The organism is Flavobacterium glycogeni (assembly GCF_048286775.1).
Taxonomy (GTDB): domain Bacteria; phylum Bacteroidota; class Bacteroidia; order Flavobacteriales; family Flavobacteriaceae; genus Flavobacterium.
In genome coordinates this window covers 173,015-288,357 of sequence record NZ_JBLVPV010000001.1, presented here as the reverse complement: position 1 = coordinate 288,357, position 115,343 = coordinate 173,015, and the positions used below count along the sequence as shown (strand labels likewise).

Here is a 115,343-nt window from a genome sequence, read left to right as displayed (position 1 = left end):
AAAGACCACATAGCAATAGGCATCGATGGCGAAAAATGGATTTTCAAAAATCGCCAGAAAACAGATACCAAGTCAAAAATACCAGTGCTGCCAATTGCACAAGAAATCATTCTAAAATATGCAAATCATCCAAAGTGTTTAAATGAAGATAGTATCTTACCTATTTTGACTAACCAAAAAATGAATAGCTATCTTAAAGAGATCGGAGACATATGCGATATTCCAAAGGAGATAACCTTTCATATGGCGAGACACACATTCGCAACATCAGTAACACTTACAAATGGTGTTCCCATTGAAACCGTAAGCAAAATGCTTGGGCATAAAAACATACAGACTACCCAGCATTATGCTAAAATATTGGATAAAAAAGTGAGCGAGGATATGATGAATTTAAGAAATAAATTCAATTTAATAAAAGATTCATGTAATAATTCTTTAGAAGTAAAGTCTGTTTTCCCCTGATATAAGAAGACCATTATATCGACTTATATCAGGATAATGCATTATAAAGAATTAATAAAACTCAACAAATCATTTCTGTCTTTTCCAGAAAGTTGTTTGTATTTATTTTTGGCGTTTTGACCTTCACCGCCATGCCATAAAATAGCTTACTCGATATTTTTTGCTCTTCCGTCGTACAATAAATTGGCATGGCCATTGACTGTGTTTATTAACCCAATTCCCCACAAAGGAGGTGTTCTCCATTCGTTTCCTCGGGCTAGTGTTTTTAGTCAAATCCAAGCCTATTATGTAGCAGATTTTTCAACCTCCTACAAATGGAAAAACTGGAAATTGGAAGCTGGGATTACCAGTTTTACAAACAATAGTTATTTTACAAGAAGAGCAACTGGCTACCCAGGACCAGGAATAATACCTTCTGATACTAGAACTTTTTACACAACTTTAGAATTTGTGTTTTAGAGTAATAAAAGCTTACCCTGATCTTCTCCTAAAGATGTAAGTATTAAAATCAGTCAATTACTGGAAGTTGTTTATGAGTATTTTACCGTTCTTTTTCATCTCTCCATTTCTTGCACTTATATTTTATTAAAAACGAGCAAAGGTACTTTGGCTTTAAAGGAGTAATTGGCTGAGTTACTGGAGAAAAATATTTTGTCGAAAAAACTTCTGTTTTGTTGCGTGAACATAATCATCATGGAAGGTTTTGACTGCTTAATTACCGCTTCTATATTTGAAATTAAACTCTTGGCCAGATTAATATTTTCGATATGCAGTTTAATATTATGCTTTGAATTTTTTTTCACCAATTCATCTATGGTGTTTTTATTTGTTGTTATTTCGGTGGGGTAATTGAAATGGAGTATTTCAACTTTTGCCTTTAATGGCTTTGTGAATTCAATTACTTTTTTCAGTTCATTTTCAAGATTTACAAGATCGGAGGCGTAAATGACGCTCTTTATTTCACTTCTGTGATAATTGTGGGGTACCGCTATAACCGGAACTGTGGAATGGGCGATTAGACTGGAAGTGTTTGTTCCGAATATTTTTTTCAGTTTTCCTGAGCCTCTGGTGCTGATACAGATAAAATTGAATTCATTTTCCTGGGCATATTCCCTGATATTGCTGTCTGCAAAAACAGCACTATTTATCACACAGTTATTATTTATAGAAATAACATCCATGTCCTTATAAACCGATGCAACAAATTGGTTCAGTTTTTTTTGAATTTTATTCGCTTCTTTTTTTTCATAATCAGCAAAGGCGGCATCGCTCTTTGATGTAAGGTTTGCAATGTAATAGGAATGAAAAAAAGTCAACTCAAATTTATGTTGTGATGCCAATTGAATGGCAAAACGCAAAGCTCCTTTTGAGTTTGAAGAGAAATCGGTGGTAACAAGAATTTTATCCATTATCTTTTATGTTGATTGTTATTTTGACAAAAAACTATTCAATTGGCTGATCAAACCTAATGGTATTACTATATAAAGCCTAATCCACTTTCATTAACTTTAGTAAACTGAGCCACTTCATTTTTTTTTAATTATTTTTATCACGAAAAGCGGAGGCATCATTATCTCTCTTGTTAACCATTAACGATACTGCAATGCTTACGATTAAAATAACAACAATCACCAACAAAGCAATTTGTATCGGCAATTTGTAGAAATCAACTACCAACATCTTCAGCCCGACAAACATTAATATCAAAGCTAGCCCCTTCGACAAATAGCGGAATTTATCCATCATCCCCGCCAGTGCAAAATACAGAGAACGCAAGCCAAGTATGGCAAACACATTTGAAGTGTAAACAATAAAATGGTCTTGGGTAATTGCCAGTATTGCAGGAATGCTATCTGCTGCAAAAATCAAATCGGTGGTTTCAATCAACACCAAAACTAAAAACAAAGGCGTTGCAAACCGTTTTCCATCCTGTTTTACAAAAAATTTACCACCATGCAGTTCATTAGTAACAGGCATTACTCTTCTGAATAATTTTATAAGGGGATTTTTTTCTGGCTCAATTATCATCTCCTTTTGCGTAAGCATCTTATATCCTGTATAAATCAGTATCGCTCCGAAAACATAAATCGTCCAATGGAATTTTTCGAGTAACGCCACTCCCGCAAAAATAAAAGCAGCCCGCATTATTAAAGCTCCGATAATTCCCCAAAACAAAATTTTATGCTGATGAATCGCTGGAGTTTTGAAATAAGAAAAAATTAAAACGAATACAAAAATATTATCTACGCTCAATGCTTTTTCAATTACGTAGCCCGTAAAAAACTCCAATGCTTTTATCTCACCTTGCCAATAATAAATAAGCCCATTGAAGCACATGGCAAGTGTTATCCAAACCCCCGTCCAAATCATAGCTTCTTTAATGCTTACTTCATGCGCTTTACGGTTAAACACCCCTAAATCCAATGCCAGCATCAGAAGCACGAATACATTAAAGCCAATCCAGAAACTCAAATCCGTTTGCATACTTGTACTTGTTTAATTTTTTGACTCTTCTTGTTTTACCAAATTCATTTGGTCAATTTTTACGGTTTACCAAAATGATTGTCTGTTGAATGTTGCTAAAATATTTACCTATAACTACGTCAGACGGTTTGCTGCTACAAGCTGTTCGGGATTTACTTGTATAAACTGTATTGAACGAAAATACTTCTTAAAGGTAATGAACTTTTTGGCAAATGCCTAACAAAATTTTATACCATGAAAAAACTTGAAGCTTGTATGAATCCTTTATAGTTTGTGATGCCTATACTATTGATTATAGTTATATTTCCTATTTTATTGTTTATATTCGGTTCGAATTTTTTTTCTATAATACTCTGTAAGTTTGACACAAATGTTGCGGCATAAAAACCTTGTTCAATACTCCAAACTGTATGACCTCTAAATTGTTCAAATTGTTGCTGTGTTGTTTCACAGTAATTGCCAAAGTAGTTTCATGAGTTCAGTGTTTATGTTTTTTTATTTCATCGGCATAAGGATCATATCCATCTTGTTTTAGGTTTTTGTTGATTGGTTCACAAAATATTTCATTTACTATGCTACAATCCATTCTTCCTCCTTGTAAAACACTTCTTGACAACAAGTTTTTCCTCGCATATAAAACATGTACTTCACAACAAGTATTACATCTTAACATTTTTAAAATATTTTCTTTGAATCCATTTTTCAACACTGATAATTATTAGAATTGAAAAAGCTACCATGGCTGACATCCCCCATGCCTCAGCTTTTAATGGAGATGAATGAAACCAACGATTCATAAATGGAAAATAAACAAAAGCGGCCTGAACAAACAGTACTGTTGCAATTCCGATATAAATAAATGGATTGGAGAAAAGCCCGATTTTATTGACTGAAAAATTAAGAGATCGGCAATCAATAAGGTAAAACACCTGAAATAAAACCATTGCTGTTACAGCCATTGTTTGAGCTTCCGAAATGGCCAGTGAGTGTTCCATGCCTCTGGACAGTTCAATATTATATTCCCAAAGAAATAATCCAATTGTTCCGCCTGCCATTACCAGAGAAACCAGTATCATCCTGAAAATTATCAAAGAACTTAATAAAGGTTTATTGGGCTTACGTGGAGGACGATTCATTACATCGGGTTCCATTGCTTCAAGTGCAAGCGGCAATGACAAGGCAACGGCAGTTATAAGATTGATCCATAATACCTGAACAGGCTGTATTGGGATGAGTAGAATTCCCCCTTCTGAGGGAAAAAATAACACGGCAATAAAAATAACCAATCCCAATCCTATACTTGTAGGCAGAAGAAATACAATCGATTTCAAAAGGTTATCAAATACTCTGCGTCCTTCTTCAACAGCAGCCTTTATACTTTCAAAATTATCATCGGCCAGGATCATGTCTGCCGCCTCTTTGGCAACAGCCGTACCACTGATACCCATAGCTACGCCAATATCTGCACGTTTAAGTGCTGGGGCGTCATTTACACCATCTCCTGTCATGGCTACCACTTCCCCGTTGGCCTGAAGGGCTTTTACTAGATTTAATTTATCTTCGGGGGATACCCGTGCGAAAATATTGGTGTTTTTTACTACCTCTTGAATCTCCGGGGCATTCAAATTCTGAAGTTCCTTTCCGGTGATAACCCTGTCTGCATTTATAAATCCAAGTTCCCTGCCTATTGCTGCGGCTGTTGCAGGATGGTCTCCGGTAATCATTTTCACCGTAATACCTGCATTATGACACGAATCGATCGCTTCTTTTACTTCCATCCTTGGAGGGTCACTTATGGCCTGTATCCCTAAAAAAGTAAAATCGCAAAGATCCTCTTCCGTAATGAGTGATGAATGTTCGCTATCCAACTTTCTGGAAGCGAAAGCCAATACTCTCATTCCTGTTCCTGCTAATTGTAAAGCCTCCGTTCGTACCTGTTCTGTGTCAAAGACAATGGATGAATTTTCACTATTTAATAAAAGTGGAATAACTGATTCAGGTGCGCCTTTAAGGTAAATCATTTTTTCTCCGGAAGGGGATAGATGGAGCGTAGCCATTATTTTTTTTTCGGAATCAAAGGGTAATTCATCCAGCCTCCGCCATTTGCTTCTTAGTTCGTCCTCGTTTATTCCAAACTTTCCGGCTACTGCTATCAGGGCAACCTCTGTAGGGTCTCCTACTGATTTCCAATGACCCTCTTTTTTATGAAGTGTTGCGTCATTGCACAGTGCTGCAGCCCTAATAAGTTCACCAATTTCATCATCTGTTCCTTCTTCATCGGAATCATTTTTTAAAATTTTACCATCAGTATTAATGCCTACTCCTGTAACATTGAATTTTTGCTTTCCATTCCAAAGTACCTGAACGGTCATTTCGTTAAGGGTAAGCGTTCCCGTTTTGTCTGAGCAGATTACAGTGGTGCTACCCAAGGTTTCTACAGCAGATAAATGCCTGATAATAGCTTGTCTCTTTGCCATTCGCATAATACCGATAGCTGATGCGATAGTAATTACGGCAGGCAGTCCTTCTGGGATAGCTGCTACCGCAAGAGTAATGGCAAAAAATATTGCATCTATGAATGTATAATTACGAAATATTCCTATTAGAAAAACTAAAATACCAACAAGGATGATGGCATAGGTAATTCCCCGTGCAATTTTTTCAAGAGATTTTGTCAGTGGAGATTTGACTGATGTGGTAGTTTGAAGAAGTGCGGAAATTTTACCAATCTCGGTTTTAATGCCTGTCAAAACAACTACGCCTTCTGCTGTGCCGGAAGTAATCAATGTGCCGCTAAAAACCATATTTTTACGATCAGCAACTCCTGCATCTGCGTCAATAATATCCGTGTTTTTTTCCACCGGCAAGGATTCTCCTGTAAGGATAGATTCATTACACTGCATATTTTTTACGAATGTGAGCCGCATATCTGCCGATACCTTATCGCCAGCCTGAAGCAATACATAATCACCGGGAACTAGTTCAGCAGCCTGGATATTCTTTTGCTTTCCATCTCTAATCACTGTAGCATTTTCCGGAATTAATTGAAGAAGCCCCTGAATGGTTTTTCCAGCCTGGTACTCCTGAACAAACCCGATAATGGCATTAATAATTATTACACAAAATACCACTATACCATCTGTGATTTTGCCCATAGTTATAGCAAGGATGGTAGCAGTAAGTAGAACATATATAAGCGGGTTAAGAAATTGCCTCAGCAAAATTTTAAAGGCACTTTCTCTACTTTGCATGTAAATGATATTAGGCCCTTCCTTTTTCAAGTGCTTCCCAGCTTCTGTTGTACTAAGACCTTCAGAGGAAGTATCGAGACTCTCTAATACATTACTGTATGAAACTGAATGCCATTCTTTATTTTGGGCTATGCTACTCATAAAATCTTCAGTTATCGTTGCTTTAATTATCTAAAAATAATTAAAATCATTCAGAAATAGGTGCTACTTAAATTTGTTTAGGGTTTGTTTTGTGGTGTCTTACAATATTTTAATAAAAAATAAGTAAGACCGAGTGCAGCAATTAATAAAGCTAAACTTATAATAATATTACTATTTGTTTGCTGTATATCTAGTGTGATTATTTTAGTTGAAATAGCAATAATTGAGATTTCTATAATTGGAACAGTAGGAATCGTATCGGATGAAATAATTAATAGCAATGCTTTTATAAGCTCATATCCAATCGCAATAATCAATATCAAATTAAATACTTCGAATAAAGTGGAAACATCAATCAATAAATAAGGTGGAGCGGTAATTTTTTTAAATTCTAAATAGATAAGATGTAATGTGCCCAATATTAAAATTAAAGTCATAATTCCAACTAAAACACGAATTATATTTTTATTAATGGCTATAATTATTCTTAAAAATTTATCATCGCTCTTCATAGTATTTTTTTTAACAGATTAAAGTTGGAGATTAATTATTTCAATTTTTAAGCGTTGGCTTGTCAAATCGGCAAAAAGCCCTCCGAAAATTGATCTTAAGTTTTCGATATTTTATGTTTATCCTCTGTATCAATTTTATCAGGGTTGTCTTTTACGCTATTAAAGTCCTGTTATTACAAGTAAATTTAGTTATAAATAATGTGTCTCTTTAGCAATATAATTGTTTTTTTGTTTTTTTTAATTGATTGTTAGCAAAAAAAACAGAAACATTAGCTTGTTGGTTAGCAAAGCGTTAATCGTAAGTTGTCGATGTTTTATGTTTAACAACTATGACAATTTTGTAGGATCTTTGTTTTTTTTGCGTAAGTTTTACTTTTCCACTTTCCACATTTTAATTGTCAGCTTAAGTTCGGCGGTTTAGTTTTTTCACGCTTCTATTTCCCACTTTCCAAATTTCGTTTTTTTGCGTCATTGCTTGCTGATGAACCTGATTTACCAAAAGGGAAAATGCCTAACCATCGTTCAAACGGGTTAACTTAATGGCATTGGACTCTAGACTACGGTTGTGCCATTTAAAAATAAAAAAACTGCCGAAATTTTAAAGTAGTGATTTTATATTTGGTTCAGATGCGTATTTTAAGATGGTTTGTTTGTCAATTGTTGTTTCGTCATCAATGTGAAATAAAGATTTCAGCCCGGTATATTCACAAATGAATTTTTCGCTGGTATTCACAGGATTCCCGTTAAATATTATTCCTTTAATGGGAATGTTTCTGCTTTGAAGGGCTTCGACAGAAAGCAGTGTATGGTTTATGCTTCCGAGATAATTCCTGGAGACCAGAATAACTTCCACTTTTAATTTTTCTATAAGGTCAATTACCAAAGAATCATCATTGAGCGGAACCATCAAACCGCCTGCTCCTTCAATAATGAGATTGTTGTTGGTTGGTGGAACTATAATGGAATCTAAATTAATCGTAACTCCATCAATCGCGGCAGCAGCGTGCGGAGACATTGGTTCTGTAAGTCGATAGGCTTCAGGAAAAAAATGAGAAGTAGAATTACTGATGAGTCCCTGCACTTTCATTGTATCTGTTTGATGCAGATCTCCTGATTGAACAGGCTTCCAGTAGTCAGCTTTTAGCGCTTCGACGAGAATGGCTGATACGATTGTTTTTCCTATATCTGTACCAATGCCTGTTATGAAGTATCGTTTCATTATGCTTTTTTTTAATTGAATTTTACATTCAATACATTAATTTAATTTTGGGTGTAAGGAAAATAAAATGAAAATATTTTTCGAAAGTATCACAAGTCGAGGTTAAACCCTGTATCTCGTTTTCTATCCAAAAGACAAGATCTTACCTAAGACGTTTCTCTATAAACACCAACTGATTCATACATAAACATAGGTATAATTTAAACTATTGAAAGTGCTTCTTCTATGGTTCTATATACTTGTTCAAGTTGATCATTAGAAATAATATAAGGTGGTAAAATATAAACTATATTTCCTGCAGGACGCAAAATGACACCTTTGTGAATAAAATAATTGTAGAGTTTATTTCGTAAATCGCCATAATAGCTTTCTACTTTTGTTGTTTTAATTTCTAAAGCCATAATAACTCCGAGAACTCGCGTAGTTTTTACCTTTGGATGATTTTTAATCTTATTAATAAAAACCAAATGTTGACCATGAATTCGCTTAATATTATCTTGTGTTTCAATAGTTTGCAGTAATTCCATACTTGCTAAAGCCGCAGCACAACCTGTTGGATTTGCTGTAAATGTGTGACCGTGGAAAAGGGCCTTATTTATATCGTCATCATAAAAACCATCGAATATTTCTTGTGTAAAAGTAGTAATAGCCATAGGTATAGTACCTCCAGTTAATGCTTTGGAAAGACACATCATGTCAGGTTGAGTTATTAAATAATCACAAGCGAAATTTTTACCGGTTTTGCCAAAGCCAGTCATTACTTCATCTGCAATGGTGAAAACATGGTTTTTCCTGCAAAGCGTGATTAGTTTATCTAATTCTTCAGCTTCATACATGACCATTCCAGCAACACCTTGCACTAACGGTTCAAATATAAAAGCTGCAAATTCATGGGTTGTAACTAATTCCTCTAATGCTTTATAACTAGCTATTTCATTGCCTTTTGTTGGCACAGGAATACGAATAACTTCAATCATCCTATCTTGAAAAGCTTCTGTAAAAAACGTAATGCCACTTGTGGCCATCGCTGCAAAGGTGTCACCGTGAAATGCATTCTCGAAGGCAACAATCTTGGTACGTTTTTCTCCTTTGTTATAAAAAAATTGAAAGGCCGCTTTTAGTGCTATTTCCACTGCTGTCGAACCATTGTCTGAAAAAAACAATTTCTTCTGATTAGTAGGCAAAATTGCTATTAAATTTTCGGACACTTTAACAGCAGGTTCATGTGTAAACCCTCCAAACAAAACATGCTCTAGAGTAGTTAACTGCTTATAGATAGCGTCGGCTATATATTTATTGCTATGACCATAAGGATTCACCCACCATGATGCAATGGCATCAATGTATTGCTTTCCGTCTTCATCCCAAAGCAGAGCCCCCTCGCCGCGAGTTATCGCAATGTGTTTTTGGGCTGTTTTGTGTTGCGTATAAGGATGCCAGTTATAAAGACTGTCACGTTCTGATAAGTTCATAATATATTGTATTTTAATAAGGCAGTTGATGTAGCTTGATTATTTTTTAAATGGATTTTTTTCTTTCCTGCGACGATTCAATTGCAAAAGAATGATGATCTAATCTTTGCCCCGGAATGAATTCAGAGAAATTACCATTCTCATAGACAAGATTTCCGTTAACAAACGTATGGGTTACTTTTGATTGAAATGTTTGGCCTTCTAATGGCGACCAACCGCACTTGTATAAAATATTTTCTTTACCAACCGTCCAAGGCGAATTCAAGTCAACCAGCGTTAAATCGGCAAAATAACCCTCACGGATAAAGCCTCTCTTATCGATACCATAAAGTATCGCTACATTATGACTCATTTTTTCGGCAATTTTTTCTAATGAAATTAGCCCTTGTTTGTATAATTCAAGCATGATATACAAGGAGTGTTGTACCATTGGCGCACCCGACATGGATTGAAAATATGGTTTTTGCTTTTCCTCTAAAGTATGCGGTGCATGGTCGGTAGTAATGATATCAATTCTGTCATCAAGTAATGCCTGCAAAAGTCCTTTTTTATCCTTTTCGGTTTTTATGGCCGGATTCCATTTTATTAAGGTCCCCAATCGCTCATAATCCTTGTCTGAAAACCAAAGATTTTGAACCGATACTTCGGTGGTGATATTCTTTTCTTTTAGCGGTATGTCGTTTCGAAACAAATGGGTTTCCGCGGCTGTGGTCAAATGCAGGATATGCAACCTTGCCTTGTGTTTTTCGGCAATAGCAATGGCTCTTTTGGTAGATTGATAACATCCTTCTTCACTACGAATTAACGGATGACATGCAATTGGCACATCTTCACCGTATTTCGCCCTGTAAATCTCCTCGTTTTCCTCGATAATTTGTTCCATTTCAGAATGAATGGCGATAATGGATTTACAATTCGAAAAAAGTTTTTCCATGGTATCAGGGCTATCGGCAAGCAGATTTCCCTTCTTGGTAAAATAAAGCCCATCATCAGAAACCCCAATGAATTGGGATGTATCCATTTGAAGTACATTGTCTAAGTTGTCGTTATTAACCCCTAAAAAGAAAGAATAATTAGCCCAAGATTTTTCTGAGGCAATACGGAATTTCTCATCGAGAATTTCAGTGGTCAATACATTGGGAACTGTGTTTGGCATATCGATAAAAGAAGTCGTGCCACCCGCAACAGCCGCTCTGCTTTCAGTATAGAGATCTCCTTTATGGGTTAGTCCGGGTTCCCTAAAATGCACTTGCCCGTCTATAATACCGGGAAACAAGTATTTACCTGTACCATCAATAATTTGAGCATTCCTTGTGACTTCTCCGGACAGATTTCCAATGCTTTCTATAATGCCGTTTTGAATAAAAACGTCAGCAATTTTAATTTGCCCCTCATTTACGATGTTGACATTTTTTATTAATATAGGATGTTTCATAGGTAGCTAATTCGTTAATTTGGTTAATTGTTACTTTGGTTAAATTGGAAATTACCTTTTTAAGTTTTCATCGATGCTTGCACTTTCTAAATCAGGACTATTTCACTTTATCTAATTCCCTTTATGCTTATTTCACGGCATCAAAAGACAAATGCGTAGTGAGCATAAACCCACTATTATATTGAAATACCGATTTATCGTTTACCCTTTTCCCTTGTTGCAAAATTTGACTCAAATAGCCCGCTTCAATTTTAATGTTTTTATTTACTTTATAACCGACTAACGCAGCCAGTCTATTTTGGTCAAAAATATTTACTCCTACATTTTTTCCAAAACCAACAAACACCTCATCCAATAAAATGATGCTCAGGCTGTTTTTATATATAGGAATCTCCGTTCTTAGCCTGTATCGCATCCTGTTCAGGAAAACCCAGTCTGTCCTAGTTTCCCCATTTTGAATCAAAAACTTTTCAATAAATCGTTGTTCCAATGTAAACCGATGGGACACATCCACTTTCCCTATTGGGTTTTTTAAAATTATCTGCTCATAAATGCGATGTTCAGAGAAAGCATTTGCATTTGGATAATCGCCATAAGGATCCGTTTCGGCAAAAGCATAGCCTGCATTTAAACTCACATCCTTTCTCAGGGCATAATTCACCCCTGTTCGCAGCAAACTTTGTTGCGGGTTTTTAAGTCCTTCTACTCTTCGCCATTGGTATTCGGTATGCAAAGCAATTTTTGGACTTATTTTAAAAGTGCCGGTATAGGCAAGCCAGCCAATACTATTATTATCCGTAATTCTTTGTTCTTGCGAAAAAGTATAATTGTGTAGAAATAGTGTTAGAATAAAAATAAAATACTTTCCAGTTGTCATAAGTTCTTTGTTATAGTTCGTTTTTAGGCAATCTATCTTTGCCTTCTTCATAATGTTCATGTTATTACAGTTTTTTATTTAATCCGGATTTGCCATAATTTTAAACAATTCGGAATTGGAAATATAATATCTATTTTCTAAGGTAATTTGTAAAAGTTGCACACTAACCAAATTGTTTTCTCTTGAATTTATTAAAAAGATGGAGCTTTCTCCGAATGAAAACAATCTTTCTTCTGAACTTAGCATAGTCAAATTGTCTTTTACCAAATCATTTATAAATTGTTTTTGTTTTTCTAAAGATTGGATTTCTATTTTTTGTGCATTTATTTTATTTGATAATTGTACTTTTTCTAAATCAAGTGCAAATTGAGTTTCTTGAACTTTGAATTTTGCCAATTTCAAACTGCCCCGTTCTTTTCTTAAAAACAAAGGGAAATAAAGATCCAAACCGATTTTATAATTTTTGAATTGATAGTTGTCAATATAACTTGGTTCTGATAAATAGGAATAGCCAACATCAATTTTTGGCAAAAGCAAATTGGCTTTTAGTTTTCGCTCCACATTCAAAATATCGACTTTGCTTTGTAATGCATTAATTTTTGGATGTTTTGAAATCGAAAAATCCCGGTTTAATAAATCATTGGTCTTTAAAGTTTCCTGAATTGTAAATTCCAATTTTTCCTCTGGAATTAATTGTTCCGAAAGTTCAAGTGGAATATTGTTTTCTAACCAAAGAAAATTTGATAATTCCAGTTTTGATTTTGCTAGTTTTAAATTAGAATCTTCTAAACTGAGTAATCTGGTTTTTACGATTATTCCGGCTTCAATACTATCAATCGCGGGTTTATCCCCTTGTTGGATTAAGGATTTTATTCCTTTGAAACGAGTTTGCGCATTGGAAACATAAGTTTCATAAAGTGCCACTTCGTTAAAGTTTTTCTTCCAATTAAAATAGGCCACCGAAGCATCATACAAAACAACAATAGCTTGTAATTTCCTTTCTTCTTGGCTCAATTTAATTTGTATTTTGGCTTTTCGAAGATCTGCCATTCTTTGATTGACAAATAATCCCTGACCTAACGGAATAGTAATTCCAAACGAAGTCAAACCTTGATTTGGAACCGTGTTTTCTGGGTTAAGATAAACACCTTCATTGTTGTCAAAACCTGCTTTTAATTCAATTCCGTACCAAGTTGGAATTTTGAAACTGCTGTTCAAAATAGAATAATACTCACTGTTTTTGAATTGTTTTTTCGAAAAATCGACTTCAATTTTAGGGTCAAAACCACCACGTGACATCATCAAATTGGCTTGTGCTTTATTGAGCTCAAGATTGGCAGTTCTCACTAATGGATGAAATTTTTTTACATAACCCAAAAACTCATTATAAGTAAATTCCTTGTCATTATTTTCTTGTCCATAAATCGAGAATCCAAAAAACAGAAAAAACAGTAATAGATGTTTCATTATTTTTTTTCTTTAATTTTTTTTACATCTGTCTTATAATAGTTAGGAGGGAATCCGCTGAGCGTTCTCCATATTTCATACCAAATGGGAACTGTATTGAGTAAAGCAATTGTTTGTGCACCAGACCCAATACTTAATTGTTTTGGCCATTTTGCTTCATCGGGATCCGGAGCAATCAAAATTCGGTATTTTCCATTATCGCTAATGAAATTTTCGATTGCTACAATTTCTCCTCCAAAAGTCCCATAAGACATATCTGGCCAACCAGAAAAAACAATTGTCGGCCAGCCATCAAAGAAAACCCTTACCTTTTCTCCTTTTTTGATCAATGGTAAATCCAATGGTCTTACAAAACTTTCGACGGCAATATCATATTTTGATGGCATAATGCCCGCAATTGGCGTCCCTTCCTTGATTGTTTCACCCAAACCCGATTGCAAAGCACGATTTACATAACCGCTTTGTGGAGCTTTAATGTAATACATTCCGTTACGAATGGAGTAATTCACGTATTGGTTTTCCAGTTTATTGACTTGTGCTTCGGTATCGTATTTGTTGCTCAAAGCGGTATATTGATCGCTTTTTGCTTTTGAGGACTTCTCGGAATATTCAGCCGTAATCCTATTTATTTCGATTTTTGCATTGATGAATTCGTTTTTGCTGGTCAATAATTTATTTTCTTGTGTGATAATTTTCGCATCAACTTCTTGTAGTTTTAAACGCTTTTCCTCAACATCTGTCAATGGCTTTAAACCTTCTTTATTTAACAGAACCGAACGATTAAATTGTGTATTGGCAATTTTGAGTTGTGTTTTTACAGCCACAAGATCCATACTGTCGCTTTTTACTTTTAGCAATGATTGTTTTATTTTATTTCTTGCCTGTTCCAGTTTTAATGCTCTTTCACTTTCAATGGCCTGAATTTGAATTGAAAGTGTATTTACTTTTGACCCATAAGATTCAACCGATAATTTTTTTGCGTCGGCTTGATTTTTAGTGTTTTTTACCAAATTCGGGTCTAAATAATCCTCTTTGATTTCAGAAATGAATAAAATTGTATCCCCTTTATTGACAAAATCGCCCTCTTGAACATACCATTTTTCTATTCGTCCAGAAATTAAGGATTGAATGGTTTGTGGTCTTTGGCTCGGTTTTAAAGTAGTTACTGATCCTGAGCCCGAAATATTTTGTGTCCAGGGCAAAAAAAGGGCAATTACTGCAATTACAGAAACTCCTGCAATAATTCGGTTTAGAATTTTATAATGTGGACGATTGCTCAAATTCTTGACAGTCCTGTATTTTTCAAGAGGTTCAAGCAATATTCTGTTTTCTTTTGAAATATTTAACATCCTTTTTTATTTTTTTGTATCAAGAACAATTGTACCGTTATGCATCGTGATTACTCGATTGCATTTTGTTTTCCAATACGGGTTTTTGGAAGAAACGATTACAGTCCATTGATTTATATCCGAATTTATAAAATCGATAATTTCGTTGGCAACTTCTTGGTCCATTGTATCGGTTGGGTCTTCATAGAAAAGTATTTTTGGCTTGTGAATGATGCTTCTTGCCAATAGAATCTTTTGTGCATTTGACGATGAAAGTTGTCTCCCTTCCGGAAAAATTTTGGTATCCAAGCCTTTAGGCAAAGTTTTGATAAATGACGAAAGCTGTACCGCATCAATTGCCCATTTTAAATCTTTGTCCGAAATGGTTTTATCATTGAAAGTAATGTTTTCAAGAATTGTTCCTTCAAAAGGGGTTTCATTATAAATAATGGAACTTATTTGTGAACGATATTCTTTGAGATTTATTTTTCTAAAAGTAACATCATTAATATAAAAAGACCCTGAAGTTTGACCCAACAATCCTGATAATATTCGGATCAAAGTTGTTTTCCCAGAACCATTTTTCCCGTCAATTACTATCTTTTCACCTTGATTAATTTTCAAGGTAATAGCAGTTAAAATGTTGTTTTTTGAATCCGGAAACTTAAACCCTAGATTTTCTGTTTCTAAAAAAATATCGGTATTGCAACATGTAATGTCAGTTTCCGAATCTTCTTCTAAATGCTTATCGGTTACTTGTCCAATTTTTTCGACCGAAGTCAAAACGTCATAGAAAGTTTCTAATCCCAGAATTATCTTCTCTACAGAATTGATCACCAATAAAATAATAATTTCAGCAGCAACAAATTGACCAATATTCATTTGCTGATTGATGACCAAAAAACCACCAATAGACAATAAGCTTGCCGTGATAATCATTTTGAAAACAATTAGTTGGCTAAATTGTTTTTTAATGACGTTGAAATGTTTTTCACGATAATTTAAATAATCATTGACTAGATTGTCGTTTTTTTGCAAAGCGTAATCAAAACTATTCTCGTTTCTAAAACTGAAATTGTTACGAGCCATTTCTTGCAACCAACTGGCGACTTTGTATTTGTATTTTGATTCTTTTAAACTGGTCTCTAATCCGGTATTATAAGAATATTTGAATATGATGTACAAAAGAAAAAACAATAAAACCCCAAAGACAATGAAAAACGGATGATATAACGATAAAAGAATTATTCCAAAAAACATTTGTAGCATTGCACCTGAAAAGTCTATTATGAGTTTTGAAATTCCTTTTTGGATTGTCATTGTGTCGAAAAAACGATTGGCTAATTCTGGCGGATAGGTATTATATAATTCTTCGAATTTTATTTTCGGGAATCTTACTGCAAAATCAAACGAAGAACGAACGAAGATTTTCTGCTGCAAATTTTCAGTTATTCGCAATTGCATTAGTGACAAAATCCCAACTAAGGCAACTCCAATAACTACAAGTATGATTAGAACAACCCAGGAAACACTAACTCTTCCAGACTGAATAAAATTAGTAATGGCTTGAATTCCCAAAGGAAGTGACAAACTTACAAGGCCCGAAAAAATAGCATAGAAGAAAATTTGATAAACATCTTTTTTATCTAATTTTAATAATTCGTAGAATCGTTCTAATGGAGTCATATATATAATGTTTAACAAGACTTTTTTCTAAATAGTGATAAATATTTCTGTTGTAAGCTGTACTGTCTAAGAGTTTTATTCAAGAGAAATAGAAACCGAATTAAAGTGTAATTTTTTTATAATTTTAGTACAATATTATTATTTAGATTTAGCTTGCGGTAGATTTAATAAAGTTTCTTCTAGAAATTCTACTTTCCCTGTATGAATATCGTAGATGGCACCAACTATCAAAATTTCGCCATCAATATATTTTTTGTGTAATATTGGGTCTAAGTCTCTAAGGTCAGCTACTTGGTCAATTACATTTTGTCTTGCCGCATTATTAGTAGGATTACCAGCAATATGAGAAGATTTTGCTACTGCTCCTTTTATTTCGTTAATAAGCGTAACAATATGACCCGGCACATTTTCAGGACGTTTAACCGCAGCATCAACTGCACCACATTCTGTATGTCCTAATACAACTATTAATTTTGTTTTTAATTTTAAAACAGCAAACTCCATACTACCATAAGACGCAGCCGCAGAAACTTGACCTGCTGTACGAATAATAAATAAATCACCCAAACCTTGGTCAAAAATTAATTCATTTGGCACGCGGGAGTCAGAACATCCTACAATTGTAGCAAATGGCTCTTGTCCTTTTTCTAATTTTTTTATAAAGCTAACATCTTGTCTTGGTCGTATACTTTTGCTCTCAATAAATCGTCTGTTACCGCCTTGAAGTTTTTTAAGTGCATAACGAGGATTTGCATAAGCAGAATCCCTATTTACAATATAATGGTCAGCCCTCCATTTAACAGAATCAATTGCCATTACAGTTTTAGCCCTTTTTTTGGTAGCTCTTTCTGTTTGTGCATGTGTGATATTTTGAATTAATAACAATGCAATAGCGATTAAAAAGCACTTTTTCATAATTATAATATTTATATGTTTAGACTATAGTAATTCATAAAATAACTTCTAGGGAATGTTAAAAATTAAATCATTATGGATTTGAATATTTACATAAGATTTAGTTTGTTATTGCTAATTTACAACAAATGAAACGACGGATTTGATTAATAGCTTTTTTATTACATTAGTGATTATCGTTTAACAACATAGAATAATAGACAAGTAGATAGGCATTCCAAAAGTAATATTAAACGGAAAGGTAACTGCTAATGCCATAGGCAAAAACAAACCTGGATTGGCTTTTGGTGCCGCAATTTTCATGGCAGCTGGTACCGCAATATAGGAGGCACTTGCTGCTAGTATGGCAAAAATAAATCGATTACCAACCTCATCAGTCACTAGTTGACTTAAAAACGCTACTACAATCCCATTAATCAGAGGTATTACAATGGCAAATACCAAGGTAGACCATCCACTTTTAATAAAATCGTCTAGTTTTCTTCCGCTAACAATACCCATGTCTAATAAAAAAATGGCTAAAAATCCTTTAAAAATATCAGTAGTAAAGGGTTTAATTCCCATAGCCTGTTGGTCACTAGCTAAAAAACCAATTACTAAACTTCCAATAATTAATAAAACACTTCCATTGGTTAAAGAATGTTTTATTACAGTACTCATTTTACTGGAACTAACTTCTTTCTTGTTGTATAATCTAATTAAAATTACTCCGATGATTATTGCTGGTGCTTCCATTAATGCCATTACTGCTACCATATGTCCGCTGAAAGTATATTTTTGAATTTCCAAAAAAGTCACCGCTGTTACAAAAGTCACCGCACTAACCGATCCATATGCTGCCGCAATTGCACCCGAATTTTCAATACTAAACTTTCGCTTGAGAATAAAAAAACAATAAATAGGAATGACAACCGCAATTAATATCCCAAATAATACTGCCCAAATAATTTCCATATTAAAATCACTATGCGCCAATTCTTGCCCGCCTTTAAACCCAATAGAGAATAATAAATACAAAGAAATAAACTTGGATGTATTGGAAGGAATTTCTAAATCGCTTTTCAATCTTGTGGCAATTATCCCAAGAAGGAAAAACAATAAAGCCGGATTTGTTAAATTATCTAATAGTAAGTCTAAATTCATTTTTTATTTTTTATTTATTTTTTTGTAGCACGTTCTAATCTGTCGTTAATGGATTTTCCTAATTCAAAATCCGGAAATCGTTCTGCAACAATCATATCTAAGTCCATTTTATCCAATCGATGCATTGCAGCATACAAATGTGATGTCGCTTCTTTTAAATCACCTTTTTCAGATAAAACTTCTTGGTGCATTACACTAGCATTTTCAATTCTTTTATTAAAAAGCAACAATCCGATTTTTTTATCAGGAAAACCTTTTATGAATTGCGCTACATCACTTTCTAAAAAAGTGGTGGTTGCCGGTGCGTAATGTCGTGATAACATTCCTGGTGCATCTGGTGCATTTTCTTTTTTGTTTTTAATTTGAATTTCCCCAATAACTTCTTCAATATCTTCTACAGAAATAGAACCCAATCGATATATTACGGGCTCTGCATTTTCAAAACCAATTATGGTAGATTCTATTCCGTTTTGGCAATCACCTCCGTCTAAAACCATCTGCAATTTTTCACTAAAATATTCCGCAACATGCATAGCATTTGTTGGACTTATTGCCCCAAAAGGATTGGCACTTGGAGCAGCTAATGGAAAATCTAATGCTTGCAACAATGCCAAAGTTGCAGCATGATTTGGAATTCTAATAGCCACCGAATCTTTTCCTGCAGTAACTAAATCGGGAACTGATTCCTGTTTCTTCAACACCATCGTCAAAGGTCCCGGCCAAAATTTATCAGCTAATAATCTAGCTTTTTCCGGAATCTCTTTTGCTAATTCGTCTAATTGCTCGATTGATTTAATATGAACAATTAATGGATTAAAAAAAGGTCTTTGCTTCATTTCAAAAATGGCTTTTATGGCTTTTTCGCTGTAAATATTTCCAGCCAACCCATAAACCGTCTCTGTAGGAATGGCAACCAAATCTTCTTGGATTAAAATCTTGACAGCTTTTGATATGTCTTTTGAAACCATTGTCATAATTTATTTTAAGGGTTACAAAAATCACAATACATAGGATCTTCGGTCATTTTTTTATGCGGATACAATTCCTCAGAAGTATGATTACACTTTTTACAAGTATAAATAAAACTCAAAGTAGAACGCGTAGCCGAATTACACGATTCACACGGCAACCCCATTTTGGCATCAGAAACCACAAATCCAGGTGTTTCACACATAGGACATAACGACCGAACTGATTTTACTAATTTTAATGTGGCTGTTTCAATCACTTCCATTCGTGTTGGATTGTATAGTGCGCGCATATCGGTTTCGGCATATACTTTCCCAAATTCTTTCATCATTTCATGAAAGCTTTCCTTTAAAATCCTTTCGTCAGTGATTCCTTTAACTATTTTAGAAATATCCTTTTCTGATGGTTTTAAAATAAGTCCGTGCGATGGAAATTTTACCTGAGTCGCAAATTCCAGTAGCTCGACTTCATTCTTAATTTCACTGCCATTAAAATTGGTATTCATACTGAGTTCTCTTGCTATAATTTCTAACTTATTTTTTTTATCAATAAAAATTAAAAATTCATCATCGGCATGAGCAAAAAAAATCGTGGGATGCATCCCAAAAGACCCTTCGCTGGCGATTCCTAAATCGCAATCATTCTCTTTCATCGCAAGGAGACATTTATTGCGAAGAGTCGTTAACGCGCTATCTTTTCTCTCAATCTCTCCCGAAAAAGTTCCCAATGTGTCAGTGTCAAATTTATCAGAGACAAAGCAACTTACACCTAATTCTTTTTCAAAAATCGGTGCAATCACGTTTTCCTTTTTGTGCTTAGTTGCGATAAGAAGTTTTCTACCTTTGAACATAAATTACTAATTGTCAATAAGTGAAATGTTTATTTGTGAACTAACTAACAGCCTCTTGTTTTTGGCTTTCGCCTCCGATAGTATCATCTGTAATTTTTCAATCTCATTTTTTAGCTCAGGAATTCTTTTTTGAGCAATTTCATCGTCTTCTCCAAATCGTTCCTGTGAACTCCAATTTTTTATTTTATGGAAATTTATTTTGGAAGAAAGAATAGGAATTAAAACTTCCCTAGCCTCAACATCCGAGAAGTTACCTTCAATAAGTATTAAATTTTCGATTCTATTCATAATTTTTTATTGTTTTTATTTGATAACTGATAAGAAGAATATGCTCCAAGTATTATTGCAAAAGACGCAAATACTTTACTGTTAATTACGTCATGTGTTGTTAAAGCCATAACAAGTAAAACAATCATTGCGACTATTGAAATTGCTATTTTTATTACTAATTGATTCATTTTTCTATTTTAATTACTGCTTCCAATTTTAAATTCCCTTTTTTTTATCTATATTATTGCTTAAATCAAACAGTTCTTTTTGTAGTAGTTTTATTTTGGACTCCCTAAATCACAATCATTTTCTTTCATCGCAAGGAGACATTTATTGCAAAGAGTCGTTAATGCACTATCTTTTCTCACAATTCTCCCGAAAAAGTTCCCTATATGTCAGTGTCAAATTTATCAGAGACAAAGCAAATTATGCCTAATTCTTTTTCAAAAATCGGTGCAATCACGTTTTCTTTTTTATGCTTGGTTGCTATAAGAAGTTTTCTACCTTGAAACATACTAGTTATTCGTTAAAACTTATTTCAATAGTACTGTTTACGACCAAATTTACTCCATTTGCTTCTGCAACTTCCAGTAAATTTTTAATTTTTTCTTTAGTTTCGGGGAGTTCCACTACTCGCTTTTTGGAATGAGAAAGGTCATTATTAAAACGAATATGATTGCTAAAATCCTCCAGATTATGGTGGTTAATCTTACTGTTTATTAATGCAGTTAATACTTTTCCTGCTTCTGCGGGAGTAAAAACTCCATCTATTAATTTAAAGACTTGGTCGTTTTTCATTTTATACTTAATTATTAGGTTGTAGTTTTTTTAGTTTTCTAATTATTCGATAAATTTTTGGATTTCCTTTATATATTAATTCAAAACTATTAATTGGGTCTGGCGATTCCTTTAATTTACGAATTAGCAACATGATTGTATTTTTTAGTTTAACGCGACAAAGATAGGTATAATATTATTAATGATAGCAATACTATCATTAATAATTGTAAAATAATTTTTAGCTATATTTGCCAAAGAAAGATGAGACATCTTCTTTTTAGCAATTTATTATACGAAGACCAATCAATACAAGGATTAAAATGGAGTTACAGTTACAAATAAAAATGAATGAAGCATTATTTCTGCGCAACCCTGAACAGTCGGAGTTAGGCAAAAAAATCATTAGACACAGCATTGAATTAATCTATAAAAATGGATTTGAAGCGTTCACCTTTAAAAAATTAGCAAAAGACATTGGTACAACCGAAGCGGGTATTTACCGATACTTTGAAAACAAACATCGCTTGCTGTTATATCTTGTAGCTTGGTATTGGAGTTGGCTTGAATACCAGATAAGCTTTCATACCAATAACATTAATGACCCCATCATTAGATTAAAAATGGTAATCAAATTATTAGCGACAACAGTAAAAGATGATAAAAAAACAAGTTATGTTAATGAGGGACTATTGCATCAAATTGTTATTTCAGAAGGTTCAAAGGCCTATTTAACAAAACATGTAACCGAAGACAATAGACACCATTTTTTTAAACCATACAAAGACCTTTGTGCCGTTATTGGAAATTTAATTTCAGAATGTAATCCGAAATACAAATACCCTAAATCATTAGCTTCCACCATCATTGAAATGGCGCATTTTCAGAATTTTTTCATGAACAATCTACCTTCACTTACCGATTTTGGGATAAATAAGGACGAGGCAAAAATCATTTCTTTTCTTGATGATTTGGTGTTTTCCAGCATAAATAAAATTTAGTTATCGATGGCATGAAATCAAATAATCCTGAATTGATAAGACTTCTGTATTCTAGAAAATTTAAAAAGATGCCCAGGCATCTTTTTAACATTGTATGTTATCAACAAAAGTTTGTATAATTATTCTATTATAGTGCAATATGCTTGCTTTTCATCTTTAAAAAGTTGATAATCTTTTTCTGAAAGTTTAACTTTAGAAAGTTCTTTTAATCTTTCAGGCACATTTCCATCTACTACTTGACTTCTCGTATTGATATTAAATAAATCAACGCTTACAAATGGCGTTCCCATTGAAACCGTAAGCAAAATGCTCGGTCATAAAAATATACAGACTACCCAACATTACGCTAAAATATTAGATAAAAAAGTGAGTGAGGATATGATGGTTTTAAGAAACAAATTTAATCTCGAAAAAAGCTCGAATGGAACTAACTCATAAAATGCATTAAGTTAGTTTCTAGTAATCCAAGTGTAACAATTGCACCTTCTTTCAGTTTGTTAAGGGATTAATGTTCCGGAAAGAATGTAGGTTTAATAAGTTATTCTAAAACTTAAATTTGGAGTTCGTCGAAGTGAAAAAGTTTTAACATCTTCAATAGAATTTGTAATCGTATTTATTCTATAATATTCATTAATTTCATTTTTTCGATCGAATACATTCAATACGGAGAAACCTAGTTTATATTGGGTTTTATTCAAGCTTTCCCATTTGTATGTTGTCGAAAAATTAACTTGAAAAAAGTCATCCAGGACTTTATTATTAGGGGTATTATAATCAATTTTTGGATTTGAGGAATTACTGTAATTTATTGCTGAACTTATAGGAGTTGTTTCGGGTCTTCCAGAATACCATTTTGAACCCAATGCTATTTTTAGATTTTTTCTTTGATAGATCCCAGCCCAAGAGACAATATGATCTAATTTAAAGTTGTTTGGAAATACAGGTTGATCTAAATCGGGGAAGTTATAATTATTATTGTTATAAGTATAACTCAACCAAGTAATGAAATGATTTATTTTTTTTTGAACTAACATTTCAATTCCTAGGACTTCATAATCACCATTAGTTTTCACAAATTCTAATTGGTTTTGAAATCCTTGGCTTGAGCTGTTAATTCCGGTTACTTTCTTATAAAAATTTTCTAAAGTAAATAACCAATTGTTTTTGATATAAGACAAACTAATTGATGCTTGTTTACTTTTTTGAATAGGAATAGTAGTGTTGTTTGCCAATATCCACCGTCTTTTTTCTATTCCAAAATAATCTTTCTGTAGATCAATAACCTGATAACAATTTTGATTTTTGAATTCCCCTAATACTTCTAAATTAAAATGGTTTGTGATAGCATAATTAAACTGTAATCTTGGTTCAAAAAGGTGTTTCTTGAATTGTTCTATATAGTTTAATCGCAATCCTGTATTTAAATATATTTTGGATAAGGTATCGTTATATTTTCCTTCGACTATGAGCGCATGAGTTCGCAGAACTTCTTTAATTCTTCGGTAAAATATTGGACTATTTATTTGATCTAAATTTATAGTGCCAATTTCGTTTAATTGATATCCATTATTAAAAGTAAATTTTGAATTGATTATATGTCTATTCTCAAGTTTAAAACCATTGTCTAACACTTTATTTTCCTGCCTTACAGTTTGAGTGTCTTGTATTTTATTTTTTTCAGCATTAAGTTCATAGGACGAAGTGTAAACATTGAAATTACTACTGTTTTTTGCATTCCAGTTTCGTTTCCACGAAAGATTACCTCCGTAATTTTTTTGATATAAAATATTATTTTCAGACTGAATTATATTATTAACTCTGCTTGTTTGAAAAACTTTAAGTTGATCATTTATAGTTATAAAATCTAAAATGAGATGGTCTTTTAGTCCAATTTTTTGAGAATATTTAACCGTAATATCGTAAAAATTAAATTTCTCGTCACTGGAATAATCAACATTTTGATTATTGGAAAAATTAGTAATACTTGTATTTTGAAAAGCTTTATTATAATATTGTTTATAGGTAGGCGTTTTTACAAAATCGGTTATGGATTTTCTTCCGGCAATTTCCAAGAAACCTTTTTTTCCGATATTAAACTTTGAATAAATGTCAGCATTAATCATATTTATTCCTGCACTAAAACTGTTTTCTTCAAAGTTATTTGGGTTAGAGGACATGTCCACAACACTCGATACACTTTCTCCAAAAAAAGCAGAACTTCCGTTTTTAGTTATGCAAATAGTATGGGCTAAATTAGGATTGAATGCAGATATTAAACCAAAAAAATGCCCAGTTTGATACATTTTTATTCCATTCCATAAAAATAAATTCTGATCATGAGTTCCACCTCTTACATTAATGCTTGATAAACTTTCGTCAACACTGTAAATTCCGGGGATTTGCAACATAGTTTGCAATACATCGGGTTCAATTAAGCCGGGTAATATTCCAAGTTTCTTTGGTTTTATTTCAAATGTTCCATTATTTTGTTTTGAAATTCCAGATGTTAAAAAATGATTGGCTATTATATTATTTAGTTCAGAAACTTCAACTTCGATATAAATTTTAAGGCAATTCTTATTTTGTAAATCAGATACAGAAATTTTTTTAGGGGTAAATCCAATATAACTAACCAATAAATCAGTTGACTTTTCTTTTTTTAGTTCAAAATATCCTTTTTTATTGGTTGAAGTGCCGACACCATTTTCAAACTTAATATTCACATTTTCCAATGGAGAATTATCTTCTTTCGAAAATACATATCCACAAATATTTTTTGAGTCTAATGTATTATTGCTAAAAACGTTAATGAATTTATTGTCTATATTTTCAAAGAAGAGGTTGGTTTGTTTTCCGAGATAGTTAATCTTCTCATTCAAAGACAAGTTTTTTTTTGGAGGGACAATTTTAAAAACAACTATTTCATTATCAATGTAATTAAAGTAAATCTGATGCTGTTTTTCTATTGATTGCAAAATATCTTTTAATGCAATTGCTTTGCTTCTGTCTTGGGCTTTTATACTCAAGGCAAAAACAAAACAAAAAAATAAGACGTAAATACGTTTAATAAAAAACATTTATTTTCCTTCAAAAATTATTTTGTTTGGAGCAATTTTGTTCGGTTCTAAATGATAGGTTGTTGCAATAATTTGAAGAGCAACATCAAGATTATCAATAGGAATTTTCCCCGTAAATAATTCATCGGAGTATTTTGCTTTCACTTCAATAGAAACGTTGTACTGTCTTTGAATTTCATCTAATATGTTGTGCAAATTTTCTTTATTAAAAGCAATTTTATTTTCTAGCCATTCTGGTTTAGAAGCATTAACGGTTGTATTTATCTGCTTTCCATTTTCAAAAACAACACTTTGCCCGTGGGTTAAAATTACCTCCTTGTCTTTGTAATTTACTTTTACCCTTCCTTCAAAACAAGTTACATCAAACCGATTTTTCCTTGCTTTAACATTGAATTGAGTTCCAAGAACTGCCACTTTTCCAAGATCAGTTGCAACTTCAAATTTTTTGCCTTTTGCTACTTTAAAATAGGCTTCTCCATGTAATTCAAGACATCTTTTATTGTCCCAATTCCATTTTTTATATTCAATTTCTGAACCGGCATTCAAAACTACTTCGGAATTATCGGGTAACGAAAAAGTCGTTCTTTTACCATTAGGTGCATATTGAGTTTCTGAGGCAAAATTTTGCATTATAAATGCAATCCCTAACCCGATAACTAAAACGGCAGCCACTTTAAACAGCCAGTTTTTGTATAAAGGAATAACTTTAGACGTAATTTTTTTATGACTAATAACATGTTCCAAAACTTTCTCTTCATTAAAATCAGGTACTTCTAAATGAGCAGTATAGTTTTTAATTTTTTCATATTTTTCATAATCAGGATTAGCTTTAAATTCAGCTAATTCAGCTTCTGTCAAATCGTTGTTTAGCCATTTTGCTAAAATGTAATTCTCTTCCATTGTATTAATCTTATATGTTTAAAACAAGTAAAAACAAATTTACCCTACTTTATACTATCAATTTCTTTTCTTAGTTCAACTAAAGCCAAATGTATTCGCTTTTCAACTGCTTTAACACTTATATTTAATTCTTCTGCAATTTCGCTATATTTTTTGCCATCAATTCGATGCATCAAAAATGCAACTCGTTGTGTTTCATTCAAATTTTCAATTGCTTTTAAGAGCTTGCTTTTGAATTGTTTTTCTTCGAGTATAAATTCTGGGTTTTCATTTGTTTCATCAAGACCAGTAAAATTCTTTTCATATTTCAAAACAACTTTTTGATGTGCAATTTCGTTAAGAGAGTTATTATTGGCAATTGTATATATATAGGATTTCGCTTTTTCAATGGGAACCGCAGCACAGTTTTGCCAGAGTTTAATAAAAGCTTCTTGAGTTAAATCGTCGGCTTGGTCTTTATTTCCATACTTATAAAAAAGAAAATTGCGAAGTGACTTTGCATGACTTTTGAAAAAGATTGAAAAAATAATTTTATCGCAAGTTTCTGATAATGAATTTTTTGTCATTTATTTCGTAATTTTTTACCTTACAAAGATATATTTATTTTTAAATTTTGGTAGGGTAATGTTGATGCAAGCTGTTTTATTATTAAACCGCTAATTTTTTTATATGAAATGAGCATGACCGTAATTGGGTCGCGAACACCAATGATGATATGCGAATTACATATGACCGATAAAAAACAATAAATATCAACATATGAAATCGCCATTAGCAACGAGTTTGTTGCAAACAAACACCAATAAATAAAAAGGCGATACCATATATGACCTCTGACAAATAAATTTTACATATATGAAATGAGCATAATGAAAACTCGATACAACTGCGAAGCAATCACTGAACACCTATAAAAATAAATGTTTTAGTGAAGTAAACACCGATGAAGATATACGAAACGGAGTTCGATGACAGAAAAAAAGAATATAAAAAGTCATCAATTCCATATTCCATTAAAAAACAAATATTAGCTACATATGAAAACAATTAAATATTTATTAATGAGCTTTACGGCAATAGTATTTATTTCTTGTCAAAATGAGGATACATTGATTATTCAAGATACTACTCAAAACTTAACAGCTGTATCTCCTCTTACGGGTTTGATTTCTAGGGTATCACAAAACCCTACGTCTAAGGATAATATTTTGGATAATTCTAGCTGTTTTAATGTTCAGTTGCCGGTTATTGTTATTGTAAATGGAACACATATCACAGTATCTAACCAAAATGATTACCACACGGTTCAAAACGCATTAGATGCTTTTTCAAATGATGATGATATAGTAAACTTTGTTTATCCAATAACAATTCAGTATCAAAATTTCAAAACTCAACTGATTACAAATTCTGATCAATTAGATGACGTTATTGATAATTGTGATGAAGATGATGAGTTTGATGAAATTGACTGTATACATATAAATTACCCAATAAAGATTAATATTTATAATGCAGATAATCAAATTGCAAATACGATTACTATTCAAAACGATAAAGACTTATATAACTTTTTAGAAGATATAGAAAGTAATGTGTTTATATCCATCAACTATCCAGTTTCTATTACAGACCTCAATGGTCAAAATATTGTAATTACAAACAACTCTGATTTTGAAAACAGTATTGAAGATAGTATAAAAGATTGTGATACTAATTCAGGCACTGGAGGAAATCCGAATTTCACTTCGATTCTGACAAATGGAATTTGGCATATTTCTTATTATTTTGACAATATTGATGAAACTTCAAATTACAATGGTTATAATTTTACTTTCAATTCTAATGGGAGTGTTGTAGCTGTAAAAGGAACAAATAAAATTAGCGGAACTTGGTCAACTTCTGTAAATAGTGGTCAAGATATATTGCTGTTAAAATTTGATGACAGTAAATTAGATGAATTAGAAGACGATTGGAAAATTACGGAATACACAACTACTAACGTTAGACTGAAAAATAAAAGCAGCAGCGATGGAGAAACCGATTATCTTTATTTTACTAAGAACTAATTAAAACTAAACACATACCTAATTACTCTAAATCTTATATGGACTATTTTTTATAAATACATTTATTAAAATCGTATTTCAAAAACATTAATTATTAACCCCTAATTATATATTACTTAACCTTTAAAAAAATGAAAAAAATGAAAAAAACATCAATTTTAGCATTACTTGTCATTATGATAAGTTCTTGTACGGATAATCCATCCACAAGCGGAAATGTGACATTAAAAGCTTCGGCCGTTTCTGTAACAGGGAAAACTTCTACCACTGCCCGTACTGCTGCATCAACACTGGAAATCACGGATTTTAAAATTAACATTAGTAAGATAAAATTTGAACTAGATGAAGAAGAGGATAAGTATCTTACAGATCCTTTTTATGATGATGATGTAAAACTTGTAGGTCCCTTTTTAGCAGATCTCCTAGATCCAAACAAAACTTTGAGCCAATTTATTACTACTGCTAATGTTCCAAATGCGAAATATGAGGAAATTAAGTTTAAGTTTGAAAGAAGTACTCAGCCTGGCGAAATGGAAGGTAAAACTTTTTTGATTAAAGGTACTATTAACGGTAAAAACTTTATTATCTGGAGTAGCAAAGATGCTGAACTTGAACTTGATTTTGACGATCCTATCAAAGATTTTGCCGTAAATGGTAACGATATGACTCTTAGTATTAAAATACATCTTGATGCCATAATGGCAAAATTAACAACATTAGCCAATCAAAATCTACTTCAGGATACCGATGGAGATGGAGTTATCGAAATTAGTACCGATAACGATGATGGACATCATGATATTGGAGAGCAAATAAGAAATCTGCTTGAACAAGAAACAGACTTAGATGATAAGGACTAATTAAAAACGGATTTATTAGACACTGTCCCAAAAAGTGTGTAAGTTGAAAAGTTAAGGCTTCGATTTTATAATCGGAGTCTTTTTTCAAATATAAGGGTAAATTGGTTTAAAACAATTCCCCAATTTCGAATCGGCATTGACCATTTTTTGGTTGCTTCCCTTAGAGCCAAATATACAGATTTCAACACTGCATCATCAGTTGGGAATGACATTTTGTTTTTATTTAAAAAAGAGGCAATCTATAAAAGACAGCCTCTTTTTATTTCTATTCTGTGAAGATTAATCAGGAATTAGTCTCTTCCATGTTTATTTCCATGTTTATTCCCATGTCCCTCATCATCATCATCATCATCATCATCATCATCATCATCATATTCTCGACGATTATTGTATTCTCTGTGATCATCATATTCCCGACGGTTGTTATACCCTATTGTTCTTTGTGGTCTGCCATGGTAACCTCTGCAATATTTCACTTTATGATCATTAAAATATCGATAAGGTCTTGAACCATGGTAATCGTTCAAGACCACTTTGTATCCACTGTACAAATCATAATTTCTATACTCTCTTGGCAAATACCTTGATCTAATCCATCTTCCTCCACCAAAATAAATAAATTGAGTAGCTCTAATATCATAATAAGCTTCAACATCAGGCAAATAATAATAGTCTGCCTCCGCATATCCCACAGGACCCCAAGATGGTGGTGAACCTATGTTTAAACTAACTGAAATTTGTGCATGTAGTGAACTGGATGCAAAAAGGATTATTCCCGCGGCGATTAATTTTAATGTTCTCATTTTTCAAATATTTAATTTAATGATTTTATATTAACTCTTTAAGTAAATACTTTTTTTGTGAAGCCAATAACAATGCCAATATAAATTAGTTAACATTTAATTAACATTTAACCTTCCACATGGCGAGACATACATTTGCAACATCCGTGACACTCACAAATGGTGTTCCTATTGAAACCGTAAGTAAAATGTTAGGTCATAAAAACATCCAGACTACCCAGCATTATGCTAAAATATTGGATAAAAAAGTAAGTGAAGATATGCAGATTTTAAGAGAAAAGTTCAGAATAAACAATGTTGAACTTCAAATAAAAGTTAATTAAAAAATGGTTTTACAAATGATTTTTATTATCCATTTCGATATTCCATCGTTTTATAATACTTATACAAATGATCGTAAATCACCAACTCATACATCCTTTGCTTTGAAGTGTACTGTCTGTTTATCATCATATGAATATGGCTCATTAAAAAATCTGATAAAGGGATTTGTAATTTTCCTTTAATGGAATCAATCAGTTCATTGCATTTGCTGTACTTGGTTTTAATAATATTGAAAATTTCAGGATAATCGTCTGTTGCTATTCCTAGTAAAAAACGCTGCATTTCTAGGAACAATTCTCTATACTGTTTATCTAATTCTTTTTTAAGGCTTTTATCCGCATGAAATTCTTTTTTAAAAGCCAATTGTAATTCATCCATTAAAAATAATTTATCTGAATTACTTAATCCAAAAGAATTTAAAAAGGCATCAATAGCAGTAAAACTAAATAAAATTGACGTTTCATTTTGTTCAAAAGAAGACTTTAAAGTTAAATAACACATCATCATTTCGCTATCATACCAAAAAAGGGTTTCTGAATCAATCATCGTTTTTTCACCATATCGTTCAATTTCTCTTTGATAAGTATCCGTTTGTACTTTCCAAATGCTATTTTCTTCAAGCAACATATTTAAAACCGGGTACATTCTGGCTATTACAGTTGATGCATTTTCTGGTGTTTTACAGTAAAAACGAATTCTTAGGTGTTCGTCAGGATCTTTATACCTAATAAAAAACCATTTGTAAATTATTTTTTCTTCTTGTAAATCTAAAATTACGGGATATAATTTTTCAGATAATATAAGATCAGCTGTTTTTACTCCAGTGTATATTTTATAGTACAACCATTCACTTCCTATGCAAAAATCTCTTTTCATACTTTACAATTGCTCTTTATAAAAGGATAGTATGAACTGATTGGCAAAATTTTTACCATTGGTGTTTTTCACAACAGAATCCTCAGTAAATAGAAATTCTTCTAAAGTGATTTTAGCATGATTTACAACTGATTTTAAAAATAATTGAACCCCGATTTCTTGTTCAAAATCAAGTAATAATGTGTTGTCAAAATGAGCCCAATTTACAAAACGAGGAATGTTTCGTTGTTTTCTCCAAATCGAAAAAGCTTCAAATAATTGATTGCCATCCATTTTATAAAAAGGCATAATTTCAGTTTTACTTACGATCCATTTTGATTTCGAAAGTAGTACTCCATTATAATCAACCCTTGGAAAAAAATCATAATGCGTTTCTAAAATACCCCAAGTGAAACTATAAATAGGCTTTACATCTTGCGATTGTAAATCACATAAAAAATGATAAATAGGTAGCGATTTAGTAGAATAATTATGGGCATTTGACAAACAAGGAATAACTTCTTTATTGTGTTTCTTAGATCGCAAAATAATTTTGTTGTTGCGTATCGAAATCATTAAATCATTTAAATCAATCGTGTAGTCTTGAGTTGCTGCCGAATTAGCCAAATAGGCAATTTCAAATGCTCTTAAAACTGGTCGTCTCAATATATTACCGGTTCTTGATTCCGGGATATGAACTATCTCTGCCAAAATTTTATCAGAATGATAGGCTACCTCTTTTGCTACAATTTCATTGGTCAAATTGTAAACGGCATCGTTTCCATTGCAAAAACGCCCTAATAATTTTGCTGCGCTAACATCACCTGAGGATTCAATTGATAGAATTTCTTTTTCTTGATGCAATGCAATTTCAATCATTACCGAAAAGGTAGCTGGTGCATTATTCCAAGTAGAATCAAAATCTGGAAAATCATTTTCAGAAAGCGATACTGCTTTTTCGTTTTTCAGGATACATTCCCGTAGTTTTTTCTCCATTATAAAATCAAAAGAGGACCACGATTGAATGACTGATTCTTGAACTTTACTTTTAAAAGAAAACTGCTCCAAAATCTCATGCGTATCATTCATTTCAGAATTTTGAATATACCCAATTCCCGTTTCAGTATCCAAAACAGTTGCCAAAGACATTTCTCTGGATTCATACCTTTGTGTGAATGCTTTTATAAAACTCGTATGGTTTTCAGACTTTTTCTGCTTTTGAATTCCGTTTAAAAAACGAACCGCTTTCAAAACTTTTTTTTGACAACTAGTACTTAAAGTATTTACAGATGCAGTCGTATTTAAATCCGTTTGAAAAAGATATTTTTCATCATACACCACACCTGTTTTTTGAATTAAATCCTTTATTGCTTCATAATTTTTTTCAGACGGAACAAGCGTTTGATCTAATACTAAAAATTGGTTTCTTATACTATGTAAGAATGTAGTCTCTTCTTTTAAATTCGGAATTTTATCGATGATTGAAAAAACGCGTCCCCATTCATCATTACCCGTTACAGTTGCATCCAATTCACTGATAAGAAACTGAAAATCGATAAGCTGATTAATATATTCTAAAGCTTCTGTTGTTTCAGAATCATCATCAGCAAGAAGCAGCATCATTTCATCAACAGTCATCCCTGATGTTGCTTGGAGCACTAAATCACTTAAAAGTGCTGTTTTTCGCAATGCTGAAATACTATGCGCTCTTTTTGTTTTCACATAGTTGTATTCAACATATCGGTAAAAATCCCCAAGAGCATAGATGGAAGTATTGGGATAATATTTAAGATGGGGTATAACTTCTACTCGTTTAGCAAAATCTTGTAATAGTGCCACCCAAAATTGCATGTCAAATTGTGTAAAACGGTTGAAATTTTCAGGTGAATGGAGTATAATGTTCGTTTCAGAAGTTATTTTGCCCACTGTACAACCAGCAAATAACCCGAAAGGAGTACAACGAGCGGATATTCGCGCAATATATTTCAGTAAGCTAAGCTGTAATCCATCCCTTTTTTTATCTGATAGACTGGAAGGATCAGATTTCCATTTGTCTAAAGCCGTTACTAGTTCCGGGGAAGCCATACGAATGGCTTCTCTAACATAAGGGTTTTCAAACTGCAACAATAAGGTCTCTTCAGAATACTTTTCCAATACATCCCAATAGAAAGACAAAGGAAATAAAGGGGTTCTTAAAACATAGTGTGAGAAAGGACGAACTTGATAGTTGTTCATTATCGTTTCTTTTTACTCACTTTTTTAGCGAGTTCCATCGCATCATAGACATTCAAAACTTTCCCAGATTTGGATAGTTCTGAAAATTTTACTTTTTTACCTTCTCCACCAGGAACCAGAACCTCAATATCATAGGTAGTACCCGAATCTAAAATAATTTGTTTTACCTCTGTCACCGTAAGTTTAGGATAATACGACCAAATCAAAGCAGCAGCCCCTGTAACCATAGGGCCAGCCAGTGAAGTGCCAGAATCTGTTTTGTAAGTATTCCCGGCAGATGTAGCGTATATTTCATCACCCGGAGCAAATAAATCCACGTTCTCCTTTCCATAATTAGAAAAAGTTGATACAAAAGTACTATCCAGCTTGGAAGAAACAGACCCTACATTGATGAAATTCAAACACACTTCTTTTGATCCATCATAAGCGACATCAGTTGGATAATAAGGATTCTCATCTACATTAAAACTATCGTTTCCTGCACTGTGCACCAGTAATACATTATGTTGGTCAGCATATTGAAATGCCTCAAGTACCCATTCTTTGTGTAATGAAAACTCTTTTCCAAAAGACATATTGATTACTTTTGCTCCATTGTCAACCGCATATCGTATTGCCATTGCAATATCTTTATCGTGTTCATCCCCAGATGCAGAGATATTCAAAGGCATTATTTTTACGTTATGGACTATCCCCTTTATACCAATATTATTTTCTCTATTGGCTGCAATAATACCTGATACTTTTGTTGCATGATCTTGAATAGGTCTATGTCCAACTTTAGTATTACTAATGTTATTGTTGCCATAGCCTCTCTCCAAAATTTTAGGGTTATCACCTAATGTAGTTCTTTCATTAAAATGAATATTTAGATTTTTATTTACAATGGAATCTATTTGAGTTTCATTTTCCTTAACATCCTCCAAAGATTTTTCATTGAAATCGAATCTTGCTTTCATAAAACCTATCATAGCTCCAATATCCATGTCCCCATCTTCACGTCTTTGTCGAAATGTTTTATCATTAATCTTGTACTTTTGGTACATACTGTCTAATTGCTGATAGGTGTAATCTTCTTTTGGAAAGTAATGCTTCAAACTGTCTTTGGCTGCAGGATAAGTAACGACACTATAATTTAAGGATTTAAGCCAGTTCTTATAATTTATCTCTTCTTCTTCAAGTTTCGTTAAAGCCCTATGGTACTCCTTGTAGTTGGATAGCTCTTGAACTGAAATTTGAGATGCTGCTTTACCCTTAAAAAGAGGATTCCAGTCTCTCACTATTCTAGTGTAGTCAAAATTAGCCCAAACTACATAACCTCCAGTTGGAGTCCCCAGAAAATTCCATCCATTGATATCATCTATATATCCATTATGGTCATCATCAGTTCCATTATTGGAAATTTCTTTACTGTTAGTCCATAATTGCCCCTTCAGGTCTTCATGTTTAACATCGATTTGAGTATCTATAACAGCTACTATTATACTTTTACTTCTTGACTCTTTTTTATTTTGCTTATAGAATTTATCTAAAGAAATACCTGGTATAGCATCTTGGTGAAAATCTTTGTGATACCAATTTTGCAATACCAACTTTGAAGTGTCTCGTTTATCAGATGAAATGGGTGAACTAATGTTGGCTTCCTTGATAGTACTACAACTTACAATAAAAATAATCAAGAAAATAAAAATATAAATGGACTTCATAAATTGTTAGTTAGATGTCTTTAAATTTAATGGTAAATATTAATAACTAATTGTTTTCTTTGTCTCAACTTTTCCACTTTGAGTTACTGTAGCTACATCTCCTTCAAGTCCTATTGTATTATCTCCGCCATTAATCGAATGCACATTTTCTAATTTTGCTACTTTCATTTTTTCTAAATCAAACTTGTTGTTTAGAGTCTTCTTTTTGTTCGTTTTCATTTTTATCTTTTTAATGTTTAAGACTTCAAATTTATAATGCTTGTATGTTTTATTCTAATAAAAAATTCATGTACTTATCGATATTCCGTGAATTTCGATATAGATTAACTTTACAAGATCATGATTACTAGATGTTTAAATATTTTCAATTAGAGCCAACTCCTTTATAAAATAAGTAGGTTTAATCTCGTTTTTTTTATAAAAAGCCGTTGAAAAAGATTCAGCATTATTAAAACCAAACTCTAAAGCCAATGCTTGCATGGTATAATTTCGCAATTTTGGATCATTTTTTAACTGTATTATTGCATACTCTATTCGGAAGTCATTGATGTATTGAACAAAGGATTTGTCTTTGTACTCATTGATAATCTTAGACAAGTATTTACTATTTGTATTTAAAGTTGTAGCAACTTTTTGTATGGTGATGGTAGCGTCTAAAAAACCTTTTTGGTTTTCAAAAAGTTGCAGTTTTTTAAGAATATGCTGCACTACTTCTTCAGAAATACCAATCGCTTCATATCGTTTATTACTTTTGTCACTTTCGAAAACTTGGATATCCTGTGCTTCAAACTTTACAATTTCTGTAGTTTGTTGCATGATTTCTTCAAATCTAAAACGATATTGTTTTTTGAGTTGGTGTTGATAAAAACCAAAACCTCCAGTCGCTACTATCAAAACAATTAAAATACCGATAGCGGTATAAGAAACAGTTTTTTCTTTTTGCAATGATTCGATTAATGTAGCTTTCTCTTCTAATAAATTCGGAGTATCGTATTCTTTCTTCAATTTTTTAGTTAGTACTTTATAATTTTTTTGTAAAGTACTGTCAATAGTCATATAGGTATTGATGTATTTTAATTGATTTTCTTTATCCCCTTTTGTCTTATAATATTGTATCAAAAACGAATACCCACCGATAAACTCAGGAATAATTTGTTTTGATATTTTAAAGATGGAGTCTACTTTTCTAAAATTTTGAACCGCTGCCTGTGTATTGCCTAAACCTTCGTAAGCTTTGCCTAAATAATAATAGGATGCTAGCGTATTCCCTTGATTTTTGAAAGCGATCATCTTAGGTAAAGCTTTGTAGATGCTGTCTAAAGCCACGCGGTAATTCTTCTTTAAAACGTGGTTAGCTCCTTCGTTAAGGATAAATAAGTATTGGTAGTTTTCATCCTTAGTGATTGTTGCTTCTTGATACCCTAATTTGTTGTAATAGGTTGATGAATCTGCTTGTTTCAGTGCCTTGTGCGCATCTGCTAGTGCAAAAATAATATCGTGATAAACAAATGAATATTCAGGTGTCCTTATCTCTTTTTTTTTATAGTAATTAAAACATTCTTTATACAAAATCAATGCTTCTTCCACTTCACCTAATTCCTCTGATCTTAATAATGCTATTGAGAATTTGGCATCAAAATAAAAATCAGTATTGTTTATTCGGGCACTATTTTCAGCCAAAATAAAATTATCTATAGCTTCTCTATAACGCGATTGTGCTTTTAGTTCATATGCCTTTCTTGAATAAGCATAAGCTGGGAATTTTAGATCATTCGTGTTTTTTGAGAAATTAATTGCATAGTCCAAATAATGAATAGCCTTACCGCCTTTGTATAGCAATGATAATAAATAGAAGCCTCTTGCTTTATAGATTGGACTATTGTCATTTTTAGCTTTTGCTAAAAATGCAGTTACATATTCTAATTGTTTCTTTTTATTTTTATCGTTTTTAATAAATAACTCTTTCAACTCATCGTAAGGAAGTTCTGTAAGATCTGTCTTTTTTACTTGTGCGGATAAAATAATTGGTAATAGAAATAAAAATAGATTTTTATTCCATAGAAAGTAACGCATTGTTTTTTGTTTTTTACAAAACTACGCCAAACAACAAGAATCAAACGCATTTTGCTGATTTTTCTGCATTTTTAACACAAGCCATAATCTTTTGATTTTAAATAGATTACGATTTTAAAAATACGAAATTCAGGAAAAACATATCGGAATTCAGGAATTACGATAACAACTGTTTGCGTAGAACTCCTTGTTGCTCTAGTTTTGGCTTAAGAAAAATGTCAAAGTTTCTTAGTAAGACGTTACTGTAAAAGCGGAATCATTTTCTAAATTATAATCTGGCCGATTGTGAGGGAATAATATAGCTGTTGTGTAACCCTATAAAAAACAAAGCGTAAAGTATATTTGTTTAACCAATAAATCAAAAACAATGAATTTAGAAAACCAATTATTAGAAAAATTTCAAGTTGAAGAACTTGAAAAGAGATATGAATTTGCTTGGGTAGATGAAGTAAAAGTTACTGCATCATATGAAGTAGTTCCAGGTGGCACAATTACAGTAGGTACAACTATGCAAATAAACTAAGGTGCTTTAATGATGAGACGATCTTAGTTTTAGATTGTCTCATCTTTATAAAAAAAAATCAAAAAAATGAAATATACATTCTATTTAATACTAATAACTCAACTTTTATTTTCTCAAAAAAAAACTATTACAATAATTGATAATTCTACAAGTTTACCCATAGAAAATGTGAATGTCTTTTATTCAAATTTAGGTGAAGGTACTTTTACAAATTCAGAGGGAAAGGCATCGATCAACATAAAAGCAAATGATTTAAAAATCACAAATATTAATTATGAAGGTTTAATTGTAAAACCAAATTTTTTAATTTCTATTGATACGATTCGAATAACCCAAAAAGCAACCGTTTTAGACGAAGTAATAGTTAATTCTTTTAACTTAAATAAAGCGATAAAATATATTTTAGAAAACTATTCAAATTTATATGTTAATACTCCTTTTGAGAAAGAATGTGAGTTTAAAGATATTGTTACTGTCAATAATCAATTGAGAAGATTAATTTTAACAAAAGTAAATTGGTGGGATAAAAGTTATGAGAGAAAAAAAAATGATGTAAAATTAAGACTGGGTGCTATAGATTATAACAAAAATGAACCTTTTGGTATTTTTACAGATGTTCCAAGATTAAACTCAGCCTCTAAAAATGGATATACCACACCAAGTTCTATTATAAATACAATATATTTAAACACCCTTTTAAATTCATTAATGCCTTTAATTGCGGATATTAATGTTATAATTGAAGACTCTCCTTCTGATATAATTGTCCTATCATTTGAAACGGAATGGGTGAAAAACAATTCTTTTTCAAATAAAATAAAAGGTCAGTTTATTTTTGATAAACTATCAAAAGCAATAATTGAAATTCATTATGACGTAAATCATAAAGATAATGTTGAAAAAGGAATAGTTAAAGAAAACAACAAAGAATCTAAAAGAGAAACAAAAAAATCAACTTTAAGAATGACTTTTGATAAAACTTTGAGTAACAAATGGTCGTTGAAAAGCTATGAATCAAACGCAGAATTAGATGTTACTTACGATAACAAAATAAATAATTTAGTTTTTAAAAATAGTATTTTCGTACTAAAAGAAACTGCTGTAAAAAAAGTCGACAACGATGGATTAATTGATTTAACTAAACCAATTTTCCAAAGTTTACCTTCTAAAACCATCTCAAATAGCAATTCAATTCTATTAACGGAGGAGGAAAGGAAATTTATTTACAGCAGCAAATAAAATGCAATTCAAAAATTATATTCAAAGCCTGTTCATACCTGAGTTTTTTAAAATTCAGATATTGGATAAAAATTTCATCGATAATAACCCTATCTATTATCAAAATTATCCATCACTTTTTGCTAAACCGTTTTCTGTTCATCAAAAAGAATTGAATTTGCTTGACATTGCAGGTTATTTATATTATCAAGCAACATTATTTACTGACAGTTTAATAGATGAAAAAGAATTATCTAAATTCCCCCTAATAACCATTTGCCAAGAAGAAAGCATCAAAATTTTGACCGCTATTTATGGTATCGAAAATAGTTTTTGGAAACTATGGAATGAACGAAAAAACGAATATTTGGAAGCCATTCATTTAGAGAAAGGTTTGTCAAAAAAAACAGTAATAACAATTGAGGAATATGAAGTTTTAGCAGATAAAAAATCTGCGTTTGGGAAAGTTGCCATAGACTGTCTATTCAGTCTCGACAATAAAGATGAAAATTTACACAAGCAATTACTGCTTTCTCACAAATATTTTTCAGTGGCTTTTCAACTCAATGACGATATTCAAGATATTAAAGAAGATTTAAAAAAAGGACAATTTAACTGGGCTGTATATCTTTTGCAACAACAAAATATATCAAATCAAGATCCCCGTGTTTTAGAGAAATATCTTTATATAAGAGGTGTCTCAATACAAATGTATCAGTTAGCTATTGATTATTGTGACAAATCTTCTGAGATTGTGGAAAATATTGATGCACCAAAATGGAAAAAAATAGTAACAGATACAAAAAAAACATTCACAACTGCTATCATTGAAATTGATAATTATTTAGAAATCCTAACTTCTGAAGTAGGTTTGTCAAATGAAATCCATTCGCAAAACTCTATTAAAAATAGTATGTTTTCTGCAATCGAGTTTGTAAAATCAAAACAACAAGACAACGGATCCTGGCGTGAATATGTTAATCAAGGAGGTATAAGCAATATATGGTCTACAGCTTTTATTTTATCTAAAATTTCTGAAAACTCAAAACTAAAATCAATTTTTGAAAGCGAGATATCAAAAGCATTAATTTTTTTGAATCAGAAGCCTAAAACGGTATTATGGAGTTATAATACTACTTGGATTGAAGATGCCGATTCTACAAATTTTGTGTTTTTATCCTATCTTTTTAATAATAAAGATATAGAAACAGAACTTTTAGAAAAATGGTCTTTATTTCAAAAAATAAATGGAGGGTTTTCAACTTATTCAGATAACAGTAATTTAATAGTTACTCTCGATGACAAAAACATATCAGATGTAAAAGGGTGGTTATTTACCCATAATTGCGTTAGCGCAGTAAGTTTTTATTTTTTGGCAAATCAAAATCAAGAAAGCGTTTCTTTTGCAAATGTTAAACAGTATTTCGATGAAAATTTTAACAAAGAATTAAATTCCTATTGGTGGACAAATAATATTTATACCTATTATTATTTAGCCAAAACATATCAATTATTAGATGATAAAGCAAAATTGAACTTTATTATCAATGAAATAAAAGCAAAGCAGAATAAAAATGGAAGTTTTTCTGATGCTTATGAAGAAAATTTATTCTACACTGGATTAGCATTAGAAATATTATTGTTAGACGAGAATGATAACTCAAAAAAAGAAATAGAAAAAACAATCTCATTTTTACTCAAAAAACAATTTAGTGATGGTTCGTGGCAGAACTCAAATGCTTTGCAAGTACCAAACTCACAAGATATTAAACCCGCTGACTTAGTTTTTCCAATTTCTACATTTGGAATGAACGTTAGAGCAAAAGAATTTAACAGACTATTCACAACATCCTCAATTTTACAATCTTTATCCTTTTATGAACACAAATATAGTCCCGTTACTTTCTAAAGAAATTACTTTTAATCCTATCAATAAGAATGATTTTTTTATCCATCAGACAACCTATGACCATCGGATAAAAATTTCGTCTGCATTATATGATTTCATACAATTAATAGATAATCAAAAAGAATTAAAAAATATTATTTCAGAGTACAATGTAAAATATAACTCAACTTTAACCTATGAATTTGCCTATGATTTTTTATACGCTAAATTAGCAAAATTCGGAATTATAGAAAGTACAAATGTCATAATAAAACCAAATCTAAAACCAAATTATTTAAAATTAAGTTTTATTGTAATTAATGAAAAAATAGTTTCTAAATTAACCAAATATTTAAGATTTTTATTTTTACCTGTAATATTGAAAAGTATTTTTGTTTTATCACTTGTACTATTAACAACTTGTTTTTACCTCTTCAATGATCAAATATTTCACACCAACATACCAAAATCTCAGTGGATTTTCTTTTTTATATTGAGTTTCATTGGCGTTACTTTTCACGAGTTTGGTCACGCATCAGCAGCACATCACTATGGTGCAAAACACGGTGGAATTGGAGGAGGCTTTTATCTGTTTATGCCTGTTTACTTTGCAGATGTAACAGACATTTGGAAATTACCAAAACAGCAACGTATAACCGTTAGTCTTGCAGGTATGTATTTTGAACTAATCTATGTATTATTTCTAATTTCGTTTGGATTAATTTTTAATATTTCAATATTGATAATTTTTGGTTGCGTTATTTTTATGTCATCGTTGCGCAATCTTAATCCATTTATTAGAAGTGATGGTTACTGGGTTTTATCTGATGCAATAGAAAAACCAAATTTAATGATACACGGTTTAATTAAAATCAAAGAAATTTTTAATCCAAAAGTAATGTGGAAAAAAATGGATTACTTTTTATTAGGTTATGGCTTGATAAGTTATAGTTTTATTTTGTTATTTGTTTATTTTGTAGTTATAAAAAATCCTGATTCTATACTTTATTTTCCTCAAAACTTAAAACATTTTGTTCGAAATTTATTTTCAACAAACAGTCAATTTTCATTAACAGAATTAGGTAAGCTATTTATACCTTTATTATTTTTCTATTTAATTTTTGGATTACTTAAAAGTTTTATTCCTACGTTAAATCAGAAAAAAAAGAAAACAATCAGTAACAGGGAAAACAAATAAAGAGTAACCAATCTAAACTGTACCACCAATTACATTCTAAACAGATCCCGGAAAAGTACAAGTTCCACATTTTACATAATCTTTGCACCATTCATAAAGCATATCAATTGGAATATGGGTTATCTGTCTAGTTCTGTTTGATTACTCAATTCTATAGCTTTTAACTTCATTCTATCTCCTTGCTAAATTAGTATGTCCAAACATTTCCGTGGACTATTAAATAATAAATTCAAAATTTTTAATTTGTTATTTTGAGTAAAGACAGTACTCTAAAAAGGGTAAACAACAAGAATCAAACACATTTTGCTGATTTTTCTACGTTTTTTGCACAAATCATAAGCCTCTTATTTTTAATTAATTAGGTTTTGTTAAATACGAAATTCAGGAAAAACATATCGAAATTCAGGAATTCCGATAACAACTGTTTGCGTAGAACCCCTTCTTACTCTAGTTTTGGCATCAGAAAAATGACCTGGTTTCTTAGTAAGACGTTACTTCGAAAACTCAATCATTTTTCTAAATTATAATCAGGCCGATTGTAAGGGAATATTACAGCTGTTAGGTAACCCTATAAAAAACTGAGCATGGGATTTTGATAAAGCTAATTTGTAATCCTTAAAAAACAAAGCAAACGGAATTACAGCTGCCGGAATAAAGAATGTAAAATATATTAAAAGAAAGTTCTCGAGAAACAACTTTTGTTACAACCAAAAAAACGTTTAATTTTAAAAACTTAGAAATTATGAATTTTAATAATCTGAATTTAGTAGAGCTTAATACTCAAGAAGTACAACAAGTTGATGGGGGAGATATTGTTTCTTTTTTAAGAGGTGCAGCACTTGTTTCTCAGTTAGCAGTTGTTTACTTTGAGGCTTTAGAAGCAAAATTTCCAGGAACTGCGCCAGCTGGCTCAACTGCAACCAGTCTAGCTGACCTTCATGGACCAAAATATTAGTCCTTTATAATATTTTCAAAAATAAAAGCTTGATTTATATTCATTATTTCTTTATCTTAATTTAATTTTGAATAAATCGAGCTTTTTTTAATTTAAAAACACTTAATAATGAATAAATATTTTTTAATTATCTATTATCTATTTACAATAATACTTTCTTTTTTATTTTTTAGTAAGATTGATTACCCTTATTTAAAACAGCTTTTTTATGCTAATATTATTTTATTTCTATGTTTAGAAATCATAAGATTTGTTAAATTTAAAAAATAAAATAATGTATTTTTTAAAAAAAAAATTATTAGGACTGAATAAAAAAGCCTATATTTTCACTTCAGTAATTGTAACTATAATTTTATTTTTATTGACTTCGATAGTAATCAATATATTATTTAATAATATAGAAGACATTGGCTACCTTAAAGATTTGGACATTTTTTTAATCTTTTTTTTAACTGTAATTATTGTTCCATTCATAGAAACCTTTTTTTTTCAAAAATTAATAATTGAATTTATTATTAAGAGATTCCCAAAGAGGAGTTTATATTTTTCAGCTTTAATTTCAGCTCTAGTTTTTGCTATATTTCATTCTTATTCTGTTGCCTATTTCATTGGAATAATTTTCATTGGCTTAAATTTTTCATCTTTCTATATACTAACTATGAAAAGAAACGATATTAATCCTTACTTGCATGTTTGTTTTCTTCATGCGTTAATGAATTTTATTTCTTTTTTATTAAATGATATTTTTCAAAAATAAAATTTGAATTCACATTTTCTTTTCTTCTATAGATAACCAAAACAACAAACATAGATGAACTTCAGTTCTGACCCCATAAACACCCTCGAAAATCTTATCGCCAAAAACAAAACGAAGAGTATTTCCATTTACTTAGTGTTGATTCTGGCTATACTTATTTTTCTGGCACTATTGCCTGTTATCAAAATCGATATCAGTAGCCAAAGTCGCGGCATAGTACGCTCTACCACCGATAATGTTCCAGTAACCAGCTTGGTAAATGGAAAAGTGACATTTGTTAATCTCAAGAATAATGGTATCGTGCAGAAAGGCGATACATTGGTGCAACTTACACAAGAAAACCTGGATACCGAGAAAGCCACCAATCAGGAGGTTTCATCAACTGTTCAAGATCAGGTTCATGATTTATCACTTGTAGTTTTAGGCAAAAGCAATATGCTGAAAACGCCTGCAATACAACAAGAGTGGTATAGCTATGACAGCAAACAAAGTGAATTGCAAAGTAAAATTTCCCATGCCAAAATAGGCTATGATCGCAACAAGCAATTGTATGACAAAGGCGTAATTGCCAGAGCGGAATTCGAAAAATACAGTTTCGATTATACGTATGCTAAACAAGCACTTTCCGGATTCGAGAAAAACCAACGCAGCGTGTGGCAAAACAAAAAAAGAGAACTCGAAGAGCAACTCAAAAACTTAAACGGAACGCTCCAAAAAATAACCGTTGAATCCAAGAATTATGTTATTACCGCACCTTTATCAGGTACTATAGAAAACTTCTCGGGGATTCAAAGCGGTTCTTTCCTGAATGCCTCGCAACCCATTGCCACTATTTCGGCAGTAGATCAATTGATTGTAGAAAGTACCGTTTCACCTAACGATATTGGATTGATACAGAAAAACCAAAAAGTAAAATTCCAATTGGATGCTTTCAATTACAATCAATGGGGATTGCTCGAAGGAAAAGTAATCGATATTGACCGTAATATTACTATTCAAGGGGAACAAGCTTTTTTTAAGGTACGCTGTGGGCTGAATACTACCGCAATGCAATTGCAATCCGGTTACAAAACCCAAATTACAAAAGGAATGACACTCACTACACGGTACATCATTACGAGAAGAAGCTTATTTGATTTATTGTTTGACAAAGTAGATGATTGGCTCAATCCAAAACAATTAAACCAGTAACCCAAAAAGGGACATGCAATATCTAAACAATAATTTAATTCAGAGAAAGTCCTTTGTCTTTTCTCTCTTATCTATTTACTATTAATGGCCTCTATAAAAATAAAACAACATGATATCAAAGATTGTGGTGCTGCTTGTCTCGCTTCTATTGGCAATCATTACAAAGTTAATCTTCCTATAGCAAGAATAAGGCAATTTGCAAATACCGATAAACGAGGGACCAATGTGCTGGGGATAATTGAAGCAGCCGAAAAAATGGGTTTTTCTGCCAAGGGGGTAAAAGGAGGCATGGATGCTATTGATAAAATTCCGCTCCCTGCTATCGCTCACGTTGTAGTAAAAGAACAATTGCATCATTATATAGTGGTATATGCTGTTAGCAAGACCAAAATTGAAGCAATGGATCCTGCCTATGGCAAAATGGAAACCTATACGTATGAAGAATTTCAAAAAATCTGGACTGGCGTATTGATTCTTTTTGCACCGAATGATGATTTCAAGGAATACAACGAAAAAGTTACTCCATTAAAACGCTTTTGGCATTTGGTACAGCCACACAAAACCATTTTAATTCAGGCTTTGGTTGGTGCCATACTTTTTACCGTTTTAGGATTGGCCATGTCCATCTATATCCAAAAAATTACCGATTATGTTTTAGTGGAAGGCAACAGAAACTTACTGAATCTGCTGAGTGTTTCCATGATTGGTATCATTATACTGCAAGCCTACATCGGTTCTAAAAAGAGTGTTTTTGTTATGAAAACGGGGCAATTAATTGATGCCAAATTAATTTTGGGATACTACAAACATTTGCTCCATCTGCCGCAACGTTTTTTTGACACGATGCAAGTGGGAGAAATCACATCCCGGATTGGCGATGCAGTAAAAATTAGATCTTTTATTAATGAAGTGGCGATTGATATGATCGTCAATATCTTCATTGTGATTTTTTCCTTCACGTTGATGTTTACGTATTATTGGAAATTAGCTTTGGTGATTCTGCTGGTAATTCCGTTTTATGGAGCCATTTATTTTATTTTAAATAAGTTCAATAAAAAAGTAGAACGTGTTATCATGGAGAATGCTGCCGAATTGCAAACGCAATTGGTTGAAAGTGTCACGCATATCAGAACCGTAAAAGAATTTGGAATCGAAGAGTTTTCGAATCTTAAAACGGAAAATAAATTTGTAAAACTATTGTTTACCACCTACAAATCAGGTTTAAACAGTGTTTTCGCGGGGACTTCCACCCAATTTCTGGCTTCTATTTTTACCGTTATTCTAATGTGGATTGGTTCGGGTTACGTGATTGACAGAGCCATTACTCCTGGAGAATTATTTTCATTTTATGCTTTGATTGGGTATTTTACTTCGCCAGTTGCTTCCTTGATTGGGATGAACAAAACGGCGCAAAATGCACTGATAGCAGCCGACAGACTTTTTGAGATAATGGATTTAGAACGGGAAGAAACAGAAAACAAAGTCGAATTGCAGAGAGAAAACATGGGAGATATAAAATTCGAAAATGTAACTTTTCGTTATGGCTCTCGAACAGAAGTTTTCAAAAATTTTAATGCTGTTTTCAAGAAAAATGAAACCACAGCTATTGTTGGCGAAAGCGGAAGTGGTAAAACTACACTGATCTCATTATTACAAAATTTATATCCCATAAAAGAAGGGAAAATTTATATTGGAGAGTATGATTCTCAATTTATTCATTATCAAAGCCTACGCAATTGTATCGGTGTCATTCCGCAACAGCTCAATCTGTTTTCGGGAAATATTATCGAAAACATTGCTTTAGGCGATTCATTTCCAAATATTCAACGCATTTTAGATTTATCCAAACAATTAGGAATTACGGAATTTGTTGAAAAATTACCCAATGGTTTTGAAACCCAAATTGGTGAAAATGGTGCCATGCTCTCTGGAGGACAAAAACAACGTATTGCTATAGCAAGAGCCTTGTACAAAAATCCGGAAGTGTTATTAATGGATGAAGCCACTTCTTCATTAGACACTAATTCGGAGCGCATTGTAAAAGAAGTGATTGATAATTTTAAATCTCAGGGAAAAACAGTTATCGTCATTGCCCATCGATTGAGTACTATTGCTAATGCGGATACTATTTTGGTAATGGAAAATGGAACTATAGTGGAGTCCGGAAATCATATTGCACTATTGGAACAAAAAGGAAAGTATTATGATTTATGGAATAAACAAGGATTGGCGTAGTCTAGATAATCAAACATTTAAATAGTTATTTACTTCAAGTAATTATAAGTTACATCAAGTACAGGAAACGGAACTACAATAGAGATTATTTTTTAATGATGATCATTTTTTTTAGTTCTATATAAAAACAATTCCCTTATAAAAAATTGAAACTTAATCTTAGCTCCCAAAAGCTGATAACAATGGGGTTCGTTCAACAACGACTTCTTACTGAATCTTTCAGACCGTATGAAATCTTACTTATTATAGGTAACCTAAATTTTTTTTAAGATTGACAATACTGTTTTTCCTTTGTAGTTTTCATCATTTGTCCAGGCAACTGTCGAATTAATTTTCTTTAGTTTTTCTATTAATTTTGCTATTTCTATTGGATTTCCCTCTCCGTAAAAATATAGTTTTCTCAAGGTTTTTTCTTGAGGCTTCCTTTCTTTAGGTAACTGTCTAGGACCAATAAGAAAAATCTTTTCACTTTCATCAATAATATCCTTTGGAAGCTCATTTTTCACATCATTCCAAGAGCTCTTTAAAGTATCTATTTTTTGACCTAATGATAAATTTGCTGGTATACTCAAATTCAAGTTAGCGAAGAAGTTTTCTAAAATAAATGAATTTTTAGAATCAGCATTGTCAATTTCTAATTCTTGTTTAAACAATTCTACTATAGATGGTTTTATATAGACATAGAACTCCCCTTTAAAATGGTTTCCATACATTTTAAGAGTCAACATTATTCTACTATTTTTCATAAAAAGAAAAAGTTGATCTTTTGTTGTTTGGTCTTCATTATCGAAAAACATCATAAACAAAAATCTTCCTTTACCATTATTAATTTCAAAGGCTAATGTAGATTCATTTCTATTTATAGATTCTACAAAAATATTCTGTAGATTAGATAGGTTTAGTTTTTTATTCATTTTACTCAAGATTACTTAGAAGTTATAAATATACGTAACCCCAATTACAAACATATCAATAACTTTATTAAACAATAAAAGATGCCTCAGCATCTTTTTTATATCTATAATAATAGTTTTCACAACGCCTTATCAGGCCAGAAATCTTTTGGAGAACAATTGAAAATTTTAGCAATTTCATTTAAATGCTTAATATTATACTTAGCATTTTTAGATGATGATTCAATATCACCTATAAAACCGACGCCTTTATCTAATTTTAGAGATAGTTGTTCTTGGGTAAGATTATTGGCTTTTCTTATTTCTTTAACCCTTTGAATAATATACTTTTCTATTTCTGTTAAGTTATTTTCCATATTTTACAAATAGGCGAAAAAATTTCATTATTTTCAATGGACTATAATCCATATTTAAAATATTTTTATTATATTTGCTTTCAATAACATATATTTGCGATTCTTCACATAAAAAATATTTGAAGCATTCGCTTTGAATCTCGACTTGAAAACTGGAAATTTAAAAGGAACGAGAGGATAAGTAAGATGCTCACGCCCATGGCGTGGGCTCACTTATTGTTCCTCGGTATTCCAGTACCTCAAGTCAATAAGCTGAGTTCCATGCCATTTTTTTATACTAATTGGCATATTACTCTCTTATATTCTTAGCACCGTTTCATCATTTTCATAGTCTCGCAGCAGTTCAACTCGCTAAAACCCGCATGCCTATGAGTAAAATAAAAACACCCTACACTAAGCCTTAGTAGTGGTTTCAATCACTAAACTGCATAAAATCCCAGTTAGGAAAATCCCTTTTCTTAACCGGCACAAGATTCCTATGCCAAACTTTAAACCAATAACTAAAAAACTCCTGCACCGAAAGGTCCTTTGAATAAAACACCTAGTTAATTTAATTTGAATTTGTTAGCCCCGGTGCAGGTAATTTAGTTATAAAAACCCTTGTCTATAGACATAATAAAAAATGTAATTAAAATAACGATTAACACATAACTGATAACCCTTAACCGATAACTAAAAAAAATGCCTATGAAATACTACAAACAAATACAAATAGGAATAATTATACTTTTTATAGCAACGATGTGCCTGTGGCTTTACGGCTGAGATACAGATTATTTAGCCGCAACCATTAACCCATAACTCATAACTCATAACCTATAACTTATAACTAAACAAAAAAAGTCCCCTAACTCGTCGGCAAACTTGACTAGAGGACCATAGCAAAACAAAACTCACATTTCATTTAACTAAACCAATATTATGAAAAAAAATTCAGTTTATAGGCCTTGGAAGACATTTATATATCCGTTAATTTTCGGAATATATCTGAACTCCATTTCCCCAACACTAGCTCGCAATCCTTTCCTAAATTCCAATAATAATAATAATAATAATAATAATAGGGAACGACCACAAACAAAACGTTGCGTCTTTGTGCCTTTGTGGCAATACAAACAACAAATCCAAATTAGCGGTACAGTCACTGATAGTACTAATCCTTTGCCCGGAGTTACAATTGCTGTAAAAGGAAACAGAAATAATGCCGTTAGCTCCGACTTCAACGGGCAATACATCCTTTCGGCTACGGCTACAGATACTTTGATCGTCTCATTTATAGGATTCAAAACAGCAATAGTTCCCGTAAACGGACGAAAAATAGTCAACGTACAATTGCAGGAAGACATAACAACCTTACGAGAAGTTCGTGTCAATACCGGTTATTATTCCGTAAAGGAAAGCGAACGTACGGGTAGCATCGCTAAAATGGCTGCTAAAGAAATCGAAAAACAACCCGTTTCAAATGTTCTTGCGGCAATGCAAGGTCGTATGGCAGGTGTCAATATTACGCAGACCACAGGTGTTCCGGGTGGTGGCTTCGAAATAGAAATAAGAGGCAGAAATAGTATCCGAACCGAGGGAAATAATCCATTATATATTATTGACGGAATGCCGTATTCTTCACAAAACATGGGTAATGATTTAATTTCAGGTTCAATCCTCCCTCCACCAGGTATTAGTCCGCTCAATAGCATAAATCCGTCAGATATAGAAAGCATAGAAATCCTCAAGGATGCAGATGCAACATCAATATATGGCTCAAGAGGTGCCAACGGTGTAGTACTCATCACAACCAAAAAAGGAAAATCAGGGAAAACAGCGTTTTCAATCAATACCTACAGTGGAACTGGCAAAGTGACCCGTACGCTCGATCTAATGAATACTGAGCAATACCTCAGCATGAGAGAACAAGCATTCGCAAATGATGGAATAACCGAATATCCTTCGTGGGGGTATGACGTTAACGGAACTTGGGACAAGAACCGATATACAGATTGGCAAAAAGAACTAATTGGTGGAACAGCATATACTAGAAGTATTGATGCTGCTGTCTCAGGAGGGAACAGCAAGACACAGTTTATTATTCGTGCAAGTAATTTTAATCAAACTACGGTATTTCCAGGTGATTTTGGGTATGGCAAAACAGCTTTTCATTTCAACATAAATCATATTTCAGATAACGATAAATTTAATATCAGTCTTTCCGGAAATTATAGTCTCGATAAAAACAATTTACTGGGAACCGACCTAACTCTTGAAGCTTCACAACTGGCTCCAAATGCTCCTGCATTATATGATGATAACGGCGAATTAAATTGGGAAAATTCAACTTGGAAGAATCCTTTAAGACTTTTAGAATCCAAATATCTTGCAAAAACAAATACACTCGTTGCAGGAAGCGTCATAGGATATAAAATAGCACCTACACTTGAATTTAAAACAATTCTAGGGTATACAGATATTCGCCTTGACGAGTCCAAAACAGTACCCTCAACAATCTACAACCCAGCCTATGGCTTAGACAGTTCCATTTCATCTTTTTATACAAACAAATCAAGCCAACAGTCTTGGAACGTGGAACCACAGTTGTCATGGCAGAAGGATTTTGGTTTTGGTACAATTAAAGCACTGGCAGGTGCAACATTTCAAGAAAGTGCATCAGAGTCATTAGGATTAAACGCAACAGGCTTTTCAAGCAATAGTCTTATAACAAATAGTGCCGCAGCTGCTAATGTTCAGGTGCTGAACAATACAAATGGTTTATACCGTTACAGTGCCATTTTCGGCCGTATAAATTATAGTATTAATGACAAATATTTCCTAAATATTACTGGGCGGCGTGATGGGTCAAGTCGCTTTGGCTCGGGCAATCGTTTTGCAAACTTTGGAGCTATAGGGGCTGCATGGCTTTTTGGGAGAGCAAATCTAATTGCTGAAAAATACCCATTCATCAGTTTTGGGAAACTTAGGGGAAGTTATGGTACTACCGGAAGCGACCAAATCGGCGACTATCAGTTTATGAATACCTATATTTCGACTGGAGGCAGCTATCAAGGTACTGTTGGTCTCGAACCCGCCCGTCTATACAACCCCAATTTTAGTTGGGAAACCAATAAGAAATTAGAAATGGCTTTAGAACTGGGATTCCTGAAAGACCGGATTTTTATCACAACTGCACATTACCGCAATAGATCTTCCAATCAGTTGGTCGGAATACCACTACCTGGAACTACTGGATTCCAATCCATCCAATCTAATTTAAATGCAACCGTTGAAAATACAGGCTGGGAATTTGAACTCCGTACAGTAAACATTCAAAACAAAGAGTTCAAATGGTCAACCTCCCTAAATCTCTCTATCGCCAAAAATAAACTTTTGACTTTCCCCAACTTGGCAGGATCAACTTATGCCAGTCAGTATGTGATTGGTGAACCGCTTGATATTCATCTGGTCTATCATTTTACTGGTATAAATCCGGAAACAGGTATTTATCAGTTTGAAGATTACAATAGTGATGGTGCTTTAACACCCTTAGAAGACCGTCAAAGAAAAGTTAGCACAAATCCAGACTATTTTGGAGGTCTGAACAATAGCCTTTCTTATAAAAATTGGCAATTGGATTTCTTGTTTCAGTTTGTAAAACAGCTCGGTTTCAATTACAATGGTTCAGGAGTAGTTCCAGGTGCGGGAAACAATCAGCCAGTGTCAAATCTTAACAGTTGGCAACCCGGGCAAACAAACGGTGTACAGGTATATACTGCTGGCTTTAATGATGAAGCCGTAAATGCATATTACTCGTATTATAGTTACAGCGACGCTGCATTTAGTGATGCCTCATTCATAAGATTAAAAAATCTTTCAATCGCATATACATTACCGCAATCATGGCTTAAAGTGGCTAGTTGTCGCCTGTATCTTCAAGGACAAAACCTGTTTACAATAGCACGTTTCAATGGTGCTGACCCTGAAAACCAATCTTTTGGTAAGCTTCCTCCATTAAGGGTCATGACTATGGGTGTTCAATTAAATTTTTAATCTAAAAAATAATAACATGAAAAATATAGCAAAGAGGAGAATCGTCTTTTTAATTGCCACTGTTATCGGACTGATACTGTTTATGAGCTGCGAAAGTTTTGTCGAAATAGAAGTTCCAGATTCGCAATTGACAGCCGAAAACGTGTTTAAAGATAAAGCAACAGCACAAGCAGCTTTAGCCAATATCTATATAAAAATGCAAAATAATGTGCTGGTTACGGGGAACTTTAATGGTATTTCAAATCTTTTAGGAAATTATGCTGATGAACTAAATTACTATGGTATTGATGGACAGAGGGAGGAGGCATTCTACAAAAATGTTTTACTCCCTTCAAACAGCACCATTTCTGAAATATGGAATAATGTCTACAATTTAATTTATGCTTCGAATGCTGTAATTGAAGGAATAACAGCATCTACAGGCATTCCACAAAAGGATAAAGGACAACTAATTGGCGAAGCACTATTTCTTCGGGCATATCTTCATTTTTATCTAGTAAATCTGTTTGGTAATATTCCGTATGTATTAACTACTGACTACAGACTAAACACAACGATAGCTAAAAAAGCTCCTACTGAAGTGTACGGTTTAGTTATTGAAGATTTAGAAAACGCAAAATTGCTAATTCCTGACGAATACCCTAGCGAAGAAAGAGTGCGTCCAAATAAGAGTGTTATCAAAGCCCTTTTAGCAAGGGCAAACTTGTATAATGAAAATTGGAATGCTGCAGAAGTGGAAGCCAATTTGATAATTAATAATACATCATTATATGAGTTGGAAGAAGACATAGATAAAGTATTTCTTAAAGACAGTCCAAGCACTCTCTGGCAATTGATGCCTCAATTTGCTGGAAACAATACATTCGAAGCCCAAAGTTTCATCTTTTTTACTGGTCCTCCGCCCGTTAGCGGATTAAGTAATTCTTTAATCGAATCCTTTGAACCAGGAGATTTGCGCAGAGATCATTGGGTCGGAACTGTAACTGACGGTTTAGAAACTTGGTATTTCGCCAATAAATACAAAGAAAACAACAACACTGGATCATCACGTGAATATTCCATATTGTTCCGCTTAGAGGAAATCTATTTGATAAGAGCTGAAGCCAGAACACATTTAGGCAATATTTCCGGCGCACAGGAAGACTTGAATAAAATTAGACACAGAGCAGGTTTGTCCGATACGCCAGCAGTTACGCAATCCGAATTATTGCAGGAAATTTTAAAGGAGAGACAGGTAGAGCTTTTTACGGAACTGGGACACCGATGGTTTGATCTCAAACGTTTTGGAGTTGCAAATATAGTACTTGAAACACGTAAAACGGGCTGGAATAGTACAGATATACTTTGGCCACTCCCACAATCGGAATTACTCCTAAACGGGAATCTTCTCCCTCAAAATCCTGGATACTAAAAAATGTGAAATGAAATCAAAAACTAAAATAGCACCCATTTTGCTTATTCTCATAATGAGTTTAGGCTTGATGGTGAAGACCTCAGCACAGGTAAAAAGAAGATTGCAGCCTGCAGATTATAATTTATGGAGCACGATATATCCGGGAGTATTATCCCATGACGGAAAATGGGTGTCCTATACCTTGAATTATACAGATAAAAAAGATACTTTATTTCTGAAAAATGCAATTACTAACTATAAATACATATTTCCGTCTGGCTCTAATGCTACAATTACGAAGGACAGTAAATGGTTCGGCTGTAAAATCGCCGACACCCTCAAATTATTGAATCTGGAAACTGGAAAACGCCAAAGTTTTCCAAAAACAAGGGAATACCTTTTTGCAGGTCAGGGGCGTTATGTAATTGGCGTACAAAATACGGATGGAAAACAATCGCTTTGGATTAAAAACTTAAAATCAGATAAGAGCTATACCATACAAAATGCAAATGAATTCAGTCTCAGTCCTGATACTGGCTTGCTGGCAGTTGTTACCCAAATAAAAAACAGTACGGCTGTAAAAGTATTTACCTTACAAGATTCATTGCAGGAACAAGAAATAATAACTACCTCAGCAAATACATTTATGGGTTTAGCTTGGGATAAAACGGGTAAAGGATTCGCTTTTTTTGAAGAAATACGCAATAATGAAAGCCCGCTGAAAGAACATAAAATATACTACTGCACAGGTTTTGAAAAAACGATTATACTAAAAACGCCTCCATCCCAATATTTAGATTTATTGACGCAAACGAGCTACATCCCTTTGTCCAAATTATTTATTTCAGCAGATAATGAAAGGATTTTCTTTGACATAAAAAGCAGGAAGACTTGTAATGAGAATGCAACGAAACAATCTGATGTACAAATCTGGAATACTGATGACACAACGGTTCCGCCACAACATCCTTCCTATGAAGAGGCAACGTGCTCCGTTTGGCAGATTAATTCAGGAGAACTAAAAAAGGTCGAAGATGCTCAGTTTACTAATGTGGTACCAACAGGAGATCAGAAAAATGCGCTTGTGTTCAGGACGGATGAATATCTGCCTCGCTATAAATATGGTGGTGAATATATCGATGTGTACATCAAAAACCTTCTTACTGGAGAACAGCTGTTAGTGGTAAAGAAACAATTAATGGATATGGGGGTGACAACGGTTTCACCTGGCGGAAAATCTATCTGCTATTTCAAAGATAATAATTGGTGGACGTATAATATAGCTTCACAACAGCATACATGCCATACAGCCTCGCTTAACATCCCGTTTTATGACTTGCAACATGATGAGTCCGGCATACCTCCTGCGTATGGAAATCCGGGCTGGTCTGAAAAAGACCAATACCTCATTGTTTACGACGAGTACGATATTTGGCTACTCTCGCCAGACGGAACAACCAAGAAAAAAATCACAGACGGGCGAAAAAAAAAGGTGAGGTATCGTATTGCCGAAGAAGGAAACGAATACAATTACAAGATTGATACTTTCTATTTTCTTACCCAAACCTTTAATCTGGAAAGTAGCCTGCTTTTACATACTGTAAATACGGAATCGCTAAAGGAAGGTTTTAGCGTATGGTCAAATGGAAATGTAAAAACTTTAGTAGAGAAAAATAAGAAAATGATTTTTGTCGAAAAGTCTCAAGACAATAAAAATTATTTATTCCTTGAAAAAAGCTTCGAGACTTCCCCCGCACTGGTTCTGATAAATAGTCGGGCGCAAGAAAAAATTATTGTGAGGACCAATGAACAGCAAAAGAATTTTTACTGGGGGAAATCCGAACTGATAAAATATAAAACACCGGAGGGAAAAGAACTAAAGGGAGCCTTGTTTTACCCGGCAAATTATCAATCCGGAATAAAATATCCTATGATAGTGCACATTTATAGTAGGAGATCTGGAGAATTGCATGAGTATGTGGAGCCATCATTTCAATCAGGAAACGGATTAAATATAGCAAATTTTACTGCCGAAGGCTACTTTGTATTATTACCCGATATAGCGTATACAATAAATGAGCCTGGCGATTCCGCATTGAAATGTGTAAAGGCTGCAGTAGAAAAAGTTATTGATGGTGGTAATGTCGATAGGGAAAAAATTGGATTAATGGGGCACTCATTTGGCGGCTATGAGACTGCTTATATAATAACCCAAACCAACATGTTCAAGGCTGCTGTTGCGGGTGCTCCGGTAACGGATATCGTAAGTGCCTATCTAATGGTGGATGGCAATGGACAGTCGAACATTTGGCGTTATGAAGACCAGCAGTTTCGTATCAAATCACCGTTCTACACGAATGATTTCGCAAAAAATTCGCCTATAGTTCAAGTTGAAAGAATCAGTACGCCAGTGTTATTGTGGACGGGTGAAGAAGATCATATGGTAAACCCCACTAACAGTACAAAATTACAGATTGCACTATGGCGGTTAGGAAAAAAAAGTCGCCTTTTGGTTTATCCAAAGGAAGATCATGTGTTAGCAAATCCCAAAAACAAGGAAAATCTGTATTTCGAAATTAAGGGATGGTTTGATCTTTACTTAAAAAAATTGCAGTAATTAAAAATAAGGTGTCCTTTGAAGGACACCTTATCCACATTAAAAATTTACGGTTTTTTGTAAAGCGTAACCGCACACTGTCCACCTGTTGGATTTTTTCCAAATGCTTGATGATTGCTACCCTGCCACATATAGGTGCACACAATTCCATTGTTGACATCACTACATTGTCTTGCTTCTACACAAGGACTTGGAGTGTCCAGATAACCAATTTTGGTTGCAAATGCATTTTTAGGTGCAGCTTGTGAAGAAAATGCACCTGCGATAGCTAACACCACTGCAGCTACCGGAAATCCAATTTTAAAAATTTTAGTTTTCATAATATTATAATTTAAACATTTTGATCTACTCTGTTTACAGGTTTTCGATCTTCCCCTGAACCAGGCCCGGTATTTCATAATAAATTAGTATTGTCAATAAGTATTTATTCAACTATTTTAAATCAAAGTGGCTGCTCTTAAGCCTATATATTACTATATAATGTTTGGTAATTCCAATTAATAGGTTATTATAAATTTGAAAGTTTTCCACCTTTTCATTCTTATAATTGTACAGATAGAAACTAAATTCATAGGTACTCTTTTGCAAATCATAGACATCAATAATAGAGGCTTCTTTAAGCATAGATTCGGCCTCAAACTTTCCTAAGCGGTTTGACATTGTAAACAAGTACTTCCCATATGTGGCAGCACCTTGCTGAATCATAGGAGGTTGTTTTGCGAATTTCTTTTCTCCTGTTGTATGCAGGTAGGCGAACTGGATCGGAACTTGACTCACCGTATCTATAGTTTTTAGCCCCTGAAATGTTTTCAAATCAGAACTGGCAATTACAGCTTGGTTTCGGTAGTAATAGACATAAACCATCTTTTTTAATTGGTAATTATAAAGCAGCTTTCCATCAGTATCAAAAATGCCGTCAATCCGTTTTTGTAACATGCCTGATACTGGTTTGAAAGCATTACGCTCGGCCGTATTTAGTGTTCCTAGAATGTTTAGGCTCTGAGCTGCATCAATACTCCTTATTGCAAATAAGGTTGAATCAATAGGTTCAAAAGCAGAGAAGTAATTTTTGGTATTTGTCAAAGGCGTGGCACGCCAGTTGCTTATTTTGCCTCTATAAACTACTGGAACCGTTCCATCAGCTAGATAAAAATAGGGAAACTTAACACGCACTTGCACTGATTTGAATGGATAATCTTGTTTGCCTTCAACTTGAACTCTTAAAGTTTTTGCTTCTGTCAATAAAGTATCAATAACTAGAATTTGTCTCGGTGCAGTCGTATTTCCTAAATAAATTCGACCGTTAGCAGCACCAGCGATATAATATGAATTGTATTTTACATTGTAACCTTTAATCATCGCGACGGGATGATGCGGATACCTACGAATAAAGCTATTGTTGCGGTGTATCTCATTTTCTGACAACAGATATAGGCTTATAATGAAGACCGCACTTATACTGCCAGTAACCACTAAAAGGAATATAGCAGATTTGTTCCTTATGTTTAGAATATACTTTTTTGCAGGACTGATTTCAAAGTTACTATGATGTAAAACAACTCCGACAAAAGCCATTACAGCAAATGCAATATTAAAAATTAAATGTTCTGTCCATCCCAGTTTTGAAAGTACACCACCACAGGAACAAGGAACAAAGGGCGAGAAGTTCAAAATTATAATAATGTAGGTGGTAAACATTATCATTAGACTATAAGCCAATAGTAAGCCTTCATATTTAAATTTAGAGAAAAGTAGTAGAAGCACAATAATGATTTCAGAAGCTGGAACTATCCAGGCAATATAGCTTGCATATGCACTGAGCAAAGGCGATTGTCCCAGCTGTATCTGAAAGTTTTCAAAATCAAGCAATTTGCTAATTGCTGCATAGGCAAACAAGAGAACATAAAGAAGGCAAACCGTTTCAATAATAATAGTTTTTATTTGTTGACTAGATTTCATTTTGTAAGGTGATTGATATTAGTTATGTAAAATTCTCAAAATAGAATTACATAAGTGTTATCAATTCAGGATCTTGTCTTATCAAATCAGGATTTTTTTATTTCTGCAAGTTTGCAGCTCACTACATAAACAGCTCTATTACTGTTAGTTAATGAATAATAGTCCGATAGTTTTTTTGTCATATAGAGGTAGAATCTTTATTCTAAAAAAACCAATATAAAATGATGTTTTGAGAAACGGGTCAATAATTCCCCTCCTTTGGAGGGGTGCCCGAAGGGCGGGGTGGTTATAATCCGTATTTTAATAAAAACGTCAATGGTCGTAATTTTAAGCATTAATGCGATAGCTTTAATACTTAAAATTGTATCTAGAAACAATAAAAAGTAAAGATTATCGTCTACCCATCTTAGTAGGAGAATAACCAAATTTAATCTTGAAAGCTCTTGAAAAATTAGGATAGGTAGAAAATCCTGACATGATGGCAATGGTTTTTAATGGAATTTTCGTGTCCTTTATCAAAAGTTGAGACCGTTTAAGCCTTTCATTATTATAAAATTGCTGTATGGTTATTTTAAATAAACGCCTAAAGCCATTTTTTAATTTGAATTCATTAGTACCAAAAATCCGGGAGAGTTCTTTTAAAGTTGGTAAAGAGGTATCCATATGTGCTAATATATAATCATACACTGCTTGTGTTGATTTTACATCTAAATAATTATGAATTTTCTGTTCCTCGTCAGTAACAGCTTCGCTTGAGAGGGTCTTTTCCATTATGTCATCTATAATAGCCGAAAACGAACTAATTACTATATCTGTGCTTTGACAGAACCTTGAAATGCTACAGTAGGCTGGGATAAGTAACTTATCAAAGGCGGAGAACTCTAGTGGTACAGTGGTGTGATAGGATTCATTTTGTACAATTTCTGTCTTTACAGTTTCCCATAGGAGTGATGACTTTTCTGTAAGTATTCCTGCAAAATCTTGTCCTAAAAGGTCGTTGGACTCAAATCCAAAAAGGTTGGGAACATCAGCACTATAGTTTTTTATAGCAAAATTACAATCGAGGATATAGCTACTTTGAACGATATACCGGTAACTAAAATGGGGATTGACATAACCACCGTGGAAAACAGATTCCTTCATTTCTTCAGCCATCCAATTCACTAGAACGGTCAATGCTTCCAGTTCATCGTCATTTCCTGTTCTGGGTATTCGATAGGCAAAATTTCCTTCTGCCATCTCAAGAAGCATTTGGCAGACATTATGTATACGTTGTTGATTTATTTCCTGATGCATATAGTCGTTAATTAAAATTTTTAATTCTAAACGAAAGCTTCCAATACTTTTTTAACCCAGAATCCGCATTAGACTTCGTTACGAAGCTGAATTATTCAATAAAAGCAAGTGCTCACGGACTATTTTTAAAGAAGGAATACTTATGTCTTTCAATTTTATAAATAGGAGTAAGTGCTTTCTTTTGAAGAAGAATACAGATGCAGTAGATTTCTAATGCAGATTCTGGGTTTAATGATACTTACCAAAAATAAAGGAAAATGCAATAATAAATAATCATTTATTGTTAAGCTTATCAATTCAGGATTATGACTTATCAATTCGGGATTTTTTTAACCCTGATTCCGCATTAGACTTCGTTATGAAGCTGGATTATTCAATAAAAACAAGTGCTCACGGACTATTTTTAAATGAGGAATACTTTTGTATTTTGATTTTAAAAATGGGAGTAAGTTCTTGGTTTTGAAGAAGAATTCAGATGTAGTAGATTTCTAATGCGGACTCTGGGTTTAAGGTGTCCCGTCTTGAAATAGCGATACACAAAAACATCATTATTTAAAACCTATAACCCAAAACTGTCATCCCGAGCGCATTCCGATAGCTATCGGAAGAGAGACATAACTCAAAGCCTATAATCAAATATCCGGAAGCCTCCTCTTAATGTCCTTTGGAGTTTGTCCAAAATGGTTTTTAAAGGCTCTTGAAAAATTAGGATAACTAGTAAATCCATTCGTAGAAGCGATACTTTTTAAAGGAATTTTTGTTTCCTGTATCAAAAGACGGGCTCTTTTCATCCGTTCATTCGTATAAAATTGATAGATACTCGTTTTAAATAATTGTTTAAATCCAGATTTCAATTTATAATCATTGGATCCGAAAATTCGTGAGAGATCTTTTGACGAAGGTAGAGGAGAATTCAAATTAGCTAAAATATAATCATAAACATGCTGCATCAATTGCACATCAGAATAGCTACTGAGTCCACCAAGTAAATTAGTACCTTCAGGGGAAACTAAAGTTTTTATTGGTTCCGTAATAATGGTAGCCACAGAACTAATTAGAATAGTGCTACTGTGCATAAGTCGTGAAATAGTACAAAAGCAAGGGACAAGCAATTGCTCTTGGGTCATATAAATGAGCTCCTGAGTACTATTGTAGGTCGCATCCTGAAGTAATGCCGCAGCAACAGAATTCCATATCGGTAAGGATTCCTTCGAGAGTAAACTGCTGAAGGTTTTATTATATAGCCTATCAGGCGGAAAGCCTAATACTGAGGGAACAGCTGAATTATAACTTCTGATAGTAAAATCAGCGTCCAAAATAAAAGTGGTTTGAACAAACTGCTTATGGGTATAATGAGGATTGATAAATCCAGAATAAAAAAGAGATTCCTTCATTTCTTCTGCAACCATGTTAATAAGCACAACTAAGGCTTCCAATTCATCATCCTTTTCGGATCTTTGAATACGATTCGTAAAATTACCTCCTGCCATTTCGAGAAGCATTTGATACATCTTTTGAATGCGCCGTTGATCGATTTCTTGTTGCATAATGGGACACTAACTAAAATAGTCTTAAAAAAATGGTTTACTGTACTATTTATAAGTTTCCAAAAAAACTAAAGCGGATGACTCATCAGTAAAAATCCTTGTTGGAACACTTGGCTTACATATTTTAAGATAAAAAGAGGTCATAATTAGGGAAACACTCTGATTCGCAACTATGCTAACAGCTTTGGTTAAAACGGAACCGGATTGGGCTAAATAATCTCTGGCGGATTTGTCAGAATCCACAACACCTCTGATGTCACACAATATAGGATTGGCTTTCTCATTTTGCATTTGTATTCGATCGGCAACAATCCGGTGAGCTATGGTCAAATCAATGACAATATTAGGCTTGTATTCAAAAAAAAGAATGCTATTTCGAATCCAAAAATGGGCATATTCATTCTCATAGTAACCATCTGTGAGTCTCATAGTATTTTAAATATAATGGTGTTATTTGAGCAAAAATAACAATAATTAGTAATACAAAAAGTACCAAAATAGCACAATTAGCGTAAAAAGGTATGGAATTATCAAATCGGGAGTATAAGTTATCATATTTGGATTTTTGCATAATTGGATGCAAGTTTTTTTGTTTTTTATACAGAATTTTACCCACTAGACAGCACCAATCATATAGAAAATCTTCATAAAATTTTACATTTCAATAACTTAAACTTAAACAATATGGCAAAAATCAAACACAACAATTTCATTGATACCGTCGATGAGGTAATCTCTGGAGCAAAAAAAGAAGGTGTACTACATCTCTATGCAGAAGATGAAGTTTTAAATGGGAGAACATTACAAATTAGGGGTAAAAAAATGTTTCATTTTGGCACTACCGGGTATTTAGGACTGGAGCAAGACAACAGATTAAAAGAAGCAGCAATAACAGCTATTCAAAAGTATGGTACACAATTCCCACTCTCCAAAACCTACATTTCCAATCCGTTATATAGCGAATTGGAAAATAAGATTGAGGCTATGTATGGAATCTCTCCAATCATAACTAAAAACAGCACATTAGGTCATCTGGCAGTAATTCCAACAGTGGTAAGGGATGAAGATGGAGTAATTCTAGACCATCAAGTGCATTGGAGTGTTCAGAATGCCTGCCAACTATTAAAGATAAGAGGGATTCCGGTAGAAATGATCCGACACAGTAATTTGGATATGCTGGAAGATAAAATTAAATTCCTCACTACAAGATGCAATAAAATATGGTATATGGCAGATGGTGTATATTCCATGTTTGGCGATTATGCTCCTATACGGGAGCTGATGGAGTTATGCAAAAAATACCCACAGTTGCACCTCTATTTTGATGACGTACACGGAATGAGTTGGAAAGGAAAAAACGGAACAGGATATGTATTAGACATTTTAAAAGAATTACCCGAAAATGTAGTATTGTTTGGTACTTTAAGTAAAACATTTGGTGCCAGCGGAGCGACATTACTTTGTACTGATAGCCGACTGCGTGAAAAAATTAAGAACTTTGGTGGACCGCTTACTTTTTCCGCACAACTGGAACCGGCTTCCGTAGCAGCTGCAATCGCTTCAGCTGACATTCATCTTTCTCCCGAAATCACAAGCTTACAATGTGATTTATCTGAAAAAATAGAATATTTCAAATCACTATTGGAAAAAACCACACTCCCAATGATAGCCTTAAATAATTCCCCAGTATTTTTCTTGGGTACCGCTATGCCGTTGACCGCATATAAAATGGTGCAACGGCTCTTTAACGAAGGTTTTTATGTAAATCCAGCCATTTATCCGGCAGTCCCAATCAAAAACACAGGTATTCGAACCACACTTTCACGACACAATCAAAAAGAAGAAATAAAAGCATTAGTAGAAGCGATGGAATACCATTATCCAAAAGCCTTAGAAGAATCGGGTAATAGTTTAAACAAAGTGAATACAGCTTTTGGCATAATGGAGACGATACTGCCAATAGAAACCCACAAGAAGAAAAATTTTCCTTCCGATGTAATGAAAAAGTGTGTTCCTGACGACCTTAGGCAAACAATAACTTTTTCGGAAGAAAATGTAGAGATAAAAACGGACTTAGTATTACAATACGAAACATCGATAGAAAAAATAAATAAAAAGAACTGGAATGAAATTTTAGGAAGACGAAGCACATTCGACTGGGAAGGATTATCTTTTTTAGAAAATGCTTTTACAAATCCGAACTATCCTGAAAACAATTGGGACTTTCATTATTATGTAATCAAAGACAAAAACGGAATTCCTGTACTGGCAACTTTTTTTACATACGGACTGTGGAAAGATGATATGTTGGCCCCAGAATCGATTTCATTACAACTGGAAGAAAAAAGAAAACAAAATCCATTATACCTCACATCAAAAGTATTGGGAATGGGTTCCTTATTCACAGAGGGCAATCATTGTTACATCAATAAAGCACATCCATTAGCAGAAGAAGCCATAATGCTTTTACTAGAACAAGTTGAAACATTGTACCATCAATTAAACGCCGATATGGTAGTATTAAGAGATTTCGAGGTAGATGAAAAATTGAATCGTATTTTTCACAATCAAGGTTTCTTAAAAATAAGCATGCCTGAAACCTGCATTATAGAAAATACGCAATGGAGTAGTATCGAAGAATTTTCTGCTTCGCTTTCTTCCCGTTCTAGAAAACACTTTACAAAAGAGATACTGCCTTTTGAACAGGCTTTCGATATTGTAATAAAAAATCACTTAACAAACGAAGAATTAGAGCAGGCATATAAATTGTATCTGAATGTGAAAAATATCAATCATGCTATAAATACATTTACCTACCCGATAGAAGTTTTCCAAAAAATGGAAAAGCATTCCGGATGGGAATTCATACTTCTATATTTAAAAAACGAAATCTCAAATCCATTGGTTGGAATTCTGTTTTGTTATAAAAATACTTCGCACACTTATGTTCCAGCATTGATAGGAATGGATTATGATTATGCAAAAGAATTCCAACTCTATCGACAACTCCTGTTTCAGGCAATCAAACGCGCTCGAGAACTGAACTTAAATAAAATTGATTTTGGCGTATCTGCCACTTTTGAGAAAAGAAAATTAGGAGCCACAATAATTCCAAAAGTAGCCTACATTCAGGCAAGAGATAATTTTTCAATGGAATTAATGGGTACACTTCAAAACGAAGACAAAACACGCTCTGGCAATTAAAACTAATTATAACCAAAAAATATAACCAATCCACTTTTCACTCCCCTCTCCTTTTGGAGAGGGGTTGGGGGTGTGGTTTAAACCAGAAACCTATGTTTAAAAACACTGTTGAAGATTTTAATTATAAAATAAATTCGATAATTTATTCCGAAGAAAACCATCTCAAAAAAGCAACTGGAGGTATTGATTTATGCAACAAAACGGTATCCAAATTAAAAGAGATAGTGGAGCAGAATGATTTCGAAACAGTACCCGCTGAGATTGATTTTTTCAAAAATATCAAACCACTCCCTATGAGTTACCTAATCTATTATACCGAAGTACGCTCTTGTGAACTGCGAAAGCCAAAAACAGGCACTTCATACCAAATAGAATTTTTCGAAAAGGAAATGCGCAAAATCAATAAGTTCTTTTCTCGAAACAGGGATTTTGTGAATTATATGGAACAAGGAAATACCTATATAGATCATCAGTTTTTTACAAGAAACCCTGGCAATAATTTCCCTTTCACTCCGATGACCGATTATTACCAATATCCCGAATTCTCCTCCTCACACGACATGCTCTGGGCAAAAATAAAAGCAATGTACCGTTTCATTCATTACATCCGCGAAGCAATGCAAAAGCTCAATGCTGGACATGAAATACTATTTGAAGAGAAAAAACATAAAGTACTGGCATGGACAGCTCCAAAAACAGCACTCACAGAATTAATCTATGCCTTACATTCCAATGGGGCTTTAAACCATGGCGCGGCCGACATAAATACAATAGCGGCATCATTCGAAGACTTTTTTAATATCAAAATAGAAAATATCTACAAAACCTACACCGAAATTAAAGAACGCAAGAGTAGTAAAACAAAATTTCTGGAAGAATTGATGGCGAATCTACGGCAAAAAATGAGTGATGAAGAGGAATAATTAAAAATCGGTAGTCAATCGGAACCTACGAAGAATAGTATTACAAAAACAAACTCGTAATCGACTGTCAAAGCCAAATAACAGGGACTTTTTGTAATTCTAAAGAACAGCTTAAAATTATGTTTTTTTAGCCTTTTCTTTTAGAAAACCCATCCTACGAGTCATTTTTCATTAGAAAATGATATTTTTTAAATACAGAACTACAACAACACAAAAAAAACACAGATAAAAAACGCCAATACCCACCAAAACAGGCTTTAAATAATGTTGAAATGTTAAATTTCTTCGGTAGTCCGGTTCGTATGGGGATAAAAAACAAATAAAAGCAGTCAATTTTGTCTCAGTAAAAAATTACAATAGATGCAAACTTAAACCACTTTCAAATGGCTGCAACAATTATGACAGTAGAAGATTTTAAGGAATTCAAAATAGAACTCCTGGAACAAATCAAAAAAATAGTAGAATCCCAAAATACGGCTAGCATCAAAAAGTGGCTAAAATCCACAGAAGTACGTAAGCTACTAAACATTTCTCCCGGAACACTCCAAAACCTCCGCATCAACGGAACTCTTGCCTATACTAAAATCGGTGGCACTATCTATTATGCCAATCAAGACATTGATAAACTATTGGAACAGAACAAAGTCAACTCAATTCCCAATCTCTTCAAATAAACATTCCCCTCCTCTGGAGGGGTGCCCGTAGGGTGGGGTGGAAAAATACACAAGCAATAAACCATAAATTCAAAACAATGAATTACATAAAACACCTAACCGGCTTTTTCGACAAAGTGGCAAAAGACAAAGTGCTCAATCCAACACATGTGAGTATGTATGTGGCTTTGTTTCAATTCTGGAATTGCAATCGATTCAAAAATCCAATCAGTATTTCGCGTGATGAGGTGATGCGAATCAGCAAGATTAGTTCTAAAGCGACTTATCATAAATGCTTAAAAAACTTGCATTCTTTAGGATATATCAATTATGAGCCGTCATATAATCCATTCAAAGGGAGTCAAGTATATCTATTTAATCTATCTGACGAACTAAAACCAATGCCAAAAAGCGAGAAAAATACCAGTTCAAATACTGAACCTGTTTTTAAACTAGTCGATGAACAAGTAGTGAACAAGCTCTGTACTAGTAGTGGGACTGGTAGTGAACAAGCGCTGGTATCTTATATAAACAATACAAACATACCAAACATTTCAAACAATTTAAAGATTGTAAACTTGGACGAGCAAGCAAAAAATTATGAAATTGAAGATGATATTTTAAAAAATGTTGATACCGAAAAGAAAGAAAAAAGTTCCGCCAAAAAAGAAAAGGCAAATTTTGTCACTTCGAGCGTGTCATCCCGAGCGCAGTCGAGGGAGGAGAAGCCAACAATCGAAGATGTCAAAACCTATTTCCAAGAACAAAATTTTCCAGAACTAGAAGCCATTAAATTTTTCAATTATTTCTCCAGCAACGGTTGGCTAGTTGGTGGTAAAACCCCGATGGTCGATTGGCAAGCTGCAGCACAAAACTGGATACTAAACGCACCTAAATTCATTTCAAATGAACCACAATCAAACAGAGCAAAACACCTCAACACAGGAACAGACAAAGACTATTCAGAGCCATTATAGCTATACTGAAATAATTATTTGGTTAGAGAAAAAAGGTGTAGAATTATACGGAAATCATTTCAAAATCCTTGAAAGCGATCATCCAATAATTTACAAACTCATTGCTTATTTTCTAAAAGATGAAGCAACTTGTTTTCAATATGGCATAAACCTCAACAAAGGAATTTTACTTTCTGGTCCAGTCGGCTGTGGTAAAACCTCACTAATGAATTTAATGAAGTATCTAACCCCAACAGAACATAAATTTTTCGTAAAACCGTGCCGAGACATTAGTTTCGAATTTATTCAAGATGGCTATGAAATTATCCACAAATACAGCAAAGGAAAACTCTACCAATCCGAACCCAAAACAATTTGTTTTGACGATTTAGGAACAGAAAACAATCTAAAATACTTTGGTAACGAATGCAACGTAATGGCAGAAATACTATTGAGTCGTTACGAACTATTCACAGCAAAAAAAATCCAAACCCACATAACCACAAACCTTTCAGCAAGTGAAATAGAAAATATTTATGGGAATAGAGTTAGAAGTAGAATGCGAGAAATGTTCAATCTAATTGCTTACGATAAAACCATAAAAGACAAACGATGAACCTAATAACCAACTTCTGGAATCATTTCAAACAGAACAACTTCGTTTTTCTATTATTAAACGAAATCCCAAAAGACGAACTCAAATTACATTTTGATAAGTTAATTTATCTACTCCATCAATACAATAAAGATCTTGACCTAATCATAAAAAACAAAAGGAATGGAGCGGAATTAATCATTACAGCAAATGGCAATCCTTATCTTTTCAAAGAAGTTGAATTACTAGTTTATCTCGCTCCAGTTGTAGAACGCTGGCAAATGATCCCATTTTTGCAACCAGAAACAAATCTAATCAAATACAAAAACTGCACAGACAAAACATTAAAATATTATGACATTAGTCTAAAAATCAGCAAAATGTATTTCGAACCTTTAAAAATTCAAAACAAACCTTTAGAATTGGGAATTAGGGTGTACATCAAAAATTATATCATTTACAAAGATACCCCAAGATTAAGAGAAGTTATTTATATTCAATTAGAACACTTACTAGGAGAAAAATCATTTGCAAATGATATTAGCTTGATTGATATTGCTCAAATACCTAGTAATTATAAAGAATTGAAATTTATAGAACTCTACAAATTAGGAGCTTATATTGAAAATTATAAAGAAAATAAAATTAATTTTTGGAAAAATATATTTGTCTTAAATTAGTTTTTATTAGCTAAATTAAAAATTTACATAAATTACATCAATAAATTGTTCACAACTTTGTGAATAAAACATGTAAAATTGTTCACAAAAAAGTGAACAATAATAATATTTATATATCTTTGCACTAATCAATTATGGAAATAGTATTTAAGAAATCGTATCTATCAGATCTTTATGAAGGAAAAGTCAAGCCTTATAAAGAGTATAAATCCAATCCGCAATTGGTGGCACAATATATTAAAACAATCAATAAGTTAAAATCCGTCACTCGTATTGAACAATTGTACCAACTGAAAAGTTTACGTTATGAAAAAAAAGAAGGCAATCTTAATGGTGTTAGCGCAGTTTGGGTAAACAAGCAATACCGCATTCTTTTTAATGAAGTAGCTTCCACTTCAAATGAATTAATAATCGATGTATTAGAAATCGAAGATTTAAGCAAACATTACCAAAACTAACAACAGATGAAAGTAATAAGGATTTTTTTAATCCAAAAAGCTATAACATCAAACTAAAAAAATTACGATGAAAAATAGCCAAGACACAATTCCAAAATTCGCAACGCATCCCGGTACTATCTTACTAGATGAAATTGAAGCAAGCGAATATTCACAATCAGACTTTGCAAATCTTATTGGTTACAAGAAAAGTCAATTAAATGAGATTATAAAAGGCAAAAGAAATATAAATGCAGAATTTGCAATTCTGTTAGAAAAAACATTAAATATTGATGCTGATTTTTGGTTAGAAGCGCAAAAAAATTACGATTTAGACAAAGCTAGAATTGAAGCAAAAAGTAAAGAACGTTTAGGAGCAATTGAAATCTGGAATTTGATTAAATCACTTATTCCAGTTTCTTTTTTCAAAAAAGAACAAATTATTACAGGCGATCCGTGTATAGATATTGACATTATAAAAACCATTTATAATGTCAATAATCTTGATGAATTAGCAACCATTAGAGTTCAAAATACTTATGAGAGATTTAAAAAATCAACAAAACTAAAAACCGATGTTGTAAATATTATGGGGTGGGTAAAGTTAGTTCAGTTTAAAGCAAAAACTATTACTGTTGTTCCTTTCAATCACGAAAATAAAGATACTCTTATCAAGGAATTAAGAAAAATAATTTTAGAAAATAAAGATGTATTAAATCGTGTACAGGAAGTTTTACACGACAATGGTATAAAATTAATTTATCAATCTAAAGGAGAAAAAACACCTGTTGATGGAGTTTGCTTTTGGAGTGATGGTAATCCAGCAATTGGAATGACTCTACGCCATAAAAGATTAGATAATTTTGCCTTTACACTATTTCACGAGTTAGGACATATTTACAAACATTTAATAAATAATGACAAAGCAGAATTTATTGATCTTGAAATTAAAAATGAAGAAGAAGAATATAAAAACTCTAACGAAGAGAAAGAAGCAAATCTTTTTTCTCAAAACAGTTTAATTAATAGTGAAGATTGGAATAAATTCAGTGCAAACATAGCGTATAATAACAACGATGAAACTATTAGAGCTTTTGCCAGAAAGGTAAAAATTCATCCTAGTATTGTTAGAGGAAGAGTATGTTTTACATTAAATAATTTTAGAACATTTACTGATATAAACCACAATATCAATTAACAAATTATGTTTCTGAAATAATTTAGGTTTCGTGAAATAGAATATCCAAAATAGTAGAGAAATGGAGAAAGAAGAGGGAATAGAAACAATTGACCAAACAATCGAAGAGGGTTGGAATGAGTATAGAAATGCAGTAACAGAAAATAAAAATAAAAGTCAAGATGATTTTGAAAAATACATAAATTTATTAGCTACTGGCGGAATAGTATTGTCATTGACATTTCTTGAAAAGATTGCAACAATGACAAAAATAGAATGTATGCTTTTATATGTAATTGGATTAATTTTATTGTTATTCACACTACTTTCAAATCTTTATTCACATTACAAGTCAATGCGTGATTCTGATTTAATTATTTTAGAAATTGACGATAAAAAATACGCTGATATTTTTAAAAATATAGAAAAAAGAAACAAACCTATTAATCTATTAAATAAAGCTTCTATTTGGAGTTTAATTATAGGAACATTATTAATTATAACATTTGTATCAATAAATCTTTTTGCAATGAACGAGAATCAACAACCAAAGCCAAGTCAAAACCCGAATCAACAACCAAAACCATTAACTGAAGAAAAAGGACGAGTAACACCAAAACCAAGTCCGCAACTTAAACCATCTAATAATCCACAAAAATAATTATGAGCGATAAAGACAAAAATAAAACAGAGTCTACAAAAAGAACCGAAACATTTGGCAGAACAACACCAACACCTAACAACGCATTAAAACCCAAAGTTAACATAACAAAAAACAAAAAATGATGAAAGATATTTTTAAAACAACCAGAGTTGAAGAACCAAAAATTCAAGGCGGAAGAACAAATCCTGCTCCAACTACTTTTCATTTAAAACCAGTAATATTGACACCTACTCCACCAAAAGAGAAAAAATAATGAGTAAGGAAATAACAAAGGTTACACTAGATTGGGAGCAAACTTGTTTATCCAAACTACACTTACATAACGAGGCGTATTTTTAAGCGTTTTCAAGAGCAAATAAAGTTCTTTATATTGGAAAGTCAGAATGGATAACACTAGTTGCTGAAATAAAGCAAAATTTAAAATGATTAGCTATTTCAAATACGGGATTATCTTTATGGATGGGACACGTTAATAAAAGTAAGACTACTATAAAAAGAATTACTACTGAAATTATTGATGATGTAGAAAGTTTGTTGATTTTTAAAGTACAATCAACTCATAATATTCAAAAGACTAAAACATATAGAGGTAGAGTTAACTTGCGTGTCATAAACGACAACTATAATCTTTTTCCAGGGCAAAAACAATTACTGCAAAATCAAAACTAGTAAATGATTAAAATGCTTTATTGTTATTTGCCTTTTTTAACGCTATTTTATTTCCAAAAGGTGAATAGATAAATATTTCTAACCCATTATCTCATTCATCTGCACAAAAACCGTCTTTAGTCCAAGTATTCCTAAAGCCAGTTCTTTGTTTGCTTCATTTCACTAATTTCGTAAACCAATAAACTAATTTAAAAAATAAATAAAATGAGTAGAATTTTAGGGCTTGATTTTGGCACAAACTCAATTGGTTGGGCAATTATTGATAATGAAACAAATAATCTACTGAACTCTGGAGTGAGGATTTTTAGAACTTCTTCAAAACTGAAAGTGATAAAAAAGAAGAACTACAAAAAGGCAATTACTTCATTAAATACAATAACTATTCTATCGTTAATTTTAATTATTTTAAATTTTGAAAATTGGCAGTTTTGGCTAAATATAACTTTAACAACTGCTATCGCTAAAATTACATTATCAAACCAATAAACTTAACAATGGAATTTAGAAATCCTCATTATATAGTTCCTCCAGGTTCTACTAAACAAATTTTATCACATCCATTTTTAAAAAAAGGCGTTACAGAGTTAGCAATTTTTCAAGAACATAGATATGCTTTTTTTTATTGGCTAAAATGGACTAGAGAAAACGAAGATTGTAAACCACCTTGTTTAGTCAGTTTAGATTGGCATCAAGATTTGTGCTATCCGTGTGAAACAGAAAAAAAGTGGTTATCAGAGCTTGATCAATCTAATGATGGTGAGGTAGCATTATTCAGTTGGGCTAAACTAGCAGGAAATAATGATGGACATATTTTGTCTGCTGCATATCTCAATATAATTGGAGATATTTATGTTCACTGCCGACAAGGAACTTTTGAAAGTGATTGGAAAGATGAAGTGCTTCTTGATATAAATGGTAACAAACATATAATTAAGAAATTTAAAACTCATAAAGAGTTAGAGGATTGTTTGTTAGCGTCTGATGAAACCAAAGTATATTTTGATATAGATTTAGACTTTTTTACCTTGAATAACCCATATAATGGGAAAGGAAAAAAATTTACTTATATGGAAAAAGAAGAAATTAAAAATCTGCTTTCATCAGATAACTCTTTGATAAAATGGATATTTGAAAGAATATCTGGTTTTACAATAGCAACAGAGCCAAAACATTGTGGTGGTCTTTTAAAGTCTAATAAACTTTTAGATATTATAAATAGAATATATTTCAAACCGAGTATATTTTCTAAAAATTGCGATTGGAAACACAAAAAAGAGGATAAATAATAAAGTTTTACATTTCATAAGCCACTCCTTTGCCAACGCTCCAAAAGTTTTTGTATGCCCTAGAACGTTTACGGTTCAAAAGAAAAATACGATAAGGGCAACAAAAAATTTCCCCAAGCTGTGTTACATAATTGAGTATTATAGTTCATTACAAAGCGTTTTTATTGTTTTTTTGGTTTTTTCAATGAAGCTATAATATCATTTATGTAAAACAGCCGCTCCAGCCAACGCACAAGGGGTTTGCTCCAGGACAACTTTTTGAGCAGCTCCCATCGCATCACCCAGCCGCTCAAAAAACCGTCCTTCGCAAACCCCAATCACCGCTTCGATTCCACTTTATTTTTAACGAGGCTATTTCTTTTTCATAAGAACTTCTCTATGGTTTTAGCAACTTAATGTTGAAATCGGTAGTGTTTGCATTGCTTTTGTAAGTGCCGAAAATAGCAAGGAATATTTTCTATAATCAACAACTTTTGATTATGCTATTTTTGGCACCCACAAAACCAAAAATGCCAGCAAGAGTGTGATTTTTTATTTGCCAGAAACTATCGAAATAATTGTTTTCACGATGGCCAAGATGCCATAACAATTCCATAGAATATTCTTTAATAATTGGAAATCTAATAATTCCAAGACCGTTTGTGGCATTAAGCCATCATAAAAACAATCAGAAACATCGCAGGTAAGCAAATAAAAAACCACACACTTGCCTGCGCTACTGCCTCATCTCACTAGGTCAGTATTTTCATTGTTTTTGTAAATGTAATAAATTGCTTTACAACTACATTTCTAAAATTCACAATCTCGATAAAGCAATTGATTACACCCACAAAATCAAGTCCAAGAAAGAGTATGAATTTTCAAACCAGAAAAATAATTGGAATGGATTTTAGATCCACTTTTTCTGTTTTAAAAATTCATACCCTTTCCGAAGAACATTATCTATTTCATCAACATTTTCCGGATTCGTCTTCGGTTGAAATTTCTCGGTTGAAAGGAAAATAAAAAATAAATAAAAGAAAGTAAAGGTAAGTTCCGGTTTCAAGAAAAGAAAGTTCAAGCCCTACGGGTTTTAGAAAAAATCTCCACCCATCCGGGTAGTATTTTTTCTAAAAAACTTGCTTTTCTTTAAACCTCCACTTGAATGACGACTTTCTTTTTTTTCTTTTTTTCTTTTAAAAATTTTATGTGTGGCTTGTGGTAGCAAGGCACATCATCTTAAAAACCGAAAGTATGCCAAACTTTATCATCAAAACGCACCGAAAATACACGTTATACACCAAACCCCATTTATTCATTCTTAACAAAGGGATGAACAGCGGAAAGCCACAAAAAGAGCCATTCACGAACAGTTTTGTTGTCATTTTTCAAAATGAAGAAGATTGTGAAAGCATTTATTTTGTAGCGTATAGTTTATGGCAAACTAAATTCTGGTATCCATTTTTAGTAGGCTCTGTTATTCCATTTTTACGGCTTCCAGACTTCGTAAAAGAATTTAATCCGAAAGCTAGTTTGATGATGTCAGAACACGAAGAGCATTTAAAAAATGTTGCAACTCTCAAGCTTTTAGAGCAAAAAGAAAAGCAATTTCACGAAAACATAAATCTCATAAATGACTTACGTAGAACCATTTTATATAGGTATTGCAGAAAATAATTATGAACTTAAATCAATACAAATGAAACTATTTATTTTGTACCAAACCGATGTTTGGAAAAGCAAAGCATCAAGAGTATGTTTTGGAGTATTTGACAGCAGATATAAGGCAATTGATAGCGCAAAATACAATAATTTGTATTGTTCTTGCGCTGAAGTAGTAATTGAAGAAGTTACTTTAAACCTTTTTGAAGAAAATTAATTTTTGAACAAAAAAAATGCCCAATCCAATCGGAAAGGGCATTTTGTAGTTTAACCCAAAGGTCACCACAACTAGAGTTAAACTATTTTTTGTGCTTCTTAATAAAGAATTTGAGTGCCAAAGATATTATAAAACTGACAATTGCGCCAACTGAGGCTAATATTACAGTTTTCAAAACATCTTCCGAATGCAGATTCGGCAAAACACTTAAAAATGTACCGCCTGCGGTACCAATTACAGTTGAATTACTGTGTTGCATCGACTTTTCCTGTTGTGGTTGTCAATTGGCTAACCGCCGAAATAACACCGCCAGCAACAGCCAAATAACCTCCGATAGAAGTCAGCACAACTGGCAAAGCGATTGGCGCAGCTAAAATTGTTCCGCCAACGGCAGCCAATGCCAAACCAATATTTCGAAGCACTTTAAAAAATTTTGGTGTTGGAGCTTTCGCTCTTTTTATTACATTCATAATTGATGAATTAAAGATTTGACAATCAATTCAACACTTTCTTCTTTATCCAAAGCTTTATAAACCAATTCTTTTAATTTGGCAAAAGCTTTTCGAGACATAAGACCTAAACCTGGTCCAGAAAGTTTTGTTACTGGAGCAATACAACCATTCAATTCTTGTAAAGCATTATTAGCATGATGAAATAAAATTAAACTTCTATTTTTTACATCCAAAACCTCCAAATGCCATTGAAATTTCTTGCTGTATCGCTTTTTTATAAAATATTTCCCTTCCGAAATGCAGGAAACTTTCGTTTCGTTATTCTTCCAAGGCAATTCAATGGTTTTACAGATGAATTTGCCCTCGCATTCGAGTATTCCGTTAGTTCCATCAGGGAAATAAGTTCTTGATAGTATTAAAACCATCTTACAATCCGCTTACTTGCACCAATGCCAATGGATTAAATGCACCATTTTTTAATGGGTACATTTGACCATTTACTTCTTGGTAGAACTCAACTCCAAGAGCCAAGAACAAAGGTTTTGTACTGGCTGGAGTTACCGCATTCGTCTGACTAATTACAGCCGTAGCAGTTGTGTCCCAAGGCAAAATCGCAGTTTCTGAATGCGTTTCAACAAATGTTTCCGCTTCAAAATCTACTTCTGCACCAGCAGAAATGATTTTAAAATGCGTTGTTCCAGATGGCGCAGCAATCATATTCGATGGAATAAACGAAGCCAAATCAACGGTAATATTTCCAGTAGCTCTGTCAATTGCTCCAACAAACGGAGCAAATAAACTGGTGCCCAGTTTACCACGAATATTGAATTCAAAACCTGCTAAAAGTTCGGCTTCACCATCGATAACATTTCGCAAACCTCTGATGCTAATTAAATCAGCTTGGATGACTTGCACCATTCTTTGAGTAAGTCGGCTTACCATTCTACCATCGGCAGAATTCAAGAGCAACCCTCTTAAAGCTGTGCGTAAAATCTTTCCTGCTTTTCCAGCTCTCCCAAATTCAGAACCATTCTCACGTGTTCTTTGAAAAGCAGGGTCATTTTTAATTCTGCTAGCATCAATACCACCTTTTTCACGCGCCAAATGTCCATCTTGGGTTTTATAAAAAGTAATATCCCCGATAGTCCCTTTTAACTTAATTATGCCTTTCTGTCTTGCCATAATTTCTAAAATTTAGATTAATAAATTGTCTAAATCATCTTTCAGTTGCAACATCTTCCGATTGATTTCGAAACAAATTTTAAGCTATTTTAGGACAATAAAAAGGGGGAGATGTTCCATATGTCCTAAAATGACACAAATGGCTCAATAGAGCATAAATAATCATTATTAAACGTCTTGAAATAATGATTAAATTGCAGAAGTTTTAAAAAGAGTAGTATAAGCTATCAGAAGTATAACATAGCCTACTCAAAGATATAGATAGAGTATGAAAATGCAAATTAAGAGAATATGTATCTATCCAAAAGACATTGAACGCATCACAGGCAAGAGTTACAGACAAAGCACTAGAATGTTACAAGCAATCAGAAAGAGCCTGAATAAGCTTGAAAATGAATTAGTAACCATTGAGGAATTCTGCCAGTATGCAGGTTTGAAAATTGAACAAGTAGAACCGCTAATTTTTGGATAAAGCAAATAAATCAAAAAAGGGAAATATTATTTCCTAGCATTCTCAACCTGTTTAATAACTAGTTCATTATTTAGTATGAATTTATTGTATATAGGTTTGGTCAATCCCTTATTAATTAGTAAATTTACATTATAAGATTTAGTGATATTTGTATCTGTTAGAAGGAGCAAAATCGAGACCCCAATGTTTTAGACTAATATATTTTATTATATATCAGCGCATTAGAGATTAAGTTCTAATCCCTCATCGCCCACCAAGAAACTCCTTAAGAAATTAAGGAGTTTTTTTTATGCTTCTATTTTTTATTTAGCATTTCTATTATTGTAAAAAGTTTTTGTCTTTTATAATTGTCATTACTTTTTCATACACTATCTACGCTTTATCCATGCTTTATCTAGGCATTATCCATAACGCAATTTTGTGTATGATAAAATGACGTTCAAGATTCTCAATTATGTTATTTAATTTTATCTTTTTTATACTCTTTAATTCGCTGGTGTAATTCAAAAAGGGCTGAAAGTATAAAGGTGGTTTTTGATTTTTAATCCATTACGCCAACGTTCATTCTTCTTTTTCATCTTCTTCAAAATTTAATAATCCACCTTCAATGACCAAATTGTATAATTCATATACCAGTTTCTCAACAATAACAATCATCTGATCAACCTCACTTTTTTTGAGCGTTGATAACCTTTGATGAAGGGTCATGTGTTTGTCTAAATACGGAAAGAAATCCGTCCAGAACTGTTCTATCATATAATTGTATTTTCGGATGTCGGCATCTGCGTAGATGCACAGTTCCCACAATGCGTGACTTGACAGATAATTTGGCAGGTAGTACGTTTTTATAAAAATATATGTCCTGCAAAAAGACAGAAAAAATAATGAGAAAAGGTAATCTAAACCTTGGCAGTTTTCTTTAGTATTAGTGGCTATCGCAAAAAACTGCAAAGCACTATTCTTGGCAGACTTATAATAAAAATAAAGATCAGCGTGGTAGGGATTGTGAGGAACCTCCCAATGAAATTCCGGGTGGTATTGGCTGGATGAATATATTAGGTATTTGTCTTGTATAATGGCAGCAAAGAAACTCTGACTCTGATAAAGGTTCTTTTGTATCCAGCTGCGGTTGTGGCTAATCAAGACAAAATCATATTTCCCGCCTGTTTTACTTTGCAGGGATTGGGTTATTAATCTTAATTTTTCATTGCCCGTACCGATAGCTATAAGCATCAGATAATAGGTCATTTTTTCACCGTACGTAATTTGATGATATAAGTAGATCTGTTCGACTTCAACCGCCTTTACTATGGTTTCGATGGCAACGTCAAGAATTATATCTTTAGGTTTTTCATCAATTTGACATGCAACTTCCTGCTTTTCAAATAATCCTTTTTTTATCCGCTTCTTTAATTCGTCAAACCGTTCTTCGATAAGACGGTAGAGACTTTGTTCGGCAATTCCAACTGCCTCATACATTTCATTTTTATATATTGCATCATCATCGTCTGTTGCTTCTTTTGCTTTAATAAACAGATCAGTAAGATAATATTTGCTGTGGCTGTTTCTCACGAAGTATTTTTGAATCTCAGGAAGGTATCCGATCATATTATTGATCCTTTCCTCTAAAGACAGCGAATTAAACGTATTTGCTAAATACAATTCTTCTAAATATTCCAGATCATATTCAATCAATCTTGCATACGATGTAAAAACACTGTTTGAAGAATTTTCTGAAATGAGATTATGGACTTGTACCTTATGAAGGTCGTGATCGTTATAAAAACGCTCTTCAAACGCATTAAACTTCTTTTTGTATTTCTTCCAATCCCTTGTAATAATCAGCGGATTTACAGCGGCTGAATTTTGGTAGATAAGAGCCGAAGGCTGACAGTATAATTCAATAAATGGATGCCCTAAAGAAAATCGATGATGAAGCTTTGCAGAATAGATGAAATAGACATCGATCTGATAGTGTTTTCTAACTTTTTTTACCCATTTATTCTGTTGCAGCTGTTCCGCATCTATATTTTTTTCGATATGGATAATAAGATGCGAGAACAGGGGAGAGGGCTGTTTAGTAAAAAACATCTGAATGATAGTATGCTGATTGACCAATTGTCTCAGGATATTTTCTAAAAATTCGTTTTCGAGTTTTGGAAATGAAAGTTTTTTTGAAGTTTTCATAATTTTAATTTTTTAGTTGATACTTGTCCGAAAAATTGTATTTTTGTTTAATACACAGCAAGTAAGCAATAGATTGTACCGTACCGAACTATTCGAAATTGTATCTCACAAACGCGAACTTGTTTTTTACCAAAGCCTTTTTTTTAAAAGAATTTTAAATACCTTTGAGTTATGAATACAGCAACAAAACCAAAACATATTGGCAGAAATATCAGCCGAATTAGAGAGCTTAGAGGTATGAAACAGGAAGCATTGGCTATTGCAATTGGTGTGAGCCAGCAATCTGTTTCTAATATTGAAGGAAGTGAAATAGTTGACGATGAAAAACTAATAGCTATTGCTGAAGTTTTGGGAGTATCTGCTGAGGCAATTAAGAATTATAGTGACGAAACTGTACTAAATAACATTCAAAATAATTATGAAGGAGCTGTTATTCATGGTGGACCAACAGTAAATCATAATTGTACATTCAATCCACTTGACAAAGTGGTTGAATTATACGAACGTTTGGTTCAAGCAGAGAAGGACAAAGTCGAGTATTTGGAAAAGCTTCTTCTTAAAAAATAATATAGCTTTTACTTTTTAACTGAATTATATCATAGAATTTCAATTATATTCGCGCAAATATATTTAAGAAAATGGCAGCAGCAGATCAAATAAAATTGTTAATAAAATCGTTTGGAGACAGTGACGAAAATCGTTTTTTCTCAACGGCTTTACAAATTGCTGCCACTGAGGCTAGAAAAGGGCATACTACATTTGCTCTTGATTTAAAAAAACTTATAGATAGTGCTAAAAAAGAAAGATCTTTAGATGTTGTTAATCAGAAAGCTGTTAGTTTAAATTTACCCAAAAGAGAATTACAGGAATTGATAGAGGTTTTTCAACCTAAAATCAAACTTGCGGACATGATTTTAGATCCAAGCATTGAAATCTCACTTAAAAAATTAATAAGAGAGCAGGAAAAGTGGAAACTTCTTCAATCTCATAATTTAGAACCAAAAAGAAAATTGCTTTTAACAGGAGCTCCTGGTACTGGAAAAACCATGACTGCACAAGCAATTGCTGGCGAATTAGGACTTGCTGTTTATATTATTAGATTAGATGGTCTTATGTCTAAATTCTTAGGCGAATCTATTGCTAAACTACGGTTAATTTTTGACGCCATGGCTGATCATAGAGCAGTTTACTTATTTGATGAGTTTGACTCTATTGGATCACACAGAAATCAGGGACAAGATGTTGGAGAAATAAAGCGAGTTTTGAATTCTTTTCTAATCAATATAGAGAAAGATAAAAGTAATAGTATAATTATTGCTGCTACTAATTTACCAGAATCTTTGGATATTGCACTTTTCAGAAGGTTCGATGAAATTGTAAAATATCCTCTACCCGACGAGAAACACATCATTGATACTATAAAAAAAATGATTGGAAATTTTTCCTTCTCAAATGAAGTCTCATATAAGAATCTTTCAAATATTGCTATAGGTCTAAGCTATTCTGAGATTGTAAAATCTTGTGAGGATACTATAAAAGATATGATTCTTTCAAATAATGAAAAATTGGATTTATCAATTTTAGAGGAGAATTTAATTAAACGTAATGTAGTAAATGGCCGTTAAACCACATATTAAATTCTCAGGTCATTTTGAAAATCTTCAATATACTTATCCTAGAACTGTTGTAATAACAAGTAAATCAATCCCCTTAATTAGAGAATGGTCTTCGCATGGCAATTATTTATTAAATAAAGTAAATGAGATAAAAGACACTCTTGATAATTTTAATCAGACTGTAGACTTAACTCTAATATCTGAAGAAATTGTATATGTCGAATTCACTTCTGAATGGGGCTATGAATTATCCTTTGATAGCTTCGACACAAGTGGTTTCCACTTATTAAATATAAAAAAGGAAACTAGAATTCAATACGAATCCGAAGAATATAGGTACATATTAGTAGTTTTAGTCAACGAAAAGGCCATTGCAAGTTTTATTAGGAAAATAAAATCCTATTTAAACGGGACGCGCTTCAAAAAAGATAAAATAACAGGCGAAAAATTAGATACGGGAGTAAGAAATAACCACAACTTACTTAATAATATAAGTGATATTGAAGTTGCCACGTTAAAAGCTTTTTGGGTTGATTCACCTGAAATACCTTTTCCGAACGAAAATGAAAGTATTTGGTGGGAGGTTTGGTTTAGAAAAACCGACAATCCAAATCATTTATCTGAAGCTTTGACTAATTTAGAATTGGTTGAATGCATAATTGGTAATGCAACTTTAGACCTTACAGATCATTTAATTAAATTGGTTAAAGGAACGTCTGGTCAACTTTCTAAAGCACTTCTTTTGATTGGAAACTTAGCCGAACTTCGAAGTCCGTCTCAGATAGCAGATTTTATTTTACATTCAGATATTACATTCAGATATTACATTAAGTACAAAACAAGAATATCTACAAGATCTCCTTGATAGAATCGATTTCAAGAATGATGATAACAGTGTTGTCGTTTGTCTTTTAGATAGTGGCGTAAACAATTTACACCCATTAATAAACCAGTTTCTACCTTCCGAAAATTTATATACATATAACGAATCATGGGGAGTCCAAGATTCCCATCCATCTGATGGACATGGGACTGGAGTGGCAGGCTTAGTTTTATATGGTGATTTAAGCGAGTTACTAGGTACATCACATCGAATTTCTATTAACTATGGATTGGAGTCATATAAAGTCTATCACCACGCATCTTCTAATGATCCAGAATTGGATGGTGATATATTTAAAAGCGCTACAAGCACACCTGTAATTTACAAGCCAAATAACTTAAGAATATTTTGCTTGACTGTGACACGTAAAAATTTATTCAAAGGTAGACCTTCTTCAGCTTCAGGAGCAATAGATGAAATTTGTTTTGGAAAAAATGATGATCCGCAATTATTTATTATCAGTGGTGGAAACATTGGAATCAACAATCATAATGATTTCCCTCTTTTAAATTGGCAAGAAGCAGTTCAAGATCCAGCACAAGCCTACAATGCAATTACTATTGGTACCTATACAAGAAAAGATAAGTTAAACGATGTTTTAAATGGATTAGGACCTCTTGTTAATTCAGGGACTATGGCTCCTAGTAATTCCACTTCTCTAGAATTTGAATCTCATTGGCCAAACAAACCGGATGTTGTTTTCGAAGGTGGAAATTTAGCCACTGACGGCACATATACTCAGCAACATGAGAATTTAGATGTCATTTCTTTACATAAAGATTATTCTGACTATAGAAATAATATTTTTACTAATTTCGGACAAACAAGTGGCGCTGCTGGTATAGCATCTAAAATGGCTGCAGAGATTAGATCACAATATCCAGATTTATGGCCAGAAACTGTAAGAGCTTTAATAATTCATTCTGCAAATTGGACTAAAGCCATGCTAGATTCGGAAGATCTTAAATATTTAACAAAACCCCAAAAATATAGAAGGTTATTAAGGACTGTCGGTTACGGTGTCCCAAGTTTAGAAAAAGCAATTTTTAGCGCCAATAATAGTTTAACTTTAATTGCGGAACGAACTATTAAGCCATATAAAAAAAGTGGCTCAAATGGAGCATATGATAAATTTCACCTCTTCACTCTACCTTGGCCAGCAGAAGCTTTAGAAAGCCTTGAAGCTCAAGATGTAACATTGAAAGTTACATTGTCGTACTATATAGAACCTAATGCGGGTTCTAGAAAATTTTCAAATCACTACCAATATCATTCTCATCAATTAGACTTTGAGCTTATTAATCGAAACGAAGATATTTCAACTTTTACTAGTCGAATTTCGAAGCCAGAAAATGAGACAAAGGATAACAAAGTTAAAAGGACGGGGGTAAGCTGGTCAATTGGCAATTCAAGTTCTAAAGGGTCAATTAGAAAAGACTTTATTACTTTATCGGGAAGAGAAATGTCAGAAAGAAATTGCTTGGCCGTATTTCCACGAAATGGATGGTACAAAAATCTCAAAAGACAAAATAAATTTAATCAAAAAGTTAGGTACAGTCTTATTATAAATATAGAAACTGATGAAACTGCTGTTGATTTATATACACCTGTTATTAATCAAATCGCTGTTAATGTTTAAAAAGTACTTTGAAATCTGTACATACATCCTGATGTTCTTTTTTTCGCTTCTTGTAGCTTTTTTTATGTGTTAACTTTATGGCCTATTGTTGCGGGAACGGATTACAGATCATGCGCTATCGAACTCCAAGATACTCCATAACTATCTGGTTTATAAGTACTGTAATAAAACTGAAGTAATTTTAGACGAACTCTTATAAAGAAATAATTCTCCCTTTTAAAAATTAATCGGCTGTCTTCTTTTTAGAATCGATTTGCAGAAATATTTAAATCTTCTTCAATTTTCAAAACTAGCAGCACAAGTAATTTCAGCAATATATCATAGTCATTTTTCTGCTCTTCTCCATCATGGCTGTTAGTCGCATGCACATATTTATTTCTTAACCAGAGGCCGTTTGAAAACCTGTTGTTAAGATAGAAATTAAAATAATCCTGTTCAGCTTTAGAAAACAAAGCGCCGGAAAAGCTGATAATTTGCTGCTGTTCCATCTTATCAATTTCACTTCTGATATTTACAGGAAAATACCAATAATTTAAAACGTCATGAGTATGTAAAATTCCAATGACAATAAAGAAATTTTCACTTACCGGTTTTATAAAGTTGTTTTGGTCAATTTTAAGATACTGAGCATCAATGAATCTCTGAAGATGTTTTCGCTGATGATCTTCGAAATCATCTAAAGTAATATTTTCTGAAACTATAATCTGATAGAAACACCGGTACTTTTTACCGTATTTTTTGTAATCAAATAAAAAACTTGTTTTAGTAAAAAAATTATAACTAAGACTTAAATATTCATCTCCTTTTGGATACACATATTTTTTTTTAATCAGGGACGGGATCTTTTCAAATCCAGATGTTTTAGTAGTTACCTGCAGAAGCTCAAAGTCAATACTTCCGTCCTGAACAAATAGCTTATACTGTTCTATTAAAGATTCAAATTCAGGCACCAGTAAACGAATCTTTTCCAGTGTTGTTCCTGACAGAGTAGGAATATATAATCTGAAACTTGCTGCCTTATATTTATTGTTGATGTAGTCATTAACATAATACTGTAAAAGATCTTCGGACTTTAAATCGATTGCTTCTAAAAATATTTTATAGGCTTCAAATTTTAGCCTGCTAATTAAACTTTTATCATAAAAATATGCAGATATTAAAAACTCATTTTTAGATCTCATTAAAATCTTTTCAAGCGTATCTATCTGCCCAGATTTTGAAACCAAATCAATGCATCCCTTAAAATCAATTAAGCCAAATACTGTTTTGAAATTTTTGAATAATGTTATTTTATCAGTCTTTTGTAATAATCTCTTTTCACTGTATGAAGTAATCTGCCGTCCATCCTGAACAATTACCTTCACGACTTCCTCCTGATCTTTCGAAAGACATACCCCTCTTCTAACCACGGTTACATTTTCGCTTTCTAAAAATTCATCATTTAGCTTTTTAGACAGTCGTTTTGCTTTCAGCCTGGTTTTATCGCTTATTTTTACAGATTCAGTATCTTTATTTTTTTCTATGAGCCTGATGTAATTAAGATTTACATTACTGCTGTCAAGATATCTGTTAATTACGTTTTCCTTATCTATTATTGTGAACGATTTAGGGAAAAATTTTTCTTTTCGCTCACGATCATGGACTGCTTCATAATAATTCAAAAGATTTTCTGCAGTATCTTCTGCTGATAACAGGTAATCCCTAATTTCTGCTTCAAAAAACAGCACTACATTGCTACAATAAAGAATATCGTCTATATTAAATCTATCCTTTTTAAATAACTGCTTTAGAATATCTGATTGAATTTTTTTATATATTTTAAATCTATTAATCAGCAGCCAGAATGATTCACTGTAATTAAAATCAATATCGTCGTAAAAGTCTACAATCTGCTGAGGCGATAATGTATTATAATAGAGATTAATATCTCTTTTAAAATCTTTTACTAGTGCTTTATATTGTTGAATTTTTGCATCATTCCAGGATTGGTGTAAAAACCCATTATCAATATATTCACATATGTGATGAAGTTCAAGTATATAATTGATTGTTTGGGAAGACTTTTTATAATTGTCATTTTCAAGGTATTCATTAATATTATTCATCATAGGATAAGACGCTAAATCGTCTTTTGAAAAAAATACAATTCGCTGCATAAAAAGATATCATTACGGGATTATTTTTTCTGTTTGGTGCTATTGATCTGCATTAAATTATTTAATCTTATTAGAATAATGATTGCATTTGCTAGTATTAAATGTACTAAACCTTTATATAAAAAATTCCAACTATAAAATATTTATTTTAAAGATTTAAGCCCAAGCCTGAATCATTTATTAAACCTCACTTCAAATCTTGATAGTGCGGATGTGCAAACCGTGCCCACAAAGATTAGTAATTTAATTTTATAAAAATCTACAGGAATTATTTTCTTGTAGATTTTTTTGTGTGTTAACTTTATGGCTTATTGTTGCAGGCATGGATTGCAAATCCGCGCTATCGAACTCGAAGCTATATCCGCGCGATCTGGTTAGTTTTTTTTTTTTAATCTTGCGTAAAATGGTTCGTTAATAGGCTCTTAAGGACCACCAAGAAATAACAAACCTCCAAAATTATATGATTCTGAAGGTTTTCTATATTTAGAAAGTTTATAATAATTTAATCAATCATTATGCTATTAATCGCTTTATTCATAGCATCTTCTTTTAATCCTGGTACCTTTAATCCTTCTGCTCTAAATGCCGTAAGATCTGTCATTCCCAAGAATCCTAGAAAAGCCTGTAAATAAGGAACAACAAAGTCGTTAACTTGACCAGGACCTTCTGAGTATACACCGCCTGAGGCCATTGCAACGTACACCTTTTTTCCAGTAACCAAACCAATAGGCCGCCCATCTTCACCATATCCAAAAGTTATTCCAGGTCTTGTAATATAATCAATCCATGTTTTTAATGCTGAATGGATGGTAAAGTTGTAGAGTGGGGTACCAATAACAATTATATCTGCTGCTAGTAATTGTTCCAATAAAATATTAGAAAATGCAATCGATTCTTTTTCTTCTTCACTGAGATGATCAGCAGGAGTAAAAAGTTTGCGAAGTAATTCCGGATTAAGATGCGGCATGTCGAGATCAACCAGACTTAATTCTTCAAGTGTACTATTGGGATATTTTTCTTGAATTTTTTCGATAATTGCCTTACCCAGCTGAATGCTATATGATTCTCTGGGTTGAATGCTAGACATTAAATGAAGAATGTGTTTCATAACTAATATGATTTTAAAGTTTACTTTTCTATAACCTAATAATTGAGTAGTTGAAAATAATTAGATTTACAGGTTTTATTTAAGGCAAAGTTACAGCTGTGGAGTATGCAAAAGATAGCAGTTTCCTAAAGGAAACCAGTTACTTTTGGGAAAGTTTGTATCTTTACTTCCATGAAAACAATTGAAGAACAAGAACTTCCAACAAAGGACGAATGTGCAGGATCTCTTAGGAACATTATAGATGCGCTCTATGTTTTAAATGGAAAATGGAAGATCGCTTTAATTCTTAGTCTTATTCAATCTCCGAAACGTTTTAATGAAATAAAAAAAGAGATTGATGGAATATCACCAAAAATTTTAGCAAAAGAACTCAAAGATTTAGAGTTGAATGATTTCATTAAGCGTACTGTATATCCAACAACCCCTGTTAGTATTATATATGAAGCAACTGATTATAGCCGAACCTTAAAAAGTGTAATACGTGAACTCAGTAATTGGGGAGAGTTACATAGAGAGAAAGTCAAAGAGAGTATGAGAAAAAAATAGGGAGATTTGAATTTTAAGATTTACTAGTAAAAACATGTCTCTTAAAATTTACTATTTTATTTGAATGAGTTATTGTATTCTGAAATGTTTTATTGGGTAAGTTAGACAATAAACGTAACTATCTATTTAAGTTCTGTTTATGCGTCTTTTTTCTTTAGACACCGTCCTCTCGGCTCATCACCCTCATGAAGCACAATTTCGGAATGTAAGAACTGTGCGGCTTCTGCTGAATCTTTCACTTTGGTAGCAGAGCGTTCTAACATTTCTGATTCAAACTCAGTTAATACACTTTCCCTAATTCCAGTTTTTCTCCATTGAGATGCAGCCCTGCATCCTCTTGAGATCCCCCGAGCCAGCGTGAGCGCATCCAGCAGCGCTTGATTTGCACCCTGTCCTTTAAAGGGACTCATTGGGTGAGCCGCATCTCCAATCAGAGTCACTTGACCCTCTTTCTCCAACAATTCTGATTCGAGTAATTCTCGGTCATACACGGGATAGCCTGAAATCTGCGCTTCTAGGGTCGCCGCTAAAATTTGAGGAATAGGATCGTGCCATTGAGTTCTACGACACGCTTCTTCCTTGAGTGCTTGAGGTCCTTGAGCACTCAACGCCTTAGCCTCTTTTTCTGACATTGGGAAGCTAAGTTGCCACATCACCGAGTCTGAAGTATAAGGCATTATGTAGATCCGCTCATTGCCATTGGCGGTTTGAAATACAGTTGCCGAGTCCAGTAAAGAATTATTAAGACCTTCTAGAGCGCTCAAAGGACAAATACCCAATATCACAATACAACCTAGGTAACGTAAAGGGGTGATATCTTCACCAATCAGCAACCTCCGCACGGCACTACGAATACCATCGGCTCCAACCACGAGATCCGCTTTGGCATTCTTGATTTCCCCGTTTACTTGAAAGCTTAAATCAACACCTTCATTCTCACATGCCGCAAAATGGACTAACTGGTGTCCCCACTGTACCGCATCATGTCCGCCGAGTTGCTCCAGTAGCGCTAAGCGCAAAGATTGTCGTGCGATATGCACATTTGAACGTTTCGAAGACGTTTTCGCATCTGACTGTATCCACTTTCTGATTCCCCATTCACCGATCACTTTTCCTGCTGTAGTATGCACTAAATGTCTTGTTGAAATCACTCCTTCTTCCAATGAGAAAATGCCCAATCCCTCGATCGCTTTACTAGCTTGCTGTAGAGTGAGTCCATAGCCCTGAGATCTAGCATTGAAGTCAGTATCACGTTCATAAAGGGTAAAAGGGATTCCGCGGTGTAAACAAGCCACAGCTAGAGCCACTCCGCCTATACCACCGCCAATAATAGCAACGTGTGGGTAGTTTTCTTTATCAGCTACAGGAGGACTGGCAGAACGAAGCAGCCCGGATCCGGAACATTTCAAGCAGGAGTGAAGGTGGCCTTTAGGAGGAACTGGAGCCGTCCCTTTACTTTTCGTGTTTTTAAATTGCTCTAATGCCATCTGGCAGTGGCGTCGCGCTTTATCGCTAAGCCCTCTACTTTTTTTGCCGCGTCCCTGACATTCGGGACAAAAAGTCCAGCTTACTTCTTCATTTTCCGCTTTTTTCACTTTTTTCACTTCCTCTTTATTTAACTTGATCTTGACTTCTCTCTATAAGAAAAAACTTAGCCGATACAATTGATGCTGGGCTTAATAGTAAAGTAGTGATTATGACTTTCATCAGGTCAAACGCATTAAAAATTGAACCACATAGAAACATAGAAATTAGTTTAATTTTTGATTTAAATGGGTTCCAAACAATCGAAATTTAGGTGACATAGAAAAAAAGCCAATGCTTTTTTTTCTATAGTGAACTCTTATCATCGTCAAAATTTATTTTTGCAGGAATAAACACTATGTTTCTATGTGGTTTAAACTTCAACTTATTTTAATGCGTTTGACCTGGACTTTCATTACTTCTATATAATTTAACCTGAGAAATTTACATTTTTCAGCGTTTTGCCGCTTGTGGCAGTTGCATAACTTTAAGACAAATTATTAGCGGCACAAAACTACTTTTTTCAAATTGAAATAGAAAGGATATCTCAGCGCTATTTTATTAAAAGTTTCTTGAAATTTTGCGAAAAATGGTTCGTAAACAGGTTTGTAAGGACCACAAGATAAACTCGATTGGAAATAATGGAGTTTATTTATTTCTGATAGTGTTGTAGATATAAGTATCCAAAAAAAATATTTTAAAAACTAAAGGTTTCTTAAATTGATATGAATGCGTTTTTACATATCGTAAATTAGCTATACGATAACTTAAATATGCAAACCATGAAAAGAAAAATCACTTTTGTCCTATTATTACTAGGTTTTGTACTATCGGCCAACGCTCAAAAGAAAATAGAAACCACAGAATTGCCAAAAGCAGCACAGGAATTCCTGCAAAAACATTTTAGTCATACATCCGTTAATATCGCCAAGAAAGATGCGGAACACGGTGAAAAAGGCTACGAAGTGAAGCTTAAAGATGGTACCGAAGTAGAATTTTGGAAAGACGGATCCTATCGCGAAGTAGATGGTGGCGACAAACCCATACCAACCACATTTATTCCCGCGTCGGTCAAAGGTTACGTGGCAAAAAATTATCCGAATGAAAAAATCACGCACATTGATTATGGACACAAAGATCTCGATGTGGATTTAACAAACGATATTGATCTGGAATTTACCAAGGAAGGGAAAATTTTAAAAGGGAAAAAACACAAAAAAGAAAAATGATGCTGCTGTTGCAAAAGGCAAACTCTATTCTTATTCATTATGTAGCTGTAAATACAATTTCAAAGAAATCGTTTTAAAGCTGGTTTCTTCGAATCTTGTATAAAATGGTTTATAAATAGTCTCGTTTGCATCACAAAAAACTCGATTATAAATAATAGAGTTTTTTTATGCCTTATGTTTTATAGCGCTTTTAATTATCAACCAGACAAATCACAAAAGTGGTTTTCCCATCATCATTTCTATACGCCAGATAACCGCCATGTGCTTCCACAATGCTTTTGGACAAGGTCAATCCAATTCCGGCGCCTTCTTTTCGGGTGGTAAAAAACGGCAGGAATATTTTGTTTTCTATTTCTTCTTCGATGCCTTTCCCATTATCGGTAATCGTGATAAAAGTTCTCTTTTCTTTGACTTCCGCCGAAATAACAATCTGTTTCTTTACAGTATCTTTCAAAGCATAAATGCAATTCGTCAAAAGATTAATTAATACCTGTTCCATTTGTTGCGGGTCAATATTTAGCCAGCGATCGAAAGTGATTGTGTTTATAACTTCTATTTGTTCTTTTTTGAACATGGGCGACATGATTTGCAAACAGGTTTCAATGAATTTCAACAATTCTATTTTTTCTTTTTTTGGAGAAGGCAACATGGCCAGTTTTCGGTAACTTTCTACAAATTGCTGCAAATGGTCGCTTCGCCTCAACATCGTGGCAACACTGCTTTTCATATCCTCCAAATCTTCGGACGAAATGGTTTCCTGTTGCACCAAATCCTGTAGATTCTGGGAAAGTGACCGGATAGGAGTAATCGAATTTAAAAGTTCATGAGAGATCACCTTCATCAGATTGACCCAAGCTTCTTTCTCTTTTTTCTCGATTACATTTTGAATTGATTCCAATAAAACGATAAAATAATCCCGATTGTAAATTTCGCTTCTCGAAGTCTGCATTACAAAGGTTTGAGTGTCTTGCTGGTTAACACGGATTTCTAATGATGTTTTAACTTCCTGAAAATCCTGATCCTCAATGACTTTACATAAGGAAGGCAACTGATTTTTCAGATAATTCCATTTAGAAACTTTTGGTACATCAAAATGTTTGGAGAAATAATCATTCATCAAAAAGATATTCCAATCATTTCCTTCTTTTTGCAGGATAATAATTCCCGTTTCAATATTATTTAAAATAGAACGGTACACAATATCTTTTGAAACCTGCTCGTTTTCTTTATTTTTCAGCGTTTCATACAACTTAAATAAATTGGAATAGTTTTGATACGATTTATGCTTGGAAAAATCCGAGGTGAAATCATTTTGCAAAATCGAAGTTATTGTTCTGTCATAAAGCAAAAATGCATTTTTAACATAAAAATACATTTCAACAACGAGTAGAAAAATGATTAGGAAACCAAATACAGCCGTAAAAACCAATCCTTTTTGAAAAAGGAAAATGGAAATTCCTGCACCGGAAAGAATAATAATCAATCGAAGAAAAAGGAGTTGGTAGGTTTTCAAGGATTTAAACATATTAGTTGGTATTGATGTTGTATTTCTCCAAACGTCGGTATAATGAAGCTCTTGACAAACCCAATTCCTCAGCGGTTTTGCTGATGTTATTGTTATTCTTGGACAGGATTTTTTCGATGGCTGTTTTTTCGACAGCAAACAGCTGAATATCATCTTGGTTTTCCTCGTATGTCGTTATTTGCTCCAAATCCAAATCCGAAACGGTAATGTGATTGTTCTCGCAAAGAATTACGGCACGTTCTATTCGGTTTTCCATTTCCCGGATGTTACCGTTCCAAGCGTGTTTCCCGATTTGCTCCAATGCTTTTTCGTTAAAAGTGATTTCGTCTCTTCCGTATTTAGCCATCATTTTTTGCAAAAGATAGTTTGCCAAGGGGATTTTATCTTCATTTCGTTCCCGTAATGGAGGCAACACGATTTCCATGGTATTGATGCGATAATACAAATCTTCCCTGAAGTTTTTATCGGTAACTTCCTGCTTCAAATTCAAGTTGGTGGCCGTGATAATGCGAACATTCAAAGGTTTTGCTTTCGATTCTCCCAATCGGGTTACCGTTTTGGTTTGGATAACCTGCAAGAGTTTTGACTGTAAATGCAAAGGCACATTTCCAATTTCATCCAAAAAAATAGTGCCGTTTTGGGCCATTTCAAAACGTCCGGGAGTATCGACTTTGGCATCTGTAAAAGCGCCTTTGGCATAGCCAAATAATTCACTTTCAAAAATATTGGAATTCAAAGAACCCAAATCAACGTGAATAAAAGGACTGTTTTTTCGCTCCGATTGGCTAAAGATATGATGAGATAAAACAAATTTACCAGTTCCGTTCTCGCCAAGGATCAAGACATTGGCATCCGTTTTTGCGACTTTATCAGCCAGTGAATACGCCTTTTTTATAACGTCTGAAGTACCAACAAAGAATTCGTCTACAATCCCGATATTATTTACTTTCTTTTGTTCTTTCCGACTTTTATCAACAGCATGTTTTACAACGCTGAGCAATTTTTCGTTTTCCCAAGGTTTTAAAATATAATCAAAAGCCCCCGCTTTTAAGCCTTCCACAGCCGTTTCTACCTTACCAAAAGCAGTCATCAAAATAACAACAGTTTTTGGCGAAAGCGTTTTTATTTCTCTTAATAAATACAAACCCTCTTTGCCGTCTTCAAATCCTATTCTGTAATTCATGTCGAGCAAAACCACATCGATGGTATTTTTTGCCAATAATTCAACTACATTTTTCGGATTATTGAGCGTATAAATGTTTTCAAAATGCTTTTTAAGGAGCATTTTGGAAGCAAAAAGAATGTCTTCTTGGTCGTCTATGACTAAAATAGAGGCGTTGGTTTTTTTCATGCGGAGCTAATATTTGCTTTTTTATTGGAACATGGTATCGCTATTCTTCTTTTTTAGATTATAATTTGGAATCATAGCGATTTCATGTATGTTCGGTTTCGGACAAAAGGTGTTCGATAATGGACACCTTGTAAATTTCATTAAAAATAAAAACTTAAAAATAAGGCTGTTACACTATTTAAATTTTTGGCATAAAAATCCCTTTATGGTTAACAAATCATCAACAATGGACACCATAATTGCACGTAAAACTAACAAAAATAAGTATCTTTTAATCGCATTACCAATTATCTTACTCTTTGGGTATTTTGTCTTTACTTCGGCAACTAAAAAAAGAAGCCTTACCATAAAGAGAGCCGAAATCACGATTAAGACTGTTGAAAATAATTTTTTTGAAGATTTTATGTCTTTTCAGGCTAAAGCTGTTCCTTTAAATTCAATGCTGATTAACATCATAGAAGGCGGAGCGGTTCAGGAAATATTTGTCGAAAATGGCGATATGGTTATCAAAGGGCAACCGTTGGCGAGATTGTACAATCCTAATGCAGAGCTGGCGTACATGCAGCAAGAAACAGCGATTATTGAGCAAGTTAATAATCTGAACAAAGCCAAACTCGATTTGAGAAACCAAGAATTGAATTTAGAAAAAGACTTGATTGCAATAGAACACGATTATTTAGATGCTAAAAATCTATATGATTTGAACAAGAAACTTTTTGAACAAGAAATACTTTCTAAAAACGAATGGGAAAAGACGAATGAGAATTATCGTTTTCAAAAGGAACGTATGAATATCATCAAGCAAAGTGTAAAAAAAGAAAAACTGGCAAATCAAATTCAGATTGGGCAACTTAACCAATCTATTGCCATCATGGATAAAAGTTTGTCCATTTTAAGAAATAATAAAAAGAATTTTTTGATCACCGCACCACTTTCAGGCAGACTTTCATCCTTTGAACCTATCTTGGGAAAAACATATACGCAAGGCGTAAGTTTAGGAACTATCGATGTAATGAAAGGTTATAAATTGGTAGCCGATGTAGATGAGTTTTATTTGGATAAAATTGCAGAGCGACAAAAAGGAACCGTAGATTTTGAGAACAAAGCCATTGCAGTTCAAATAACCAAAGTAATTCCGGAAATCAAAAGCGGAAGGTTTCAAGTAGAATTGGATTTTGTTTCCTCCGAAAAGCTGGATTTGAAACAAGGATTGAGTTTTGGCGTGAAATTAAATCTCTCTGAAAAAACTAAGACCTTAGTGCTTTCAAAAGGAAGTTTTTATGAAGAAACCAATGGGAAATGGATTTTTGTTGTGAACGGAAATAAGGCTGAAAGAAGAACAATCAAGCTGGGGAGAGAAAACCCGTTGTATTATGAAGTGCTAGGCGGATTGAAAGCAGATGAACAAGTAATCACTTCATCTTATAAAGATTATACAACAGTAGAAATATTAAACATAGAAAAATAGATACTATTTAAAACAACAATTATGATAAAAATTAAAAATCTTTCAAGAGTTTTCAGAACCGAAGAAGTGGAAACCATGGCATTGAGCGAAATTTCATTAACTATCAAACAAGGTGATTTTGTATCCATCATGGGACCTTCGGGAAGTGGAAAATCAACCTTATTGAATATTGTAGGATTGCTTGACAGCGCCTCCGGAGGTAGTTATCAATTGCTAAATCAAGAAATGATTGGATTGAAGGAGAAAGAGAAGTCGAAAGCCCGAAAAGAAAATATTGGTTTCATTTTTCAGAATTTCAATCTTATAGACGAGTTATCAGTTTATGATAATATCGAGTTGCCTTTGATCTACAACAAGGTTCCCTCTTCTGAAAGAAAGAAAAAAGTTGAAGATATCGCCGATAAATTAGGGATTTCACACCGATTAAAACATTATCCGCAACAACTTTCCGGTGGACAACAACAACGTGTAGCAGTCGCAAGAGCCTTGATTAATGATCCGAAAATTATCCTTGCCGATGAGCCTACAGGAAATTTGGATAGTAAAAACGGAAACGAAGTAATGGAATTGCTAACGGATTTGCATTCCAACGGTGCAACCATATTAATGGTAACTCATTCTGATTATGACGCATCCTTTTCTCAAAAAACCATTTTGATGAAAGACGGAGTTGTGCTTTCAGAAAAAATGAATCAAAGAAATGTGAATGTTTTTGCTGATGTAAAAGAAAACTAAATTGAGAAAACCATGATCAAACTTATTCTAGTAATTGACCTAAGCTTGATGGAATTATTAATAACGAAAGCTTAGGCATCGGAAACAAAAAACGGCAAAAATCAATCATCAATCATCAATCAAAAAATGAAAAAAGCAATTTTAGTTGGATTCCTCTTTTTTCTTTCAAATGTATGTATTTGTCAAAAAATGAAAAATACCGAGAAGGAGACAAAACAGAATATTGACAATTATATTAAGGAAGTAATAGATGTAAACGAGATTCCAGGTTTGGCGTTGGCAGTTGTAAAAAATGGGGAAGTTATCTATGAGGGATATTATGGAAAGACCTCATTAGAAGAAAATACGCCAGTAGATCAAAACAGTATTTTCAGAATTTATTCTACCACAAAATTGATTTCAACTGTTGGTGTATTTCAACTTATCGAAAAGGGAAAATTATCTTTAGAGGATGTGATTTCAAAATATATTGACAACCTTCCGAAAGAATGGCAAGAAATAAAAATTAAAAATTTATTGTCCCATTCATCTGGATTACCTGATGTAGTCAGGTTTCAAGATATTCCAAACACACTATCGGATGAAGAAAAAATAGGGAGATTATCCAAAAAACCAATGGATTTTGAAACGGGAAAACGGTTCCGTTACAATCAAACCAATTATTGGTTATTGACACAAATTGTAGAAAAAATCACGGGATTAACATTTGACGAGTATATATTAAATAATCAATTCCCTTCTTCAGGTAAAAGTGTCTTTTTCTCATCAAACTCAGTAGATACAATCCCTAGCAGAGTCAGTAAATATGATTTTGATAGTAAAACCAAGAAATATGTAAAGCCAATTATCAATGATGGAGTTCGGGCTCACTCTGGAAATGGATTGAATATCACACTTCAGGAATTCATTCGTTGGAATGAGAGGTTAGACGAAAACCTTCTTATGAAAAAAGAAACGAAATATTCGATGTGGAAGCCATTCGAATTCAAAAATAGTAAAGATAATTTTCTTCACGGCTGGGGACTTTATACCGTAAACAGAAAGCCGTCTTATGGTTTTAGTGGAGGGAATGTTACTGGTTTTAGAAAATTCGTTGAAAATGACATGACCATTATCTTTTTATCAAATGGATACAAATTTTTTGATGTGCAAGATCAAGTCATAAATCACGTAGCAGGATTAGTTGATAAAAATCTATCGGACGGGTATTCACTGGCAAATGAGGAAATAACAACTGAATTTTTAAAAAACGACTTTGCAAAAGCAGAACAAAAATATGTTGCGATTAGAAAGGAAAATCCAGAATGGAATTTTGAAATTAAACTAAATAGTATTGGTTATTCTCTGATGAATAATGAAAGAGAAAAAGACGCAATCAAAATTTTTGAATTAAATGCAAAAGAGAATCCGAAATCGGGAAATGCATTTGACAGTTTGGCGGAAGGATATTTAACGATTGGCCAGTTAGAATTGTCAAAACAGAACTATAAAATCTCTTTTGGACTAAACCCTGAAAATGGTAACGCAAAAGAAATGATTGATAAGATCGAAAAACTTTTGGAAAAAAAGTAACTACCGCCAACAAGAGTCGCAATGTTGAGCGTCATGTCATCCGATATACCGATCAAAAAATAATTAACAAATTAACGAAATGAATAAACGAATTTTTCTAATCGTACTAACTATTTTCTTGACCAATACTCTGTCTGGACAAGAATTAAATGATTTCTTTTCAACGCTTTTTAAAAACAATATGTTTAATGGAAGTGCAGTTGTTTCCAAATCAGGGGAAAAAGTTTTTTCTAACTCTTTCGGGTTTTCCAATATTGAAAAGAAAGAAGAAATCAATAACAACTCCCAGTTCCCGATTGCTTCCATATCAAAAACGTTTACTGCGACAGCAATACTGCAACTTAAACAAAAGGGGGAATTAAAAATTGATGATCCGGTTCAGAAATATCTTCAAGATTTTCCGTATCCAAATGTCAGCATTAGACACCTGCTCAGTAATACTTCCGGATTGGCGCAATACTATCATCTATTTGACAGTATAATAAAAGAACAACCGGAAAAAATCATTTCTAATCAGGATATTATACCGGCACTAATCCGTGACAAAATACCGCTTTCATTTTCACCCGGAAACAAGTGGGACTACAATAATGTTAATTTCTGCCTGGCTGCACTAATCGTGGAAAAAATATCCGGAATTAGTTTCGCAGATTATTTGGAAAAAAACATTTTCAAACCTGCCAAAATGAAAGATTCATTCCTTCCGAAAAATAGAAAGATTAAAAAATCCAATCAGGTAGAATTATACACCTATCCTAACTGGTATTCGACCAACCTTGTTAATGTTGAAAATTTAAAAGAAGCTTTTCTAATAGATGAGAAAAGTAACTTTTATGGTAATGGGGGCATTGTAAGCACAGCTTTAGATTTGAACAAGTACCAAAATGCGTTATTTACATATCAACTTTTGGACAAGAAAGAATTAGAGGAAGCTTTAACACCTACAAAGCTCAATGATGGAAAAATTGTAACGTATCGTTTGGATGAAAAAGAGGTCACCTATGGTTTGGGTTGGGAAATATATACCGATGAAAGAAACGGAAAAATAGTTTTTCACGATGGATCCATTACCGGTCTTACCAGTATTCTGATGCATAACATTGCTAAAAATCAAACCGTGATACTTTTGTCTAATACCGGAAGCAGTTCAGTTTTTGCTGCATCCAATGCAGTTTTACAATTAATTGATAATAAACCTTATGCGATCCCTGCCCCAAATCTTGCAAGAATCTATGGTAATATGCTTGAAAACGGAAATAAAGAAAAAGGTGATCGTTTGATTGCCGATTATTTGAAAAATCCATCCAACTATACTATAACAGAAAGAGACTTTAACCGATTAGGTTATGAATTTCTTCGTCTTCAAAAAAGTGATAATGCTTTACGAACATTCTATTCGGCAACATTACTTTTTCCAAACAGTTCAAACGTGTATGATAGCTATGGCGAGGCATTACTGAAATATGGTAAAAAAGAAGACGCCATTAAGATGTATCAAAAATCGGTCGAATTAAATACTGAAAATGCTAACGCAAAAGAAATGATTGATAAAATTGAAAAACTTTTGAAAAAATAAAAACTATGATACTCAACTGGATAAAAATATTTATTTATCATTTAAAGCAAAACAAATTGTTTTCTTTCCTTAATGCCTTAGGATTAAGTATTGGGATTGCAGGGGTGATTTTTGCCATTCTGTATTGGAATGAAGAACATTCCTATGATCAATGGAATCCTGAAAAAGATAAAATATACGCTGTTATGAATGATCTTGGAGGCGGAAATATCTGGGCTGTAAGCTCAGCAGTACCTGCTCCGATTTTAAAAGCAACCACTTCGTATTTAGATGATTATTGCTATTTCAAAACCGAATATAGTAAGGAAATTATAGAATATAATGGTAAGATAGAAGTAGTCGATAAGATTTTTTCGGCACAAAGTAATTTCTTTTCTTTTTTTCCTTTTGAATTTGTGCAGGGTAACCGAAAAAGTGCCCTTCATGACCGTAACAGCATTGCATTTTCTGAAGAAACGGCGTTACGTTTGTTTAAAGATGAAAATCCGATAGGAAAACAAATAAAATATGCTGATAAAATATTTGTAGTTCGCGGCGTATATCAATTGTCTGAAAAATCTTCGGTAATGCCTGCGGCAATTACAACCATAATTGAGGAAGGCTTAGAAAAAAATAAAGAAAGCTGGGGTTTTAGTTACGGATTAATGCTGAAATTAAAAAAACAAAGTGATACAACTGCTGTTATTAAAAATTTAGATGAAATTTTCATTGAGAAAAACTATAAAAAACAAGCAAAAGACGAAGGTTTATCTTTGGAAACATTTATAAAAATGTATGGAGAACCTGTTAAAGCGGGTTTACTCCCGCTTGATGGATCGAGGCTTCATCAAGGAAATTATCCTTTTCCGGAAGGAACTGGTAATCTACTGTTTTTGCGCATATTAATGGGTTTATCGATACTTATTTTACTATTGTCGATTGTAAATTACATTAACCTGGCTACGGCAAATGCTATAAAACGTGCAAAAGAAGTGGGTGTGAGAAAGGTTGTAGGAGCTACAAAATCTCAGATCGTTGCTCAATTTGTGTTTGAAACTGTATTAATTACTCTTTTTTCAGTCTTATTTGCATTGGTAATTGTTGAACTTTCGTTGCCATATTACAATCAATTTTTAAATAAAAGTCTTGTGCTTATCGGAACTCAGTTTTACCTACAATTAGTTTTGATTTTTATCCTTGTAATTTTCGTTTCGGGAGTTCTTCCTGCAGTTTATATTTCAAATTTTGAAGTACTGAAAGTTCTAAAAGGAAATTTTTCAAGAAGCAAAAGTGGTGTATGGTTGCGTAACGGAATGCTGGTTTTACAATTTGCTATTGCTACCTTTTTTATTGTCGGTTCATTTATAGTATATCAGCAAGTTAATTTTATGGCAGAAAAAGATTTAGGTTTTAAAGGAGCGCAAGTATTAGAAATTTCTTTTAAAGCCAAAAAAGGAAAAGGTCAATTTGAAAGATATAAAATAATAAAACAAGAGGTTCAAAAAATTAAAGGAGTTGAGGATGTTTCTGCAGGATCATTTTCTATCGGAAGCAATGAGAATTCATGGGCTGGTTTGCATTATAAAAAAAATAAAGAAGTTATAACGCAACAAATGGGTATTGATTTTGGAATGTTGGATCTTTTGGGAATACAAGTAATAAAAGGAAGAAATTTAACTGATAAACTTGCCTCAGATACCATTTCTAACGTTTTGTTGAATGAAGCGGCTGCAAAAACATTACAAGAAGAAAATCCCTTGAATAAAGAGATTGCCTGGCAAAACGGAAAATATAAAGTTGTTGGTATTGTAAAGGACTTTAATTATTTTGGACTTGAAAATAAAATTGGACCTATGATTTTCTTTCACATCAAAGTACAGGAATGGATACAAAAGGATATGCGTAATATATCTGTAAAACTTTCGCCAAAAAATATGTCTCAAACTATTGCTGATCTTGAGAAGTTTTGGTCAGCAAAAGTAGATTCAGAGTATCCTTTTGAATATAATTTTGTGAATAAAAACTTTGCCAGGACCTATCAAAAGTACGAAGACCAGAGAAATTTATTTTCCTTATTAAATGGAATAGTGATTCTCATTGCCATTTTCGGGTTGTTTGCTTTGGCCTCTTACTCAATGGAACGAAGATTACGGGAAATCGCCATCCGAAAAACGCTAGGCGCGGAAACTAATATTTTGCTCAAAGAATTGTCCAAACAATATGTAATCTTCTGTTTGATTGGATTTGTGATAGGTATATTTCCTGCATATCTATTATTGCAAAAATGGCTGGAAAATTTTGCTTTTCATATCGATATTCCAGTACTGCCTTTTGCTATCGCTTTTGTGTCTTTATTGTTTTTGACATTAACAATCGTTCTGGCAAAAGCGTACCAAGTAACTAAAATTGATGTTTTACACTATTTAAAATACGAATAGCCATGCTAAAAAATTGGATAAATATATTTTTATATCACATTAAAAACAACAAGCTTTTTACGGCCTTGAATGTTTTGGGTTTGAGTATTGGAATTGCTGGATTGATTTTCGCTACTTTATATTGGAATGAGGAACACAGTTATGACGAGTGGAATCCTGAAAAGGACAATGTTCATATGGTTATAAATAGTTTTAACACCGTAAAATGGCCTTATACAGTTGGACCTATAGGACAATATCTGGAAAATGATCCTAATGTAGAAAGTTATAACTATAGCTATAATTGGTATGATTCTGATTTATTTACCTATAACGGGAAAAAGCAAAAAATCGCGAAGGCATTCCATAGTCAAAATAAATTTTTCGACTATTTCCCCTTTCCTTTTACTTTTGGGAACAGCAAGGATGCTCTCAAAGACGATTCTTCCATTGCTATTTCTGAAAGAATCTATAATGCTTTTTTCGGCAAAGAAAACCCAATAGGAAAGCAAATAAAATTCGGGAATAATTTCTATACCGTGAGAGGTGTGTATAAAAATGAAATGAAAAGCTCTTTTGCTCCGGACGTTGTAATGACTAATAATTTAAAAAAATCTTTAGCACTAAGTATAGATCAATGGGAAACTTTCAATTTTTGTTTGCTTATAAAACTTAAGGATGATTCTAAAAAAGAATTAGTAGAGAAAAAAATTGAACGCCTTTTTATTGACCATGTTATTAAAGCTGAGGCAAAAGAAGCTAATGTCAGTTTAGAAGAACAAATAAAAGAACATGGAATTGTTGGCATAAAATTAGAACCGTTAAAAAATGCGCGTCTCAATTCTTTAGTAGAAGATGGGTATCCTGAAGGAGTAGGGAACTACCAATATTTAATTATAATGGTAGGGTTGTCTGTTTTAATACTTCTACTTTCTATTATAAATTATGTCAATTTAGCTACGGCCAGTGCTATCAAAAGAGCCAAAGAGGTAGGTATGCGTAAAGTATTAGGTGCGAGTAAATGGAATATTAGACTCCAATTTATCTCGGAAACAATAGTAATTGTCTTTTTTTCAATCTTTTTGGCACTAGCAATTGTTGAGATTTCATTACCCTATTATAATGAATTTTTAGATAAGGATTTGATAATTTATGGGAACCAATTCTATTTGCAATTATTTTTTATTTTCGTGTTAGTCGTTTTTGTAGGTGGTTTTTTTCCAGCGCTTTATATTTCAAATTTTGAAACGCTAAAAGTCTTAAAAGGTAATTTTAACAGGAGTAAAACTGGAATTTGGTTGCGCAATAGTATGTTGGTTTTTCAATTTGCCATAGCCATATTTTTTATAATAGGATCTACTATTGTTTACCAACAAGTGAGGTATTTAAGCAATAAAGAGTTAGGATTTAAAGGGGAACAGATAGTAGAAATAGAATATTTGAAAAAATATGATACACGGGCCGAAAAAGAAAATAAGAACATTGTTTTTCAAAATTATTTGATTGTAAAACAAGGATTAAACAAAATTAAAGGGGTGAGTCAAGTAGCCACAGGACCTTTTTCTTTTGGTCAAGGAGCACGATCCTCTTCAGGCTATGAATATCATGGAGCTAATATGCAAGGGAAAAATATGGCGGTAGATTATGGTATGATGGAGATGATGAAAATTAAGTTAAAAGAAGGAAGGTACTTTAGTGAGAAATATGCTTCAGACACCATTAATAATGTAATGATTAATGAAACAGCAATGAAGTTATTGGGGGTAAAAGAACCAATAGGAAAAGAAATTATGACAGGGGATGGTACGAAATGCAAAATAATTAGTGTTGTAAAAGACTTCAATTTGTACGGGCCACAAGAGAAAATTCCCCCTATGGTATTTATGCATTTAAAAACAATACCATGGATGGCGCAAAATGTGAATTCAATTTATGTAAAAGTAAATCCAGAGAATATTGAAAATACCATTAGTGATATTGAAAAATTTTGGACATCAAAAGTAGACACAGAATATCCATTTTCGTATGATTTTGTAGATAAGAAATATGCACGTTCTTTCAAGGAATATGTCAAACAAAAAAATCTATTCTCCTTGTTGAATGTTATTGTCGTTCTTATCGCCATTTTTGGATTGTTTGCATTAGCCTCTTTCTCTATGGAACGAAGATTACGGGAAATCGCCATTAGAAAAACACTGGGTGCAGAAACCAATATTTTGCTCAAAGAATTATCAAAGCAATATGTTATTTTCTGTTCAATAGGTTTCGTAATCGGGGTTGTTCCAGCGTACTTTTTATTAGAAAAATGGCTCGAAAATTTCGCTTATCGCATTGATATTCAAATTTTACCTTTTGCAATTGCTTTTGTGTCTTTACTGTTTTTGACGCTACTAGTTGTTCTGGCAAAAGCCTATCAAGTTACCAAAATTGATGTTTTGAAATATTTGAAATATGAATAAATACAAAAAACGCATATTTTTTTTCACAATTAATTTATAACTCAAACTATGTTATTAAACTATATAAAAATATTTATTTACCATTTAAAGCAAAATAAACTGTTTTCATTTCTCAATGTTTTGGGATTGGCAATAGGAATTGCAGGATTGATTTTCGCTTTGCTGTATTGGAACGACGAACAAAGTTATAACAAATGGAATCCTGAGAAAGATAATGTTTATCAGGTTTTGGTTCAATTGATTGATATGCCTGTTTTTTCAGATTGTTCATTATTTCTAAAGCCTATTTTAGATAAAGACTCCAATGTCGAAACTGTAGTGTATGCTGACAGTTGGTATCAAAAGGATAGAATTAGCTATAACGGAAAGAAAGTGGTGGTTGATAAAATCATCAATGTAGAAAGTAATTTCTTTTCTCTTTTTCCTTTTGAAATTATTAGTGGTAATGCTATTTCAGCAATAAAAGATGATACGAGCATTGCCATTTCTGATGGTATTGCTAAAAGAGTTTTCGGTGTTGAAAACCCAATTGGGAAACAAATAAAATGTCTTGACCAAATGTTTGTTGTGCGTGCCGTATATCACATTCCAGGGAATTCATCAATTGCCCCAAATGTCATTATCAATAAAATGAAGGAATTGACAACTACAAATGTCACAAGTCCATTTGTGTTAAAATTATTGTTAAAAATAAAAGATCCGTCAAAAATTGAGAATACGAGAAAGAACATGGAACGAATGTATAACGGAGATTTTATTAAAAGAATAGCTAAGGAGGCAGGCTTTACACCGAAGGTAATGGCAGAAAAAGTAGGACGTTTTTCGGTTTTTATAGAACCGCTCTCAAAAGCAAGATTGCACTCTATAACAGATGGTTATCCAGAAGGTCGAGGCAATTATCAATTTTTGTTAATTATGATGAGTTTATCGGTTTTGATTCTCATTTTATCGATTGTCAATTATATCAATTTGGCTACAGCCAATGCCATAAAACGTGCCAAAGAAGTGGGTGTTCGTAAAATTGTGGGCGCATCAAGAGGCAATATTATTACCCAATTCATTTTTGAGACTATTCTTATAAGTTCATTTTCTATTTTATTGGCATTAGTAATTGTAGAATTGGCTTTGCCGTATTACAATGATTTTTTAGGTAAAAATTTAATGATTATTGGAGGGGAATTTTATATGCAAGTAATTCTGATTTTCATTATTACCGTTTTGGTAGCAGGGATATTTCCGGCGGTTTACGTTTCTAATTTTGAAACATTAAAAGTGCTGAAAGGGAATTTTGGCAGGAGTAAAAGTGGGGTTTGGTTGCGTAACGGAATGTTGGTTTTTCAGTTTTCGATTGCCTCATTTTTTATTATCGGTTCTTATATTGTATATCAGCAAGTTAAATATTTAAGTAATAAAGACCTTGGTTTTAAAGGAGATCAGGTAATAGCTATATCCTTAAATCTTCCGCCTTCCTACTATGAAGGAGAAGATATTGGCAAAAATATTTTTAACAGATATACTACCATCAAGCAAGAATTGGCTAAAATAAAAGGGATTGAACAATCTTCTACAGGTCTGGTTTCATTCGATGGTTCAGACGATTCATTAGGCGGAGTATTGTATAAAGAGGAGCTTTTTAAAGAACGAACAATTGCGGTGGATTACGGTATGCTCGAAATGATGAAAATAAAAGTCATAAAAGGCAGGGGACTTGATCAGAAATATGCTTCTGACACCATTACTTCTGTACTAATTAATGAAACAGCCCAAAAATTAATGAGTATGAAAGAGCCAATTGGACAAGAAATTATTGTTAAAGAACGAAAGTTAAAAATCATAGGAGTCATTAAAGATTTTAATTTATTGAGTCCTGAAGTCGAAGTCCCGCCAATGTGCTTTTATCATCTTAAAACTGTAGATATAACTCAAAATATAGACAAGATTTACGTAAAACTAAAATCAGATAATATTGAAAATACGATTGCTGATATTGAGAAATTATGGGCAACGGTCGATACTGAATACCCGTTTAAATATGATTTTGTGGATAAGCAATATGCCAGAACGTATGAAAGTTATGTAAAACAAAAGAACCTCTTTTCATTGCTGAATGTAGTTGTGATTGGTATTGCACTTTTCGGGCTGTTTGCCTTGGCTTCTTATTCGATACAAAGGCGCATGAAAGAAATTGCCATCAGAAAAACTTTGGGTGCAGAAACCAATACTTTGTTGAAAGAATTATCCAAACAGTATATTTTGTATTGTATCATAGGGTTTTTAATCGCTTTGTTTCCAGTGTATTATTTATTGAACAAATGGCTCGAAAATTTCGCCTTTAGGATTGATATGACTGTATTTCCATTCATTTTCGGATTCCTAATACTATTAGTTTTAACATTGATAATTGTGCTGTCAAAAGCCTATCAGGCAACGAAAACAGATGTTTTGAAATATTTGAAATATGAATAATAAAATCGCTTTAACAGCTGTCTTTATACTATTTAGTGCTTTTGCCAGCGGCCAGGAAAATTCTTGGTCGCTTACAAAATGCATGGAAACGGCTTTACAGAATAATATCGAAATAAAAATCAGAAAACTCGAAATAAAAAGAACACAGCAATCACAAAATTCCGTTTTAAATAGAATGTTGCCGGTTGTCAATTTATATGGAGAACAAGGATATAATTTTGGTTCCTCCATTGACCCTTCGACTAACGGAAGAGTAAGTTCTAATATTCAAAATGATAATTTTTATCTCAATGCCAGAACGAACCTGATAGATTTTAGTGCTTTTGCGAATGCTCAAAAAGATAAAATCAATATTGAGCAAGCCAAAGCCGAGAAAGAAGTGGTAGAAAACGAATATAAATTGCAAATTTTGGAAAGCTATTACCAAGTACTTTACACGCAGGAATTATTGAAAATTCAAAAAGAGCAACTCAAGCAAGCTTCATTCAATCTGGACAGAGTAACTAAAGAAGTGACTATTGGGAGTAAGCCTCAAAGCGATTTGTACGATATGCAATTGAGTTTTTCAGAGGAAGAAAACCGAAATTTGGAAACCGAACAATTGTACGCTGTTAAAAAAACACAATTGTTCCAGTTGATAAATGTTACGGATGTAGTAACAGATGAAGTTGTATTGGAACCCTATTTGAAAGAACGAACAGCTGAAGATTTAGAAAATAGATTATACAATCCTAAAATAAAACTTGCCGAGCTCAATTATCAAAACAGTTTGAAGTCGATTCGTTTAGAAAGAGCCAGCAATCTGCCGATATTGTCAGCGTATTATGGATATTCCACTTTTTATTATAAAAATATTAAACAAGCAAATGCCAACACAGATTCTTTTTTCAACCAATTAGAAGACAATAAGAGCCAACAAGTTGGGATGCAGTTGAACGTTCCTGTTTTTAATGGCTTTAGGAACAATAAAAAAATCAGCGCATCGAAAATAGCAAGTGATAAGGCAAAACTCGCTATAGAAAAAGAAAAACAATTATTGGACAAACAAGTTGTATTGGAAGAACAAAACAGAAAGAATTATTTGCAACTTCAGAATAAATTGATGGAGAAGCAAAAGTATGCCAAAGCTTCTCTAGCCACTACGCAAGCTAAATTTATAAGCGGAAAAGTGGAAGCCATTTTATATTCCTCAGTGAAAAATCAATTACTGTCGGCTGAGTTTGAAGTGCTGAAAAACAATCTTCAATTACAATATAGTGACCTGAAAATAAATCTGTTAAAAAATAATCGTTTATAAAAGAAAGACTGGGATTTAATCACTTTTATAATTTTAAACAGTACTGTTATTTCTTCAAATCCGGTATAAAATGGTTCGAAAATAGTTCCGTTTTGACTATAAAAACTTCTCATTTATTTGAGGAGTTTTATTTGATAAAATCACTTTTCACACCGGAAACAGATTAGAGCTTAACCCGTTGGGTGTAATTAGTTTTTAATGATAATTTTCGTCAGTTCGAGTGATTTTCGTTAGAAAATTGTATCGAGAACAAGAAAATTTTGAATTAAAAACGGTTCTCGATACATTTTTTGTTCCGTTTTACTCCACAAAAAACACTCGAATTAACGTTTTGAATAATTACACCCAACTGGTTAGAGCTTGGATTATTACAATGCAATTGGAGCGGCAAGGCAACTTTCAGGAATGTCAAATGCTTTTACTAAAGAAACTGCATCCGGCCTGATTTCCCAGCAAAGCTGATTCACCATCTTGCGTATGGCTTTTGTTTTTGCAGCTTCCATATAACCATCTTCAAGATACCAGCCTTTATTTTTTTCAATCTGCGAAAGGGCATACAATTGGTTCAATTTCAACACAATTCCCTTGCTTTTTTTGTCCTTAATACTCTGAATGGCTTTTTGAAATTGCTCCAGAACAATTCGTTCGAGATAAGCCTGAGCTACATCAATCATTTGATGCTGTACCACATTAAATGCATCATAGGGTTCAAGTCCGCTATCAATCAGTTTTTTCAATCGTTTTGCTGCAGAAGCCAATGTCGTTTTTTCTCGGTGTTGAAAAGCATTCAAATGAAACTCATCATCGAGTATATGGGCATCATCCGTTATTCGGGTTATAATTGGATTTTTTTCAGAAATTGCAGTCTTGGCATTTTCATAAACGTAATTAATGATTCCCATTGCATCCATTTCACCAAATGATTTTCGGAATTCTGATAAACGATTCTTAGCCACCAATTGCATCAATACAGTATTGTCACCTTCAAAAGTAGTGTAGATTTCTGTATCATTTTTTAAGGCATCAATACGATTTTCGGATAGATATCCTTTGCCACCGCAGGCCTCGCGGCATTCTTGTAAAATATCCGTAGTACTCCAGGTTGAGTAAGCTTTCATCCCGGCGGCGAGGGCTTCAATTTCTTGCATTTCAGATTCCTTTTTATTGATAAAACGGGAAGTCAAATAGTGTAGTGCAAAATGTATCGCATATGTTTTTGCCAACAATGGAATTAGTCTGCGTTGCTGCATACGGTAATTCAAAATTGGGACTTCTGAGCCGCCTTCTGGTCCAAATTGCCTGCGTTTGTCACTATATTTAATTGCTATTGTTAATCCTGATTTGGCTGAGGCCAATGCAGATCTCGGAATTCCAATTCGGCCACCTACCAAAGTTCCCAGCATCGTAAAAAAACGTCTATTGTCACTTGGAATTGGGCTTTCAAATTTCCCTTCTTCACTTACCGAGGCAAATCGATCCAGCATGTTTTCTTTCGGAATGACAACATTTTTAAAACGAATTGTCCCGTTATCAACGCCATTAAGTCCCATTTTAAGTCCGCAATCTCCAATAGTAATACCTTTCAGAATTTTATTATTCGTATCTCGTATTGGAACAATAAAGGCATTCACCCCATAATCAATTTTATCAATGATTAATTTGGCAAAAACCGTTGCCATTTGACCATGCAATGCGGCGTTACCAATATATTCTTTCTGCGCATTTTCATGTGGTGTATGAATAATAAATGTTTGGCTGTCGTGGTTATAAGTCGCCGTTGTTTCCATTCCTTTTACATTTGAACCGTGATTGGTTTCAGTCATTGCAAAACAGCCGGGTAACTGTAGAGAGCCAATATCTTTTAAGTATTTGCTATAATGCTTTTCTGTTCCGAGCGATTGTATACTCATTCCCCAAAGTCCGAATTGTACCCCAAATTTGATTACAAGACTTAAATCATGATAGCTCAATGTTTCCATGATAGCAAAATAATCACCAATGTTTTCGCCACCGCCGTATTGTTTTGGATAGGCCATATTACCTAAGTTTTCCTGTGCGAGGATTTTGCACCAACTGTATACTTTTTCACGGTAAACGGCAGTATCAGTCGAAGTTTCGTAGGCAAATTCAGGTCGGCAGATGATTGATTTTACCTTCTTAATAATTGCGGACTGTTTTCCATCCAGAATTTGTGTCAGTTTTTCTATTTCGAATGTGTTGGCAGTTTGGTAATTTGAAGTAAAGGTTTTTGACCTTGTTTTAAAATTTCCAATAGCTTCTTCGCCTAAAATTCCTAGATCATTTTCCAGTTTTATAAAAGCAGATGCGAGATTTTTTATAATTGTATCATTTTCTGAAAGCACAATTGAAATATCAAAAATGGATTTGATTGAAGGCTTTCCCTGAATAATTTGCTCGATTTCAGCTTTCCAATCAGCGAGCTATTCTCTTGACGGTGGAGATGAAACAGCTACTTTTGAAAGAAGAAATTCCTGTTCCTTTTCGGAAATCCAGCTCTGGGAACGGATAAAATCTTGTAGCGTAATGAATTCTTTTTGAGTTAATAGATCGTCTGACCACACCAGATAAAAAAGGGGGATAAAGGCTTTGAGTTTTGAATTTTCCATAGTAAACTTTTAATAAAATAAAAATTTTAAGTTTGGTTAAGATAGGAAAATTTAATGACTAAAGAGAAGGAGTAACGGTATACTTATAAATTCGGAAGGGGATAAGATTTGATTTCTTAAACAAAAAATGAAATCAGATTAATCCAATGTCAAGGCACCCAAAATTTCTTCAGATAGGAAAGGTCCGCCAGGATATTTGGCTGTGTAATCCAGATTCATCCAGATTTGACCACGCTCATCAACGTGATAATGAAGTTTATTTTCGTTGCTTTCATTGACAAATAGCACATTTTTAATTAGAAAGTTTACTTTTTCTAAATCAGTAAGAGAGCCTATCAGTATTTCTGGATAAATATGTCCTGTAGTATGGATTAATCTGGGAGTTCCACCGATAGACTTGATACTGGCAGCCATTACTATCGAATGATCATCACAATCACCAGAAAAATAAAGCAATGATTCCGTAGCCGTAGCTATATAATCTCGCGCTTTTGGATCGCTTACATAGTTCCATCGGCTATTTATTTCCTTGAAAACGGCAAAACATTGTATGATGGTTCTGTAATCAGAATATCCTTTTACGTCTTTAAAATGTTTTGAAGTTGCCATAATCGCAAAATTCCTGATTTTAGGATTTTGATATTCTATGGCATTGATAATTTTTGATTTATTGGGAAAAGGAAGCAATTTTGCAATGATAATGTCTTGTGGATATGGATTATCAGACATTGTGTACATAATTGAATTGTAATCTTCATAAACGCTGTTAAATCCATAGTTTCCAATGGTAGAACCGTAAACTAAAACCAACAAATACAGAATGATACAAAAGAGAATAATCGTTCTCAAGAATCGAAGGATGATTTGAATAATTACGATTATCAACAAGAATAAAACAACTCGATCAATATTCAGAAACCAATTGGGATTGATTAAATTTTGATGTACAATAATAAATAACGGAATAGCAATTAATATGTTCAGGATAAAAATAATAACGTCATCCCAGGGTTTTTTGACCTGAAATCGCTGTTTTATACCCTGAAAATTAATTTCTTTTATTTTTATCATAGTAAAAATAAAAACAGTAATCTAGACTGTTTTTACAATATCCTCAAAAGTACCTTTTTTATCGATAATTTTAAGTTGAAAAAGTTGATTTTGAACTTTGTTTAACATTTTTGCTGATAATGGTTTTTGTGACCATTGCGTTAACGATAACCATTCTTGAATATCTTCAATTTTTTGATGGTAATTTGAAGCCAAAGTTTTGTCAATACTTGGAATTTCTTTAAAATCTTCTGTAGTTTGATTAATGATCGCTAGTATTTTTGAAATAATTGTTGGATTTTTTTCCAAAATTACCTCACGAACCGCAATAACAAAACAGGGCCAAGGTGTCGGACAATCAGCAATCCTTCTAAAAATGCCTTTGTCAACTAGTGGTTTAGTCATAAAACGTTCCCACATAAAATAATCAGCGGTGCCATTCGTCAAGGCCTCGACAGCTCCATCGATTGTATTTACGATTTCAAACTGAAGATTATCCGTTTTCCAACCTTGATTATCGGCATTTACATACGCCATTAATTGCGAACCGGAACCCAATCTGGAAATAGCAACTTTGGTGTTTTCTAAGTCAGCTAATGTCTTATAATTGGAATTTGCAGCCACGTGAATTCCCCAAATTAAAGGACTATCCACATACACTTGAACTATTTTACTCGGGTTTCCGGCAACGATGTCTTTTACGATTCCTTCGGTTAGAATTACCGCAATATCGGTCTCTCCATCACGAAGCATTTGGCACATTTTTCCGGTTCCTTCGGGAACGTCAGTCCATTGTAAATCGATGTTTTCTTTTTCAAAATCTCTGTTTTCTATTGACAAATGCCAAGGAAGATTGAAATGTTCCGGAACACCAGCTATTTTAATTGTCTTCATATTGTCTTTGTGAGGAAAGAAACAATCTCATCCTCTTTAATTTGTTTCTTAAACTGATAAATTACGTATGCATTGTTCTCTAATTTTCCAGATTTCATCAAATGTAAATTCTGAATCGGTTTCTTTCAACCAACGTTTAATAAAGTTTTGATGATAATCTACTTTAAAATCGGCTACTTGAAAAGGTTCGATCTCGATTTCTTCAAGTATCTCTGATTTTATTTTATCAAAATTAGATTCTTTTGAAGTTACATCGACCGTTTTTCCATCAATTTTCAAGTAACAATGTGCTTCCGGAATATACTTGATATTATTATCTGATAAAATGTTTCCAATGTTTGTATTGTCTTCAGTCATTTTATAAATTCCAATTATCAATTTGACATTTGGAATATTATTTTGATTTGCAAAACTCTTTAAATAAGCATGTTTTGAACTGCAAGTCCCTTTGTTTTCGGTTAATACCAATGAAAAATCGGAACGATTGGCATTTCTTCCGTAAGGAATTTGTTTTACAAAATTTATGGTTTCTTGGAAATTCATTTTAAATCTTAAATCAAAAATCGTTAATCATCATTCTTAAATCTTTCGTTTTCAAATTCATACCAATTCCAAGAAACGTCGTCCTCCATGTATTGTTCGGTCATTTTCAGTCCAATTTTCTGTAGTATTCTGTTTGATGCGATATTATCCGTATGCGCTGCGGCTTCCATGATTTTGATTTTCATTACATTAAAACCATAATCCAGCCAAGCAAAACTGGCCTCACTGGCATATCCTTTGCCCCAAAATTTCTCGTTTAACCGATATCCAATATCATAGAAATGAATTTTGTTATTTACCATTTCGGTGTTGTATTTTAATCCGGCCCAACCAATTAATTCATTGGTTTCTTTCAAAACAACCACAAATCGTCCAATATTATTTTGGATGTATTGTTCTCTAACAAGTTCTATATAAGAATGTACTTCGCTAATATCCGTTAATGGTTTGTTCCAAAGATATTGATGCACCTTAGGATTGCTGTCCATTTCAAATAAAGCTTCGGCATCTGAAAGCAGCATTTCTCTTAAAATTAATCGGTCGGTTTCTAAAATAAGATTCATTTTTTACTAAAAATTTGATGTTAAACAATTTAGCCCTGATCGTCCAGAAGTATCGGGATAGCTCCTAAAATTACACATTAATATCTTTAAAATTATTCAATCTCGCATAACGAATCATATTAGTGAATGCCTCTTGATCCAGTTTTGGTATTTCCAGAATGGAGTTCAATAAAGTCGTATCGTATTCATTGGCTTCGGTTACGAGGTACGGTTTTAAATGCTTACCAATGCTCTCATAATAGAGTTTTTCGATAGTGTTTTTGTATGTGAAATCTAGCGAATTTTGAATTAATGTGAAATTAGTGTAACCCACTTCCTTCATAATTAATTGCAATCCTTTTACAATATTAAAACTTTTATCATTCACTATATTAAGCTGTTGAATGTCTTCTCTTTCAAATGTATTTACGATTACTTTTGCCACATAATCTACCGGAATTATGTTTAATCCGGTCTTTTCGTTGATGATAAAACGTACATTTTCCTGTTCGTTTTTTCTTTGGGCAGTAAAGTGAAAAAATTTGGCCAAAAGATAAAAAACCATATATTTAGAAATAAAATAATTGCTTTCCTTTCCGAGCATTTTTCCTCCAATAACGCTTGGGCGCAAGATTTGATACGGCAATCCCAAAGATTTACATTGTGTTGCAACAAAGTTTTCCGAGTGGAATTTGGCATTTTCATACGCATTTCGATGCTCTGGAATGAAATCTAAATTATGAAAATCATTGTCAATCAGTCCTTTTCGTTCCCCCGAAGAAAAAGCGGTGCTGATGTAAATAAACTTTTTTATAAAAGGATGAAATATAGTGAAAAGGGATTTTGTGATTCTAGTATTTTCGTCAAAAATTTTTTCCCGTTGCTCTTCATCGGTAGATAAATTCACATATCCAGCCGAATGGATGAAGTAAGCACCTTTTATTTGACTTGAAAAAGTGTCCTGAATAACAGCCAAATCAGTATCGATGATTTCAATGTATTCATGCAGTTTTACAATCCCTTTGTCTTTTATGATTTTAGGCGTATAACTGCTGGATAAGAGTTCGTTTATTCGATCTAAAGCGGAGTTTTTACCTTTGTTTCGTGCAATGATAAAGAGTTTTCCATCAATTTTAGTGTTAATGAAAAGCTCCAGAATTTCATACATAATATGAGATCCCAGAACTCCTGTTGCACCTGTAAGTATTATTTTCATTATCGTTTTGTTCTAAAAACAAATGTAGTTTTAAAAAAATTAAACAGCACTTTTTTAAAACTACAAATGGGTAATATTTTGAGAATTAATTCTCTATCCTAAAGCTATTTTTTCTAATGTATAGGCAATCAATTCATCAACGGCTTTGTATGGATCCTCGCTAAAAGTTCCCGAAGCACGATTGGCAATTATCGCGTTTAATGACAATGCGTTATGTCCTAAAAGCGCCGAAAGCCCATAGATAGCTGCGGTTTCCATTTCTAAATTTGTGATTTGGTTGTCACCAAATTTAAAATTATCCATTTTAGCATTCAATTCTTCATCTTGAATATTCAAACGCAAAACACGTCCTTGTGGGCCATAAAAACCTCCAGCGGTGGCGGTAATTCCTTTGTGCATTTTGTCGCTCTCTATCATTTTTTCTAGTGTCGAAGAGCATGAAATCACGTATGGTTTTCCTTTTCGCAAATCCCAATTGGTGTGTTTCACAAAAGCATCTTCCATTTCAAGATTCGAAACTTCGTCAATCAAATAGGAGCGGAGCATGTTATCCAAGCCTAACCCAAATTTTGACATCACAAAACTGTCCACAGGAATATCTGCTTGCAAAGAGCCTGAAGTTCCAATTCGGATGATGTTTAAAGAAGTCAGCTTTTCTTTTGGTAGACGGGTTTTCAAATCAATATTGACCAAAGCATCCAGTTCGTTGATGACGATATCAATATTGTCAGGACCAATTCCTGTTGATAATACCGTAATTCGCTTGCCTTTGAAAATCCCGGTTTGGGTTTTGAATTCTCTTTTTTGGGTCGAAAATTCGATGCTGTCAAAAAATTGTGTGATTTTTTCCACGCGATTTTGATCCCCTACAAAGATGATATCGTGTGCAATATGTTCTGGTTTTAAATTCAAATGGTATACGCTACCGTCTGGATTTAATATTAATTCTGATGATTGTATCATTGTTAAATTGATTAAGTTATTACAGGAGTTTAAGTAGTCGTTCCTCGCAATGACCACTAGCCTCCAACACGTTTTACTTTAAAGCCTTTTTCTTTTAAAATAATCATTATTTTATCGCGATAATCACCTTGAATAATGATAGAATCATCTTTAAAAGTTCCACCAACACTTAATTTTGTTTTGATTTCTTTGGCTAGAATTTTAAAATCCTCGTCGGTTCCTTCGTACCCTTCAATTATAGTGGTGGCTTTTCCCTTTCGTTTTTCGAATTTGCAAATCATAGGCTCTTTTTGAACGTATAATTCGTGTGCCACTTCTTCAATTGGCTGTTCAGGCGATGGTTCGTGATCTGGAAAAAGATTTTTTAATTGGTCTTGTAAGTCCATAATGTATATTTTTTGAACGCGGATAACGCAGATTTAAATGGTAAAAAATAAAAGACATTAAGTTTATGCTTAATGTCTTTTAGTATTTGACGTAAATTTAAGTTTATTTTTTAATAAGCCCTAAATCTACTAAACGTTCGTATAAATAGGCTCCAGCAGTAATATCTTCGAATTTTTTTGGATGTTCTGCATCAATACAGTTTTCCAAACAATCCAATTTCATATCACTCACCGGATGCATAAAAAACGGAATAGAATAACGTGAAGTTCCCCATAATTCTCTCGGTGGGTTTACCACTTGATGAATGGTCGATTTCAATTTGTTATTGGTATGACGCGATAACATATCACCCACATTGATCACTAATTCATCCGGTTCAGCAATGGCATCAATCCATTCTCCATCGTGATTTTGTACTTGCAACCCTTTTCCTTGCGCACCCATCAATAAAGTAATCAAATTGATATCACCATGAGCAGCAGCACGAATAGCGTTTGCCGGCTCTGACGTGATTGGTGGATAATGAATAGGTCTTAAAATTGAATTTCCGTCTTTGGCATACTGGTCAAAATAAAATTCATCTAAACCAAGGTGTAAAGCCAAAGCTCTCAAAACGTAAACTCCTGTTTTTTCCAGCATTTGGTAGGCTTCCTTCCCTACAACATTAAAACGGGGAAGTTCTTTAACTTCTACGTTTTCTGGGTACTCTGATGCGTATTTTGAATCTTTTGACACATATTGTCCAAAGTGCCAAAACTCCTTCAAATCGCCTTCTTTTCTGCCTTTGGCATGCTCAGTTCCAAAAGAAACATACCCTCTTTGTCCGCCAATTCCCGGGATTTCATAACTGCGTTTTGTTTCTAAAGGTAAAGCGAAAAAATTTCTGATTTCACCATACAATTCATCAACTAACTGGTCGTCTAAAAAATGCCCT

100 protein-coding genes and 3 pseudogenes (2 of these 103 running past the window's edge) are annotated in these 115,343 nt (G+C 33.1%); 47 read left to right on the top strand and 56 right to left on the bottom strand.

Annotation, left to right across the window (positions count from 1 at the left end; genetic code table 11):
* Positions 1-465, top strand: partial view of a site-specific integrase gene (locus ACNQGX_RS01290; protein ID WP_417973306.1) — the final stretch only. The gene continues 798 nt to the left of window position 1, outside the view; 465 of the gene's 1,263 nt are visible here — the last part of the coding sequence; its start codon lies off the left edge, out of view; it ends in the stop codon at positions 463-465.
* Between the two features lie 41 nt (positions 466-506).
* On the opposite strand, the pseudogene ACNQGX_RS01285 reads toward ACNQGX_RS01290, so the two are convergent.
* Positions 507-725 (bottom strand): annotated as a pseudogene (locus ACNQGX_RS01285) (di-heme oxidoredictase family protein); the annotation flags it as partial.
* Between ACNQGX_RS01285 and ACNQGX_RS01280 the strand changes: the two are divergent.
* Positions 661-924, top strand: a complete 264-nt coding sequence (locus tag ACNQGX_RS01280; protein WP_417973304.1) for a hypothetical protein — start codon at positions 661-663, stop codon at positions 922-924. The pseudogene ACNQGX_RS01285 and the gene ACNQGX_RS01280 overlap by 65 nt on opposite strands.
* 116 nt (positions 925-1,040) lie before the next feature.
* Here ACNQGX_RS01280 and ACNQGX_RS01275 read toward each other — a convergent pair whose 3' ends face one another.
* The 18 genes from ACNQGX_RS01275 to ACNQGX_RS01190 all read right to left on the bottom strand — a co-directional run bounded on the left by ACNQGX_RS01275 (position 1,041) and on the right by ACNQGX_RS01190 (position 21,282).
* Complete coding sequence (locus ACNQGX_RS01275; RefSeq protein ID WP_417973302.1) at positions 1,041-1,874, bottom strand: universal stress protein; 834 nt, start codon at positions 1,872-1,874, stop codon at positions 1,041-1,043.
* Positions 1,875-2,001: 127 nt separating this feature from the next.
* Entirely contained in the window at positions 2,002-2,949 is a 948-nt protein-coding gene (locus ACNQGX_RS01270; protein WP_417973300.1) for a TerC family protein, read from the bottom strand.
* Between the two features lie 659 nt (positions 2,950-3,608).
* Positions 3,609-6,341 carry a cation-translocating P-type ATPase gene (locus tag ACNQGX_RS01265; RefSeq protein ID WP_417973298.1) on the bottom strand — a complete coding sequence of 911 codons (2,733 nt, stop codon included), beginning with the start codon at positions 6,339-6,341 and terminating at the stop codon, positions 3,609-3,611.
* Positions 6,342-6,418: 77 nt separating this feature from the next.
* Positions 6,419-6,853, bottom strand: a complete 435-nt coding sequence (locus tag ACNQGX_RS01260; RefSeq protein ID WP_132070774.1) for a phosphate-starvation-inducible PsiE family protein — start codon at positions 6,851-6,853, stop codon at positions 6,419-6,421.
* 598 nt (positions 6,854-7,451) lie between these two features.
* Positions 7,452-8,072, bottom strand: a complete 621-nt coding sequence (gene bioD, locus ACNQGX_RS01255; protein ID WP_417973296.1) for a dethiobiotin synthase — start codon at positions 8,070-8,072, stop codon at positions 7,452-7,454.
* Between the two features lie 200 nt (positions 8,073-8,272).
* Positions 8,273-9,544: an adenosylmethionine--8-amino-7-oxononanoate transaminase gene (bioA, locus tag ACNQGX_RS01250; protein WP_417973294.1), complete on the bottom strand. Its 1,272-nt coding sequence runs from the start codon at positions 9,542-9,544 to the stop codon at positions 8,273-8,275.
* Positions 9,545-9,590: 46 nt separating this feature from the next.
* A complete protein-coding gene (locus ACNQGX_RS01245) occupies positions 9,591-10,979 on the bottom strand; it encodes a dihydroorotase (protein ID WP_417973292.1) in 1,389 nt (462 codons plus the stop codon).
* A 127-nt stretch (positions 10,980-11,106) separates the two neighbouring features.
* Positions 11,107-11,907: a DUF2490 domain-containing protein gene (locus ACNQGX_RS01240; RefSeq protein WP_417973290.1), complete on the bottom strand. Its 801-nt coding sequence runs from the start codon at positions 11,905-11,907 to the stop codon at positions 11,107-11,109.
* Between the two features lie 27 nt (positions 11,908-11,934).
* On the bottom strand, positions 11,935-13,323 hold the full coding sequence (locus tag ACNQGX_RS01235) for a TolC family protein (RefSeq protein ID WP_417973288.1): 1,389 nt from the start codon (positions 13,321-13,323) through the stop codon (positions 11,935-11,937).
* Positions 13,323-14,672: an HlyD family secretion protein gene (locus ACNQGX_RS01230; RefSeq protein ID WP_417973286.1), complete on the bottom strand. Its 1,350-nt coding sequence runs from the start codon at positions 14,670-14,672 to the stop codon at positions 13,323-13,325. Before ACNQGX_RS01230 ends, ACNQGX_RS01235 begins: the two co-directional genes overlap by 1 nt.
* 6 nt (positions 14,673-14,678) lie before the next feature.
* Complete coding sequence (locus ACNQGX_RS01225; RefSeq protein WP_417973284.1) at positions 14,679-16,337, bottom strand: peptidase domain-containing ABC transporter; 1,659 nt, start codon at positions 16,335-16,337, stop codon at positions 14,679-14,681.
* 138 nt (positions 16,338-16,475) lie between these two features.
* Entirely contained in the window at positions 16,476-17,252 is a 777-nt protein-coding gene (locus ACNQGX_RS01220) for a carbonic anhydrase (RefSeq protein WP_417973282.1), read from the bottom strand.
* A gap of 180 nt (positions 17,253-17,432) precedes the next feature.
* A complete protein-coding gene (locus ACNQGX_RS01215; RefSeq protein ID WP_132070781.1) occupies positions 17,433-18,395 on the bottom strand; it encodes a sodium-dependent bicarbonate transport family permease in 963 nt (320 codons plus the stop codon).
* A 14-nt stretch (positions 18,396-18,409) separates the two neighbouring features.
* Entirely contained in the window at positions 18,410-19,369 is a 960-nt protein-coding gene (locus ACNQGX_RS01210) for an L-threonylcarbamoyladenylate synthase (RefSeq protein WP_132070783.1), read from the bottom strand.
* Between the two features lie 8 nt (positions 19,370-19,377).
* Positions 19,378-20,214, bottom strand: a complete 837-nt coding sequence (locus tag ACNQGX_RS01205) for a DUF6671 family protein (RefSeq protein WP_417973279.1) — start codon at positions 20,212-20,214, stop codon at positions 19,378-19,380.
* A 6-nt stretch (positions 20,215-20,220) separates the two neighbouring features.
* Positions 20,221-20,502 carry a hypothetical protein gene (locus tag ACNQGX_RS01200; RefSeq protein WP_417973276.1) on the bottom strand — a complete coding sequence of 94 codons (282 nt, stop codon included), beginning with the start codon at positions 20,500-20,502 and terminating at the stop codon, positions 20,221-20,223.
* Positions 20,499-20,672 carry a hypothetical protein gene (locus tag ACNQGX_RS01195; protein WP_165930203.1) on the bottom strand — a complete coding sequence of 58 codons (174 nt, stop codon included), beginning with the start codon at positions 20,670-20,672 and terminating at the stop codon, positions 20,499-20,501. Before ACNQGX_RS01195 ends, ACNQGX_RS01200 begins: the two co-directional genes overlap by 4 nt.
* A gap of 331 nt (positions 20,673-21,003) precedes the next feature.
* Positions 21,004-21,282, bottom strand: coding sequence for a hypothetical protein (locus tag ACNQGX_RS01190; RefSeq protein ID WP_417973274.1), 279 nt, complete (start codon positions 21,280-21,282; stop codon positions 21,004-21,006).
* 326 nt (positions 21,283-21,608) lie between these two features.
* Between ACNQGX_RS01190 and ACNQGX_RS01185 the strand changes: the two genes are divergently transcribed.
* Positions 21,609-22,262, top strand: coding sequence for a TetR/AcrR family transcriptional regulator (locus ACNQGX_RS01185; protein WP_235832091.1), 654 nt, complete (start codon positions 21,609-21,611; stop codon positions 22,260-22,262).
* A gap of 119 nt (positions 22,263-22,381) precedes the next feature.
* On the opposite strand, the gene ACNQGX_RS01180 is transcribed toward ACNQGX_RS01185, so the two are convergent.
* Positions 22,382-22,552, bottom strand: a complete 171-nt coding sequence (locus ACNQGX_RS01180) for a hypothetical protein (RefSeq protein ID WP_417973272.1) — start codon at positions 22,550-22,552, stop codon at positions 22,382-22,384.
* A gap of 16 nt (positions 22,553-22,568) precedes the next feature.
* Here ACNQGX_RS01180 and ACNQGX_RS01175 point away from each other — a divergent pair, with 16 nt between their 5' ends.
* Positions 22,569-22,700: a hypothetical protein gene (locus ACNQGX_RS01175; RefSeq protein ID WP_417973270.1), complete on the top strand. Its 132-nt coding sequence runs from the start codon at positions 22,569-22,571 to the stop codon at positions 22,698-22,700.
* 92 nt (positions 22,701-22,792) lie between these two features.
* Here the strand turns inward: ACNQGX_RS01175 and ACNQGX_RS01170 are convergent, their stop codons facing one another.
* The 3 genes from ACNQGX_RS01170 to ACNQGX_RS01160 are packed head-to-tail and all read right to left on the bottom strand — an operon-like array spanning position 22,793 to position 26,805.
* Positions 22,793-25,339 (bottom strand): TonB-dependent receptor, encoded by a 2,547-nt coding sequence (locus ACNQGX_RS01170; RefSeq protein WP_417973268.1) that lies wholly within the window; start codon positions 25,337-25,339, stop codon positions 22,793-22,795.
* Positions 25,340-26,239 carry a FecR family protein gene (locus tag ACNQGX_RS01165; RefSeq protein ID WP_417973266.1) on the bottom strand — a complete coding sequence of 300 codons (900 nt, stop codon included), beginning with the start codon at positions 26,237-26,239 and terminating at the stop codon, positions 25,340-25,342.
* 44 nt (positions 26,240-26,283) lie between these two features.
* The gene (locus tag ACNQGX_RS01160) at positions 26,284-26,805 is read right to left on the bottom strand and encodes an RNA polymerase sigma factor (RefSeq protein WP_417973264.1); all 522 of its coding nucleotides are present in this window, start codon (positions 26,803-26,805) and stop codon (positions 26,284-26,286) included.
* Between the two features lie 471 nt (positions 26,806-27,276).
* Between ACNQGX_RS01160 and ACNQGX_RS01155 the strand changes: the two genes are divergently transcribed.
* Positions 27,277-28,308 (top strand): hypothetical protein, encoded by a 1,032-nt coding sequence (locus ACNQGX_RS01155; RefSeq protein WP_417973262.1) that lies wholly within the window; start codon positions 27,277-27,279, stop codon positions 28,306-28,308.
* A 140-nt stretch (positions 28,309-28,448) separates the two neighbouring features.
* Positions 28,449-29,168 carry a hypothetical protein gene (locus ACNQGX_RS01150; RefSeq protein ID WP_417973259.1) on the top strand — a complete coding sequence of 240 codons (720 nt, stop codon included), beginning with the start codon at positions 28,449-28,451 and terminating at the stop codon, positions 29,166-29,168.
* Positions 29,169-29,233: 65 nt separating this feature from the next.
* On the opposite strand, the pseudogene ACNQGX_RS01145 reads toward ACNQGX_RS01150, so the two are convergent.
* Positions 29,234-29,389 (bottom strand): annotated as a pseudogene (locus ACNQGX_RS01145) (IS256 family transposase); the annotation flags it as partial.
* Between the two features lie 69 nt (positions 29,390-29,458).
* Positions 29,459-29,860, bottom strand: coding sequence for a hypothetical protein (locus ACNQGX_RS01140; protein WP_417973257.1), 402 nt, complete (start codon positions 29,858-29,860; stop codon positions 29,459-29,461).
* 218 nt (positions 29,861-30,078) lie between these two features.
* On the opposite strand from ACNQGX_RS01140, the pseudogene ACNQGX_RS01135 reads away from it, so the two are divergent.
* Positions 30,079-30,294: pseudogene (locus ACNQGX_RS01135) on the top strand (tyrosine-type recombinase/integrase); the annotation flags it as partial.
* A 25-nt stretch (positions 30,295-30,319) separates the two neighbouring features.
* Here the strand turns inward: ACNQGX_RS01135 and ACNQGX_RS01130 are convergent.
* From ACNQGX_RS01130 to ACNQGX_RS01110, 5 genes are all read right to left on the bottom strand, one after another.
* A complete protein-coding gene (locus tag ACNQGX_RS01130) occupies positions 30,320-31,171 on the bottom strand; it encodes a thiopeptide-type bacteriocin biosynthesis protein (protein ID WP_417973255.1) in 852 nt (283 codons plus the stop codon).
* 3 nt (positions 31,172-31,174) lie between these two features.
* Entirely contained in the window at positions 31,175-33,385 is a 2,211-nt protein-coding gene (locus tag ACNQGX_RS01125) for a lantibiotic dehydratase family protein (RefSeq protein WP_417973253.1), read from the bottom strand.
* Complete coding sequence (locus tag ACNQGX_RS01120; RefSeq protein WP_417973251.1) at positions 33,385-35,091, bottom strand: S8 family peptidase; 1,707 nt, start codon at positions 35,089-35,091, stop codon at positions 33,385-33,387. The genes ACNQGX_RS01125 and ACNQGX_RS01120 overlap by 1 nt, the downstream gene beginning before the upstream one ends.
* Before the next feature lie 39 nt (positions 35,092-35,130).
* Positions 35,131-35,310: a hypothetical protein gene (locus ACNQGX_RS01115; protein WP_417973249.1), complete on the bottom strand. Its 180-nt coding sequence runs from the start codon at positions 35,308-35,310 to the stop codon at positions 35,131-35,133.
* A 135-nt stretch (positions 35,311-35,445) separates the two neighbouring features.
* Positions 35,446-37,164, bottom strand: a complete 1,719-nt coding sequence (locus ACNQGX_RS01110; protein ID WP_417973247.1) for a helix-turn-helix domain-containing protein — start codon at positions 37,162-37,164, stop codon at positions 35,446-35,448.
* A gap of 367 nt (positions 37,165-37,531) precedes the next feature.
* On the opposite strand from ACNQGX_RS01110, the gene ACNQGX_RS01105 reads away from it, so the two are divergent.
* The 8 genes from ACNQGX_RS01105 to ACNQGX_RS01070 all read left to right on the top strand — a co-directional run bounded on the left by ACNQGX_RS01105 (position 37,532) and on the right by ACNQGX_RS01070 (position 47,129).
* The gene (locus tag ACNQGX_RS01105; protein WP_417973245.1) at positions 37,532-37,687 is read left to right on the top strand and encodes a hypothetical protein; all 156 of its coding nucleotides are present in this window, start codon (positions 37,532-37,534) and stop codon (positions 37,685-37,687) included.
* A 66-nt stretch (positions 37,688-37,753) separates the two neighbouring features.
* Positions 37,754-38,926, top strand: coding sequence for a peptidase associated/transthyretin-like domain-containing protein (locus ACNQGX_RS01100; RefSeq protein WP_417973243.1), 1,173 nt, complete (start codon positions 37,754-37,756; stop codon positions 38,924-38,926).
* A 61-nt stretch (positions 38,927-38,987) separates the two neighbouring features.
* Entirely contained in the window at positions 38,988-40,814 is a 1,827-nt protein-coding gene (locus tag ACNQGX_RS01095; RefSeq protein ID WP_417973241.1) for a prenyltransferase/squalene oxidase repeat-containing protein, read from the top strand.
* Complete coding sequence (locus tag ACNQGX_RS01090; RefSeq protein ID WP_417973239.1) at positions 40,783-41,991, top strand: peptidase, M50 family protein; 1,209 nt, start codon at positions 40,783-40,785, stop codon at positions 41,989-41,991. The genes ACNQGX_RS01095 and ACNQGX_RS01090 overlap by 32 nt, the downstream gene beginning before the upstream one ends.
* A 742-nt stretch (positions 41,992-42,733) precedes the next feature.
* Complete coding sequence (locus tag ACNQGX_RS01085; RefSeq protein WP_417973237.1) at positions 42,734-42,946, top strand: hypothetical protein; 213 nt, start codon at positions 42,734-42,736, stop codon at positions 42,944-42,946.
* Positions 42,947-43,220: 274 nt separating this feature from the next.
* Positions 43,221-43,703 (top strand): CPBP family glutamic-type intramembrane protease, encoded by a 483-nt coding sequence (locus tag ACNQGX_RS01080; RefSeq protein ID WP_417973235.1) that lies wholly within the window; start codon positions 43,221-43,223, stop codon positions 43,701-43,703.
* Positions 43,704-43,757: 54 nt separating this feature from the next.
* Positions 43,758-44,894: an HlyD family secretion protein gene (locus ACNQGX_RS01075; RefSeq protein ID WP_417973233.1), complete on the top strand. Its 1,137-nt coding sequence runs from the start codon at positions 43,758-43,760 to the stop codon at positions 44,892-44,894.
* An 84-nt stretch (positions 44,895-44,978) separates the two neighbouring features.
* Complete coding sequence (locus ACNQGX_RS01070; RefSeq protein WP_417973231.1) at positions 44,979-47,129, top strand: peptidase domain-containing ABC transporter; 2,151 nt, start codon at positions 44,979-44,981, stop codon at positions 47,127-47,129.
* A gap of 254 nt (positions 47,130-47,383) precedes the next feature.
* Here ACNQGX_RS01070 and ACNQGX_RS01065 read toward each other — a convergent pair whose 3' ends face one another.
* Both ACNQGX_RS01065 and ACNQGX_RS01060 read right to left on the bottom strand, forming a co-directional pair.
* Positions 47,384-48,043: a hypothetical protein gene (locus ACNQGX_RS01065; protein WP_417973229.1), complete on the bottom strand. Its 660-nt coding sequence runs from the start codon at positions 48,041-48,043 to the stop codon at positions 47,384-47,386.
* Between the two features lie 119 nt (positions 48,044-48,162).
* Positions 48,163-48,399: a helix-turn-helix domain-containing protein gene (locus ACNQGX_RS01060; protein ID WP_417973227.1), complete on the bottom strand. Its 237-nt coding sequence runs from the start codon at positions 48,397-48,399 to the stop codon at positions 48,163-48,165.
* A 921-nt stretch (positions 48,400-49,320) separates the two neighbouring features.
* On the opposite strand from ACNQGX_RS01060, the gene ACNQGX_RS01055 reads away from it, so the two are divergent.
* From ACNQGX_RS01055 to ACNQGX_RS01045, 3 genes are read left to right on the top strand one after another with little or no spacing between them, the layout of a single operon-like run.
* Positions 49,321-52,434, top strand: coding sequence for a SusC/RagA family TonB-linked outer membrane protein (locus ACNQGX_RS01055; RefSeq protein ID WP_417973225.1), 3,114 nt, complete (start codon positions 49,321-49,323; stop codon positions 52,432-52,434).
* A 16-nt stretch (positions 52,435-52,450) separates the two neighbouring features.
* The gene (locus tag ACNQGX_RS01050) at positions 52,451-53,845 is read left to right on the top strand and encodes a RagB/SusD family nutrient uptake outer membrane protein (protein WP_417973223.1); all 1,395 of its coding nucleotides are present in this window, start codon (positions 52,451-52,453) and stop codon (positions 53,843-53,845) included.
* Positions 53,846-53,855: 10 nt separating this feature from the next.
* On the top strand, positions 53,856-56,444 hold the full coding sequence (locus ACNQGX_RS01045; protein WP_417973221.1) for an alpha/beta hydrolase family protein: 2,589 nt from the start codon (positions 53,856-53,858) through the stop codon (positions 56,442-56,444).
* A 47-nt stretch (positions 56,445-56,491) separates the two neighbouring features.
* On the opposite strand, the gene ACNQGX_RS01040 is transcribed toward ACNQGX_RS01045, so the two are convergent.
* The 5 genes from ACNQGX_RS01040 to ACNQGX_RS01020 form a co-directional block, all read right to left on the bottom strand.
* On the bottom strand, positions 56,492-56,764 hold the full coding sequence (locus ACNQGX_RS01040; RefSeq protein WP_417973219.1) for a DUF6520 family protein: 273 nt from the start codon (positions 56,762-56,764) through the stop codon (positions 56,492-56,494).
* A 112-nt stretch (positions 56,765-56,876) separates the two neighbouring features.
* Complete coding sequence (locus ACNQGX_RS01035) at positions 56,877-58,403, bottom strand: MauE/DoxX family redox-associated membrane protein (protein ID WP_417973217.1); 1,527 nt, start codon at positions 58,401-58,403, stop codon at positions 56,877-56,879.
* A 390-nt stretch (positions 58,404-58,793) separates the two neighbouring features.
* On the bottom strand, positions 58,794-59,642 hold the full coding sequence (locus ACNQGX_RS01030; RefSeq protein ID WP_417973215.1) for a helix-turn-helix domain-containing protein: 849 nt from the start codon (positions 59,640-59,642) through the stop codon (positions 58,794-58,796).
* A gap of 689 nt (positions 59,643-60,331) precedes the next feature.
* A complete protein-coding gene (locus ACNQGX_RS01025; protein ID WP_417973213.1) occupies positions 60,332-61,201 on the bottom strand; it encodes a helix-turn-helix domain-containing protein in 870 nt (289 codons plus the stop codon).
* 90 nt (positions 61,202-61,291) lie between these two features.
* Positions 61,292-61,675, bottom strand: a complete 384-nt coding sequence (locus tag ACNQGX_RS01020) for a DUF7793 family protein (protein ID WP_417973211.1) — start codon at positions 61,673-61,675, stop codon at positions 61,292-61,294.
* Between the two features lie 255 nt (positions 61,676-61,930).
* Between ACNQGX_RS01020 and ACNQGX_RS01015 the strand changes: the two genes are divergently transcribed.
* The 14 genes from ACNQGX_RS01015 (at position 61,931) to ACNQGX_RS00950 (ending at position 74,348) form a co-directional block, all read left to right on the top strand.
* On the top strand, positions 61,931-64,450 hold the full coding sequence (locus ACNQGX_RS01015) for an aminotransferase class I/II-fold pyridoxal phosphate-dependent enzyme (protein WP_417973209.1): 2,520 nt from the start codon (positions 61,931-61,933) through the stop codon (positions 64,448-64,450).
* 92 nt (positions 64,451-64,542) lie between these two features.
* Positions 64,543-65,373 carry an RteC domain-containing protein gene (locus ACNQGX_RS01010; RefSeq protein WP_417973207.1) on the top strand — a complete coding sequence of 277 codons (831 nt, stop codon included), beginning with the start codon at positions 64,543-64,545 and terminating at the stop codon, positions 65,371-65,373.
* Positions 65,374-65,756: 383 nt separating this feature from the next.
* A complete protein-coding gene (locus tag ACNQGX_RS01005) occupies positions 65,757-66,047 on the top strand; it encodes a helix-turn-helix domain-containing protein (RefSeq protein ID WP_132070837.1) in 291 nt (96 codons plus the stop codon).
* A gap of 77 nt (positions 66,048-66,124) precedes the next feature.
* On the top strand, positions 66,125-67,003 hold the full coding sequence (locus ACNQGX_RS01000; RefSeq protein ID WP_417973205.1) for a transcriptional regulator: 879 nt from the start codon (positions 66,125-66,127) through the stop codon (positions 67,001-67,003).
* Entirely contained in the window at positions 66,933-67,598 is a 666-nt protein-coding gene (locus ACNQGX_RS00995; RefSeq protein ID WP_417973203.1) for a P-loop NTPase family protein, read from the top strand. Before ACNQGX_RS01000 ends, ACNQGX_RS00995 begins: the two co-directional genes overlap by 71 nt.
* Positions 67,595-68,257: a hypothetical protein gene (locus tag ACNQGX_RS00990; protein ID WP_417973201.1), complete on the top strand. Its 663-nt coding sequence runs from the start codon at positions 67,595-67,597 to the stop codon at positions 68,255-68,257. The genes ACNQGX_RS00995 and ACNQGX_RS00990 overlap by 4 nt, the downstream gene beginning before the upstream one ends.
* Before the next feature lie 134 nt (positions 68,258-68,391).
* Positions 68,392-68,715 carry a hypothetical protein gene (locus ACNQGX_RS00985; protein WP_417973199.1) on the top strand — a complete coding sequence of 108 codons (324 nt, stop codon included), beginning with the start codon at positions 68,392-68,394 and terminating at the stop codon, positions 68,713-68,715.
* A 67-nt stretch (positions 68,716-68,782) separates the two neighbouring features.
* Positions 68,783-69,892: a HigA family addiction module antitoxin gene (locus ACNQGX_RS00980; protein WP_417973197.1), complete on the top strand. Its 1,110-nt coding sequence runs from the start codon at positions 68,783-68,785 to the stop codon at positions 69,890-69,892.
* Positions 69,893-69,953: 61 nt separating this feature from the next.
* On the top strand, positions 69,954-70,532 hold the full coding sequence (locus ACNQGX_RS00975) for a hypothetical protein (protein ID WP_417973195.1): 579 nt from the start codon (positions 69,954-69,956) through the stop codon (positions 70,530-70,532).
* 121 nt (positions 70,533-70,653) lie between these two features.
* The gene (locus tag ACNQGX_RS00970) at positions 70,654-70,788 is read left to right on the top strand and encodes a hypothetical protein (protein ID WP_417973193.1); all 135 of its coding nucleotides are present in this window, start codon (positions 70,654-70,656) and stop codon (positions 70,786-70,788) included.
* A gap of 620 nt (positions 70,789-71,408) precedes the next feature.
* On the top strand, positions 71,409-71,690 hold the full coding sequence (locus tag ACNQGX_RS00965) for a hypothetical protein (RefSeq protein ID WP_417973191.1): 282 nt from the start codon (positions 71,409-71,411) through the stop codon (positions 71,688-71,690).
* Between the two features lie 8 nt (positions 71,691-71,698).
* On the top strand, positions 71,699-72,490 hold the full coding sequence (locus tag ACNQGX_RS00960; RefSeq protein ID WP_417973189.1) for a hypothetical protein: 792 nt from the start codon (positions 71,699-71,701) through the stop codon (positions 72,488-72,490).
* Between the two features lie 1,233 nt (positions 72,491-73,723).
* Positions 73,724-74,146 carry a DUF6943 family protein gene (locus ACNQGX_RS00955; RefSeq protein ID WP_417973187.1) on the top strand — a complete coding sequence of 141 codons (423 nt, stop codon included), beginning with the start codon at positions 73,724-73,726 and terminating at the stop codon, positions 74,144-74,146.
* 22 nt (positions 74,147-74,168) lie between these two features.
* The gene (locus tag ACNQGX_RS00950; protein WP_132070862.1) at positions 74,169-74,348 is read left to right on the top strand and encodes a hypothetical protein; all 180 of its coding nucleotides are present in this window, start codon (positions 74,169-74,171) and stop codon (positions 74,346-74,348) included.
* 245 nt (positions 74,349-74,593) lie between these two features.
* On the opposite strand, the gene ACNQGX_RS00945 is transcribed toward ACNQGX_RS00950, so the two are convergent.
* The 3 genes from ACNQGX_RS00945 to ACNQGX_RS00935 are packed head-to-tail and all read right to left on the bottom strand — an operon-like array spanning position 74,594 to position 75,982.
* Positions 74,594-74,818, bottom strand: a complete 225-nt coding sequence (locus tag ACNQGX_RS00945; protein ID WP_132070864.1) for a hypothetical protein — start codon at positions 74,816-74,818, stop codon at positions 74,594-74,596.
* Positions 74,815-75,225 carry a DUF5675 family protein gene (locus ACNQGX_RS00940; protein ID WP_417973185.1) on the bottom strand — a complete coding sequence of 137 codons (411 nt, stop codon included), beginning with the start codon at positions 75,223-75,225 and terminating at the stop codon, positions 74,815-74,817. The genes ACNQGX_RS00945 and ACNQGX_RS00940 overlap by 4 nt, the downstream gene beginning before the upstream one ends.
* A gap of 1 nt (position 75,226) precedes the next feature.
* Positions 75,227-75,982: a hypothetical protein gene (locus ACNQGX_RS00935; protein ID WP_417973183.1), complete on the bottom strand. Its 756-nt coding sequence runs from the start codon at positions 75,980-75,982 to the stop codon at positions 75,227-75,229.
* Between the two features lie 268 nt (positions 75,983-76,250).
* Here ACNQGX_RS00935 and ACNQGX_RS00930 point away from each other — a divergent pair, with 268 nt between their 5' ends.
* A complete protein-coding gene (locus ACNQGX_RS00930; protein WP_417973181.1) occupies positions 76,251-76,454 on the top strand; it encodes a hypothetical protein in 204 nt (67 codons plus the stop codon).
* A 561-nt stretch (positions 76,455-77,015) separates the two neighbouring features.
* Here ACNQGX_RS00930 and ACNQGX_RS00925 read toward each other — a convergent pair.
* Positions 77,016-78,641: a hypothetical protein gene (locus ACNQGX_RS00925; RefSeq protein WP_417973179.1), complete on the bottom strand. Its 1,626-nt coding sequence runs from the start codon at positions 78,639-78,641 to the stop codon at positions 77,016-77,018.
* Positions 78,642-78,812: 171 nt separating this feature from the next.
* Here ACNQGX_RS00925 and ACNQGX_RS00920 point away from each other — a divergent pair, with 171 nt between their 5' ends.
* The 4 genes from ACNQGX_RS00920 to ACNQGX_RS00905 all read left to right on the top strand — a co-directional run bounded on the left by ACNQGX_RS00920 (position 78,813) and on the right by ACNQGX_RS00905 (position 82,779).
* The gene (locus tag ACNQGX_RS00920) at positions 78,813-79,208 is read left to right on the top strand and encodes a helix-turn-helix domain-containing protein (protein WP_417973177.1); all 396 of its coding nucleotides are present in this window, start codon (positions 78,813-78,815) and stop codon (positions 79,206-79,208) included.
* Between the two features lie 71 nt (positions 79,209-79,279).
* Entirely contained in the window at positions 79,280-80,266 is a 987-nt protein-coding gene (locus ACNQGX_RS00915) for an AAA family ATPase (protein WP_417973176.1), read from the top strand.
* Positions 80,256-81,122, top strand: a complete 867-nt coding sequence (locus tag ACNQGX_RS00910) for a hypothetical protein (RefSeq protein WP_417973175.1) — start codon at positions 80,256-80,258, stop codon at positions 81,120-81,122. Before ACNQGX_RS00915 ends, ACNQGX_RS00910 begins: the two co-directional genes overlap by 11 nt.
* Entirely contained in the window at positions 81,046-82,779 is a 1,734-nt protein-coding gene (locus ACNQGX_RS00905; protein WP_417973385.1) for a S8 family peptidase, read from the top strand. Before ACNQGX_RS00910 ends, ACNQGX_RS00905 begins: the two co-directional genes overlap by 77 nt.
* 242 nt (positions 82,780-83,021) lie before the next feature.
* On the opposite strand, the gene ACNQGX_RS00900 is transcribed toward ACNQGX_RS00905, so the two are convergent.
* A complete protein-coding gene (locus tag ACNQGX_RS00900; protein WP_417973173.1) occupies positions 83,022-84,935 on the bottom strand; it encodes a transcriptional regulator in 1,914 nt (637 codons plus the stop codon).
* A gap of 502 nt (positions 84,936-85,437) precedes the next feature.
* Entirely contained in the window at positions 85,438-86,043 is a 606-nt protein-coding gene (locus ACNQGX_RS00895) for an FMN-dependent NADH-azoreductase (RefSeq protein ID WP_417973171.1), read from the bottom strand.
* Positions 86,044-86,214: 171 nt separating this feature from the next.
* Between ACNQGX_RS00895 and ACNQGX_RS00890 the strand changes: the two genes are divergently transcribed.
* On the top strand, positions 86,215-86,589 hold the full coding sequence (locus tag ACNQGX_RS00890) for a winged helix-turn-helix transcriptional regulator (protein WP_417973170.1): 375 nt from the start codon (positions 86,215-86,217) through the stop codon (positions 86,587-86,589).
* A gap of 137 nt (positions 86,590-86,726) precedes the next feature.
* Here ACNQGX_RS00890 and ACNQGX_RS00885 read toward each other — a convergent pair whose 3' ends face one another.
* On the bottom strand, positions 86,727-88,184 hold the full coding sequence (locus ACNQGX_RS00885) for an FAD-dependent oxidoreductase (protein ID WP_417973383.1): 1,458 nt from the start codon (positions 88,182-88,184) through the stop codon (positions 86,727-86,729).
* A 711-nt stretch (positions 88,185-88,895) separates the two neighbouring features.
* On the opposite strand from ACNQGX_RS00885, the gene ACNQGX_RS00880 reads away from it, so the two are divergent.
* Positions 88,896-89,342 (top strand): PepSY-like domain-containing protein, encoded by a 447-nt coding sequence (locus ACNQGX_RS00880; protein WP_417973168.1) that lies wholly within the window; start codon positions 88,896-88,898, stop codon positions 89,340-89,342.
* Positions 89,343-89,532: 190 nt separating this feature from the next.
* Here the strand turns inward: ACNQGX_RS00880 and ACNQGX_RS00875 are convergent, their stop codons facing one another.
* Positions 89,533-90,867, bottom strand: coding sequence for a sensor histidine kinase (locus ACNQGX_RS00875; RefSeq protein WP_417973166.1), 1,335 nt, complete (start codon positions 90,865-90,867; stop codon positions 89,533-89,535).
* A 1-nt stretch (position 90,868) separates the two neighbouring features.
* Entirely contained in the window at positions 90,869-92,218 is a 1,350-nt protein-coding gene (locus tag ACNQGX_RS00870) for a sigma-54-dependent transcriptional regulator (protein ID WP_417973164.1), read from the bottom strand.
* Between the two features lie 205 nt (positions 92,219-92,423).
* Between ACNQGX_RS00870 and ACNQGX_RS00865 the strand changes: the two genes are divergently transcribed.
* The 8 genes from ACNQGX_RS00865 (at position 92,424) to ACNQGX_RS00830 (ending at position 106,187) form a co-directional block, all read left to right on the top strand.
* Entirely contained in the window at positions 92,424-93,686 is a 1,263-nt protein-coding gene (locus ACNQGX_RS00865; RefSeq protein WP_417973162.1) for an efflux RND transporter periplasmic adaptor subunit, read from the top strand.
* Between the two features lie 21 nt (positions 93,687-93,707).
* Positions 93,708-94,421 carry an ABC transporter ATP-binding protein gene (locus ACNQGX_RS00860; RefSeq protein WP_417973160.1) on the top strand — a complete coding sequence of 238 codons (714 nt, stop codon included), beginning with the start codon at positions 93,708-93,710 and terminating at the stop codon, positions 94,419-94,421.
* Between the two features lie 189 nt (positions 94,422-94,610).
* Positions 94,611-95,993, top strand: coding sequence for a serine hydrolase (locus tag ACNQGX_RS00855; protein WP_417973158.1), 1,383 nt, complete (start codon positions 94,611-94,613; stop codon positions 95,991-95,993).
* Between the two features lie 79 nt (positions 95,994-96,072).
* Positions 96,073-97,569, top strand: coding sequence for a serine hydrolase (locus ACNQGX_RS00850; protein WP_417973157.1), 1,497 nt, complete (start codon positions 96,073-96,075; stop codon positions 97,567-97,569).
* Positions 97,570-97,574: 5 nt separating this feature from the next.
* Positions 97,575-99,986, top strand: coding sequence for an ABC transporter permease (locus tag ACNQGX_RS00845; protein ID WP_417973155.1), 2,412 nt, complete (start codon positions 97,575-97,577; stop codon positions 99,984-99,986).
* Between the two features lie 2 nt (positions 99,987-99,988).
* Positions 99,989-102,424, top strand: a complete 2,436-nt coding sequence (locus ACNQGX_RS00840; protein ID WP_417973153.1) for an ABC transporter permease — start codon at positions 99,989-99,991, stop codon at positions 102,422-102,424.
* A gap of 48 nt (positions 102,425-102,472) precedes the next feature.
* The gene (locus ACNQGX_RS00835) at positions 102,473-104,890 is read left to right on the top strand and encodes an ABC transporter permease (protein ID WP_417973151.1); all 2,418 of its coding nucleotides are present in this window, start codon (positions 102,473-102,475) and stop codon (positions 104,888-104,890) included.
* Positions 104,883-106,187 carry a TolC family protein gene (locus ACNQGX_RS00830; RefSeq protein WP_417973149.1) on the top strand — a complete coding sequence of 435 codons (1,305 nt, stop codon included), beginning with the start codon at positions 104,883-104,885 and terminating at the stop codon, positions 106,185-106,187. Before ACNQGX_RS00835 ends, ACNQGX_RS00830 begins: the two co-directional genes overlap by 8 nt.
* 368 nt (positions 106,188-106,555) lie before the next feature.
* Here the strand turns inward: ACNQGX_RS00830 and ACNQGX_RS00825 are convergent, their stop codons facing one another.
* The 10 genes from ACNQGX_RS00825 to ACNQGX_RS00780 all read right to left on the bottom strand — a co-directional run.
* Positions 106,556-108,550, bottom strand: a complete 1,995-nt coding sequence (locus tag ACNQGX_RS00825; protein ID WP_417973147.1) for an acyl-CoA dehydrogenase family protein — start codon at positions 108,548-108,550, stop codon at positions 106,556-106,558.
* A gap of 78 nt (positions 108,551-108,628) precedes the next feature.
* Positions 108,629-108,814, bottom strand: a complete 186-nt coding sequence (locus ACNQGX_RS00820; RefSeq protein ID WP_417973145.1) for a hypothetical protein — start codon at positions 108,812-108,814, stop codon at positions 108,629-108,631.
* A 138-nt stretch (positions 108,815-108,952) separates the two neighbouring features.
* On the bottom strand, positions 108,953-109,885 hold the full coding sequence (locus ACNQGX_RS00815) for a transglutaminase (protein ID WP_417973143.1): 933 nt from the start codon (positions 109,883-109,885) through the stop codon (positions 108,953-108,955).
* Between the two features lie 21 nt (positions 109,886-109,906).
* The gene (locus tag ACNQGX_RS00810; protein ID WP_417973141.1) at positions 109,907-110,758 is read right to left on the bottom strand and encodes a substrate-binding domain-containing protein; all 852 of its coding nucleotides are present in this window, start codon (positions 110,756-110,758) and stop codon (positions 109,907-109,909) included.
* A gap of 48 nt (positions 110,759-110,806) precedes the next feature.
* Positions 110,807-111,301, bottom strand: a complete 495-nt coding sequence (locus ACNQGX_RS00805) for a hypothetical protein (RefSeq protein WP_417973139.1) — start codon at positions 111,299-111,301, stop codon at positions 110,807-110,809.
* A 23-nt stretch (positions 111,302-111,324) separates the two neighbouring features.
* Positions 111,325-111,864, bottom strand: coding sequence for a GNAT family N-acetyltransferase (locus ACNQGX_RS00800; RefSeq protein ID WP_417973137.1), 540 nt, complete (start codon positions 111,862-111,864; stop codon positions 111,325-111,327).
* Between the two features lie 70 nt (positions 111,865-111,934).
* Positions 111,935-113,059, bottom strand: a complete 1,125-nt coding sequence (locus tag ACNQGX_RS00795) for an SDR family oxidoreductase (RefSeq protein ID WP_417973135.1) — start codon at positions 113,057-113,059, stop codon at positions 111,935-111,937.
* 93 nt (positions 113,060-113,152) lie between these two features.
* Positions 113,153-114,022, bottom strand: a complete 870-nt coding sequence (locus ACNQGX_RS00790) for a nucleoside phosphorylase (RefSeq protein WP_417973133.1) — start codon at positions 114,020-114,022, stop codon at positions 113,153-113,155.
* Between the two features lie 56 nt (positions 114,023-114,078).
* Positions 114,079-114,408: a translation initiation factor gene (locus tag ACNQGX_RS00785; protein WP_131916606.1), complete on the bottom strand. Its 330-nt coding sequence runs from the start codon at positions 114,406-114,408 to the stop codon at positions 114,079-114,081.
* Positions 114,409-114,511: 103 nt separating this feature from the next.
* Positions 114,512-115,343, bottom strand: the 3' portion of a protein-coding gene (locus tag ACNQGX_RS00780; protein WP_417973130.1) for an isopenicillin N synthase family dioxygenase. 119 nt of this gene lie beyond the right edge of the window; only the last 832 of its 951 coding nucleotides appear in the window; its start codon lies off the right edge, out of view; the stop codon is at positions 114,512-114,514.

What these genes read in the sequence shown, in the direction of transcription:
- ACNQGX_RS01040 (WP_417973219.1), bottom strand. Translation starts at nt 56,764, where the DNA reads ATGAAAACTAAAATTTTTAAAATTGGATTTCCGGTAGCTGCAGTGGTG.
- ACNQGX_RS01195 (WP_165930203.1), bottom strand. Translation starts at nt 20,672, where the DNA reads ATGAATCAATTAGTAATAAAAATAGCAATTTCAATAGTCGCAATGATT.
- ACNQGX_RS00810 (WP_417973141.1), bottom strand. Translation starts at nt 110,758, where the DNA reads ATGAAGACAATTAAAATAGCTGGTGTTCCGGAACATTTCAATCTTCCT.
- ACNQGX_RS01180 (WP_417973272.1), bottom strand. Translation starts at nt 22,552, where the DNA reads ATGGGAACGCCATTTGTAAGCGTTGATTTATTTAATATCAATACGAGA.
- ACNQGX_RS01080 (WP_417973235.1), top strand. Translation starts at nt 43,221, where the DNA reads ATGTATTTTTTAAAAAAAAAATTATTAGGACTGAATAAAAAAGCCTAT.
- bioA (WP_417973294.1), bottom strand. Translation starts at nt 9,544, where the DNA reads ATGAACTTATCAGAACGTGACAGTCTTTATAACTGGCATCCTTATACG.
- ACNQGX_RS00890 (WP_417973170.1), top strand. Translation starts at nt 86,215, where the DNA reads ATGAAAACAATTGAAGAACAAGAACTTCCAACAAAGGACGAATGTGCA.
- ACNQGX_RS01090 (WP_417973239.1), top strand. Translation starts at nt 40,783, where the DNA reads ATGAACACAAATATAGTCCCGTTACTTTCTAAAGAAATTACTTTTAAT.
- ACNQGX_RS01115 (WP_417973249.1), bottom strand. Translation starts at nt 35,310, where the DNA reads ATGAAAACGAACAAAAAGAAGACTCTAAACAACAAGTTTGATTTAGAA.
- ACNQGX_RS01150 (WP_417973259.1), top strand. Translation starts at nt 28,449, where the DNA reads ATGAAAAAAACATCAATTTTAGCATTACTTGTCATTATGATAAGTTCT.
- ACNQGX_RS00945 (WP_132070864.1), bottom strand. Translation starts at nt 74,818, where the DNA reads ATGAATGTAATAAAAAGAGCGAAAGCTCCAACACCAAAATTTTTTAAA.
- ACNQGX_RS01030 (WP_417973215.1), bottom strand. Translation starts at nt 59,642, where the DNA reads ATGGCAGAAGGAAATTTTGCCTATCGAATACCCAGAACAGGAAATGAC.
- ACNQGX_RS00855 (WP_417973158.1), top strand. Translation starts at nt 94,611, where the DNA reads ATGAAAAATACCGAGAAGGAGACAAAACAGAATATTGACAATTATATT.
- ACNQGX_RS01240 (WP_417973290.1), bottom strand. Translation starts at nt 11,907, where the DNA reads ATGAAGAAGGCAAAGATAGATTGCCTAAAAACGAACTATAACAAAGAA.
- ACNQGX_RS01110 (WP_417973247.1), bottom strand. Translation starts at nt 37,164, where the DNA reads ATGCGTTACTTTCTATGGAATAAAAATCTATTTTTATTTCTATTACCA.
- ACNQGX_RS00915 (WP_417973176.1), top strand. Translation starts at nt 79,280, where the DNA reads ATGGCAGCAGCAGATCAAATAAAATTGTTAATAAAATCGTTTGGAGAC.
- ACNQGX_RS01125 (WP_417973253.1), bottom strand. Translation starts at nt 33,385, where the DNA reads ATGAACAACTATCAAGTTCGTCCTTTCTCACACTATGTTTTAAGAACC.
- ACNQGX_RS00975 (WP_417973195.1), top strand. Translation starts at nt 69,954, where the DNA reads ATGGAGAAAGAAGAGGGAATAGAAACAATTGACCAAACAATCGAAGAG.
- ACNQGX_RS01270 (WP_417973300.1), bottom strand. Translation starts at nt 2,949, where the DNA reads ATGCAAACGGATTTGAGTTTCTGGATTGGCTTTAATGTATTCGTGCTT.
- ACNQGX_RS01100 (WP_417973243.1), top strand. Translation starts at nt 37,754, where the DNA reads ATGAAATATACATTCTATTTAATACTAATAACTCAACTTTTATTTTCT.
- ACNQGX_RS00985 (WP_417973199.1), top strand. Translation starts at nt 68,392, where the DNA reads ATGGAAATAGTATTTAAGAAATCGTATCTATCAGATCTTTATGAAGGA.
- ACNQGX_RS01045 (WP_417973221.1), top strand. Translation starts at nt 53,856, where the DNA reads ATGAAATCAAAAACTAAAATAGCACCCATTTTGCTTATTCTCATAATG.
- ACNQGX_RS00785 (WP_131916606.1), bottom strand. Translation starts at nt 114,408, where the DNA reads ATGGACTTACAAGACCAATTAAAAAATCTTTTTCCAGATCACGAACCA.
- ACNQGX_RS01070 (WP_417973231.1), top strand. Translation starts at nt 44,979, where the DNA reads ATGGCCTCTATAAAAATAAAACAACATGATATCAAAGATTGTGGTGCT.
- ACNQGX_RS01185 (WP_235832091.1), top strand. Translation starts at nt 21,609, where the DNA reads ATGAATGAAGCATTATTTCTGCGCAACCCTGAACAGTCGGAGTTAGGC.
- ACNQGX_RS01215 (WP_132070781.1), bottom strand. Translation starts at nt 18,395, where the DNA reads ATGAATTTAGACTTACTATTAGATAATTTAACAAATCCGGCTTTATTG.
- ACNQGX_RS00820 (WP_417973145.1), bottom strand. Translation starts at nt 108,814, where the DNA reads ATGGAAAATTCAAAACTCAAAGCCTTTATCCCCCTTTTTTATCTGGTG.
- ACNQGX_RS01190 (WP_417973274.1), bottom strand. Translation starts at nt 21,282, where the DNA reads ATGAAAAACGACCAAGTCTTTAAATTAATAGATGGAGTTTTTACTCCC.
- ACNQGX_RS01105 (WP_417973245.1), top strand. Translation starts at nt 37,532, where the DNA reads ATGAATTTAGAAAACCAATTATTAGAAAAATTTCAAGTTGAAGAACTT.
- ACNQGX_RS01210 (WP_132070783.1), bottom strand. Translation starts at nt 19,369, where the DNA reads ATGACAATGGTTTCAAAAGACATATCAAAAGCTGTCAAGATTTTAATC.
- ACNQGX_RS01160 (WP_417973264.1), bottom strand. Translation starts at nt 26,805, where the DNA reads ATGACAAAAAATTCATTATCAGAAACTTGCGATAAAATTATTTTTTCA.
- ACNQGX_RS00805 (WP_417973139.1), bottom strand. Translation starts at nt 111,301, where the DNA reads ATGAATTTCCAAGAAACCATAAATTTTGTAAAACAAATTCCTTACGGA.
- ACNQGX_RS01060 (WP_417973227.1), bottom strand. Translation starts at nt 48,399, where the DNA reads ATGGAAAATAACTTAACAGAAATAGAAAAGTATATTATTCAAAGGGTT.
- ACNQGX_RS00950 (WP_132070862.1), top strand. Translation starts at nt 74,169, where the DNA reads ATGAAACTATTTATTTTGTACCAAACCGATGTTTGGAAAAGCAAAGCA.
- ACNQGX_RS00795 (WP_417973135.1), bottom strand. Translation starts at nt 113,059, where the DNA reads ATGAAAATAATACTTACAGGTGCAACAGGAGTTCTGGGATCTCATATT.
- ACNQGX_RS00895 (WP_417973171.1), bottom strand. Translation starts at nt 86,043, where the DNA reads ATGAAACACATTCTTCATTTAATGTCTAGCATTCAACCCAGAGAATCA.
- ACNQGX_RS00840 (WP_417973153.1), top strand. Translation starts at nt 99,989, where the DNA reads ATGCTAAAAAATTGGATAAATATATTTTTATATCACATTAAAAACAAC.
- ACNQGX_RS01175 (WP_417973270.1), top strand. Translation starts at nt 22,569, where the DNA reads ATGCTCGGTCATAAAAATATACAGACTACCCAACATTACGCTAAAATA.
- ACNQGX_RS01035 (WP_417973217.1), bottom strand. Translation starts at nt 58,403, where the DNA reads ATGAAATCTAGTCAACAAATAAAAACTATTATTATTGAAACGGTTTGC.
- ACNQGX_RS01085 (WP_417973237.1), top strand. Translation starts at nt 42,734, where the DNA reads ATGAATTTTAATAATCTGAATTTAGTAGAGCTTAATACTCAAGAAGTA.
- ACNQGX_RS01055 (WP_417973225.1), top strand. Translation starts at nt 49,321, where the DNA reads ATGAAAAAAAATTCAGTTTATAGGCCTTGGAAGACATTTATATATCCG.
- ACNQGX_RS01220 (WP_417973282.1), bottom strand. Translation starts at nt 17,252, where the DNA reads ATGAAAAAGTGCTTTTTAATCGCTATTGCATTGTTATTAATTCAAAAT.
- ACNQGX_RS00845 (WP_417973155.1), top strand. Translation starts at nt 97,575, where the DNA reads ATGATACTCAACTGGATAAAAATATTTATTTATCATTTAAAGCAAAAC.
- ACNQGX_RS00920 (WP_417973177.1), top strand. Translation starts at nt 78,813, where the DNA reads ATGAATACAGCAACAAAACCAAAACATATTGGCAGAAATATCAGCCGA.
- ACNQGX_RS00995 (WP_417973203.1), top strand. Translation starts at nt 66,933, where the DNA reads ATGAACCACAATCAAACAGAGCAAAACACCTCAACACAGGAACAGACA.
- ACNQGX_RS00980 (WP_417973197.1), top strand. Translation starts at nt 68,783, where the DNA reads ATGAAAAATAGCCAAGACACAATTCCAAAATTCGCAACGCATCCCGGT.
- ACNQGX_RS00800 (WP_417973137.1), bottom strand. Translation starts at nt 111,864, where the DNA reads ATGAATCTTATTTTAGAAACCGACCGATTAATTTTAAGAGAAATGCTG.
- ACNQGX_RS00815 (WP_417973143.1), bottom strand. Translation starts at nt 109,885, where the DNA reads ATGATAAAAATAAAAGAAATTAATTTTCAGGGTATAAAACAGCGATTT.
- ACNQGX_RS00970 (WP_417973193.1), top strand. Translation starts at nt 70,654, where the DNA reads ATGATGAAAGATATTTTTAAAACAACCAGAGTTGAAGAACCAAAAATT.
- ACNQGX_RS01260 (WP_132070774.1), bottom strand. Translation starts at nt 6,853, where the DNA reads ATGAAGAGCGATGATAAATTTTTAAGAATAATTATAGCCATTAATAAA.
- ACNQGX_RS01005 (WP_132070837.1), top strand. Translation starts at nt 65,757, where the DNA reads ATGGCTGCAACAATTATGACAGTAGAAGATTTTAAGGAATTCAAAATA.
- ACNQGX_RS00965 (WP_417973191.1), top strand. Translation starts at nt 71,409, where the DNA reads ATGAGTAGAATTTTAGGGCTTGATTTTGGCACAAACTCAATTGGTTGG.
- ACNQGX_RS00990 (WP_417973201.1), top strand. Translation starts at nt 67,595, where the DNA reads ATGAACCTAATAACCAACTTCTGGAATCATTTCAAACAGAACAACTTC.
- bioD (WP_417973296.1), bottom strand. Translation starts at nt 8,072, where the DNA reads ATGAAACGATACTTCATAACAGGCATTGGTACAGATATAGGAAAAACA.
- ACNQGX_RS00925 (WP_417973179.1), bottom strand. Translation starts at nt 78,641, where the DNA reads ATGAAAACTTCAAAAAAACTTTCATTTCCAAAACTCGAAAACGAATTT.
- ACNQGX_RS01065 (WP_417973229.1), bottom strand. Translation starts at nt 48,043, where the DNA reads ATGAATAAAAAACTAAACCTATCTAATCTACAGAATATTTTTGTAGAA.
- ACNQGX_RS01170 (WP_417973268.1), bottom strand. Translation starts at nt 25,339, where the DNA reads ATGTTTTTTATTAAACGTATTTACGTCTTATTTTTTTGTTTTGTTTTT.
- ACNQGX_RS00910 (WP_417973175.1), top strand. Translation starts at nt 80,256, where the DNA reads ATGGCCGTTAAACCACATATTAAATTCTCAGGTCATTTTGAAAATCTT.
- ACNQGX_RS01050 (WP_417973223.1), top strand. Translation starts at nt 52,451, where the DNA reads ATGAAAAATATAGCAAAGAGGAGAATCGTCTTTTTAATTGCCACTGTT.
- ACNQGX_RS01155 (WP_417973262.1), top strand. Translation starts at nt 27,277, where the DNA reads ATGAAAACAATTAAATATTTATTAATGAGCTTTACGGCAATAGTATTT.
- ACNQGX_RS00870 (WP_417973164.1), bottom strand. Translation starts at nt 92,218, where the DNA reads ATGAAAAAAACCAACGCCTCTATTTTAGTCATAGACGACCAAGAAGAC.
- ACNQGX_RS00830 (WP_417973149.1), top strand. Translation starts at nt 104,883, where the DNA reads ATGAATAATAAAATCGCTTTAACAGCTGTCTTTATACTATTTAGTGCT.
- ACNQGX_RS01025 (WP_417973213.1), bottom strand. Translation starts at nt 61,201, where the DNA reads ATGCTTCTCGAAATGGCAGGAGGTAATTTTACGAATCGTATTCAAAGA.
- ACNQGX_RS00875 (WP_417973166.1), bottom strand. Translation starts at nt 90,867, where the DNA reads ATGTTTAAATCCTTGAAAACCTACCAACTCCTTTTTCTTCGATTGATT.
- ACNQGX_RS01015 (WP_417973209.1), top strand. Translation starts at nt 61,931, where the DNA reads ATGGCAAAAATCAAACACAACAATTTCATTGATACCGTCGATGAGGTA.
- ACNQGX_RS01130 (WP_417973255.1), bottom strand. Translation starts at nt 31,171, where the DNA reads ATGAAAAGAGATTTTTGCATAGGAAGTGAATGGTTGTACTATAAAATA.
- ACNQGX_RS00955 (WP_417973187.1), top strand. Translation starts at nt 73,724, where the DNA reads ATGCCAAACTTTATCATCAAAACGCACCGAAAATACACGTTATACACC.
- ACNQGX_RS00790 (WP_417973133.1), bottom strand. Translation starts at nt 114,022, where the DNA reads ATGATACAATCATCAGAATTAATATTAAATCCAGACGGTAGCGTATAC.
- ACNQGX_RS00900 (WP_417973173.1), bottom strand. Translation starts at nt 84,935, where the DNA reads ATGCAGCGAATTGTATTTTTTTCAAAAGACGATTTAGCGTCTTATCCT.
- ACNQGX_RS00935 (WP_417973183.1), bottom strand. Translation starts at nt 75,982, where the DNA reads ATGGCAAGACAGAAAGGCATAATTAAGTTAAAAGGGACTATCGGGGAT.
- ACNQGX_RS00930 (WP_417973181.1), top strand. Translation starts at nt 76,251, where the DNA reads ATGAAAATGCAAATTAAGAGAATATGTATCTATCCAAAAGACATTGAA.
- ACNQGX_RS00865 (WP_417973162.1), top strand. Translation starts at nt 92,424, where the DNA reads ATGGTTAACAAATCATCAACAATGGACACCATAATTGCACGTAAAACT.
- ACNQGX_RS01230 (WP_417973286.1), bottom strand. Translation starts at nt 14,672, where the DNA reads ATGTTAAATATTTCAAAAGAAAACAGAATATTGCTTGAACCTCTTGAA.
- ACNQGX_RS00940 (WP_417973185.1), bottom strand. Translation starts at nt 75,225, where the DNA reads ATGGTTTTAATACTATCAAGAACTTATTTCCCTGATGGAACTAACGGA.
- ACNQGX_RS00850 (WP_417973157.1), top strand. Translation starts at nt 96,073, where the DNA reads ATGAATAAACGAATTTTTCTAATCGTACTAACTATTTTCTTGACCAAT.
- ACNQGX_RS00860 (WP_417973160.1), top strand. Translation starts at nt 93,708, where the DNA reads ATGATAAAAATTAAAAATCTTTCAAGAGTTTTCAGAACCGAAGAAGTG.
- ACNQGX_RS01020 (WP_417973211.1), bottom strand. Translation starts at nt 61,675, where the DNA reads ATGAGACTCACAGATGGTTACTATGAGAATGAATATGCCCATTTTTGG.
- ACNQGX_RS01200 (WP_417973276.1), bottom strand. Translation starts at nt 20,502, where the DNA reads ATGAATAGAATCGAAAATTTAATACTTATTGAAGGTAACTTCTCGGAT.
- ACNQGX_RS01000 (WP_417973205.1), top strand. Translation starts at nt 66,125, where the DNA reads ATGAATTACATAAAACACCTAACCGGCTTTTTCGACAAAGTGGCAAAA.
- ACNQGX_RS00960 (WP_417973189.1), top strand. Translation starts at nt 71,699, where the DNA reads ATGGAATTTAGAAATCCTCATTATATAGTTCCTCCAGGTTCTACTAAA.
- ACNQGX_RS01165 (WP_417973266.1), bottom strand. Translation starts at nt 26,239, where the DNA reads ATGGAAGAGAATTACATTTTAGCAAAATGGCTAAACAACGATTTGACA.
- ACNQGX_RS00835 (WP_417973151.1), top strand. Translation starts at nt 102,473, where the DNA reads ATGTTATTAAACTATATAAAAATATTTATTTACCATTTAAAGCAAAAT.
- ACNQGX_RS01265 (WP_417973298.1), bottom strand. Translation starts at nt 6,341, where the DNA reads ATGAGTAGCATAGCCCAAAATAAAGAATGGCATTCAGTTTCATACAGT.
- ACNQGX_RS00880 (WP_417973168.1), top strand. Translation starts at nt 88,896, where the DNA reads ATGAAAAGAAAAATCACTTTTGTCCTATTATTACTAGGTTTTGTACTA.
- ACNQGX_RS01225 (WP_417973284.1), bottom strand. Translation starts at nt 16,337, where the DNA reads ATGACTCCATTAGAACGATTCTACGAATTATTAAAATTAGATAAAAAA.
- ACNQGX_RS01120 (WP_417973251.1), bottom strand. Translation starts at nt 35,091, where the DNA reads ATGAAGTCCATTTATATTTTTATTTTCTTGATTATTTTTATTGTAAGT.
- ACNQGX_RS01275 (WP_417973302.1), bottom strand. Translation starts at nt 1,874, where the DNA reads ATGGATAAAATTCTTGTTACCACCGATTTCTCTTCAAACTCAAAAGGA.
- ACNQGX_RS01235 (WP_417973288.1), bottom strand. Translation starts at nt 13,323, where the DNA reads ATGAAACATCTATTACTGTTTTTTCTGTTTTTTGGATTCTCGATTTAT.
- ACNQGX_RS01075 (WP_417973233.1), top strand. Translation starts at nt 43,758, where the DNA reads ATGAACTTCAGTTCTGACCCCATAAACACCCTCGAAAATCTTATCGCC.
- ACNQGX_RS01205 (WP_417973279.1), bottom strand. Translation starts at nt 20,214, where the DNA reads ATGTTCAAAGGTAGAAAACTTCTTATCGCAACTAAGCACAAAAAGGAA.
- ACNQGX_RS01245 (WP_417973292.1), bottom strand. Translation starts at nt 10,979, where the DNA reads ATGAAACATCCTATATTAATAAAAAATGTCAACATCGTAAATGAGGGG.
- ACNQGX_RS01010 (WP_417973207.1), top strand. Translation starts at nt 64,543, where the DNA reads ATGTTTAAAAACACTGTTGAAGATTTTAATTATAAAATAAATTCGATA.